Source organism: Pseudomonas fjordensis (assembly GCF_976987115.1).
Genome location: NZ_OZ336860.1, coordinates 2,032,499 through 2,144,627, shown reverse-complemented (window position 1 = coordinate 2,144,627; position 112,129 = coordinate 2,032,499). Strand labels below are relative to the sequence as shown.

107 protein-coding genes and 1 pseudogene (1 of these 108 only partly in view) are annotated in these 112,129 nt (G+C 60.2%); 51 read left to right on the top strand and 57 right to left on the bottom strand.

Translation table 11 applies throughout. The features are described 5' to 3' along the window. The 9 genes from gcl to ACWHXD_RS09885 all read left to right on the top strand — a co-directional run. Positions 1-589, top strand: partial view of a glyoxylate carboligase gene (gene gcl / locus ACWHXD_RS09925; protein ID WP_003189987.1) — the final stretch only. Its footprint begins 1,187 nt before the window's first position; only the last 589 of its 1,776 coding nucleotides appear in the window; the start codon falls outside the window, past its left edge; its stop codon occupies positions 587-589. 10 nt (positions 590-599) lie between these two features. Then, complete coding sequence (gene hyi, locus ACWHXD_RS09920; RefSeq protein ID WP_138763476.1) at positions 600-1,382, top strand: hydroxypyruvate isomerase; 783 nt, start codon at positions 600-602, stop codon at positions 1,380-1,382. A 69-nt stretch (positions 1,383-1,451) separates the two neighbouring features. Continuing rightward, positions 1,452-2,342: a 2-hydroxy-3-oxopropionate reductase gene (locus ACWHXD_RS09915; protein WP_032892651.1), complete on the top strand. Its 891-nt coding sequence runs from the start codon at positions 1,452-1,454 to the stop codon at positions 2,340-2,342. Between the two features lie 149 nt (positions 2,343-2,491). Continuing rightward, positions 2,492-3,772, top strand: a complete 1,281-nt coding sequence (locus ACWHXD_RS09910) for a glycerate kinase type-2 family protein (protein WP_138763477.1) — start codon at positions 2,492-2,494, stop codon at positions 3,770-3,772. Beyond that, entirely contained in the window at positions 3,762-5,177 is a 1,416-nt protein-coding gene (pyk, locus tag ACWHXD_RS09905; protein WP_032892655.1) for a pyruvate kinase, read from the top strand. Before ACWHXD_RS09910 ends, pyk begins: the two co-directional genes overlap by 11 nt. A 105-nt stretch (positions 5,178-5,282) precedes the next feature. Further along, positions 5,283-6,158: an urea transporter gene (locus ACWHXD_RS09900; protein ID WP_032892657.1), complete on the top strand. Its 876-nt coding sequence runs from the start codon at positions 5,283-5,285 to the stop codon at positions 6,156-6,158. Between the two features lie 31 nt (positions 6,159-6,189). After that, a complete protein-coding gene (locus ACWHXD_RS09895; RefSeq protein ID WP_014717713.1) occupies positions 6,190-7,014 on the top strand; it encodes an ion transporter in 825 nt (274 codons plus the stop codon). 94 nt (positions 7,015-7,108) lie between these two features. Continuing rightward, positions 7,109-8,110 (top strand): sulfate ABC transporter substrate-binding protein, encoded by a 1,002-nt coding sequence (locus ACWHXD_RS09890; protein WP_032892659.1) that lies wholly within the window; start codon positions 7,109-7,111, stop codon positions 8,108-8,110. 779 nt (positions 8,111-8,889) lie between these two features. Next, positions 8,890-10,095 carry an MFS transporter gene (locus ACWHXD_RS09885; protein WP_138763479.1) on the top strand — a complete coding sequence of 402 codons (1,206 nt, stop codon included), beginning with the start codon at positions 8,890-8,892 and terminating at the stop codon, positions 10,093-10,095. Between the two features lie 125 nt (positions 10,096-10,220). Here the strand turns inward: ACWHXD_RS09885 and ACWHXD_RS09880 are convergent, their stop codons facing one another. After that, complete coding sequence (locus ACWHXD_RS09880; RefSeq protein ID WP_499083889.1) at positions 10,221-11,843, bottom strand: M10 family metallopeptidase C-terminal domain-containing protein; 1,623 nt, start codon at positions 11,841-11,843, stop codon at positions 10,221-10,223. Positions 11,844-12,531: 688 nt separating this feature from the next. Here ACWHXD_RS09880 and ACWHXD_RS09875 point away from each other — a divergent pair. After that, positions 12,532-13,422: a hypothetical protein gene (locus ACWHXD_RS09875; protein ID WP_499085082.1), complete on the top strand. Its 891-nt coding sequence runs from the start codon at positions 12,532-12,534 to the stop codon at positions 13,420-13,422. 34 nt (positions 13,423-13,456) lie between these two features. Here the strand turns inward: ACWHXD_RS09875 and ACWHXD_RS09870 are convergent. Continuing rightward, a pseudogene (locus tag ACWHXD_RS09870) lies at positions 13,457-14,056 on the bottom strand (M10 family metallopeptidase C-terminal domain-containing protein); the annotation flags it as partial. Positions 14,057-14,377: 321 nt separating this feature from the next. On the opposite strand from ACWHXD_RS09870, the gene ACWHXD_RS09865 reads away from it, so the two are divergent. Next, positions 14,378-14,605 (top strand): hypothetical protein, encoded by a 228-nt coding sequence (locus tag ACWHXD_RS09865; RefSeq protein WP_032892664.1) that lies wholly within the window; start codon positions 14,378-14,380, stop codon positions 14,603-14,605. Between the two features lie 892 nt (positions 14,606-15,497). Here the strand turns inward: ACWHXD_RS09865 and ACWHXD_RS09860 are convergent. From ACWHXD_RS09860 to ccmA, 12 genes are all read right to left on the bottom strand, one after another. Beyond that, positions 15,498-17,015 (bottom strand): M57 family metalloprotease, encoded by a 1,518-nt coding sequence (locus tag ACWHXD_RS09860; protein WP_138762094.1) that lies wholly within the window; start codon positions 17,013-17,015, stop codon positions 15,498-15,500. A 402-nt stretch (positions 17,016-17,417) separates the two neighbouring features. Beyond that, entirely contained in the window at positions 17,418-17,990 is a 573-nt protein-coding gene (gene phnN, locus ACWHXD_RS09855) for a phosphonate metabolism protein/1,5-bisphosphokinase (PRPP-forming) PhnN (RefSeq protein ID WP_032892667.1), read from the bottom strand. Positions 17,991-18,252: 262 nt separating this feature from the next. After that, positions 18,253-18,648 carry a hypothetical protein gene (locus ACWHXD_RS09850; RefSeq protein ID WP_032892669.1) on the bottom strand — a complete coding sequence of 132 codons (396 nt, stop codon included), beginning with the start codon at positions 18,646-18,648 and terminating at the stop codon, positions 18,253-18,255. Positions 18,649-18,664: 16 nt separating this feature from the next. Beyond that, complete coding sequence (gene ccmI, locus ACWHXD_RS09845) at positions 18,665-19,855, bottom strand: c-type cytochrome biogenesis protein CcmI (protein ID WP_032892671.1); 1,191 nt, start codon at positions 19,853-19,855, stop codon at positions 18,665-18,667. Then, entirely contained in the window at positions 19,848-20,321 is a 474-nt protein-coding gene (locus tag ACWHXD_RS09840; protein WP_003189960.1) for a cytochrome c-type biogenesis protein, read from the bottom strand. Before ACWHXD_RS09840 ends, ccmI begins: the two co-directional genes overlap by 8 nt. Next, complete coding sequence (locus ACWHXD_RS09835) at positions 20,318-20,854, bottom strand: DsbE family thiol:disulfide interchange protein (RefSeq protein ID WP_032892673.1); 537 nt, start codon at positions 20,852-20,854, stop codon at positions 20,318-20,320. Before ACWHXD_RS09835 ends, ACWHXD_RS09840 begins: the two co-directional genes overlap by 4 nt. After that, positions 20,851-22,839 carry a heme lyase CcmF/NrfE family subunit gene (locus ACWHXD_RS09830; protein ID WP_032892675.1) on the bottom strand — a complete coding sequence of 663 codons (1,989 nt, stop codon included), beginning with the start codon at positions 22,837-22,839 and terminating at the stop codon, positions 20,851-20,853. The genes ACWHXD_RS09835 and ACWHXD_RS09830 overlap by 4 nt, the downstream gene beginning before the upstream one ends. A gap of 3 nt (positions 22,840-22,842) precedes the next feature. Next, positions 22,843-23,301 (bottom strand): cytochrome c maturation protein CcmE, encoded by a 459-nt coding sequence (gene ccmE / locus ACWHXD_RS09825; protein ID WP_034135169.1) that lies wholly within the window; start codon positions 23,299-23,301, stop codon positions 22,843-22,845. After that, complete coding sequence (gene ccmD / locus ACWHXD_RS09820) at positions 23,298-23,474, bottom strand: heme exporter protein CcmD (protein WP_003172771.1); 177 nt, start codon at positions 23,472-23,474, stop codon at positions 23,298-23,300. The genes ccmE and ccmD overlap by 4 nt, the downstream gene beginning before the upstream one ends. Continuing rightward, positions 23,471-24,226, bottom strand: coding sequence for a heme ABC transporter permease (locus ACWHXD_RS09815; protein ID WP_032892679.1), 756 nt, complete (start codon positions 24,224-24,226; stop codon positions 23,471-23,473). The genes ccmD and ACWHXD_RS09815 overlap by 4 nt, the downstream gene beginning before the upstream one ends. 87 nt (positions 24,227-24,313) lie before the next feature. Further along, positions 24,314-24,982 carry a heme exporter protein CcmB gene (gene ccmB, locus ACWHXD_RS09810; RefSeq protein ID WP_003189951.1) on the bottom strand — a complete coding sequence of 223 codons (669 nt, stop codon included), beginning with the start codon at positions 24,980-24,982 and terminating at the stop codon, positions 24,314-24,316. Next, positions 24,979-25,614, bottom strand: coding sequence for a cytochrome c biogenesis heme-transporting ATPase CcmA (gene ccmA, locus ACWHXD_RS09805; protein ID WP_138762095.1), 636 nt, complete (start codon positions 25,612-25,614; stop codon positions 24,979-24,981). The genes ccmB and ccmA overlap by 4 nt, the downstream gene beginning before the upstream one ends. 200 nt (positions 25,615-25,814) lie before the next feature. Between ccmA and fliK the strand changes: the two genes are divergently transcribed. Further along, positions 25,815-27,392, top strand: coding sequence for a flagellar hook-length control protein FliK (gene fliK / locus ACWHXD_RS09800; protein ID WP_138762096.1), 1,578 nt, complete (start codon positions 25,815-25,817; stop codon positions 27,390-27,392). Further along, positions 27,389-27,718, top strand: a complete 330-nt coding sequence (locus tag ACWHXD_RS09795) for an EscU/YscU/HrcU family type III secretion system export apparatus switch protein (RefSeq protein WP_003189945.1) — start codon at positions 27,389-27,391, stop codon at positions 27,716-27,718. The genes fliK and ACWHXD_RS09795 overlap by 4 nt, the downstream gene beginning before the upstream one ends. Before the next feature lie 1,023 nt (positions 27,719-28,741). On the opposite strand, the gene ACWHXD_RS09790 is transcribed toward ACWHXD_RS09795, so the two are convergent. Both ACWHXD_RS09790 and moaB read right to left on the bottom strand, forming a co-directional pair. Continuing rightward, a complete protein-coding gene (locus ACWHXD_RS09790) occupies positions 28,742-29,968 on the bottom strand; it encodes a molybdopterin molybdotransferase MoeA (protein ID WP_138762097.1) in 1,227 nt (408 codons plus the stop codon). Then, complete coding sequence (moaB, locus tag ACWHXD_RS09785; RefSeq protein ID WP_014717696.1) at positions 29,952-30,491, bottom strand: molybdenum cofactor biosynthesis protein B; 540 nt, start codon at positions 30,489-30,491, stop codon at positions 29,952-29,954. The genes ACWHXD_RS09790 and moaB overlap by 17 nt, the downstream gene beginning before the upstream one ends. A gap of 76 nt (positions 30,492-30,567) precedes the next feature. Here moaB and mobA point away from each other — a divergent pair, with 76 nt between their 5' ends. Continuing rightward, positions 30,568-31,170 carry a molybdenum cofactor guanylyltransferase MobA gene (gene mobA / locus ACWHXD_RS09780; RefSeq protein ID WP_138762099.1) on the top strand — a complete coding sequence of 201 codons (603 nt, stop codon included), beginning with the start codon at positions 30,568-30,570 and terminating at the stop codon, positions 31,168-31,170. Between the two features lie 79 nt (positions 31,171-31,249). Further along, positions 31,250-31,471, top strand: coding sequence for a YgdI/YgdR family lipoprotein (locus ACWHXD_RS09775; RefSeq protein WP_003189935.1), 222 nt, complete (start codon positions 31,250-31,252; stop codon positions 31,469-31,471). Positions 31,472-31,526: 55 nt separating this feature from the next. Here the strand turns inward: ACWHXD_RS09775 and ACWHXD_RS09770 are convergent, their stop codons facing one another. From ACWHXD_RS09770 to ACWHXD_RS09760, 3 genes are all read right to left on the bottom strand, one after another. Then, complete coding sequence (locus tag ACWHXD_RS09770; protein WP_032892686.1) at positions 31,527-32,417, bottom strand: pseudouridine synthase; 891 nt, start codon at positions 32,415-32,417, stop codon at positions 31,527-31,529. A gap of 69 nt (positions 32,418-32,486) precedes the next feature. Further along, on the bottom strand, positions 32,487-32,822 hold the full coding sequence (locus ACWHXD_RS09765; protein ID WP_003189932.1) for a hypothetical protein: 336 nt from the start codon (positions 32,820-32,822) through the stop codon (positions 32,487-32,489). 74 nt (positions 32,823-32,896) lie between these two features. Continuing rightward, the gene (locus ACWHXD_RS09760; protein ID WP_138762100.1) at positions 32,897-33,133 is read right to left on the bottom strand and encodes a glutaredoxin family protein; all 237 of its coding nucleotides are present in this window, start codon (positions 33,131-33,133) and stop codon (positions 32,897-32,899) included. 246 nt (positions 33,134-33,379) lie between these two features. Here ACWHXD_RS09760 and ACWHXD_RS09755 point away from each other — a divergent pair, with 246 nt between their 5' ends. After that, the gene (locus tag ACWHXD_RS09755; RefSeq protein ID WP_138762102.1) at positions 33,380-35,110 is read left to right on the top strand and encodes a cation:proton antiporter; all 1,731 of its coding nucleotides are present in this window, start codon (positions 33,380-33,382) and stop codon (positions 35,108-35,110) included. Here the strand turns inward: ACWHXD_RS09755 and ACWHXD_RS09750 are convergent. Further along, positions 35,097-36,305 carry an ammonium transporter gene (locus ACWHXD_RS09750; RefSeq protein WP_056789255.1) on the bottom strand — a complete coding sequence of 403 codons (1,209 nt, stop codon included), beginning with the start codon at positions 36,303-36,305 and terminating at the stop codon, positions 35,097-35,099. The genes ACWHXD_RS09755 and ACWHXD_RS09750 overlap by 14 nt on opposite strands. Before the next feature lie 345 nt (positions 36,306-36,650). Here ACWHXD_RS09750 and ACWHXD_RS09745 point away from each other — a divergent pair, with 345 nt between their 5' ends. The 7 genes from ACWHXD_RS09745 to ACWHXD_RS09715 all read left to right on the top strand — a co-directional run bounded on the left by ACWHXD_RS09745 (position 36,651) and on the right by ACWHXD_RS09715 (position 44,296). Beyond that, a complete protein-coding gene (locus tag ACWHXD_RS09745) occupies positions 36,651-36,965 on the top strand; it encodes an ElaB/YgaM/YqjD family protein (RefSeq protein ID WP_003189926.1) in 315 nt (104 codons plus the stop codon). A gap of 2 nt (positions 36,966-36,967) precedes the next feature. Beyond that, positions 36,968-37,372 (top strand): phage holin family protein, encoded by a 405-nt coding sequence (locus tag ACWHXD_RS09740; RefSeq protein ID WP_032892696.1) that lies wholly within the window; start codon positions 36,968-36,970, stop codon positions 37,370-37,372. Continuing rightward, a complete protein-coding gene (locus tag ACWHXD_RS09735; protein ID WP_032892697.1) occupies positions 37,369-37,710 on the top strand; it encodes a hypothetical protein in 342 nt (113 codons plus the stop codon). The genes ACWHXD_RS09740 and ACWHXD_RS09735 overlap by 4 nt, the downstream gene beginning before the upstream one ends. 165 nt (positions 37,711-37,875) lie before the next feature. After that, positions 37,876-39,207 (top strand): deoxyguanosinetriphosphate triphosphohydrolase, encoded by a 1,332-nt coding sequence (locus tag ACWHXD_RS09730; protein WP_032892699.1) that lies wholly within the window; start codon positions 37,876-37,878, stop codon positions 39,205-39,207. Positions 39,208-39,374: 167 nt separating this feature from the next. Further along, a complete protein-coding gene (locus tag ACWHXD_RS09725; RefSeq protein WP_098952272.1) occupies positions 39,375-39,776 on the top strand; it encodes a response regulator in 402 nt (133 codons plus the stop codon). 249 nt (positions 39,777-40,025) lie between these two features. Continuing rightward, positions 40,026-40,652: a response regulator transcription factor gene (locus ACWHXD_RS09720; protein ID WP_003189917.1), complete on the top strand. Its 627-nt coding sequence runs from the start codon at positions 40,026-40,028 to the stop codon at positions 40,650-40,652. 8 nt (positions 40,653-40,660) lie between these two features. Then, positions 40,661-44,296: a transporter substrate-binding domain-containing protein gene (locus ACWHXD_RS09715; RefSeq protein ID WP_098952273.1), complete on the top strand. Its 3,636-nt coding sequence runs from the start codon at positions 40,661-40,663 to the stop codon at positions 44,294-44,296. Between the two features lie 67 nt (positions 44,297-44,363). On the opposite strand, the gene ACWHXD_RS09710 is transcribed toward ACWHXD_RS09715, so the two are convergent. Both ACWHXD_RS09710 and ACWHXD_RS09705 read right to left on the bottom strand, forming a co-directional pair. Beyond that, positions 44,364-44,846 (bottom strand): free L-methionine (R)-S-oxide reductase MsrC, encoded by a 483-nt coding sequence (locus ACWHXD_RS09710; RefSeq protein ID WP_138762103.1) that lies wholly within the window; start codon positions 44,844-44,846, stop codon positions 44,364-44,366. Next, positions 44,843-45,733, bottom strand: a complete 891-nt coding sequence (locus ACWHXD_RS09705) for an ATP-binding protein (protein ID WP_003189912.1) — start codon at positions 45,731-45,733, stop codon at positions 44,843-44,845. Before ACWHXD_RS09705 ends, ACWHXD_RS09710 begins: the two co-directional genes overlap by 4 nt. 164 nt (positions 45,734-45,897) lie before the next feature. Between ACWHXD_RS09705 and ACWHXD_RS09700 the strand changes: the two genes are divergently transcribed. After that, positions 45,898-48,207 (top strand): hybrid sensor histidine kinase/response regulator, encoded by a 2,310-nt coding sequence (locus tag ACWHXD_RS09700; RefSeq protein WP_138762104.1) that lies wholly within the window; start codon positions 45,898-45,900, stop codon positions 48,205-48,207. 21 nt (positions 48,208-48,228) lie between these two features. Here ACWHXD_RS09700 and ACWHXD_RS09695 read toward each other — a convergent pair whose 3' ends face one another. After that, a complete protein-coding gene (locus tag ACWHXD_RS09695) occupies positions 48,229-48,714 on the bottom strand; it encodes a glutathione peroxidase (RefSeq protein ID WP_014717681.1) in 486 nt (161 codons plus the stop codon). A gap of 152 nt (positions 48,715-48,866) precedes the next feature. Next, complete coding sequence (gene msrB / locus ACWHXD_RS09690) at positions 48,867-49,259, bottom strand: peptide-methionine (R)-S-oxide reductase MsrB (protein ID WP_003189907.1); 393 nt, start codon at positions 49,257-49,259, stop codon at positions 48,867-48,869. A gap of 202 nt (positions 49,260-49,461) precedes the next feature. Between msrB and ACWHXD_RS09685 the strand changes: the two genes are divergently transcribed. Both ACWHXD_RS09685 and htpX read left to right on the top strand, forming a co-directional pair. Beyond that, positions 49,462-50,673: a pyridoxal phosphate-dependent aminotransferase gene (locus tag ACWHXD_RS09685; protein WP_003189906.1), complete on the top strand. Its 1,212-nt coding sequence runs from the start codon at positions 49,462-49,464 to the stop codon at positions 50,671-50,673. Between the two features lie 304 nt (positions 50,674-50,977). Beyond that, on the top strand, positions 50,978-51,865 hold the full coding sequence (gene htpX / locus ACWHXD_RS09680; RefSeq protein ID WP_003189904.1) for a protease HtpX: 888 nt from the start codon (positions 50,978-50,980) through the stop codon (positions 51,863-51,865). A gap of 184 nt (positions 51,866-52,049) precedes the next feature. On the opposite strand, the gene ACWHXD_RS09675 is transcribed toward htpX, so the two are convergent. After that, complete coding sequence (locus ACWHXD_RS09675) at positions 52,050-52,706, bottom strand: thiopurine S-methyltransferase (protein ID WP_032892713.1); 657 nt, start codon at positions 52,704-52,706, stop codon at positions 52,050-52,052. Between the two features lie 103 nt (positions 52,707-52,809). Between ACWHXD_RS09675 and ACWHXD_RS09670 the strand changes: the two genes are divergently transcribed. Next, positions 52,810-53,577: a DODA-type extradiol aromatic ring-opening family dioxygenase gene (locus ACWHXD_RS09670; protein ID WP_499083878.1), complete on the top strand. Its 768-nt coding sequence runs from the start codon at positions 52,810-52,812 to the stop codon at positions 53,575-53,577. 580 nt (positions 53,578-54,157) lie between these two features. Here the strand turns inward: ACWHXD_RS09670 and ACWHXD_RS09665 are convergent. Beyond that, a complete protein-coding gene (locus ACWHXD_RS09665) occupies positions 54,158-55,831 on the bottom strand; it encodes a DEAD/DEAH box helicase (RefSeq protein ID WP_003189900.1) in 1,674 nt (557 codons plus the stop codon). Positions 55,832-56,254: 423 nt separating this feature from the next. On the opposite strand from ACWHXD_RS09665, the gene ACWHXD_RS09660 reads away from it, so the two are divergent. Continuing rightward, positions 56,255-57,046 carry a crotonase/enoyl-CoA hydratase family protein gene (locus ACWHXD_RS09660; protein ID WP_044274549.1) on the top strand — a complete coding sequence of 264 codons (792 nt, stop codon included), beginning with the start codon at positions 56,255-56,257 and terminating at the stop codon, positions 57,044-57,046. Positions 57,047-57,178: 132 nt separating this feature from the next. Here the strand turns inward: ACWHXD_RS09660 and ACWHXD_RS09655 are convergent, their stop codons facing one another. After that, positions 57,179-57,934 carry a spermidine synthase gene (locus tag ACWHXD_RS09655; RefSeq protein ID WP_138762106.1) on the bottom strand — a complete coding sequence of 252 codons (756 nt, stop codon included), beginning with the start codon at positions 57,932-57,934 and terminating at the stop codon, positions 57,179-57,181. Positions 57,935-58,057: 123 nt separating this feature from the next. Here ACWHXD_RS09655 and ACWHXD_RS09650 point away from each other — a divergent pair, with 123 nt between their 5' ends. Then, entirely contained in the window at positions 58,058-59,404 is a 1,347-nt protein-coding gene (locus tag ACWHXD_RS09650; protein ID WP_138762107.1) for a class II 3-deoxy-7-phosphoheptulonate synthase, read from the top strand. A 96-nt stretch (positions 59,405-59,500) separates the two neighbouring features. On the opposite strand, the gene ACWHXD_RS09645 is transcribed toward ACWHXD_RS09650, so the two are convergent. Then, positions 59,501-60,730 carry a winged helix-turn-helix domain-containing protein gene (locus tag ACWHXD_RS09645; RefSeq protein WP_138762108.1) on the bottom strand — a complete coding sequence of 410 codons (1,230 nt, stop codon included), beginning with the start codon at positions 60,728-60,730 and terminating at the stop codon, positions 59,501-59,503. A 45-nt stretch (positions 60,731-60,775) separates the two neighbouring features. Further along, on the bottom strand, positions 60,776-60,982 hold the full coding sequence (locus ACWHXD_RS09640) for a DUF1127 domain-containing protein (RefSeq protein WP_014717673.1): 207 nt from the start codon (positions 60,980-60,982) through the stop codon (positions 60,776-60,778). Between the two features lie 70 nt (positions 60,983-61,052). Between ACWHXD_RS09640 and ACWHXD_RS09635 the strand changes: the two genes are divergently transcribed. After that, the gene (locus ACWHXD_RS09635; protein WP_032892730.1) at positions 61,053-61,934 is read left to right on the top strand and encodes a LysR family transcriptional regulator; all 882 of its coding nucleotides are present in this window, start codon (positions 61,053-61,055) and stop codon (positions 61,932-61,934) included. Here the strand turns inward: ACWHXD_RS09635 and ACWHXD_RS09630 are convergent. Next, positions 61,924-62,673, bottom strand: a complete 750-nt coding sequence (locus tag ACWHXD_RS09630; protein ID WP_032892732.1) for a sulfite exporter TauE/SafE family protein — start codon at positions 62,671-62,673, stop codon at positions 61,924-61,926. The two genes, ACWHXD_RS09635 and ACWHXD_RS09630, sit on opposite strands and share 11 nt — an antisense overlap. Positions 62,674-62,781: 108 nt before the next feature. On the opposite strand from ACWHXD_RS09630, the gene ACWHXD_RS09625 reads away from it, so the two are divergent. The 3 genes from ACWHXD_RS09625 to ACWHXD_RS09615 all read left to right on the top strand — a co-directional run bounded on the left by ACWHXD_RS09625 (position 62,782) and on the right by ACWHXD_RS09615 (position 65,407). Beyond that, on the top strand, positions 62,782-63,732 hold the full coding sequence (locus ACWHXD_RS09625) for a LysR family transcriptional regulator (protein WP_138762109.1): 951 nt from the start codon (positions 62,782-62,784) through the stop codon (positions 63,730-63,732). Positions 63,733-63,813: 81 nt separating this feature from the next. Continuing rightward, positions 63,814-64,266 carry a MarR family winged helix-turn-helix transcriptional regulator gene (locus ACWHXD_RS09620; protein WP_056789311.1) on the top strand — a complete coding sequence of 151 codons (453 nt, stop codon included), beginning with the start codon at positions 63,814-63,816 and terminating at the stop codon, positions 64,264-64,266. Between the two features lie 721 nt (positions 64,267-64,987). After that, on the top strand, positions 64,988-65,407 hold the full coding sequence (locus tag ACWHXD_RS09615) for an organic hydroperoxide resistance protein (RefSeq protein ID WP_010176159.1): 420 nt from the start codon (positions 64,988-64,990) through the stop codon (positions 65,405-65,407). Between the two features lie 66 nt (positions 65,408-65,473). Here ACWHXD_RS09615 and ACWHXD_RS09610 read toward each other — a convergent pair whose 3' ends face one another. Together ACWHXD_RS09610 and earP are read right to left on the bottom strand one after the other, a co-directional pair. Next, positions 65,474-66,046 carry an elongation factor P gene (locus tag ACWHXD_RS09610; protein ID WP_003172723.1) on the bottom strand — a complete coding sequence of 191 codons (573 nt, stop codon included), beginning with the start codon at positions 66,044-66,046 and terminating at the stop codon, positions 65,474-65,476. 49 nt (positions 66,047-66,095) lie between these two features. Further along, on the bottom strand, positions 66,096-67,229 hold the full coding sequence (gene earP / locus ACWHXD_RS09605) for an elongation factor P maturation arginine rhamnosyltransferase EarP (protein WP_138762110.1): 1,134 nt from the start codon (positions 67,227-67,229) through the stop codon (positions 66,096-66,098). 132 nt (positions 67,230-67,361) lie between these two features. On the opposite strand from earP, the gene ACWHXD_RS09600 reads away from it, so the two are divergent. Next, positions 67,362-67,733 (top strand): hypothetical protein, encoded by a 372-nt coding sequence (locus ACWHXD_RS09600; RefSeq protein ID WP_032892740.1) that lies wholly within the window; start codon positions 67,362-67,364, stop codon positions 67,731-67,733. 14 nt (positions 67,734-67,747) lie between these two features. Continuing rightward, positions 67,748-68,230, top strand: a complete 483-nt coding sequence (locus ACWHXD_RS09595; protein WP_138762111.1) for a GreA/GreB family elongation factor — start codon at positions 67,748-67,750, stop codon at positions 68,228-68,230. Positions 68,231-68,341: 111 nt separating this feature from the next. Here the strand turns inward: ACWHXD_RS09595 and cysB are convergent, their stop codons facing one another. The 4 genes from cysB to ACWHXD_RS09575 form a co-directional block, all read right to left on the bottom strand. Further along, positions 68,342-69,316, bottom strand: a complete 975-nt coding sequence (gene cysB, locus ACWHXD_RS09590; protein WP_003189876.1) for an HTH-type transcriptional regulator CysB — start codon at positions 69,314-69,316, stop codon at positions 68,342-68,344. A 104-nt stretch (positions 69,317-69,420) separates the two neighbouring features. Continuing rightward, on the bottom strand, positions 69,421-69,921 hold the full coding sequence (locus ACWHXD_RS09585; protein WP_003189875.1) for a universal stress protein: 501 nt from the start codon (positions 69,919-69,921) through the stop codon (positions 69,421-69,423). Positions 69,922-69,996: 75 nt separating this feature from the next. After that, entirely contained in the window at positions 69,997-70,959 is a 963-nt protein-coding gene (locus ACWHXD_RS09580) for a putative 2-dehydropantoate 2-reductase (protein WP_138762112.1), read from the bottom strand. Next, positions 70,956-71,342 carry a YbbN family protein gene (locus ACWHXD_RS09575; protein ID WP_138762113.1) on the bottom strand — a complete coding sequence of 129 codons (387 nt, stop codon included), beginning with the start codon at positions 71,340-71,342 and terminating at the stop codon, positions 70,956-70,958. Before ACWHXD_RS09575 ends, ACWHXD_RS09580 begins: the two co-directional genes overlap by 4 nt. Here ACWHXD_RS09575 and ACWHXD_RS09570 point away from each other — a divergent pair. Both ACWHXD_RS09570 and ACWHXD_RS09565 read left to right on the top strand, forming a co-directional pair. Continuing rightward, the gene (locus tag ACWHXD_RS09570; RefSeq protein WP_138762114.1) at positions 71,341-71,775 is read left to right on the top strand and encodes a PilZ domain-containing protein; all 435 of its coding nucleotides are present in this window, start codon (positions 71,341-71,343) and stop codon (positions 71,773-71,775) included. The genes ACWHXD_RS09575 and ACWHXD_RS09570 overlap by 2 nt on opposite strands. Before the next feature lie 130 nt (positions 71,776-71,905). After that, positions 71,906-72,982, top strand: coding sequence for a 3-deoxy-7-phosphoheptulonate synthase (locus ACWHXD_RS09565; protein ID WP_003189871.1), 1,077 nt, complete (start codon positions 71,906-71,908; stop codon positions 72,980-72,982). Positions 72,983-73,051: 69 nt separating this feature from the next. Here ACWHXD_RS09565 and ACWHXD_RS09560 read toward each other — a convergent pair whose 3' ends face one another. Further along, entirely contained in the window at positions 73,052-73,333 is a 282-nt protein-coding gene (locus tag ACWHXD_RS09560) for a GNAT family N-acetyltransferase (RefSeq protein ID WP_003189869.1), read from the bottom strand. Positions 73,334-73,945: 612 nt separating this feature from the next. Here ACWHXD_RS09560 and oprI point away from each other — a divergent pair. Beyond that, entirely contained in the window at positions 73,946-74,197 is a 252-nt protein-coding gene (gene oprI, locus ACWHXD_RS09555) for an outer membrane lipoprotei OprI (protein WP_003172710.1), read from the top strand. 172 nt (positions 74,198-74,369) lie between these two features. Here oprI and ACWHXD_RS09550 read toward each other — a convergent pair whose 3' ends face one another. From ACWHXD_RS09550 to ACWHXD_RS09540, 3 genes are all read right to left on the bottom strand, one after another. After that, a complete protein-coding gene (locus ACWHXD_RS09550; RefSeq protein WP_003189867.1) occupies positions 74,370-75,335 on the bottom strand; it encodes a L,D-transpeptidase family protein in 966 nt (321 codons plus the stop codon). 78 nt (positions 75,336-75,413) lie between these two features. Next, on the bottom strand, positions 75,414-75,707 hold the full coding sequence (locus ACWHXD_RS09545) for a hypothetical protein (RefSeq protein WP_003189866.1): 294 nt from the start codon (positions 75,705-75,707) through the stop codon (positions 75,414-75,416). 58 nt (positions 75,708-75,765) lie between these two features. Then, the gene (locus ACWHXD_RS09540) at positions 75,766-76,371 is read right to left on the bottom strand and encodes an arylesterase (protein WP_032892748.1); all 606 of its coding nucleotides are present in this window, start codon (positions 76,369-76,371) and stop codon (positions 75,766-75,768) included. A 10-nt stretch (positions 76,372-76,381) separates the two neighbouring features. Between ACWHXD_RS09540 and ACWHXD_RS09535 the strand changes: the two genes are divergently transcribed. After that, positions 76,382-77,065, top strand: coding sequence for an ABC transporter ATP-binding protein (locus ACWHXD_RS09535; protein ID WP_003189864.1), 684 nt, complete (start codon positions 76,382-76,384; stop codon positions 77,063-77,065). Continuing rightward, positions 77,065-79,575: an ABC transporter permease gene (locus ACWHXD_RS09530; protein WP_032892749.1), complete on the top strand. Its 2,511-nt coding sequence runs from the start codon at positions 77,065-77,067 to the stop codon at positions 79,573-79,575. The genes ACWHXD_RS09535 and ACWHXD_RS09530 overlap by 1 nt, the downstream gene beginning before the upstream one ends. A 37-nt stretch (positions 79,576-79,612) precedes the next feature. Here ACWHXD_RS09530 and greB read toward each other — a convergent pair whose 3' ends face one another. Further along, positions 79,613-80,092 (bottom strand): transcription elongation factor GreB, encoded by a 480-nt coding sequence (gene greB / locus ACWHXD_RS09525; protein WP_032897540.1) that lies wholly within the window; start codon positions 80,090-80,092, stop codon positions 79,613-79,615. A 124-nt stretch (positions 80,093-80,216) separates the two neighbouring features. Beyond that, complete coding sequence (locus ACWHXD_RS09520) at positions 80,217-81,263, bottom strand: hypothetical protein (protein ID WP_138762115.1); 1,047 nt, start codon at positions 81,261-81,263, stop codon at positions 80,217-80,219. Between the two features lie 240 nt (positions 81,264-81,503). On the opposite strand from ACWHXD_RS09520, the gene ACWHXD_RS09515 reads away from it, so the two are divergent. The 3 genes from ACWHXD_RS09515 to ACWHXD_RS09505 are packed head-to-tail and all read left to right on the top strand — an operon-like array spanning position 81,504 to position 84,906. Continuing rightward, a complete protein-coding gene (locus tag ACWHXD_RS09515; protein ID WP_138762116.1) occupies positions 81,504-82,430 on the top strand; it encodes an ABC transporter ATP-binding protein in 927 nt (308 codons plus the stop codon). Then, on the top strand, positions 82,427-83,152 hold the full coding sequence (locus tag ACWHXD_RS09510) for an ABC transporter permease (RefSeq protein WP_032892753.1): 726 nt from the start codon (positions 82,427-82,429) through the stop codon (positions 83,150-83,152). The genes ACWHXD_RS09515 and ACWHXD_RS09510 overlap by 4 nt, the downstream gene beginning before the upstream one ends. Before the next feature lie 17 nt (positions 83,153-83,169). Next, positions 83,170-84,906: a Gldg family protein gene (locus tag ACWHXD_RS09505; protein ID WP_138762117.1), complete on the top strand. Its 1,737-nt coding sequence runs from the start codon at positions 83,170-83,172 to the stop codon at positions 84,904-84,906. Between the two features lie 4 nt (positions 84,907-84,910). Here the strand turns inward: ACWHXD_RS09505 and ACWHXD_RS09500 are convergent, their stop codons facing one another. The 3 genes from ACWHXD_RS09500 to ACWHXD_RS09490 all read right to left on the bottom strand — a co-directional run bounded on the left by ACWHXD_RS09500 (position 84,911) and on the right by ACWHXD_RS09490 (position 87,438). Continuing rightward, positions 84,911-85,219 (bottom strand): hypothetical protein, encoded by a 309-nt coding sequence (locus ACWHXD_RS09500; RefSeq protein ID WP_003189853.1) that lies wholly within the window; start codon positions 85,217-85,219, stop codon positions 84,911-84,913. Between the two features lie 259 nt (positions 85,220-85,478). Further along, positions 85,479-85,913: a DoxX family protein gene (locus tag ACWHXD_RS09495; protein WP_003189852.1), complete on the bottom strand. Its 435-nt coding sequence runs from the start codon at positions 85,911-85,913 to the stop codon at positions 85,479-85,481. A gap of 103 nt (positions 85,914-86,016) precedes the next feature. Next, a complete protein-coding gene (locus tag ACWHXD_RS09490; protein WP_098952293.1) occupies positions 86,017-87,438 on the bottom strand; it encodes an MltF family protein in 1,422 nt (473 codons plus the stop codon). 236 nt (positions 87,439-87,674) lie between these two features. Between ACWHXD_RS09490 and ACWHXD_RS09485 the strand changes: the two genes are divergently transcribed. From ACWHXD_RS09485 to ACWHXD_RS09465, 5 genes are all read left to right on the top strand, one after another. Beyond that, entirely contained in the window at positions 87,675-88,481 is an 807-nt protein-coding gene (locus ACWHXD_RS09485) for a TatD family hydrolase (RefSeq protein WP_032892758.1), read from the top strand. 96 nt (positions 88,482-88,577) lie between these two features. Continuing rightward, positions 88,578-90,047 (top strand): methyl-accepting chemotaxis protein, encoded by a 1,470-nt coding sequence (locus ACWHXD_RS09480; RefSeq protein WP_138762119.1) that lies wholly within the window; start codon positions 88,578-88,580, stop codon positions 90,045-90,047. A 198-nt stretch (positions 90,048-90,245) separates the two neighbouring features. Then, positions 90,246-94,961: an RHS repeat-associated core domain-containing protein gene (locus tag ACWHXD_RS09475; RefSeq protein ID WP_138762120.1), complete on the top strand. Its 4,716-nt coding sequence runs from the start codon at positions 90,246-90,248 to the stop codon at positions 94,959-94,961. After that, positions 94,958-95,383 (top strand): Imm50 family immunity protein, encoded by a 426-nt coding sequence (locus tag ACWHXD_RS09470; protein ID WP_138762121.1) that lies wholly within the window; start codon positions 94,958-94,960, stop codon positions 95,381-95,383. Before ACWHXD_RS09475 ends, ACWHXD_RS09470 begins: the two co-directional genes overlap by 4 nt. 123 nt (positions 95,384-95,506) lie before the next feature. After that, positions 95,507-95,869 carry an Mpo1-like protein gene (locus tag ACWHXD_RS09465; protein ID WP_003189844.1) on the top strand — a complete coding sequence of 121 codons (363 nt, stop codon included), beginning with the start codon at positions 95,507-95,509 and terminating at the stop codon, positions 95,867-95,869. A 9-nt stretch (positions 95,870-95,878) separates the two neighbouring features. On the opposite strand, the gene ACWHXD_RS09460 is transcribed toward ACWHXD_RS09465, so the two are convergent. The 3 genes from ACWHXD_RS09460 to ACWHXD_RS09450 form a co-directional block, all read right to left on the bottom strand. Then, the gene (locus ACWHXD_RS09460) at positions 95,879-96,676 is read right to left on the bottom strand and encodes an acyl-CoA thioesterase (protein WP_032892764.1); all 798 of its coding nucleotides are present in this window, start codon (positions 96,674-96,676) and stop codon (positions 95,879-95,881) included. A gap of 89 nt (positions 96,677-96,765) precedes the next feature. Beyond that, complete coding sequence (locus tag ACWHXD_RS09455; RefSeq protein WP_138762122.1) at positions 96,766-97,527, bottom strand: CHAD domain-containing protein; 762 nt, start codon at positions 97,525-97,527, stop codon at positions 96,766-96,768. A 42-nt stretch (positions 97,528-97,569) separates the two neighbouring features. After that, positions 97,570-97,848: a hypothetical protein gene (locus tag ACWHXD_RS09450; protein ID WP_003189839.1), complete on the bottom strand. Its 279-nt coding sequence runs from the start codon at positions 97,846-97,848 to the stop codon at positions 97,570-97,572. A gap of 216 nt (positions 97,849-98,064) precedes the next feature. Here ACWHXD_RS09450 and ACWHXD_RS09445 point away from each other — a divergent pair, with 216 nt between their 5' ends. Then, complete coding sequence (locus tag ACWHXD_RS09445; RefSeq protein WP_003189836.1) at positions 98,065-99,102, top strand: patatin-like phospholipase family protein; 1,038 nt, start codon at positions 98,065-98,067, stop codon at positions 99,100-99,102. A gap of 119 nt (positions 99,103-99,221) precedes the next feature. Here the strand turns inward: ACWHXD_RS09445 and ACWHXD_RS09440 are convergent, their stop codons facing one another. From ACWHXD_RS09440 to kdpF, 6 genes are all read right to left on the bottom strand, one after another. Beyond that, a complete protein-coding gene (locus tag ACWHXD_RS09440; protein ID WP_138762123.1) occupies positions 99,222-99,911 on the bottom strand; it encodes a response regulator in 690 nt (229 codons plus the stop codon). A 132-nt stretch (positions 99,912-100,043) separates the two neighbouring features. Next, positions 100,044-102,695: a DUF4118 domain-containing protein gene (locus ACWHXD_RS09435; RefSeq protein WP_138762124.1), complete on the bottom strand. Its 2,652-nt coding sequence runs from the start codon at positions 102,693-102,695 to the stop codon at positions 100,044-100,046. A 127-nt stretch (positions 102,696-102,822) separates the two neighbouring features. Continuing rightward, positions 102,823-103,368: a potassium-transporting ATPase subunit KdpC gene (gene kdpC / locus ACWHXD_RS09430; protein ID WP_138762125.1), complete on the bottom strand. Its 546-nt coding sequence runs from the start codon at positions 103,366-103,368 to the stop codon at positions 102,823-102,825. A gap of 112 nt (positions 103,369-103,480) precedes the next feature. Beyond that, a complete protein-coding gene (gene kdpB, locus ACWHXD_RS09425; RefSeq protein WP_192901640.1) occupies positions 103,481-105,538 on the bottom strand; it encodes a potassium-transporting ATPase subunit KdpB in 2,058 nt (685 codons plus the stop codon). Between the two features lie 15 nt (positions 105,539-105,553). Further along, complete coding sequence (gene kdpA, locus ACWHXD_RS09420; protein ID WP_098952319.1) at positions 105,554-107,248, bottom strand: potassium-transporting ATPase subunit KdpA; 1,695 nt, start codon at positions 107,246-107,248, stop codon at positions 105,554-105,556. Positions 107,249-107,257: 9 nt separating this feature from the next. After that, a complete protein-coding gene (kdpF, locus tag ACWHXD_RS09415) occupies positions 107,258-107,347 on the bottom strand; it encodes a K(+)-transporting ATPase subunit F (protein WP_003218754.1) in 90 nt (29 codons plus the stop codon). Positions 107,348-108,362: 1,015 nt separating this feature from the next. Between kdpF and eat the strand changes: the two genes are divergently transcribed. Next, positions 108,363-109,727 (top strand): ethanolamine permease, encoded by a 1,365-nt coding sequence (gene eat, locus ACWHXD_RS09410; RefSeq protein ID WP_047710375.1) that lies wholly within the window; start codon positions 108,363-108,365, stop codon positions 109,725-109,727. Positions 109,728-109,838: 111 nt separating this feature from the next. Continuing rightward, the gene (locus tag ACWHXD_RS09405) at positions 109,839-110,006 is read left to right on the top strand and encodes a DUF2897 family protein (protein ID WP_003172675.1); all 168 of its coding nucleotides are present in this window, start codon (positions 109,839-109,841) and stop codon (positions 110,004-110,006) included. 57 nt (positions 110,007-110,063) lie between these two features. On the opposite strand, the gene ACWHXD_RS09400 is transcribed toward ACWHXD_RS09405, so the two are convergent. The 3 genes from ACWHXD_RS09400 to ACWHXD_RS09390 all read right to left on the bottom strand — a co-directional run bounded on the left by ACWHXD_RS09400 (position 110,064) and on the right by ACWHXD_RS09390 (position 112,045). After that, complete coding sequence (locus ACWHXD_RS09400) at positions 110,064-110,912, bottom strand: urea carboxylase-associated family protein (protein ID WP_499083866.1); 849 nt, start codon at positions 110,910-110,912, stop codon at positions 110,064-110,066. Positions 110,913-110,926: 14 nt separating this feature from the next. Continuing rightward, positions 110,927-111,571 carry a GntR family transcriptional regulator gene (locus ACWHXD_RS09395; RefSeq protein WP_138762128.1) on the bottom strand — a complete coding sequence of 215 codons (645 nt, stop codon included), beginning with the start codon at positions 111,569-111,571 and terminating at the stop codon, positions 110,927-110,929. Positions 111,572-111,712: 141 nt separating this feature from the next. Further along, on the bottom strand, positions 111,713-112,045 hold the full coding sequence (locus ACWHXD_RS09390; RefSeq protein ID WP_138762129.1) for a ComEA family DNA-binding protein: 333 nt from the start codon (positions 112,043-112,045) through the stop codon (positions 111,713-111,715). Positions 112,046-112,129 lie beyond the last annotated feature (84 nt).

The following is a 112,129-nucleotide window of genomic DNA, read 5'->3' as shown; positions in this document are numbered from 1 at the left end:
GCAGATTGCCGGCGCGCAATTCCTGCACGTGTACAAGCCACGCCACTGGATCAACTGCGGCCAGGCCGGCCCATTGGGCTGGACCATTCCCGCCGCGCTGGGCGTGGTCAAGGCCGACCCGAGCCGCAAAGTAGTGGCCTTGTCGGGCGACTATGACTTCCAGTTCATGATCGAAGAACTGGCGGTGGGCGCGCAGTTCAAGCTGCCCTACATCCACGTGGTGGTGAACAACTCTTACCTGGGCCTGATCCGCCAGGCCCAGCGCGGATTCGAAATGGACTACTGCGTGCAGCTGTCCTTCGACAACCTCAACGCCCCGGAACTCAACGGCTACGGCGTCGACCATGTGGCGGTTGCCGAGGGCCTGGGTTGCAAGGCCCTGCGTGTGTTCGAGCCGGGCCAGATCCAACCGGCCTTGCGCCGCGCCCAAGAGATGATCGAAGAATTCAAGGTGCCAGTGATCGTTGAGATTATTCTGGAACGGGTGACCAATATTTCCATGGGCACCGAGATCAACGCCGTCAATGAATTCGAAGACCTGGCCCTGGTCGGCAACGATGCGCCGACTGCCATTTCCCTGCTCGATTAAGGAGAACCCTATGCCGCGCTTTGCTGCCAACCTGTCCATGCTGTTTACCGAACAGGATTTCCTTGCCCGCTTCAAAGCGGCTGCCGATGCCGGTTTCCAAGGCGTAGAGTACCTGTTCCCGTATGAATTCAGCTCTGCCGACATCAAGGCGCAGCTGGATGCCAACGGCCTGACCCAGGTGCTGTTCAACCTGCCAGCCGGTGACTGGGCCAAGGGCGAGCGCGGCCTGGCGTGCCACCCGGACCGGATCGAGGAGTTCCGTGCCGGGGTCAAGCTGGCCATCGCCTATGCCCAGGTATTGGGCAACACCCAGGTCAACTGCCTGGCGGGTATCCGGCCACAAGGCGTTGATGACGAAACCGTAGAAAAGACCTTCGTCGCCAACCTCAAGTACGCCGCCGAGAAGCTGCAGGCAGCGGGTATCAAGCTGGTGATGGAGATGATCAACACCCGCGACATTCCCGGCTTCTACCTCAACAACACGGCGCAGGCCCTGTCGATTCGCGAGCAAGTGGGCAGCGCCAACCTGTTCCTGCAATACGACATCTACCACATGCAAATCATGGAAGGTGACCTGGCGCGGACCATGGCCGCGCACCTGGGCGAGATCAACCACATCCAGCTGGCGGACAACCCAGGACGCAACGAGCCAGGCACCGGTGAGATCAACTACCGCTTCCTGTTCGAGCATCTGGACCGCATTGGTTACGCGGGGTGGGTTGGCTGTGAGTACAAGCCGTTGACCACTACCGAGGCGGGTTTGGGTTGGCTCAAGACCCATAACGCCATCTGACCACTGACACCACACAAAACAATGTGGGAGCTGGCTTGCCTGCTCCCACATTAAAAGAGGATTTTGATCATGGCTAAAATCGGATTTATCGGCACCGGCATCATGGGCCAACCCATGGCCGCCAACCTGCAGAAAGCAGGTCATCAACTGTTTCTCTCCGAACATCACGGCAAGGCACCGGCTGAACTGATCAGCGCCGGCGCCGTGGCCCTGGCCAACCCGCAACAAGTGGCCCAGGAAGCCGAGTTCATCATCGTCATGGTGCCCGACACCCCACAAGTCGATGACGTGCTGTTCCGCGCCGACGGCGTGGCTGCGGGCCTGTCACCGAACAAGGTAGTGATCGACATGAGCTCGATCTCCCCGACTGCCACCAAGGCGTTCGCCGCCAAGGTCAACCAGGCCGGCGCGCAGTACCTGGATGCTCCGGTGTCCGGTGGTGAAGTCGGCGCCAAGGCCGGCACCTTGAGCATCATGGTCGGCGGCGAACCGCAGACGTTTGAACGCGCGCTGCCGCTGTTCCAGAGCATGGGCAAGAACATCACCCTGGTGGGCGGCAATGGCGATGGCCAGACCGCCAAGGTGGCCAACCAGATCATCGTTGCGCTGAACATCCAGGCGGTGGCCGAAGCGTTGTTGTTCGCCGCCAAAAACGGCGCCGACCCAGCCAAAGTGCGTGAAGCGCTGATGGGTGGCTTTGCATCGTCCAAGATCCTGGAAGTGCACGGCGAGCGCATGATCAAGGGCACCTTCGACCCGGGTTTCCGCATCAACCTGCACCAGAAGGACCTGAACCTGGCATTGGCCGGCGCCAAGGAACTGGGGATCAACCTGCCGAACACCGCCGGCACCCAGCAAGTGTTCAGCACCTGCACCGCAATTGGCGGCGGCAACTGGGACCACTCGGCACTGATCAAGGGCCTGGAGCATATGGCGAACTTCTCGATTCGCGATAAATAACGGAAATACGCAATACCCCCCTGTAGGAGCGAGCTTGCTCGCGAAAAACCTGAGAGCACCACTGGCTCCCTGGTTACCCGCGTTATCGTTGACGATTTTCGCGAGCAAGCTCGCTCCTACAAATAATAAGAATCCCCGGGAGCCCGCTTATGTCGGTCGATCCGCAACACCTGCTTCGCGAGCTGTTTGCCACAGCCATCGACGCCGCCCACCCCCGGCAAGTCCTCGAACCCTACCTGCCTGCCGACCGCAGTGGCCGTGTGATCGTGATCGGCGCCGGCAAGGCCGCGGCCGCCATGGCGCTGGTTGTCGAAGACTGCTGGCAGGGCGAAGTTTCGGGCCTGGTAGTTACCCGTTACGGCCACGGCGCGCCGTGCAAAAAAATCGAAGTGGTCGAAGCCGCCCACCCGGTTCCCGATGCAGCCGGCCTGGCCGTGGCCCAGCGCGTGCTGGAACTGATCAGCCATCTGGGTGAAGACGACCGCGTGATCTTCCTGCTCTCCGGCGGTGGCTCGGCATTACTCGCCCTGCCCGCCGAGGGCATCACTCTGGCCGACAAGCAAACCATCAACAAAGCCCTGCTCAAATCCGGCGCCACCATTGGCGAGATGAATTGCGTGCGCAAGCACCTCTCGGCCATCAAGGGCGGGCGCTTGGCCAAGGCCGCGTGGCCGGCCACGGTGTACACCTACGCGATCTCCGACGTGCCGGGTGACCAGGCCACGGTGATTGCCTCGGGCCCGACAGTCGGTGACCCGAGTACCTCGCAACAGGCCCTGGCGATCCTCAAGCGTTACCAGATCGACGCCCCTGCTTCGGTGCGCAGTTGGTTGCAGAACCCGGCCTCGGAAACCGTCAAGCCCGGTGACCCGGTGCTTGCCCGCAGCCACTTCCAATTGATCGCCCGCCCGCAGCAATCGCTTGAAGCAGTGGCAGTAAAAGTGCGCCGGGCCGGTTTCAGCCCGCTGATCCTCGGAGATCTGGAAGGCGAAGCCCGCGATGTGGCCAAGGTACACGCCGGCATCGCCCGGCAGATCGTGCAGCACGGCCAGCCACTGGCGGCGCCGTGCGTGATTCTTTCGGGGGGCGAAACCACCGTCACCGTACGCGGCGACGGCCGTGGCGGGCGTAATGCGGAATTCCTCTTGAGCCTTACCGACAGCCTCAAGGGCCTGCCCGGCGTGTACGCCCTGGCCGGCGATACCGATGGCATCGACGGTTCGGAAGACAACGCCGGCGCGATCATGACCCCCTGCAGCTACCGCCGTGCCGAAGCCCTGGGCCTGTCGGCCAGCGATGAACTGGACAACAACAACGGCTACGGCTATTTCGCCGCCCTGGGCGACTTGATCATCACCGAGCCGACGCGCACCAACGTCAACGACTTTCGCGCCATCCTGATCCTTGAGACTGCCAACCATGACGCCTGACAAGAAGGTCAAAATCCTCGCCACCCTGGGCCCGGCCACCGACGGTATCGACGACATCCTTGAGCTGGTGGAGGCCGGGGTAAATATCTTCCGCCTCAACTTCAGCCACGGCGACCACGCCGACCATGCCCAGCGCTACCAGTGGATTCGCCAGGTCGAGCGCCAGCTCAACTACCCGCTCGGCATCCTCATGGACCTGCAAGGGCCGAAGCTGCGGGTGGGACGCTTTGCCGAGGGCAAGGTGCAGCTCGTACGCGGCCAGGCCCTGCGCCTGGACCTGGATGAAACCCCGGGTGACCAACGCCGGGTCAACCTGCCCCACCCGGAAATCATCGCAGCCCTGGAGCCGGGCATGGACCTGCTGCTCGACGACGGCAAGCTGCGTCTGCGCGTGATCACCAAGCATGCCGATGCCATCGACACCACCGTGCTCAATGGCGGCGAACTGTCTGACCGCAAAGGTGTGAACGTCCCGCAAGCGCTGTTGGAACTGAGCCCACTCACCGCCAAGGACCGTCGCGACCTGAGCTTCGGCCTGGAGTTGGGTGTGGACTGGGTAGCGCTGTCGTTTGTGCAACGCCCGGAAGACATCCGCGAAGCCCGCGAGCTGATTGGCGATAAAGCGTTTTTGATGGCCAAGATCGAAAAGCCTTCGGCGGTGCAACGGCTGCGCGAAATCGCCGAATTGAGCGACGCGATCATGGTGGCTCGGGGTGATTTGGGCGTGGAAGTGCCGGCCGAGAGCGTGCCGCAGATCCAGAAAGACATTATCAGCACCTGCCGCCAACTGGGTAAGCCGGTGGTGGTGGCCACGCAGATGCTCGAATCCATGCGGTTCTCGCCGGCACCTACCCGCGCCGAAGTCACCGATGTCGCCAATGCAGTGGCTGAAGGTGCGGACGCGGTGATGCTGTCGGCCGAAACCGCTTCGGGCGAGTACCCACTGGAAGCGGTGCAGATGATGAGCAAGATCATCCGCCAGGTGGAAAACGGCCCGGACTACCAGGCCCAGCTGGACGTCAGCCGGCCCAAGGCGGATGCCACGGTGTCGGACGCCATCAGCTGTGCGATCCGCCGTATCAGCAGCATTCTGCCGGTGGCGGTGCTGGTGAATTACAGCGAGTCCGGCAGTTCCAGCTTGCGCGCGGCGCGGGAACGGCCGGTGGCGCCGATCCTCAACCTCACGCCCAACCTGTCCACGGCGCGACGCCTGAGCGTGGCGTGGGGCGTGCACTCGGTGGTCAATGATCGGCTGCGCCAGGTAGATGAGGTGTGTTCCACCGCGCTGGAAATTGCCCAGGCCCAGGGCATGGCGCAGCGTGGCGATACCTTGGTGATTACCGCGGGGGTGCCGTTCGGGCAGCCGGGGTCGACCAATTCGCTGCGTATCGAAACCCTACTGTAGGAGCGAGCTTGCTCGCGAAGAACGTCAACGATGACGCGGGTATCCTGAATGCACGCGGCGCCCTCAGGTTTTTCGCGAGCAAGCTCGCTCCTACAGGGAGCTGACATGCACAACCCAACCTGCCCCGACTGGGCCGAAGCCCTGCTCAACGGCTTCAGCCAAATCCTCCTGCAGCGCCATCCGCTGTGCGGCCTGCTGTGCCTGCTGGCGATCCTGATTGGCGCCCCGGCCTTGCTCGGCGGGGCCTTGCTGGGTGGCGTCGCGGGGTTGCTCACGGCCCAGCGCCGGGGGTATCCCAAAGCCGAGCGCCAGGCAGGGCTGTATAGCTACAACGGCGTATTGCTGGGCCTGTTGATCAGCCAGCACTTTGCCTGGTCCGCGCTGGTGCCGCCGCTGATCCTGGCATGCGGCGGCTTGAGTGCGATCCTCACTCGGCACTGGTTGAAACACGCAACCGGGCCCCAGGATTTGCCCGCCTACACCGTGCCCTTTGTTGGCCTGGGCTGGTTGCTGCTCGGCCAGGCCCCACAGAACACCCTTGCGCTGATCGAGCCCGACACTGTCGCTGTAGTGGCCGCGCCCTTCACCGGCCTTGGGCAAATCATGCTGCTGGACCAGCCCCTCGCGGGTGTACTGATTGCCCTGGGCTTGCTGCTGGCCGACCGTCGTGCCGCCGCGTGGGCCTTGGTCGGCGCCGCTCTGGGCATGCTCGCCGGCTTGTGGCTGAACGACCCCACTGGCGCCCTGCTCGGCCTGCACAGCTATAACCCGGCGCTGGCGGCCCTGGCCCTGTGCTCATCACGTCGCCAGCCCTGGTTACCGCTGCTGGGCATCGGCCTGGCCATCCTGCTCACCCCGGGCTTTGCCGGCCTGCACCTGCCCGCGCTGACCGCGCCGTTTATCCTCGCCTGCTGGCTGGTGCGCGCCGGTCAGCGAATGCTGCACAAGCCTCACATGGACAGCCCGTTCGAATCGCCCTAGGCTTGCTCGATATTCGTTTCGGGCAGGGTTTATGGACAGCAACAACGACTGGCGCCAGCGCCTCTACATCATGGTGTTCCAAAGCGATACCGTCGCCGGGCGGCGCTTTGACGGCATCCTGCTGCTGATCATCCTCGCCAGCCTGGTGATCGTGATGCTCGACAGCATCGACACAATTCACCAGAACTACGCCGACGTGCTGGCCTATATCGAGTGGGGCTTCACGCTGATCTTCGCCATCGAGTACGGCCTGCGCCTGTATTGCTCGCCCAAGCCGCTGCGCTATGCCTTCAGCTTTTATGGCTTGGTGGACCTGCTCGCCATCGTCCCCGGCATCCTCGCGCTGTACTACAGCGATGCCCAGTATCTGCTGATCATCCGCATCATCCGCATGCTGCGCATCTTCCGCGTACTCAAGCTCAGCCCGTACCTCAAGCAGGCCAACTACCTGATGGCCGCGCTGCGCGGCAGCAAACAGAAGATCGTGGTGTTCCTGGTCAGCGTGTGCACCCTGGTGACGGTGTTCGGCACCCTGATGTACGTGATCGAAGGCCCGGAACATGGCTTCACCAGTATTCCCAAGGGCATCTACTGGGCCATCGTCACCCTGACCACCGTGGGCTTCGGCGATATCGTGCCCAAGACGCCCCTGGGCCAGGTGATTTCGTCGCTGGTGATGATCACCGGTTACTCGATCATCGCGGTGCCGACGGGTATTTTTACCGCCGAACTGGCCAGTGCCATGCGCGGCGAACAGCTGCACACCGACTGCCCAGTGTGCAAAAAGGACAGCCATGAACCCAACGCCGCATTTTGCGCGCGCTGTGGCAGCAATCTGTTTCGCAAACTGGAATAAGCAAAGTTCGTTTTAATCTTTAAGGGTCTATGCAGGCCCGGCTATAGTCGCTGGCAAATTGCCTCCCCTCTTCTCGAACAACAAGGAATGAGCAGTGAAAAAAATCCTCAGCGCCTCCCTACTGGCCGCCGGCCTGGCCCTGGCGGGCTCCGCCCAGGCCGCGACCACCCTGCTCAACGTCTCCTACGACGTGATGCGCGATTTCTACAAGGACTACAACGCCGCGTTCCTGAAGCACTGGGCAGCTGAGCACCCGGACGACAAGCTGACGTTGCAGATGTCCTTCGGCGGCTCCAGCAAACAGGCGCGCTCGGTGATCGACGGCCTGCCCGCCGACGTGATCACCATGAACATGGCCACCGACATCAATGCCCTGGTCGACAACGGCAAACTGGTGCCGGACAACTGGGTAACGCGCTTGCCGAACAACAGCGCGCCGTTCACCTCCGCCACGGTGTTTATCGTGCGCAAAGGCAACCCCAAAGCCTTGAAAGACTGGCCCGACCTGCTCAAGGACGGCGTGCAGGTGATCGTGCCCAACCCGAAAACCTCCGGTAACGGCCGCTACACCTACCTGTCGGCCTGGGGCTACGTGTTGAAGAACGGCGGCGATGAGGAAAAGGCCAAGACCTTCGTTGGCAAGTTGTTCAAGCAAGCGCCAGTACTGGACACCGGTGGCCGCGCCGCCACCACCACCTTCATGACCAACCAGATTGGCGACGTGCTGGTGACCTTTGAAAACGAAGCCGAAATGATCGCCCGTGAATTTGGCCGTGATCAGTTCGAAGTGGTCTACCCAAGCGTCTCCGCCGAAGCCGAACCGCCGGTGTCGGTGGTGGATAAAGTGGTCGAGAAAAAAGGCACCCGTGCTGCGGCCGAGGACTACCTCAAGTACCTGTGGTCGCCCGAAGGCCAGGAAATTGCGGCCAACAACTACCTGCGCCCACGGGACCCGAAGGTGTTGGCCAAGTACACCGACCGGTTCCCCAAGGTGGATTTCCTGTCGGTGGAGAAAACCTTTGGTGACTGGCGCACGGTGCAAAAGACCCACTTCAATGATGGCGGCGTGTTCGACCAGATCTACTCTGGCCAATAACCCATCTGACTGAATCAACTCGGTCAAACCTGTGGGAGCTGGCTTGCCTGCGATGACGGCGAGTCAGCTTGCACATGAGCGGCTGATACCCCGCCATAGCAGCATAGGTATCTACACAACTTTGTAGGTTGTAGCAGCCAACGCTAACCACGATGCGAAGCGAGCCGCTCTTGATCTTGATCTCAGGCGCCCCGTTAAACCACGCTGGCCAGAATTCGACAGGGATTTGGGGGGTAAACCGGCAGGGATGCCGGTTTAGCCGCCCCGCGCCATGGATGGCGCGTGGCGGCGGCCCCCCACATCACTGGCGGATTACGGGCACACCGAGCCCAGGCGAGGTGCCGAGTGGTGGGGCAAGAGCCCTTTGGTTACTTTGGGGCTTTTCCAAAGTGACCCGCCGTCAGGGCGGAACCCCAAGTGGCCGTTACCGCAGCAGTGGATATGTATACAATCCAACTGTGTTGACTGCCAGACCGCTTTCGCGAGCAAGCCCGCTCCCACAGTTGGATTGCGGAGCGTCAGGTAGATAGGCGTCGACTGGCAGGCCGTCATCGCAGGCAAGCCAGCTCCCACATTTGGATCGCGGTGCGTCAGTCAGATCAGCGTCGGCTGCCAGGCCGTCTTCGCAGGCAAGCCAGCTCCCACTTTTTTTGCGTGAAACAGATGTGTCTGAATGTATCATCAGCCGACATAAGTGATATCACCACAAGCAACCTACTCACTTGCAGGCCTTGTCTTTACTCTCCCACCCCATCGTCCTTCGCCTTTATGAGTACACCATGAACGCAACCTCACACGCTGCAGGCACCATGACCCGGGGCATGGTCATGCTGTTCGCGTTTTGCTGCGGCGCCATCGTCGCCAACATCTACTATGCGCAACCGATCATCGAGCTGATTGCCCCGGACATTGGCCTGACGCCAGCAATGGCCAGCCTGATCGTGTCCCTCACGCAAATCGGCTATGCCCTGGGCCTGTTCTTCCTGGTGCCCCTGGGCGACCTGCTGGAAAATCGCAAGCTGATGATTGCCACCACCGTCGTGGCGATCGCCAGCCTGTTGGGTGCGGCGTTTATCGAACAGCCGAACCTGTTCCTGCTGGTGTCGTTGCTGATCGGTTTCAGTTCCGTCTCGGTGCAGATCCTGATTCCGCTGGCCGCACACCTGGCGCCCGCCGAGTCTCGTGGCCGGGTGGTCGGCAGTATCATGGGCGGCCTGCTGCTGGGCATTCTGCTGGCACGGCCGGTGTCGAGCGTGGTGGCCGATCACTTCGGCTGGCGTGCGATGTTCATGGCGGCCGCCGCGCTGATGGCGTTTATCAGCGTGGTGCTGATGTTGACTATCCCCAAGCGCCAACCCGATCACAGTGCCAGCTACGGCCAGTTGCTGCGCTCCCTGGGCACCCTGCTACGTGAGCAACCGCTGTTGCGCCAGCGGGCGTTCTACCAGGGTTGCATGTTCGCCGCTTTCAGCCTGTTCTGGACCGCCGTGCCACTGGAACTGGCGCGTAACCACGGTCTGAGCCAAAGCGAAATCGCACTGTTTGCCTTGGTCGGTGCCCTTGGCGCCATCGCCGCGCCTATGGCCGGTCGCCTGGCCGATGCTGGCCATACCCACCGCGCTTCTTTGCTGGCGATGTTGTTTGGTGCGCTGAGCTTCCTGCCGGCGTTGGTGCACCCGCTCTACAGCGTGATCGGCTTGGCAGTCACCGGGGTGGTCCTGGATTTCTGCGTGCAGATGAACATGGTCCTCGGCCAACGCGCCATCTACGCCCTCGACGCCCACAGCCGCAGCCGTCTGAACGCGCTGTACATGACCAGCATCTTCATCGGCGGAGCATTCGGTTCGGCGATTGCCAGCAGCGTGTATGAACACGGCGGCTGGTTGGCTGTAATGTTGGTGGGCAGTGCATTTGCCCTGGTCGCCTTGTTACGCTTCTTGAGTGCGTCACGTAAAGTCGCGTTGGGCACCGCGCAAGCGTCCTGACGGGTCATTGGCCCAACAAAATTTTTCACAACGCACAAAGGGGCGGGACTTGATCAACCATTGATTAAGTCCCGCCCCGCCTTGCTTCAAGCAATGGCGACCGTCAAAGGTGCGCGATCACGTCGTTAGAGATAACCGCCATCTTTGATGTTGAGCCCAATGACATCTTCCGGGCTGATCATTCGGGTGCTTTTGATCAGGAAGTCGGTCTTGCCATCGCCATCCAGGTCGATCGCCAACAGGTAACGTCCCGACAGCGGATTGAACTTGATGATGGTGTCACCCGCAGCCCCCGTGTAGTTATCGACGAAGTTCAACGTGACCTTGCCGTCGAGCGCCATTTGCGACAGATCGATCTTGTCTTGCCCGGTTTTGAAGTCCAGTAACAAGTCGGCGTTGGCACGGGTTGAATCGCTGAAGGCATTGAACTTGAAGGTGTTCCAACCCTCGCCGCCCACCAGCGTATCGGCCCCTGCACCACCGGTCAGTACGTTATCGGCGCTGTTACCAATGATGCGATCGTTACCGTGGCCCCCCACGGCATTTTCGATGACGGTCTTCTCGCCGATCCTGACGTTTTCCCTCATCCCGCCTACGCTGGACAGCGCACCACCACGCAAGTCGATGATTTGATCCTGCTTGAAGCCAGAGAAATCAAAGGTGTCGTTCCCGCGCTGATCCCAGATATTGAATTTGGGTTTATCGGACGCTGACGTCAGGGTAGTTTCCAACCTGCCGGTATTCGAGTTGAACCCGTAGGTGGTGTCGTCAGTCCTGGTGTCGCCGCCTGCCTTGGGCTGTTCAACCGCTGGCTCCTTGGTGCCGCTTGCCTTGGGCTGTTCAACCACCGGCTCCTTGGTGCCGCTTGCCTTGGGCTGTTCAGCCACTGGCTCCTTGGTGCCGCTTGCCTTGGGCTGTTCAACCACCGGCTCCTTGGTGCCGCTTGCCTTGGGCTGTTCAACCACCGGCTCCTTGGTGCCGCTTGCCTTGGGCTGTTCAACCACCGGCTCCTTGGTGCCGCTTGCCTTGGGCTGTTCAACCACCGGCTCCTTGGTGCCGCTTGCCTTGGGCTGTTCAACCACCGGCTCCTTGGTGCCGCTTGCCTTGGGCTGTTCAACCACTGGCTCCTTGGTGCCGCTTGCCTTGGGCTGCTCAACCACTGGCTCCTTGGTGCCGCTTGCCTTGGGCTGCTCAACCACTGGCTCCTTGGTGCCACTTGCCTTGGGCTGCTCAACCACTGGCTCCTTGGTGCCACTTGCCTTGGGCTGCTCAACCACTGGCTCCTTGGTGCCACTTGCCTTGGGCTGCTCAACCACTGGCTCCTTGGTGCCACTTGCCTTGGGCTGCTCAACCACTGGCTCCTTGGTGCCACTTGCCTTGGGCTGCTCAACCACTGGCTCCTTGGTGCCACTTGCCTTGGGCTGCTCAACCACTGGCTCCTTGGTGCCACTTGCCTTGGGCTGCTCAACCACTGGCTCCTTGGTGCCACTTGCCTTGGGCTGCTCAACCACTGGCTCCTTGGTGCCACTTGCCTTGGGCTGCTCAACCACTGGCTCCTTGGTGCCGCCGCGTGGCTTTAGCCGATCAGTTAATGGCGTTTTGTAGCCGCTCGGCTTGGGCTTAGTCGTTACTGGCTTGGTATCGCCGTCCGAGATGGGCTGATCCGCTGCCGGTTTGGTTTCGCCGTTTGACTTGGGCTCAGCAGTGGGTTCGGTATCTGCCTGTGGCTTCGAATAGCACTGAGCCATTACCACTTTGCCGGAATTAACGTCTCCAAGTTGAAGCAGCCCGGAGTTCAGGCTCGATCCATACATTCGCTGTAGGCCAGTGCGCTCACCTACCAGCGGAGCGGAAAGACTAAGTAACTTGGAGCTTGTCGAGACGTGGTTGTCTGCTGCGGAGTTCGCATTGCCGTGAGAAGACTTAGCGGCTTCACTACCTCCCTGGTTTCCAGGATGTGCCAGCGATGACGGCTGAGGAGTCACGCTCGGCGTGGGCATATAGTGGTTTGCAGCGGATGGTTTGACATTAATCATAATTAAGTTTTCTCAGTTAGTTAAAAACAACAACACGACACTTCACAAGTAAGGCACCCATGAATTCTTAAATAGCCGATCTCAAACATGACCACTCAAACTTTTCAGCGAGCGTCATAAAACAGCCAAGTTATTACGTGTAGTCAGCACTTAGGCTTGGCCTGATGTTTCACTCATAACAGCGATGGACTTGAATAGACTCAGCGCGCGTCTGACATTGAATGGTTCCACCTTCAACCCCGCGCGGAAAACGCCGACTGATCAAAAGCCGACGCGTGCATCGCGCGGGACTGACCTGAATGGGTATTGAAGCCATAGGCCGGTCTTGAATTTCGAATGAAAGCTTTCGGCTCACACGGATCTGTACAAGGGATGGGTCTGGGCTCACACGGAACCGGGCGTGGCTGTGGCTCACACGGATCTGGACGTGGCTGCGGCTCACGCGGGTATGGTCGCGGCCTCGGTTCACACGGATCCGGACGTGGTTGTGGCTCACACGGATCTGGACGTGGCTGCGGCTCACGCGGATATGGACGCGGCTTCGGTTCATACGGATCCGGACGTGGCTGTGGCTCACACGGATCTGGACGTGGCTGCGGCTCACGCGGATATGGACGCGGCTTCGGTTCACACGGATCCGGACGTGGCTGTGGTTCACGCGGGTCTGGACGCGGCTGCGGTTCACGTGGATCCGGACGTGGCTGTGGTTCACGCGGGTCTGGACGTGGCTTCGGTTCACGTGGATCCGGACGTGGCTGTGGTTCACGCGGATCCGGACGTGGTTGTGGTTCACGCGGGTCTGGACGCGGCTGCGGTTCACGTGGATCCGGACGTGGCTTCGGTTCACATGGATCCGGGCGTGGTTGTGGTTCACGCGGGTTTGGACGCGGTTTCGGTTCACGTGGATCCGGACGTGGCTTCGGTTCACGCGGATCCGGACGTGGTTGTGGTTCACGCGGGTCTGGACGCGGTTTCGGTTCACGTGGATTCGGACGTGGCTTCGGTTCACATGGATCCGGGCGCGGCTTCGGCTCACACGGAACCGGGCGCGGCTTCGGCTCACACGGATCCGGACACGGCTTCGGCTCACACGGAACCGGACACGGCTTCGGCTCACACGGATCCGGACGTGGTTTCGGTTTTGGCTCCTCCGGTTTTGGTTCCGGCTTGGGTTTGGGCTCCTCGGGCTGAGGACGCGGCGCAGGCTTGGGGTCTTTCGGTTCAGGGTTTGCCGTTGGGGTGTCGCCCAACGCCAAGACATCACCTGCTTTTATCTGGCCGAGGCTTTTGATTAATAGGTCTGCCTTACCGTTACCCGTCAGATCCAGGGCCAGACTCCCTTCGTTGCTACCCTGGTTGTAACTTATCACCGCCTGACCGGGTTGACCGGTAAGGCGTTCGACGTATTTAAGCGCACTGAGATTCGCCTGTTTCAGGACGGCGCGAACATCAATCTTGTCGGAGCCACTCTGAAAATCCAGAATGACGTCGGGGTTATCCGGGGTGGAGTCACTGGCGTGATCATAAACGAAGGTATCTGCACCGCCCCCCCCTGACAACCGGTCTGCTCCCCCGCCTCCTTTGAGACGATTGGCAACAGCATTACCTATCAGGGCATCATGGCCCTTACCGCCCACTGCGTTTTCCAGTATGACGCCCTTGGCAACGGAGACATTACCCTTCAACGCGCCCACATCCGAAAAGGACTCGGCATTGAGGTTGATTTTCTGATTCTGCGAATACCCGGAGAAATCCAGAGTGTCGTTGCCTCCCCCATCCCACACACAGAAAATAGGATTGTCATTCGCCGACTTCAAACTAAGCGCTTCACGGTTCGTATTGGAATTAAACCCATAGGTCGTGTCGGTATTGCGTGTTTTAGTATTCGCCCCATAAAGTTTCTGGGCAGCCGCTATGTCATCCATCATCGGCGCAGAGGGGTACAGCGATTTGAAGTCATGCCCGGGCTGATTTTTCTCCGAAAAGTAACTCATGACTGAACGCGCTTGAGTATCCCCGGCATACGTTGCGTGACGTCCATAGTTACCGTTACCGTCATAGTTTCCCGGATGCTCCAACCCAAGGGCGTGGCCTAGTTCATGAACTAAAACCATACGAAAGAAATGCCCCGGTGACGGGTTCGCGCCCACATTCTGCGTTCCAATGTTTGCGGAAGTCTGGGTCATATACCGATGGGGAAGTGAAGCCACCCCTCCCGAGGAGTCGGGCATGTCATTGATATCAACATGGCCGTCACCATGCAGCGCTTTTTCGGTAAATGTCACGTTAGCGACATCCTCCCAGGACTGCATTGCCTGCCTGGCTTGCTCTGCCTGCTGTGGAGTGAAGCCCTTGGCGACGCGATAGGACAACGTGGTTTTGCCGTCACCGTTATTGTCATGAACCTTGTAACCGCCGCGGGTGAGCTGTTTCCCAGCCTGTTGCGAAGTGAACACCGGCTTTTTGCTGTTTAGCGTAGATACCTCAGCAGGGCCCTCAGGGCTGAAACTGCTCCCGGGAACCAGCGCTTGGGGCACACCAACATTAGTTGTGGATGGTCCTGGCATTCTCATAAACCAAAGTCCTCATAAAAATCAGACTCGAACGATAAAATTTAAAACATTCGAGATACCGATTCCCGCCCAACAAGAGCAGCAGTAGTTATCGGCACCGCTTTAAATTCGCACACTCCCTAGCCGCAGGCCAGCGACGAATTAATTCAACTCGACACACTCTAAAATTTAAAAACACTTTGACCCAACAACCGAAAAACTCTGAAATCGCAGTAGCGGAACCACCGACCGGCAAAAACGATAAGCACCTGTTTTATATGAAAATAAAATTCCACAACCACGCTCACGGTCATTTTTATTGCAAAGCATTATTCACAATCAGACAAGACCCTGACCGTACAAAAACATATACCTGACTTAAAACTTTTAACGCACCCTACACAGCAGTTTGATTAAAGGGCGAATAGTAGAATATGAAGTGAAGGAAAAAATCCAAAGGGTGCATAGAGGGGTTTTATGTCTGGCCCTCAACGGTAATTCAAGGCACTGCAACAGCCGATCAGGCTGATCTCGCCCAAACGCAATCATGATAAACATACGGATGCTACGGCCAATGAATAGCTGTGCAAAACGCGCGAAGCGATTGCCCCATGGGCCGACGAAACAGGAAGGAATCACCGAGATAGCCCGGTGAAAAGCGCACCACATGAATATGAGCGTGTCTGGGGGGGTAACGATGCTGCACGTGACAGGCAGGCTTGAACGCGATGCCGCGCACGTCCAAACCTGGAGAGAAGGAAACCTGGGTAACGGCTTTTAAAGCAGGAAGGTGTTCACTGATCGAAGAGTGGGCTCAGCTGAATATCGACCACACCCTGTTGAGGAAGCCTTTGAACGACGAAAAAATTTTCTCGAAAAACCCTCCTCCGGGCCGAGGGGCCGGTTCAGGTTCGGGCTCAGGCTCGGGTTCAGTCGGCTCTGAAGTAGGCGCCGGGATGGGGTCCGAAACAGGCACGACAGGGGGGCCCGGCGTCGGCGTCACGGTCGGCGCTTGCCCGTTCCAGATCACGTCCGTCTGTTTGATCTGGCTTTGGCTGACCACCAGGAGGTCCGCCGAGCCATTGCCCGTCGTATCTACCGCCAATGTGAAACGACCGGTTTTCGGGTCCTGGCCGAGCACGGCGTCCCCGGCTTTGCCGCTCAATCGTTCAGAGAAATTCAACGCTTTGAGCCCCGCCTCCTGAAGAACGCCGGCCAGGTCGATCTTGTCGATCCCGCTTTGGAAGTCCTGGATGATGTCAGGTTTTTGCGCGGTTGAATCGCTGGCACGGTGGTAGACAAAGGTGTCTGCCCCAGCGCCACCGAACAACGTGTCAGCCCCCCTGCCACCCGTAAGGCGATTATTGCCCTCGTTTCCCGTCAAGGTATCGTTGCCAGCACCGCCAATGGCGTTTTCCACCATGACGCCCTTGGCAACCGACACATTCCCGCGCAAGCCACCCACATCCGAAAACGCCTCGGCCTTGAGGTTAATGGTTTGGTTCTGGGTGAACCCGGAAAAATCGAGTGTGTCGTTACCCCCGCCATCCCAAACGGTGAAAATCGGTTTGTCACTCCCCCGTTTAAGGCTGTACACCTCCCGACCAGAATTGGAATTGAAGCCGTAGGTGGTGTCGGTATTGCGGGTTTTGGTATTGGCGCCGTAAAGCCGCTGTGCCGCGGCGATATCGTCCATCATCGGTGCCGCTGGGCTGAGCCGGGCAAAATTGTGGCCGGGCTGATGGGTCTCGTCCCAATAACTCATGACACTGCGTGCCTTGGTGTCCTGGGCGTATTCGGCATTGCGCCCGTAATTGAAGCCCTGGCCATCGTATTGACCTGGATGGCTCAGCCCCAAGGTATGCCCCAGTTCATGGATCAACAAACCCAGGAAGTGACTGCCCATTGTCGGGTTCTGCCCGCCGTAGGTGCCTATGTTGGCTTGGGGTTTCGCATAATAACCGGACGGTAAGTTCGCATAGCCTGCCGACCCGCCAATCCCATTGATAGTGATGTTGCCATCGGTGTTTGAGCCCTTTTCAACAAATTGGATATTAGCAACATCGGCCCAGTATTGAAGGGCTTGCCTGGCTCGCTCTTTCTGAGCTGCATTGAACCCCCCGCTGAAGTTGAAACCCACGACAATTTTGCCATCTCTATTACTGTCTTTAAATTTGAAACCATTGCGCGTGATATGTTTCGCCGCCTGGTCCGTGGTGAAAGATTTTTTATTATTGGCCCAGAGAATAACTTGATTCTCATCGGCGGAGAAATGCGAGTGCGACGTCTCTGGGACATGCGACTGGGTAGACTGCCTAACCGGGATATGCATGGTGCTTTATTACTCTGAACAGTGAAATGACCCGTCCATGTATAGAAGTTATCGATGCTGACTGATCCATTACCAGCCCGATAAAGCTCCCATATTGAAAATATCTTCACCATCGCTAATTCTTTGCAAGAACCCACTATAAACACGCTCGCAAAAAATCCGCACAAGTTTTATTCAGCGCAACCTACCCACCCTTATTGACTGACCGCGACACGCCCTAACACAACAGACATAAAAAGCCGCCAAAAAATCAACTTAATTGGCCCACTCATCAACTTTAAAATATCCAGTAAACCAAACAAACATATCAGCGAAAAATAAGCTGGGTGCCGGGGTTTTATCGCAGCTCTGACATCACCACGCACTACATGAACGTATTGCCCCACCCTACCGAGATTGGGCTCAGGTGCATACGCTATGCCCGTGGTCCAGGCAGCACAGCAAGCGTTCGACGGTATGCGCCAGCGGGCCGGAATTGTCCAATACGAACAAACCGGCGCCATGACCGGCAATCAACTCGGCAGTGAACCGCGCATTGCGCGCCAGGCGTTCCTCGATGTCCTCCAATGACTCCCGCCCACGAGCAATCAGACGTTGGCGCAGCACCGCTTGATCCACCGTCAGCAGCAATACCAGCAAGGTCGGATAACGCTCGCGGGTCTGCGCCAGGTGGGCACGGGAGCCATTGACCAGCACGTCGTCCCCGGCGGCCAACCACTCGTCGATCTCCTTGGGAATGCCGTAAGACAAGCCATTAGCCTGCCAGCTCAAGGCAAATGCGCCCTCGGCCTCCATGGCCGCAAACTGCTCGGGGCTCACCCCTTGCGCCGCTTCGCCCACCGCCTCCGCCGACCGTGTGATCACCCGTCGCACCATACGGCACCCACGCTCGACCAGGCGTGGACGTGCGGCATCCAGCAGACTGTCTTTGCCCGAACCCGATGGCCCGATGAGATAGATCAACCTGCCTGCCATTAAAAACCCTCTTCGCTTGTCTCCAGACCGGTACATCCCCGGCCCCACTGCGCAGCGCCTGGTTTACACCTGGGAGGCCGCGTCGTCGTAGTCGTAAGAAAGTATACCTAGCAATCATTCCCACGCTAGGCCAGCGATGGCCACATTACGCCAGGGCGCTGCGCATTCGGCGCATACACCGGGCTTGAATGGCTTAGCCCTGCCATGATCGACACAGTGCATTTGAAAGCCATGAAAAAGGCGACCCTCAGGTCGCCTTTCCTCATTGCGCGTACTGCTTGCTCAACCCCGGCGGCACGCCTTGCACGTTGGTTTCTTCCCAGGGCCCGTTGGGGCTGATGGAGCGGCTCCAGCCGTTGCTCCAGCGGTAGTAGGTGCGCTGGCGGTAGAAGGTGTCAGGCTGATCGTCCAGCACGTAAACCTGCATCTTGCCGTCCCAGTGGCTGGCGGCGCCCGGCGGTGGGGCGAAGGTCGGGGATTTGCTTGGCAGGGGTTTGGGCGGCGGCGTCACCGGGCCCGAAGGTTTGGTGTTCGGCTGGGTTGAGGGGCCTGACGGTGGAATAGTCGGGCCGGTTGGCGCCGCAGGTGGGCGGTGGACCGCACAGGCGCTCAGGCCGAGTACCAGGCTGAGCAGGGTGATGCGTGCAAATGCGGTCATGGGTGTGTCCTCAGAATTACTGGTCCGGAGTGTCGATGGTCAATTGCTGCAGTGCAGTGGTGCTGCTGGCCAACGGTTGGCTGCGGCCGATCCATTCGCCAGTGGTCGGTTGGCCGGCCCGGGATATGCGCGCAACCAGTTGGACTTCGGGGAAGTTGGACAGTTTCAACTGCGGCATCATCGCGTCAGCATCGCCCAGTTCGACGGTGACCGGCAATGCGTCGACGGTCACGCGCTTGGCCGCCAAGGGCGCCGGCGGGCCGTTAACGGCGCGGGCGAAGATGAACACGCTGTCGCCTGGCAGGGCTTTGGCTTTGACCTCGGCGGATAGGTCCACACGCACTTTCAGCAGCGCCTTGGGCGCCTGTACGACGCTGCCACCGCTCTCCTTGAGCTTCTCTGCCGCGCGATCAATCCCGCCTTGCAAGGCGACGCGGGAGTTGTCCTCTGGCGGCAATTGCGCGAGCAGGCGGTTCCAGTAGTCGATGGCTTCCTGATAACGCTGGCCCTCAAAGGCGGCGATACCCAGCAGCCCAAGGCTGGTGACTTCCTTGGGGTCGAGCTTCAAGGCTTCGTCGGTCAAGGCCTGAACCTTTGGCGACCATTGTTTGTTGTCGGCAAAGTACTGCGCTTGGGCCCATTGCCCGAGCAGTTCCGGTTGGCGCCCGGCCAATGCAACCGTACGTTCAAAGACTTTGGCGGCGTCGGCGGCACGGTCCTGGGCCATATAGGCGCGCCCAAGGAAGTACAAGCCTTCTGCCGAATCCGGTTGGGCGGCGGCGGCACGTTCCAGGCGGCGGGTCATGTCGGCCATGGACACCGGTGGCTGGGAAAACTCTCGGGTCAGTTCAACCTTGTCGCTCGCGCCATAATGCAGGTACAGCGCAACGCCCAGCACAGGCACCAGAAACGCCGCCAAAAACGGCAGTGGTTTGCCCAACCGCGATTCACGGGGTTTTTCCACGCCTTCGGTGTCGGCCAGCAACTCACGGGCCGCTTCGGCGCGGCCCGTGTCGAGTTGCGCGGTATTCAACACACCTTCGTCCTGCTGCGCTTGCAGCTCGGCGACGCGTTCCTGGTACAGCGCCACGTTCAACGCGGTGCGATCCTCTTCACGCTGGGCACGACGGCCACGCAACACAGGGATCAACAGGAAACTCAGGGCAATCAGTAGCAGCAAACCGGCTGCGAGCCAGAAATCAATCATCAGTCTTGGTGTCCAGCAATTGGTCGAGGCGTTTGCGCTCTTCAGGGGACAGCGCATCGGCGCCATCAATCGGTGCGACGCGGCGGCGGCGCACGATCACGGCCATCACCACCACGCCGGCCAGCAACAGCCCGGCCGGGCCGAACCAGAGCAGCGCAGTCTTGCCGGTGAGCGCCGGTTTGTAGCGCACGAAGTCACCGTAGCGGTCGACCATAAAGTCGATGATCTGCTGGTCGTCCTTGCCCTCCCCCAACATGCGGAAGATCTCTCGGCGCAGGTCGGTGGCGATCGGGGCGTTGGAGTCGGCGATGTCCTGGTTCTGGCACTTGGGGCAGCGCAGTTCCTTGGTCAGGTCGCGGAAACGCTCGCGCTCGGCGTCGTTGGCAAATTCATAAGTGTCGATGGCGGCATGGGCCACACCGGCCAGGCCCAGGGCTAAAACAGCTGCGGTCAACCAACGCTTCATGGCTTGGCCTCATCGACCAGAGCCTGGTACTTGGCGGCCAGTTGCTCGCGCCACACGGTTTCGTCGATCACGCCGACGTACTTGTCGCGGATCACACCTTTGGCGTCGATGAAGAAGGTTTCCGGCGCGCCGTACACGCCGAGGTTCAACCCCAGGTTGCCGTCTTCGTCGCGGATATCCAACTGGTACGGGTTATGAAATTCCGCCAGCCACTTCAAGGCCGCCGCATTGTCGTCCTTGTAGTTGATGCCGTAGATCACCACACCCTTCTCGGCCAGCTTGTTCAGCACCGGGTGTTCGACGCGGCAAGAGATGCACCAGGTGGCCCACACGTTGACCAGCGCCGGTTTGCCCTGCAAGTCGGCCTGGGTGAGGGTCTTGTCACCCTGCACCGTTGGCAGGTTGAAGGCGGGGAACGGCTTGCCGATCATCGCCGAAGGCAACTCGGCCGGGTCCAGGTACAACCCGCGATACAGAAACACCGCCACCAGCAGGAACAACGCCAGCGGCACAACCATCAACCAACGCTTCATACCGCAGCTCCCGAAAGGCCCAGCGCTTCACGCACCCGGCTCTTGACCTTGACCCGATAGCGCCGGTCCAGCGCCGCGAGCAACCCGCCGAACCCGGTGAGCAAACCGCCGAACCAGATCCAGCGCACGAAGGGTTTGACATGCACGCGCACGGCCCAGGCCCCGTCGCCCAAGGGTTCACCGAGGGCCACATACAGGTCACGGGTGAAACCGGCGTCGATGCCAGCCTCGGTCATCATCGAACTCTGCACGGTGTACAGGCGTTTTTCCGGGTGCAGCACGGCGATTTCCTTACCATTGCGCACTACGCGCACCGTGCCTTTGTCGGAGGTGAAGTTCGGCCCTTCGAAGTGCTTGGCACCTTCGAAGATGAAGTGATAACCAGCCAGGTCCATGGACTCGCCCGGCGCCAGGCGCAGGTCGCGCTCGGCGCTGTTCTGGCTGGACAGCACCACGCCAAGGGCGCACACCGCGATACCAATGTGTGCGATCTGCATGCCCCAGTAGCTGCGGGTCAGGGTGGGCAGGCCCTTGAGCAGACCCTTGTGGCGCGTCTTGTCGACGATATCCCGCGCACCCGCCAGCAACACCCAGGCCGCCAGCAGGAAGGTGGCGAGTACCGCCCAATTGAAGTCGCCGTAGGCAAACCCGGCGATCACCGCCAGGGCCACGCTGCCGAGCAGCACCGGCATCAGCATTCCCGCCAGCCATTTCACCGGGGTGTCTTTCCAGCGCACCAGCACGCCAACCGCCATCACCACCATCAACAGGCCCATCAGCGGGATGAACAACGCGTTGAAGTACGGCGGCCCCACGGACAACTTGGCGCCGCTGAGGGCATCCAACACCAGCGGGTAGAGGGTGCCGAGCAGGATCATCGACGCGGCCACCACCAGCACCAGGTTATTGCCCAGCAACAGGGTTTCTCGCGACCACAGGTTGAAACCGACCTGGCTCTTGACCACCGGGGCGCGCAGGGCAAACAGGGTGAGCGAACCGCCGACGACAAACAGCAGGAAGATCAGGATGAACACGCCGCGCTCAGGGTCCGAGGCAAACGCATGCACCGAGGTCAGCACGCCCGAGCGCACCAGGAAGGTACCGAGCAGGCTGAGGGAAAACGCCGCGATGGCGAGCAGTACCGTCCAGCTCTTGAACACGCCACGTTTTTCGGTAACGGCCAGGGAGTGAATCAGCGCGGTGCCCACCAGCCACGGCATGAAGGAGGCGTTTTCCACCGGGTCCCAGAACCACCAGCCGCCCCAGCCGAGTTCGTAGTAGGCCCACCAAGAGCCCAGGGTGATACCGATACCGAGGAAGGCCCAGGCGACGATGGTCCATGGCCGTGACCAGCGCGCCCAGGCGGCGTCGAGACGCCCGCCGAGCAAGGCGGCGATGGCGAACGCGAAGGCCACGGAAAAGCCCACATAGCCCATGTAGAGCATCGGCGGGTGCACGATCAGGCCGATATCCTGCAGCAACGGGTTGAGGTCGTGACCGTCCACCGGGATCTGCGGCAGGATGCGGGTGAACGGGTTGGAGGTCATGATCAGGAACAGCAGGAAACCGATGCTGATCATGCCCATCACCGCCAGCACCCGCGCCAGCATCACTTGCGGCAATTGGCGCGAGAACACCGAGACGGCGAAGGTCCAGCCGCCTAGGATCAAGGCCCACAGCAGCAAGGAGCCTTCGTGGGCGCCCCACACGGCGCTGAACTTGTAGTACCAGGGCAAGGCGCTGTTGGAGTTGTTGGCAACATAAGCGACAGAAAAATCGTCGGTCATGAAGGCGTAGGTCAGGCAACCAAAGGCGAACAGCAAGAAAGCGAACTGGCCCCAGGCGGCCGGCTGCGCCAGGCTCATCCACAGGCGATCGCCGCGCCAGGCACCCAGCAAGGGCACCACGGCCTGGACCACCGCAAAGCACAGCGCGAGGATCATCGCCAACTGGCCCAACTCAGGAATAAACAGTGCGGACGTCATGGCTTAGCCCTCCTTGGCTGGGGCGGCGGGCGCGGTTTGGCCGCTGTCTTTCAAGGCTTTGGTGACCTCCGGCGGCATGTATTTTTCATCGTGCTTGGCCAGCACTTCGTCAGCCACTACCACGCCGTCGGCGTTGAGCTTGCCCAGGGCGACAATGCCCTGGCCTTCGCGGAACAGGTCCGGGAGGATGCCGCGATAGGTGATGGTCACGGCCTTGTTGAAATCAGTGACCACGAAGGTGACGTCCAACGAATCGCCGGAACGCTTCAACGAGCCCTGCTCCACCATGCCGCCGGCGCGGATACGCGTATCGACCGGCGCTTCGCCATTGGCGATCTGGGTGGGCGTGTAGAACAGGTTGATATTTTGCTGCAAGGCGCTCAGGGCCAGGGTCACGGCAATGCCGACGCCGACCAGGATGGCAAGGATGATCAACAGACGCTTTCTACGCAGCGGATTCACTTTTCGGTCTCCCGGCGCAGACGTCGCGCCTCTTGTTGCAGGTAACGCTTGCGGGCCAGGATCGGCGCGGCGACGTTGAGGGCCAGCACCGCCAGGCAAATGCCATAGGCCGTCCAGACATACAGGCCGTGGTGGCCCATGGCGAGAAAATCACTGAAAGAAGCAAAACTCATCCGCGTGCTCCCAGGCAGTTTTGCACTTCGGCTTTGACCCAACTGGTACGGGCTTCACGCTTGAGCACTTCAAGGCGCATGCGCAGCAGCAATACGGCACCGAAGAAACAGTAGAAACCCAGCACCATCAGCAGCAACGGCGCCCACATTTCCACAGGCATCGCCGGTTTTTCAGTGAGGGTGAAGGTAGCGCCCTGGTGCAGGGTGTTCCACCACTCCACCGAGTACTTGATGATCGGGATGTTGATCACGCCGACAATCGCCAGCACCGCGCAGGCCTTGGCGGCGCTGTCGCGGTTGCTGATGGCGTTGCCCAAGGCGATCAGGCCGAAATACAGGAACAGCAGGATCAGCATCGAGGTCAGGCGCGCATCCCACACCCACCACGAACCCCAGGTCGGTTTGCCCCAGATTGCACCGGTCACCAGCGCCACGGCGGTCATCCACGCACCGATGGGCGCGGCGCATTGCAGGGCCACGTCGGCCAGCTTCATCTTCCAGACCAGGCCGACAATGCCGCACACCGCCAGCATCACATAGCAGGACTGGGCCAGCATCGCGGCAGGCACGTGGATATAGATGATGCGAAAGCTGTTGCCTTGCTGATAGTCCGGCGGTGCAAAGGCCAGGCCCCAGACCAGGCCGATGCCGATCAGCAGGATGGCGAAGAGACTCAACCACGGCAGCAGCTTGCCACTGATGCCATAAAACCATTTGGGCGAGCCGAGCTTGTGAAACCAGGTCCAGTTCATTGCTGTTTCCATCACGGTGCTTTTCGTCGTGGCGAAAAGCTCAGGGTCTTTACTGACTCCGCGTCGTTAACGCCGGGTCAGACCTCATTATTCGCCGACGCTGATTTTCAGGCCGGCGGCTATAGCAAAAGGTGTCAGGGTTACCGCCAGGGCGGTCAGGCTGCCAAGCCACAAGAGGTAACCGGTCGCCGGCATGCCCATGAGCGCGGCTTGCAACGCGCCGCTGCCCAGGATCAACACCGGGATATACAAAGGCAGAATCAATAGGGCCAGCAACAGCCCGCCGCGCTTCAAACCGACCGTCAACGCTGCGCCCACCGCCCCCAACAGGCTGAGCACCGGCGTGCCGAGTAACAAGGACAAGAGCAGCACCGGCAGGCATTCAACGGGCAACCCCAGCATCATGGCAAGCAGTGGCGAGAGCAAGACTAGCGCCAAGCCGGAAAAAGCCCAGTGTGCCAGTACCTTGGCCAGTACCAGAAGTGGCAAAGGGTGCGACGAAAGGACCCACTGTTCCAGGGAGCCGTCTTCGAAATCACTGCGAAACAGCCCGTCCAGCGAGAGCAGAACCGATAAAAGCGCAGCGACCCACACCAGTCCCGGGGACAAGGTTTGCAACAGTTTAGTCTCCGGGCCGACCGCCAGCGGAAACAGCGCGATCACGATGGCAAAGAACACCAGTGGGTTGGCCAGTTCGGCAGGGCGACGGCACAACAGCCGTGCCTCGCGGGCCACCAACAGGGCGAACACACTCATAGCGACCACCGCCCCAGGTCCAGCTCACGGTAGCCGGCAGGCATGCGCGCCAAGGTGTGGTGGGTAGTGAGCACCACCAGACCGCCTTGTTCGCAGTGCTGGGCCAGGTGCGCTTCGAGTTGAGCCACGCCTTGTTTGTCGAGGGCCGTGAAAGGTTCGTCGAGAATCCACAGCGGCGGGCCGGGCAAGTACAAGCGGGCCAGGGCCACACGGCGCTGCTGGCCGGCGGACAGGGTGTGGCAGGGAACGTCTTCAAAGCCCTTGAGGCCCACCGCGGCCAGGGCCTGCCAGATGGCGTCACGGGAAGCAGGATGATGCAGGGCGCTGAGCCAGCTGAGGTTTTCTTCAGCGGTGAGTACGTCCTTGATGCCGGCGGCGTGGCCGATCCAGATCAGGTTGCGCGCAAGCTCGCTACGTTGTTCGTTCAACGGCTTGCCATTGAGACGCACCACGCCGGCCGTCGGCTGCATCAGCCCGGCCAGCAGGCGCAGCAGGCTGGTCTTGCCGCTGCCATTGGGGCCACTGATTTGCACCATGTCGCCCCCCGAAAGCCGCAGGTCGAGTTGCTCGAACAGCAGGCGCAGGTCGCGTTCACAGGCAAGCGCTACGGCTTCAAGAAGAGGGCTGGTCAAAAGATCGCGGGCCTTTACGGTTCAAGTCGGCGGTGCAGCGGCCGTTATAGAGAGATGCACAATAACGGCTTTGGCGACCGATTTTAGAGAGCTGGATCAAATAGTTGTGAGGTTTTTACCGCTCTCTTTGCAGACGGGCGGCATTATACATGCGATGCCCTACTCTAAAGAGGGCAATTTCCCCAGAGACCACGCGCACGATGACCGGTGAGATCAACCTTCCTCCACTGCCGCCCACCTCAGCCCCCGGACCCGGGCCGCTGCCGGCTGCCGGCGAGCTGCTCAAGCTGCTGGAACCGCAGGCCGGGTTGATCGGCCCGGGGAAAACCGTGAACGCCGAGGTCATCGCGCTTAAACAAGGCGGCGAGGCCTTTCAACTGCTGCTCAAGTTGACCCTCGAAGGCGGTCGCCAGACCCTGGTGCAGGCCAGCAGTGCCCAGCCCTTGCCCCTGGGCAGCAACGTGGCGGTGAGCCAGACGCCTGCGGGCAACCTGGCCATCACCTTGCAGCAAGCCATGAGCGCCAACGTGGCCGCCCTCACCCGCCTCAACACCACGCAAATGCCGGTGGGCACGCTGCTGCAAGCCAAGGTGCTGACCACCCAGATGCTGCCCCAGGGCACGGCGCAACCGGCGATCTATCGTTCGCTGGTGAGTGTGCTCAATAACGCCTTGGCCGGTACCACCCTGACGTTGGAAAGCCCTCAGCCGCTGAGGGTGGGCAGCTTGCTCAGTGCCGTGGTGCAGAACGCGCAAACCCTGAACTTCGTACCGCTGAGCGGCTTGAAAGACCAACTGGCCGTGGCGCAACAGCTCGCCACCCAGCAAAGTCGCCAAGGCTCGCTGGACGCAGTGTTTACCGCCTTGCAAAACCTGCCCCGTGGCGACAGCACATCGGCTGGGCTGCGGGCCGCCGCCGAGCGATTATTGGCGGCCTTGCCCGATCTGGCGCAGGTCAGCAACCCCAAGGTACTGGCCCAGGTGGTGCAGAACAGCGGCGCCTTTCTGGAAGCCAAATTGCTTGCCGGCCAGAACCCGCAAATCCCACCGCTGGACATGAAAGGCGCGCTGTTGCGGCTGGTCGCAGACCTGCTGCCCGCCCTGCCCGCCAGCACCAACCTGAGTGCGATCCTCGCCGCCAATACCCTGGCCCAGGTGTTGCCACACTTTGTGCGCAGCCCGTTGAACACCCTCGGCCAGGTCGGCGCCCGCCAGATCCCCGCCGGCTTCCCGCTGCCCGAAAGGCTGATGGCAAAACTGGAAGGTGAAGGCGACCTGGAAAACCTGCTGCGCCTGGCCGCCGCGGCAATCTCGCGCTTGCAGAGCCATCAACTGTCGAGCCTGGAACAGACCGGCACCACCGCCGACGGCCGCTTGCAAACGACCTGGCAGTTGGAAATCCCCCTGCGCACTCTGCAAGACATCGTGCCGTTGCAGGTCAAGTTTCAACGCGAGGAGCCCGCGCCAGACAAGGACCAGACCGAGCGCAAAGATAAAAAAGACCCTAAGCAAATGCTCTGGCGCGTCGAACTGGCCTTCGACATGGAGCCACTGGGGCCGTTGCAAGTTCAGGCGCAGCTGTCCCAAGGCAAACTGTCCAGCCAGCTGTGGGCCAGCCGCCCGTTCACCGCCAGCCTGATCGAAAGCCACTTGGGCAGCCTGCGCGAGCGCCTGGTGTCATCCGGCCTCAACGTCGGCGACCTGGATTGCCACCTGGGCACCCCGCCACGCGGGCCAAAAACCGGACTGGAACAACGCTGGGTGGATGAAACCGCATGAAAAACGCCGCCCCACCCCGCCAGGCCATCGCCCTCAAGTACGACGGCCAACAGGCCCCCACTCTGACGGCCAAAGGCGATGATGCCCTGGCCGAAGCCATCCTCAAATTGGCACGGGAGAACGAAGTCCCCATCTATGAAAATCCCGAGCTGGTGAAACTGCTGGCGCGCATGGAACTGGGCGACAGCATTCCGGAAGAGCTGTACCGCACCATTGCCGAAATCATTGCATTTGCCTGGACATTGAAGGGCAAGTTCCCGGTGGGCTACGACCCGGATGCGGGGCCGGTGGAGCGGGACGTCACTGAACAGGGTGACGATTACTGATTGCTCATGAGCTCCATACACATCCAACTGTGGGAGCTGGCTTGCCTGCGATTGTGGCCTGCCAGCCGAAGCCTATCTACCTGACACCCCGCGATCCAACTTGTGGGAGCGGGCTTGCTCGCGAAGGCGGCCTGGCAGTCAACACAGTTGAATTGTGTACATATCCATTGCTGCGGTAACGGCCGCTTAGGGTTCCGCCTGACGGCGGGTCACTTTGGAAAAGAGCCCCAAAGTAACCAAAGGGCTCTTGCCCCACCACTCGGCACCTCGCCTAGGCTCGGTGTGCCCGTAATCCGCAGTGATTTGGGGGGCCGCCGCCACGCGCCATCCATGGCGCGGGGCGGCTAAACCGGCATCCCTGCCGGTTTACCCCCCAAATCCCTGTCGAATTCCGGCCAGCGTGGTTTAACGGGGCGCCTAAGATCAAAAGCAGATCAAGAGCGGCTCGCTTCGCATCGTGGTTAGCGGTGGCTGCGGCGAACTGCACAGTTGTGTAGATACCTATGCTGCGATAGCGGCGGTTCAGTCGGCCCATTTGTTCCTGATACAACGACATAGCGATCAACGGTAACTACGATGCGAAGCGAGCCGCTCTTGATCTTGATCTGCTTTTGATCTCAGGCGCCCCGTTAAACCACGCTGGCCGAACGCAGGCTTGAATTCGTGGGTAACCCGGCAGGACGCCGGGTTAGCCGCCCCGCGCCATGGATGGCGCGTGGCGGCGGCCCACGGATTCAAGCCGGAGTGAGGGCACACCGAGCCTAAGCGAGGTGCCGAGTGGTGGGGCAAGAGCGTTTTGCTTACTTTTGCGCTGTTCAAAAGTGAGCCGCCGTCAGGGCGGAACCCTAAGTGGCCGTTACCGCAGGCATGGATATGTACTCGGAATAACAGTGTCGACTGTAAGGCCGCCTTCGCGAGCAAGCCCGCTCCCACAAGTTGGATCGTTGGGGTGTCAGGTAGATAGGGGGCGGCTGGCAGGCCGCCATCGCAGGCAAGCCAGCTCCCACATTTTTAGCGCACGGGTCAGTTCAGCACTTCACTCAAGGGAATAAAATTGACCCGGTCGCCAATGGCCAACGTGGTCCCTTCCATCACCTCCACAAAACCCTCAGCCCATGCCGCACTGCGCAGCACCCCGGAGCTTTGGTTGCGGTAGATGATCGCCTTGCCCTGTTCGATCCGCCCACGCAGGTACTCGCGACGGTTGCCAGGCTTGGGCCAGACAAACCCTGCCGGCACTTCGAAGCGCAGCGGCTGCACCTCCAGCACACCTTGACGGCGTAGCAGATAAGGGCGCGCCAACAGCGCAAAGGTCACCAGGGTCGAGGCCGGGTTGCCCGGCAGGCCGATCACCGGCACGCCACGAAAATGCCCGAAGGTCAGCGGCTTGCCCGGCTTGATCGCCAGCTTCCACAACGCCAGCTCTCCCTCTTCGCGCAAAGCAATGCCGAGGAAGTCCGCCTCGCCCACCGACACACCGCCGGTCGAGAGGATCAGGTCAACGCTGCCCAACCCCGCCAGGCGCGTGCGGGTCTGTTCCAGATCATCCGGCAAAATCCCGGCATCAATCACTTCACAGCCCATGCGCGCCAACCAACTGCACAGCACGCGGCGGTTGCTGTTGTAGATCTGCCCCGGGCCGAGCGGCAGCCCTGGCTCGATCAGTTCATCGCCGGTCGACAACACGGCCACGCGCACGCGTCGCACCACCTCAAGTCGATCACGCCCAAGGGACGCGGCCAAACCCAGCTCGATGGGGCCCAGGCGGGTGCCGGCATTGAGTACGGTCTCGCCAACGGTGGTTTCCTGGCCCTGGGGACGGATGTTGTCGCCCCTCTGCAACGGCTCGGTGAAACTCACGCGCTGGTCGGCATGCACCACGGCGTTTTCCTGCATCTGCACGCAGTCCGCACCCTGGGGCACCGGCGCACCGGTAAAGATGCGTGCGCAGGTGCCTGCCGCCAAGGGTTCAGGTGCAGTGCCGGCGAAAACACGCTGGCTCACCACCAAGGGTTCGCCGGTCCAGTCCGCCAGGCGCACGGCATAGCCGTCCATGGCACTGTTGGGCCACGGCGGCAGGTCGAGTGTGGAAATCAGGTCCTGGGCCAATACCCGGCCATCACACTCAGCCAGGGGCAGCACTTGCTGTTCGCGGATCGGCGCCGCGGCGGCCATGTCGAGCAAACGTTGCAAGGCCGCTTCCACCGGCATCAGGGCGCCGGTCTTGCCGGGCTTATCCACGGGATTCACAAGGTTCGGCCTGCTTCAGATGCGGGACGAAATTGCACGGGCGGTGACGGTTATCCAACTGCTCGGCGAGGATGCCGTCCCAACCGGTGCGCACGGCATTGGTGGAGCCTGGCAGGCAGCACACCAGGGTGCCATTGGCCAACCCCGCCAGGGCGCGCGATTGCACGGTGGAGGTGCCGATATCGGCCACGGAGATCTGACGGAACAGCTCGCCGAAACCATCGACCTGCTTGTCGAGCAGGCAGCTCACTGCTTCAGGCGTGCTGTCGCGGCCGGTGAAGCCGGTGCCGCCGGTAATCAGCACCACTTGCACCACGTCTTCGGCGATCCAGTGGGCCACCTGGGCGCGAATCTTGTAGAGGTCGTCCTTGAGCAGCACGCGCTCGGCCAGGCGGTGGCCCGCGGCGGTGAGGCGGTCGACGAAGACTTGGCCGGAGGTGTCAGTCTCCAGGGTGCGGGTGTCGCTGACGGTCAATACAGCAATATTGAGGGGTACAAAGGGCGCATCGGCCTTGGCTTTCATGGCACGGTCCGGTTGTCGAAGGAACAGCCCGATGTTATATCACAGGCCCCTGTTTACCTGCCGCAGCGCAACCATCATGAGCTTTGAATTTTCCTCCCTGCCGTGTTCGTTCCTGTTGCTGGCCGGAGGTCGCGGCCAACGCATGGGCGGCCAGGACAAAGGCCTGCTGGAATGGCAAGGCCAGCCCTTGATCGCCCACCTGCACCAGCTGGCCCGGCCGCTCACCGATGACCTGATCATCTCGTGCAACCGCAACCATGAACGCTACGCGCCCTATGCCGACCAACAGGTGAGCGATGACAACCCGGACTTCCCCGGCCCGCTGGCCGGTATCCGTGCGGGACTCTTCGCCGCACGCCATGCGCATCTGCTGATCTTGCCTTGCGATGTGCCGCAGATCGATGCGCGGTTGCTGGCCGACCTGCGTGCGACCTCACGACGCAACCTGCAGCTACCGGTGATGGTGCGCCAGGGTGAAGACTGGGAACCCTTGCTGTGCATCATCCCCACAAGCCTGAAAAACCAGGTGGAACAGGCGTGGCAAGCGGGTGAACGCAGCCCGCGCAAGCTCTGGCTGCAACTGGGCGCCGTGGCCCTGCAATGCCCGGCCAATGACCCGCGCCTGGCCAATCTTAATACGCCCGAGCTGTTGCACCCCGGGGCTGGCATGTCAGAATGAAGCCTGCACAAGGAACTTTGCCGGCGTCCCGTACGTCACAAGGTCAGCAATTTAAAAGTATTCTCTCGGAGACAAACTCATGACTCAACGGACCATCGCCGCTCTCATGCTTGCACTGGGCCTCGCCACCCTCGCCGGTTGCGCTTCGCCAACAGTGATCACCCTGAATGACGGTCGCGAAATCCAGGCCGTCGACACCCCGAAGTACGATGAAGATTCGGGCTTCTACGAATTCGAACAACTGGACGGCAAGCACACCCGTATCAACAAAGATCAGGTTCGCACCGTTAAAGACCTGTAAGCCTTAGCGCTTGCACACAAGGCCCGCCTCGCGCGGGCCTTGTTGTTCCTGGGGTTTACCAGTCCAGGGTGATCTGGCTGCGGAAGCTGCGCTCCTGGCCGCTCACCGGGTCGATAAAGCGCACGCCCTGGGCCAACAGCTTGAGTGGCTTGGCGTAATCGTCCTCGGCATCCTTGATCACTTCGGGGTAGAACGGGTCATTGCAGATGCTCGCTCCCAGCGCCGTCATATGCACGCGCAACTGGTGCTTCTTGCCGGTCACCGGGAACAGGCCGTAGCGCCATAGATCGCCATTTTTCTCGCGCACCTCTACCGCCGTCTCGGTGTTGCTGGCGCCCGGCCCTTCCTGCATGCGAAAGAAAGGTTCGCCATCCACCAGGCGGCTTTTGTGCACCAACGGGAAAGTAAGGTGCGGCAAGGCCGGGGCGATGGCTTCGTAGAATTTGTCTATACGTCGCGTGGGAAACAGTTGCTGATAGGCCGAGCGGCTGTGCGGGTTAGCGGAGAACAGCACCAACCCCGCCGTATGCCGGTCGATGCGGTGCAGAGGTACCAGGGCGGGGTTGTCCAGACGCCGGATCAAGCGCCGCAACAAGGTGTGCTCGACGTACTCGCCAGCGGGTGTCACTGGCAGGAAATGCGGTTTGTCCGCTACCACCAGGTGCTCATCGGCGTACAGGATGCTTTCCTGCACCGGAATCACTTTCTCGTTGGGCACTTCGCGAAAGTAATAGATGCACAGGCCTTCCTTGTAGCCCAGGCCCAGACTGATCGGGCTGCCGTTGACATCCAGCACCCGGCCTCGGGCAATGCGGTCCAGCCACTGTTCACGGCCAATAGCCGGGAAATGTGCGCACAGGCAGTCGAGCACCGTCACCCAGGAGCCCGGCGGCAAGTACAGGGTGCTGGCTTGGTGCTGGGAGGGAGAAAAACCGGAAGTGGACATGCTGACGCTCAAAGCCTGGAAAACAGGCGGGCATTATCGCCCATGGCGTGCGATTGCCTAGGGCCTATCTCAGGCCTTGGCCAGTTGAGCCCGCAGCACCGGCGAGGCGCTTGCCGCCTCGGTGAATTCCTTGAGCCAGCGCAGCACGTCTACCGCTTCCCAACGGCCAGGGTCATACAGCGCGTAGAGCAAGCCCTGATAACCCACCACATCCAGCTGTTTGTGATAACCGGCGCGCTGGAACAGCGCCTCGATTTCCGCGAAGCAGGTGTTGAAATGCACTTTGTTAAACGGCGTCTTGCCTTCCGTGACCAGGCCATCGAGGCGCAGCTCGTTCACCGCGTCACGCACCACATCGGCGGACATGCGATTGACGCTGCTTTTAAGTTGTTCAACATTCACCACGGGCGTTCCCTCTATTCAATCGCTGTACGAATATACAGTAACTGAATATTTGGAAAGCCGCCATCGCATAAATCTCAGCGCAGGAAGGCAACCACCTGATCGGTGTCGAACGGCCAGTCCAGTTCCGCCCCGGTGTCCATGCGGCGAAGCACCGGAATACGCAGGCCGTAGACATCTGTCAGGTCCTGGGGATCGGTGATATCCACCAACTCCACCAACAACCCATGTTCGACGAGCGGCATGACTTCGGCTTCGGCGATATCACATAGATGGCAACCCAGGGTGCCGAACAGCTGGCATTCAGGAAGCATGATGAAAGGACTCAGGTCACAAAACGAACCTCCATTCTAAGCCCAACAAGCCCCTTGTAGGAGCGAGCTTGCTCGCGAAAAACTCCGGTGCGCCGCGTTCATTCAGGAACCCCGCGCTAGCGTTGACGTTTTTCGCGAGCAAGCGCGCTCCTACGGTGTAAAAAGCCTGATCCAGATCACCATGGCCTATAACTGATTCAGCAATGCTTGCGGCTTTTTGCCGCTCACCCTGCAACGGAGATGCCTGTGTTCGCCAACCTGCTAATTATCCTGGCCTCATCCCTGGTGGTGATTGCGCTGTTTCGCCGGCTGCAACTGCCGCCTGTGCTGGGCTACCTGTGCGTTGGCCTGGCAGTGGGGCCCACCGCGCTGGACTGGGTCAATGACAACGAAGACCTGCCGGACCTCGCCGAGATGGGCGTGGTGTTCCTGCTGTTTTCCCTGGGGCTTGAGTTTTCCCTGTCGAAAATGTTGGCGCTGCGCAGCGTGGTATTTGGCCTGGGCAGCCTGCAAGTGCTGGGGTGTGGGGCATTGCTGGGCGTTTTGTTGATGAGCTTTGGCCTCGCGCCTGGCATCGCGTTGCTGCTGGGCGCCGGGCTGGCGTTATCGTCCACGGCCATTGTCAGCAAGGAGTTGACCAGCCTCGGTGAGATCTTCAGCAGTCATGGCCAGAACGCGATAGGCGTGTTGCTGTTTCAGGACGTCGTGGCGGTGTTGCTGCTGACGTTGGTGCCGGTGTTTGCCGGCAGCAGTGACCAGGCCTGGTACTGGGCGCTGCCGCTGACCCTGGGCAAGACCGTGGTGCTGTTCGTGGGCCTGTTGCTCGCCAGCCGCTGGTTGCTGCCGCGCTTGTTCCGTGAAGTCGCCGCGTCCCATTCGGCGGAGCTGTTTGTGCTGCTGGCGTTGGTGATTGTCTTGCTCACCGCCTGGCTCACCCACCTGCTGGGCCTGTCCCCTGCCCTCGGTGCGTTCCTGGCCGGCATGCTGCTGGGCGAGAGCCATTACCGACACCAGATCGAAGCGGATATCCGCCCGTTTCGCGACATCCTGCTGGGGCTGTTTTTTGTCAGCATCGGCATGCTTATCGACCTGCAGTTGTTCGTCAGCCACAGCCTGTTGATCCTCGGCCTGACGCTCGCGTTGATGCTGGTCAAAGGCATGGTGGTCGCGGCGCTGGTCAAATGGCGTAACAGCGACACCGAAACGGCCTGGCGCAGCGGCCTGGCACTGGCCCAGGGCGGCGAGTTCTGTTTTGCGCTGATGGCGCAGATGCAGCAGAGCCGGTTGATTCCCGATGAGTTCAACGGCTTGCTATTGGCCGCCACCTTCTGCTCGATGCTGCTGACACCGCTGCTGTTGCGTGCGGCACCGGCCGTTGCCCTGCGCCTGCACCGCAAGCCCAACCAGCAAGTGCAACTGGAGCAGATCACCGCGCTCAATGCCCAACTGCACGGGCACGTAGTGATTTGCGGGTATGGCCGCGTAGGCCAGTCCATTGGGCGCTTTATGCGCCGCGAACAACAGGCGTTTATCGCCCTGGATGATGACCCCGAACGGGTGCAGGAAGCCGCCACCGAGGACAGCAGCGTGCATTACGGCGACTGCCGCCGTGGCGCCTTGCTCAGCGCCGTCGGCCTGGAGCGGGCGCGGTTGGTGGTGATCGCGGTGGACAACAGTGATGTCGCCCTGGTGGTGCTCAAGGAGGCGCGACAGATCAACCCCGACGTACCGATCCTGGTGCGCACCCGCGATGACAGCCAGTTGGCTGAGCTCAAGGCCGCGGGCGCCAGCGAAGTGGTGCCCGAGTTGCTGGAATCAAGCCTGATGCTCGCCGCCCATGCCCTGATCCTGCTGGGCCTGCCGGACCAACAGGTACAGGCGCGGGTGGATGAAGTAAGGCACAACCGCTACCGCCTGCTACACGGTTTTTACCCGCCGCCACATACAGAGGAAGAAGCGCCGATCAATCCTGACTGACCGCGCCGATCTTGTGGATCGACAGGTCCGCACCGTAATACTCCTGCTCCTGAGTCAAGCGCAGCCCTTGCACGCGCTTGATCACGCCGTACACCAGCAAGCCGCCGCCAAACGCCACCGCCACGCCCAGCCCGGTGCCGATCAACTGGCTGATCAGGCTCACACCGCCCAGCCCACCCAGGGCGGTCTGCCCGAAGATGCCGCAGGCAATGCCGCCCCACACACCACACAAGCCATGCAACGGCCACACGCCCAGCACGTCGTCGATCTTCCAACGTGCCTGGGCCGCGATAAAACACCACACGAACAAGCCGCCAGCCACCACGCCCGTGACCAGCGCGCCCACCGGGTGCATCAGGTCGGAACCGGCGCAGATCGCCACCAGCCCGGCCAAGGGACCGTTGTGCAGGAAACCCGGATCGTTGCGGCCAATCACCAAAGCAGCCACGGTGCCACCGACCATGGCCATCAGCGAATTGACGGCCACCAGGCCACTGACGCCATTGAGGGTTTGCGCGCTCATCACGTTAAAGCCGAACCAGCCCACGATCAGAATCCACGAGCCCAGCGCCAGGAAGGGAATGCTCGACGGCGCAAACGCCACCAGGCGCCCTTCACGGTAACGCCCATTGCGCGGGCCCAGCAGCAACACCGCCGCCAGCGCCAGCCAGCCGCCCATGGCGTGCACCACCACGGAACCGGCAAAGTCGTGGAAGCTAGCGCCAAAGGTTGCGAGCAGCCAGGCTTGCAATCCAAAGTTGCCGTTCCACACCATGCCTTCGAAGAACGGGTAAATAAACGCCACGATCAGCGCGGTGGCGCACAGCTGAGGCGCAAACTTCGCACGCTCGGCAATCCCACCGGAAATGATCGCCGGAATCGCCGCGGCAAACGTCAGCAGGAAGAAAAACTTCACCAGGCCGTAACCATGATCGGCGCTGATCACGGCGGCTGGTTGCAGGAAGCTCACACCGTAGGAGATCCAATAGCCTATAAAGAAATAGGCCAGCGTTGAAATCGCAAAATCACTGAGGATTTTCGACAAGGCGTTGACCTGGTTCTTCTGGCGTACCGTGCCGACTTCAAGGAAGGCAAAGCCGGCGTGCATGGCCAGTACCATGACCGCGCCAATCAGGATGAACAGGGTGTTGGAACTGTGGACAAGGGTGTCCACTGCGCTTTGCAAGTTTTCCATGGAGGTTGGCAGGCCTGCATCAAGGCAAAAAGCACCAAAGCGGTTCAAGCCGGGGTTTCGCGCACTAAATTGGCACCGCCGGCTTCGCCCTTCTTCAGAGGGCGTGAACCGCTTTAGCGCAGCAATCAACACATCAGGCCGTTGCCGACAGGGTTTTTCCGCGAAGTTAAGTGATTTAGGGTAAGGTTTTTCAAGGTGTTTACCTCGACCGCCCGGATTCAGCGCAGGCCCTAAAGCCTGCGCACCAAGGCAAAGCAAAAGCTGTACCACACAATTGCACTGAACCTTCAGCCAACGCCGCGACTCGAAACCACACGTACAGATCAGCTACCCACGGAGACAACCATGGCCGGTAAAACAGCAAAGACTGCTCAAGAGATACTGATGGAGGATTTTCAAACCCTGGTCAGCGATACCGAAAAGTTGCTGGACGACACCGCCGTGCTGGCCGGTGACCAGGCTGACGAGCTGCGCACCAAGATCCACGAGAGCCTGCTCAAGGCCCGCGAGACCTTGCAACTGACTGAAGACTCACTGCGCGAGCGCGGCCAGGCGGCGATCACTGCCACCGAAGACTACGTGCAAGCCAACCCATGGCAGTCAGTCGGCATTGCTGCCGGCGTAGGCTTTTTGATCGGTCTGCTGGCTACAAGGCGCTAACCATGTCTATCGGCGAATCCAGCTCATCTTCGAGCGCACATTCCTCAGCAAGCGGTTCGACTTCCCGACGCCTGGGCGCAGCTGTGCTGGGCTTGCTGCACAGTCACGTCGAGTTGTTCGGCATCGAGTTACAAGAGCAAAAGGCCCGCACCGTCAGCCTGTTGCTGTTTGCCGGCCTGGCGTTGGTGTTTGCCCTGCTGTTGCTGGTGGGGTTGTCGACGCTGGTGATGATCCTGGTGTGGGACACGGGCTATCGACTCACCGGTATCATCTGCCTGTGCGTGTTCTATAGCCTGGCCGCTGCATTCTGCGGTGTGCGTTTGAAAGCGGCGGTGTTCGATGAGTCCACGCCCTTCCACGCCACGCTCGAAGAGCTGGCCAATGACCGGGAGCGCCTGCTGCCATGAGCATGACTGAGATCCCGCAAAACACGTCACGCCGGGAAATGCGCAAAGCCTTGATCCGCCTGCGCATGGAAATGCACCGCCAGGAAATCCGGCATGAGTCCCAACAACTCATGGCGCCCCTGCACAAGATGCGCAACATGCGCCACAACTGGCAGGACAGCCTGGGCATCAAGCACGCGCCGTTGTGGGGCGTGGCGGCGGTCACGCTGATGGGCTTCTTTACCGGCAAAGGCGCCAAGGGCGGCAGCATCAGCAGCATCACGCGCCTGGTGCGGCTGGGTGCCGGGTTGATCCCGCTGATCAAGTTGGCCATGCAAAGCTCTTCGCGCAAAAGCTGATACGCGGGAGCCGATGACCGCAATGACCAGACACGTGCTGGTCATTGCGGTTTTTTGCGCTGGCTGTTAATTGATATCGACTCGGCTTACCGCTGGATTCGCTTGCCACACAAAAGCCGAACCGGGAAGCTGGAACTGTCATTCACCTTACGGAGAGCCTGCGCCTTGGATTGGCCCACCCTGCTGACCCGCGAACGTCTTGGAAAACCCCTGCACAGCCCCGAAGAACTGGGCCGCAGCCCCTTCCACAAAGATCACGACCGCATTATTTTCTCCGGCGCGTTCCGGCGCCTGGGGCGCAAGACCCAAGTGCACCCGGTTTCGAGTAACGACCATATCCATACACGCTTGACCCACTCCCTGGAAGTCAGCTGCGTGGGGCGCTCACTCGGTATGCGCGTAGGCGAAACCCTGCGCAGCGCCCTGCCCGACTGGTGCGACCCGAGCGATCTGGGCATGGTGGTGCAATCGGCCTGCCTGGCCCATGACATCGGCAACCCGCCGTTCGGGCACTCGGGCGAAGACGCCATTCGCCACTGGTTCCAGCAGGCCGCCGGGCGCGGCTGGCTGGATGACATGAGCAGCGCCGAACGCAATGACTTCCTGAACTTCGAAGGCAATGCCCAGGGCTTTCGGGTGCTCACCCAACTTGAATACCATCAGTTCGACGGCGGCACGCGGCTGACCTACGCCACCTTGGGCACTTACCTCAAATACCCCTGGACCGCCCGCCACGCCGACTCGCTGGGGTACAAGAAACACAAGTTCGGCTGTTACCAGAGCGAACTGCCGATTCTTGAGCAGATCGCCCACAAGCTTGGCCTGCCCCAGTTGGAGGAGCAACGCTGGGCACGTCACCCGCTCGTCTACCTGATGGAGGCCGCCGACGATATCTGCTATGCGCTGATCGACCTGGAAGACGGCCTGGAAATGGAGCTTCTGCAGTACGCCGAAGTCGAGTCGCTGCTGCTGAACCTGGTCGGCGATGACCTGCCGCAAACCTATCGCCAACTGGGCCCAATGGACTCACGTCGCCGCAAGCTGGCGATCCTGCGCGGCAAAGCCATCGAACACCTGACCAATGCGGCGGCGCAGGCGTTTGTCGAACAGCAGGACGCCCTATTGGCCGGCACGCTGCCCGGTGACTTGGTGGAACACATGCATGGCCCGGCAAAGCGCTGCGTGCTGGATGCCAAGGACATGGCACGCAAGAAGATCTTCCAGGACAAGCGCAAGACGTTGCATGAGATCGGGGCCTATACCACCCTCGAAATCCTGCTGAATGCCTTTTGTGGCGCGGCCCTGGAACAACATGGCGGGCGCACGCCGTCGTTCAAGAACCGGCGCATTCTCGATTTGCTGGGCAATAGCGCGCCGGACCCCGCCTGGCCGCTGCACGCCTCTTTCCTGCGCATGATCGACTTCATCGCCGGTATGACCGACAGCTACGCCACCGAAATGGCACGGGAAATGACCGGGCGCTCCAGCCCTCAATAACGACTCCATCCAACTGCCTGTTCCCTGAAGCGAATTGCCCTACGATGGGAACAGAGCAGCCTGATCGAATTCGTACAGGCGCACGAAGAATAATCACGCGCGCCCCAACGGACCCGCCGAGTAATTCCTACTGCCCCCATCGACGCTTGCCTTACTGTGTGCTCTTTATGCCCAGCTATTCTCTTCGTATTCTTTTGGTGGAGGATCACCCCTTTCAACTCATGGCCACCCAGTGCCTGCTCAGAAGCTTCGGCTTCGATCAACTGACCCCGGTGGAAAATGCCGAGCAAGCCATACGCGTGATGAGTCAGTCCGAACACCCTTTCGACCTGATGTTATGCGACCAATGCCTGCCCGACCTGCCCGGGCTTGAACTGGTGGAAATCGCCAGCCGCCGACGCTTCATCACCAGCGCTATCTTGTTAAGCGGTTTACCCACTTCGGAATTGGTTAACCTGACGATACAAGCCGCACAACGAAGTCTCCCCCTCCTAGGCTACTTATCAAAACCTTTGAACAAAGATGAACTTGAGCGATTAGTCCGCTCAACTTTTAACCCACTCCTGTAGGATTTTAAACATCCCCTACAACGAAAAAGGATTCGGGGCCCGCCGTAAATCTCCAAGCCTCCCTTCTTGCCTGGCTCATCCTCAAAACGCTCACATGCCCTGTCACGATTACCTAACAACTTGTAGGCCTATACCTTTTTAAATGTAGGAACTTTCCTGTTCTGCATCTACTCCGTGCGAGCTTCATACTGTGCACTCACCTTCTGAGCTAATGTGCCCGCTTTATCTGCACCTGCATGGAAAGTGACTATGAACACAGTTTTTATTATCGATGACCACCCCGTTATCCGGCTTGCCATTCGAATGTTGCTGGAGCACGAAGGTTACAAAGTCGTCGGCGAAACAGATAACGGGTGCGATGCCATACAGATGGTCCGTGAATGCCTTCCAGACCTGGTGATTCTCGACATCAGCATCCCGAAACTTGATGGCCTTGAGGTGCTCTGCCGGTTCAATGCCATGAACACCTCGATGAAAACCCTCGTTCTCACGGCCCAATGCCCCACGCTGTTTGCCACGCGCTGCATGCGCTCGGGGGCCGAAGGCTACGTGTGCAAGGAGGGTGACCTGAGCGAGTTGCTGAGTGCCATTCGCGCGGTGCTGTCCGGCTACAACTACTTCCCCAGCCAGGCTTTGAATGGCCCCGGAACCGAAGGCATGGATGCTCAAGAGCTGGAACTGTTCAAGACCGTCAACGACCGGGAACTGATGGTCCTGCAACTGTTTGCACAGGGCCGCACTAACAAGGAAATCGCCAAAGGCATGTTCTTAAGTAACAAGACCGTCAGCACTTATAAAAAGAGACTCATGCAAAAACTCCAAGCCAAATCCTTGGTTGACCTCATCGAGATGGCAAAACGAAACGCGCTAGTGTGAGAAAGCGGATGCCCAGGCGTATAAAGGACTATCTAATAATATTAAGTGCCGGTTTGTACTTCAGCACGACTGTGCTCGCTGAGCACCAAACCAGCCCGGAACGCTTCACCCTCTTGAGTCGCGCGGGAGCTGTTCAACTGGACACTCATTTTGACAAGGCCCAACGCCAGTGGCTGCAGAACAAACGTGAACTAACGCTGGGTACATCCACCCCTGACTACCCGCCCTTTGACCTCACTTCCAGCGGCCATGATTACGAAGGCCTTACCGCCGACTATGCAGGACTGCTGGCCAAGGCACTCTCCCTGCCCATCACTGTGATGCGCTACCCCTCCCGAGCGGCGGCCATTCGTGCCCTGGAAGCCGGGGAAATTGACCTGCTGGGCTCCTCCAACGGGTTTGAAGCTGCAACGCCGAACCTTATCCTCTCCGAACCCTATGCCGTGGACCAGCCGGTGCTGGTCACGCGCGAGGGAGAAACCCGCAGCCTCAGCGAAGGCCTCGACGGGCTGCGCCTGAGCCTTGTCTATCACTACCTGCCGCTCAATGAGGTGGAAAAGTTGTACCCCAAGGCGATCATCCGCGCCTACCCGTCTTATCAAAATGCCTTGAATGCAGTGGCCTTCGACCAGGCGGATGTGTTTCTCGGTGACACCATTTCCACCCATTACATGATCAACAAGGGCTATCTCAAAAACATTCGCATGGCCAACTTCGGCAAGCATGAAGCGTATGGTTTCAGTTTTGCCACGCGCCAGGACAACCGGATGCTCCTCAGCATTGTCGATTCAGCCCTGGCCTCGGTGCCCATCAACGAAAGGGACAGCATTGCCAAGCGCTGGAGCGCCGGCAGCGACATTCTGCTGACCGACCAGAAACTGCAACTGACCCAGCGCGAAGAGCGTTGGCTCAAAGAGCATCCGGTGGTCACGGTGATCGTCAACGAAACCTTCGCGCCCCTGACGTTCTTCGATGCGGACGGCAACTTTCGCGGCATCACCGCTGACTTGCTGGAGTTGATTCGCCTGCGCACCGGCCTGCGTTTTTCGGTGCAGCGCGGCCGCGAGGTCGGCGCGATGATAGAACAGGTCGCGGCCCAGAAAGTCGATATGATCGGCGCCATCGTGCCCAGTAACGAACGAGATTCGCAGCTTAATTTCAGCCGCCCCTACCTGGAAAACTCCTATGTATTGTTGACACGCAGAGAGCAAGGTGCCCCCTCGAACATGGAGCAGATGGCAGGAAAGCGTCTGGCAATCACCCGAGGCAGCCCACTGGCCGCGACCTTGAGCAAAGACTTCCCGCAGGTTCAACTGGTGGAAACCAGTGATACGTTCAGAGCATCGGAGCTGCTCGCACAGGGACAAGTGGATGGGGCCGTGAACACCCTGGTGATCGCCAACTACTTCCTGTCTTCCCAGGTCTTCCAGGATAAATTGCAAATCAGCGCCAGCATCGGCACGACCCCTGCGACCTTCACCCTGGCCACCTCGCGTCAAGCCACGGAGTTGAGCTCGATCCTCGACAAGGCCCTGCTCAGCATCGCCCCGGATGAAATGGGTGTGATCAACAGCCGCTGGCGTGGCTACACCGCCGCATCCGACAGCTACTGGCGTAATTACCATCAACTGATCGCGCGCATCATCATCGGCACCGGGCTGCTGCTATTGATCTCCCTGGCCTGGAACGCCTACATGCGTCGCCAGATCAAGCATCGAAAAATGGCCGAACGCGCCCTCAACGATCAGTTCGAGTTCATGCGTGCACTGGTCAATGAGACGCCCCATCCGATCTACGTGCGCGACCGCAATGGGCTGTTGCAGACCTGTAACGACAGCTACCTGCAGGTGTTCGATGTCAAGCGCGAAGAGGTGATCGGCAAAAGCGTGACCCAGATGACCATGGCCCTGGCCTCGGAGGCCGCCCAGTATCATGCTGACTATCTGCGCGTCGTCGCCGAGGGTAACCCGCTGATCCTCGATCGCAGCCTGCATATCCACGACAGGAAACTGACCATCTATCATTGGATCCTGCCCTACCGCGACTCCACGGGTGAAGTCCAAGGCATCATCGGTGGCTGGATCGATATCAGTGACCGACGCCAGCTATTCGATGAACTACGCGCTGCCAAGGAGCGCGCCGACGAAGCCAATCGCGCCAAGAGCACGTTCCTGGCCACCATGAGCCACGAGATTCGCACGCCGATGAACGCCGTGATCGGCATGCTCGAACTGACGCTCAAGCGCGCCGACCAAGGGCACCTTGACCGTCCGGCGATCGAGGTGGCGTACAACTCGGCCAGAGACCTGCTGGAGCTGATCGGTGACATCCTCGACATCGCGCGTATCGAGTCCGGCCGCCTCAGCCTGGCGCCGGAGCGCGTCAACCTGCGGGAGGTGATTGAATCAGTGGTGCGCGTCTTCGACGGGCTGGCACGCCAGAAAACCCTCAGTCTGCTGCTGGAGTTCAAACCCGACCTGAACGATATCGAGGTGCTGATAGACCCGCTGCGCTTCAAGCAGGTGCTATCGAACCTTGTGAGCAACGCGATCAAGTTCACCGAACAAGGGCAGGTCAAGATCAAGGTTGAGCTGCAGCCAACCCAGGCACCGGAGCAGATCGAACTGAGACTGGTGGTGGAAGACACCGGCATCGGCATCAGCCGGGAAGACCAACTGCGCCTGTTCGAACCCTTTGCCCAAGCGGACAACTCCGGGCAACTGGCCCGCAGTGGCGCGGGCCTGGGGCTGGTGATCTGCCGCAGCCTGTGCGCGATGATGGGCGGCCAATTGAGCCTGAGCAGCGTGCCCATGGTAGGCACCCAGGTGCACGTCAACCTGAGCATGCCGCGCCTGCAAGCGATCCAGGCGGAGGGTGAACACACGCCGCAAACGCCGGCCACCGCACTGGTGCTTAACGTACTGGTGGTAGACGACCACCCGGCGAACCGCCTGCTGATGTGCCAGCAACTGGGCTACCTGGGGCATAAATTCACCGCTGCCGAGCACGGTGCGGCGGGGTTCCAGGCCTGGCGTAAAGAGCATTTCGACCTGGTGATTGCCGACTGCAACATGCCCATCATGAATGGCTATGAACTGAGTCGCTCAATCCGTGAGTATGAGCAGCGCGAACAATTGGTGCCCTGCGTGGTACTGGGCTTTACCGCCAATGCCCAGCCAGAAGAAAGGCAACGATGCGTGCAGGCCGGCATGGATGACTGTCTGTTCAAGCCCATCAGCCTTACCGTACTGGAGCGCCAACTGGCACACATTGTCCCTAAAGCCGTGCACCAACGACTGGACCTCCAATGCCTGGAAGCGTTGACCGGCGGTGACCCCCATTTGAGTCGACGCCTGCTGGAGGAACTACTGAGCAGCAGCCATCAAGACCGCCAGATCCTTAGCGAACTGCTGGATCGACACGCTCCACTCTCGGAAATCATTGAGCAAGCCCACAAGATCAAGGGCGCAGCCCGTATCGTGCAAGCCCATTCATTGGCGGGGCAATGTGAAGCCTTGGAGCAAAGCTGTTCGCGCAATGAGGAATGGGCCGTGATCGAAAGCGGTATCAAGGCTCTGGAACAACTCATGCAGGCACTGGAAAAGATGCTGCAGGTTCAACTGGATGAGCTGCAAAGCCAATAAGCGCCAGGGTCGGTAGGGGTAGGAGTGAGCAAACGCGCCCCTACCCCTACCCGCCTCACCAGCCGCTTCAGCAATCGGTCAACCGCAGGAAAATCTCCGCCAGCCGCTCAATGCCCACCTGGTCCTGAGAGGTGAACCGGGCCAGCAATGGACTGTCGAGGTCAAGAACGCCAATCAGGTGACCGTCCTTGACCAAGGGCACTACCAATTCACTGTTCGAAGCGCTGTCACAGGCGATATGGCCTGGGAACGCGTGCACATCCTCCACGCGCTGGGTTTGCCGCGTTACCGCAGCCGCACCACACACGCCACGACCAAACGGAATGCGCACACAGGCGATCTGCCCCTGGAAGGGCCCAAGTACCAACTCTTCATTGCGATTGAGGTAAAAGCCCGCCCAGTTCAAGTCATCCAACTGGTTGAACAGGAACGCGGAAAACTGCGCACTGTTGGCAATAAAATCGCGCTCATCAGCCAACAGCGACTCCAGTTGCGCGCACAGCATGGCATAGCCATCAAGGCCGCTGCCGGCCTGTTGTAAATCGATCATGGTTGACGTTCCAACAATTTAAGACCCACCCAGTAACGGGCGAATTGATAGGCACACCGGCCATTGCGGTTGCCGCGCCCAGTGGCCCAACGCACCGCGAGGACATCAAGCTGCTCATCGCGCTGCCACTGCAAGCCGGCCTTGCTGGCCAACTCGCCGATCCAGTGCTCCACCACATCCAGGAAATGCTCCTGGCTAAACGGGTAGAACGACAGCCACAGGCCAAAACGATCCGACAAGGCAATCTTGTCTTCAACCGCCTCGCTCGGGTGCAATTCGCCATCCACGCGCTTCCAGTTGTCATTGTCGCTCTGGTTTTCCGGCACCAGGTGGCGACGGTTGGACGTGGCATACAGCAGCACGTTTTCCGGCGCCTGTTCCAGGGAACCATCGAGCACGCTCTTGAGCACGCGATAATCGCCTTCGCCAGCTTCAAACGACAGGTCATCGCAAAACAAAATAAAGCGTTGGGGTAGCTTGAGCAGTTGCTCGACCACCCGCGGCAGGTCCGCCAGGTGGTCACGCTCGATCTCGATCAAGCGCAGGCCCGCCTTGGCGTGCTGGGCAAGCAAGGCACGAACCATGGAAGACTTGCCAGTGCCACGCGAACCCCACAACAGCGCATGGTTGGCGGGCAAACCGTCGAGAAACTGTTGGGTGTTGCGCGCCAGTTGCTCACGTTGTTTATCGACACCGATCAGGTCCGACAGGCGCATGTCCAGGCTGACCTCCAGCGGCAACAGGAAGCCACTGCGACCTTCGCGCTGCCAACGGGCGGCCAGGCATTGGCTCCAGTCGATCGCTTGGCGCGGGGCGGGTAACAACGGTTCCAGGCGAGCCAGCACCGCATCGGCGCGCTCAAGAAAGGCATTCAATCGAGAATCCACAGCTATTCCTCTGGCAACTTCTTGCAAAAGATGGCGTATTGGCAACCCTGCGGCACACTGCATGGGCTGCATCAAAAAAACGATTCATGCCGGGCGAGCCAAAGCTTGTGGATGTTCAGCTATGCTTGCCGGGCGAAGGGAAACGCTAAGTGGTTCAACACTCGATGGATATCAAGTTCGCCCACCGCTTGTCTTATAAACAAGCCAGATTGACTGTGCTGGTCGGTTTCGTCTTGGGAACCCTGCTCAGCCTGATCCAAATCGGCATTGATTATGCCAGTGAAGACGCATCCATCAACCGTGAAATACGCTCACTGATTGAAATCAGCCACAACCCGGCGTCACGCATCGCCTACAACATCGATGCCGAACTCGCCCAGGAACTGACCCTGGGCCTGCTGCACTCCCCTGCCATCATCCGCGCGCAGTTGATCGACAACAATGGCGTGGTGCTGGCCGACGTCAACCGCCCGCGCAAAGAAAGCAACTATCGGCCCGTCAGCGATTTTCTGTTTGGGGCCAATCGCCAGTTCGAAGACCGGCTGTTTCTCAGCCATATGCCCAACGACTCGCTCGGTGTGCTGCGCCTTGACGTCGACACCTATGCCTTTGGCAGCCGTTTCCTGCATCGCGCCGAGATCACCCTGCTCAACGGCTTCGCCCGCAGCCTGCTGCTCACCGGGATTTTGCTCGGCCTGTTCTACGTAATGCTCACCCAACCGCTGGTGCGCATTATCCGCGAGCTGAGCACACGCAAACAGGCGCGCCTGGATTGCCCACCGGGGCACGAACACGATGAAATCGGCGTGCTGGTCAACGTCGCCAACCAACAATTCGAAAACATGGAAACCGAGATCCAGCAGCGGCGCCACGCCGAGGACCGCCTCACGGAGTACCTGGGGCAACTGGAAAATATCGTTTCGGCGCGCACCCTTGAACTCAAGGCCAGCAACCAACGCTTGAGCCAGTCCAACGATGAGCTGGAGGCGGCGAAAATGACAGCGCTGGGCATGGCCCAGGCGCGGGCGGCGTTCCTGGCCAATATGAGCCATGAAATCCGCACGCCACTCAATGGGCTGCTGGGCATGATTGCCCTGTCACTGGACAGCCCGCTGACCGCCGAACAGCGCCAGCAACTGTCCATTGCCCATGACTCAGGCAAAGTGCTGGTGGAGTTGCTCAACGATATCCTCGACCTGTCCAAATTCGACGCCGGCCAGTTGGAACTGGAGCATATCCCCTTCGACCTGGGCTCCCTGGCGGAGGACACCGCCAACCTGCTGTCGCAAAACGCCGCGCCGAGTGTGGAGCTGACCTGCCTGATCGACCCGCAATTTCCCGCCCAGGTGATCGGTGACCCGACCCGTGTGCGGCAAATCGTCAGCAACCTGCTCTCCAATGCCTTGAAGTTCACCCGCTTCGGCCGCGTCGATGTGCGCCTGCGCGCCTCGGCAGGCCGGGTCAGCATCGAAGTGTGCGACACCGGCATTGGCATCGCTCAGGAAGCCCAGGTGAAAATTTTCCAGCCGTTCACCCAGGCCGGCGCTGGCATCACCCGTCAGTTTGGCGGCACGGGTTTAGGCCTGGCACTGACCCATAACCTGTGCGAAGCCATGCAAGGCCGCTTGAGTATCAGTTCGGAGGTGGGCTTTGGCAGCCAGTTCTGCGCCGACCTTCCACTGCCGGCGCATTTGCCTGCCACACACTATGCACCGCTCACGGGGGAGGTGATCGCCATCACCAACGCCGGCGGTGGGCTGACGGAGCTGCTCACCACGCTATTGCCCTCTTGGGGGCTGACGCCGCGGTGCTATTCCCAGGACGATGATCTGAGCGGGCTGGCGCCAGACCTGTTGATCACTGACTGCCCTGAATGCTTGTTCCGCTTGCGCCCGGGCATCAGCGCGCCGATTCTGCTGGTCACCGCCTACGGCAACTTTTTGCCCAGCGAAGAAGTCGCGGCCCTGGCGCCGCTGCAGCAACAAGCCCGCCCGTTGAGCCGTAACGCGCTGTACCAGATCCTGCAACGCAACCTGCGCAGCGACGCGCAACTGGTGCTCGACCCGGTCCAGATAGAAACCGCACCGCTTGCGCACCGCGCGCGCATCCTGTTGGTGGAGGACAACGCGGTCAACCAACTGGTAGCCAAGGGCATGCTCAGCAAGCTCGGGTGCGAGGTGATCGTCGCAGCCCATGGCGGCGAAGCCCTCAAGCTGCTGGAGGACCAGCGCTTCGATATGGTGTTGATGGACTGCAATATGCCCGTGATGGATGGCTATGAGGCCAGCCGACAGATTCGCCGCAGCGGGCGTTGGCCGGACTTGCCCATCGTGGCCTTGACCGCCAACGCGATGGCCGAAGAACGCGAGCGTTGCCGGGCCGCGGGAATGAACGATTACCTGGCCAAGCCGTTTCGCCGGGAAGAACTCAACGCGCTGCTGGAACTGTGGGTACCGAAGACCACCAGCCTCTGACGGGTACCCGCACCGCGTAGGTCATTTGAGCAGGGCTTCGATCTCCTGGGTCAAGTCCTGGGGCTTGGTGGTTGGCGCAAAGCGCTTGACCTGCTGGCCATCACGGCCGATGAGGAACTTGGTGAAGTTCCACTTGATGTTCTTGGAACCCAGTAGCCCCGGAGCCTGTTTTTTCAACTGCACAAACAGGGGGTGAGCGTCGCTGCCATTGACGTCGATCTTCTTGAACAGCGGAAAACTGACGCCGAAATTCAGCTCGCAAAACTCGGATATCGCGCCTTCGTTGCCAGGCTCCTGCTTGCCGAACTGGTTGCAGGGAAAGCCGAGCACTACCAGGCCCTGGTCCTTGTATTGCTGCCAAAGTTGCTCGAGGCCCTTGTACTGCGGGGTGAAGCCGCATTTGCTGGCGGTGTTGACCACCAGAATGGCCTTGCCAGCAAAATCGGCCAAGGTCTTTTGTTCACCCTTGATGGTGGTGCAAGGGATGCTCAGCAGGGAGTCGCTCATGGCAATACCTCAAGTCAGCGAAAGAAGAACCTTATTCGTGTAGGAGCGAGCTTGCTCGCGAAAAACTCCCAGACGCCGCGCTCATTCAGGCGCCCCGCGTTATCGTTGACGTTTTTCGCGAGCAAGCTCGCTCCTACGGGGGCTACGCGAGCCTAGCGCGGCACCAGATCCAGGCATACCGAGTTGATGCAATAGCGCAGGCCCGTCGGCGGTGGACCGTCCGGGAACACATGCCCCAGGTGTGCGTCACACTTGGCGCAGGTGACTTCGGTGCGAATCATGCCGTGGCTGACATCGCGGATCTCGACCATCGCACTATCGGCAATCGGCTCATAGAAGCTGGGCCAGCCGCAGCCGGAATCAAACTTGGCCTTGGAATCGAACAGCGGCTCGTTGCAGCAGATGCAGTGGTAGACGCCGTCGGTCTTGGTGGCGTTGTACTTGCCGCTGAACGGTCGCTCGGTACCTTTGAGACGGCACACGTTGTACTGCTCCGGATCGAGCATCGCCTTCCATTCGTCTACAGTTTTCTGCAACTTATCCATCGGTACACCTCGGCAACTGAAAAACCCTGATCTGTGTCTTTTCCATGGATCAGGCGGCACGTATGATTGCGCCTCTTCAAAACGCCAGTCTGGCACCCGCGCCACCGGCATTCAAACGTATTTATGGGTGCGGGCCGTGCAGGCTTCACCCTACGGTAGTGCCTACGCCGTCGGGATCGTTCATTTTCAGGATCACATCGCCATGCAGGTCAGCAAATCGAACAAGCTCGCCAACGTCTGCTACGACATTCGCGGCCCAGTGCTCAAGCACGCCAAACGCCTGGAAGAGGAAGGCCATCGCATCCTCAAGCTGAACATTGGCAACCCGGCGCCGTTTGGTTTCGAGGCGCCGGACGAAATCCTCCAGGATGTGATCCGCAACCTGCCGACCGCCCAGGGTTACAGCGACTCCAAGGGCCTGTTCAGCGCGCGCAAGGCGGTGATGCAGTACTACCAGCAGAAACAGGTCGAAGGTGTCGGCATCGAGGACATCTACCTAGGCAACGGCGTGTCCGAGCTGATCGTGATGTCCATGCAGGCATTGCTTAACAATGGCGATGAAGTGCTGGTGCCAGCCCCGGATTACCCACTGTGGACCGCCGCCGTGACCCTGGCGGGCGGCCACCCGGTGCATTACCTGTGTGATGAAGGCGCCGACTGGTTCCCGGACCTGGCCGACATCAAGGCCAAGATCACCCCCAACACCAAGGCCCTGGTGATCATCAACCCGAACAACCCTACAGGCGCGGTGTATTCCAAGGAGGTGCTGCTGGGCATGCTGGAACTGGCACGCCAGCATAACCTGGTGGTGTTCTCCGACGAGATCTACGACAAGATCCTCTACGATGACGCCGTGCATATCTGCACCGCCTCCCTGGCGCCAGACCTGCTGTGCCTGACCTTCAATGGCCTGTCCAAGTCCTACCGCGTGGCGGGTTTCCGCTCCGGCTGGATCGCCATCTCCGGGCCCAAGCACAACGCGCAAAGCTACATCGAAGGCATCGACATGCTGGCCAACATGCGCCTGTGCGCCAACGTACCGAGCCAGCACGCGATCCAGACCGCCCTCGGCGGTTACCAGAGCATCAATGACCTGATCCTGCCCCAAGGCCGCTTGCTGGAGCAGCGTAACCGCACCTGGGAATTGCTCAACGCAATCCCCGGCGTGAGCTGTGTGAAGCCCATGGGCGCGCTTTATGCGTTCCCGCGGATCGACCCGAAAGTCTGCCCGATCCTCAACGATGAGAAGTTCGTGCTCGACCTGCTGCTGTCAGAAAAACTGCTGGTGGTGCAAGGCACCGCCTTCAACTGGCCGTGGCCGGATCACTTTCGCGTAGTGACCTTGCCACGCGTGGATGACCTGGAAATGGCCATTGGTCGCATCGGTAACTTCCTGAAGTCCTATCGCCAGTAAGGCCATTGACGCTGTACGACTCACAAAGGGTCGTACAGCGATTATCTAGCAACACTTCTGTGTCACTTACTTGCGGTTGTACTTCATTCGGCCTCTGCCGATGTCGTACCCCCTATAATCACGGGGCGACGGGGCAGCATCGGGTCGATCAAGGCTGACAATACAGGTGGGAAAATCCCTTCAAGGCCCTACGCCCGAGGTGTAGGACACAGTTTGAAATAGTCCCCCGGTTGAATCACCCCATGCCGCACCTTATATACCCCGCAGTGAGCGACATATTAAGCATGAGGAGAATTCTACAACCATGATGCGCATCCTGCTGTTCTTGGCCACTAACCTGGCGGTCGTACTGATTGCCAGCGTCACCCTGAGCCTTTTTGGCTTCAACGGGTTCATGGCGGCCAATGGGGTTGATCTGAACCTCAATCAGCTGCTGATTTTCTGTGCGGTCTTTGGTTTTGCCGGTTCGCTGTTCTCGCTGTTCATCTCCAAGTGGATGGCGAAGATGAGCACCAGCACCCAGATCATCACTCAACCCCGCACTCGCCATGAACAATGGCTGATGCAAACCGTGGAGCAGTTGTCTCAGGAAGCTGGCATCAAAATGCCCGAAGTGGGGATTTTTCCAGCGTATGAGGCCAACGCCTTTGCGACCGGCTGGAACAAGAACGACGCACTGGTGGCTGTGAGCCAGGGCCTGCTGGAGCGGTTTTCACCCGATGAAGTCAAGGCGGTGCTGGCCCACGAGATCGGCCACGTAGCCAACGGCGACATGGTCACCCTGGCCCTGGTACAAGGCGTGGTGAACACCTTCGTGATGTTCTTTGCGCGGATCATCGGCAACTTCGTCGACAAGGTCATCTTCAAGAACGAAGAAGGCCGTGGCATTGCCTACTTCGTGGCGACCATTTTCGCCGAGTTGGTCCTGGGCTTCCTGGCCAGCGCCATCGTGATGTGGTTCTCGCGCAAACGCGAGTTCCGCGCCGACGAAGCCGGCGCACGCCTGGCGGGCACCAGCGCCATGATCGGCGCGCTGCAACGCTTGCGCTCCGAACAGGGCCTGCCGGTGCATATGCCCGACAGCCTGACCGCCTTCGGCATCAACGGCGGCATCAAGCAGGGCCTGGCTCGCTTGTTCATGAGCCACCCGCCGCTGGAAGAGCGGATTGACGCACTGCGTCGCCGCGGCTGATAGCCGGATGACTCGACAAGGGGCGATCTGATCGCCCCTTTTTTATGCCTGCTGATTTTCACCGCTCCCTGTAGGAGCGAGCTTGCTCGCGAAAAACTTCAACGATACGCGGGCTTTCTGAATGAACGCGGCGCCTGGGAGTTTTTCGCGAGCAAGCTCGCTCCTACAAAAGCAAAAGCCCTTATCAGCGCCTGGTCAGCCGATAAGCACGTTCTTCAAGGCGAGTAACACCGTCCTGCAGGAACTTTCCGCTCTCCCTCAGGATGTCCCGCTCCTCCAGCCGCTCCAACGCCCAATACGACCCCAGCAGCAACTGCACTTCCTCGTCCGTAACAGCAAAAGGTGGGCCGGCCTTCTGCGCTTGGTCGTAATCGACGGTAATCAGCAACCCCTGGCAGCCTGACGTAAGCAAGGCATTCAGGTGCTCGGCGTATTGCGCACGCATCAGTGGCGGCAATGCGATCAACGCGGCGCGATCATATACGCCGCGGCAACCGGCCACCGCCTCGGCATCCAGGCTGAAGAAATCGCCACACCACAGTTCGATCTGGCCCGCCTGGTAAACCTTGAAGGCGCCCTTCTGAGTGACGTGCGGCACAAGCCCCTGCTCGCTGAAGAACGCCTCCACCGCCTGCTCCGATAGCTCCACGCCCATTACCGGGTACCCCTGGCTCTTAAGCCATACCAAGTCCAGGCTTTTGCCACACAACGGCACCAGCACCTTTACCCCCACGGGCAACCCCAGTACAGGCCAGTGCCGTTGCAAATAGGGATTGACCTCGCGCTGGTGGAAACCAATCTGATTGCTCGCCCAACGGTCCTGCCAAAATTCAGGCTGCATGAATCACTCCGAAAATTCGATCAAAAGGCGCTAAAACTTATATTAGATTTAAATCGATGATCTGATTGAAGATGGCTCCATCTTAACCCTCAGGACCCTGCTCATGCTCCCCAGCCTGTTTATCTCCCACGGCTCGCCCATGCTGGCCTTGCAACCCGGCGCCAGCGGCCCTGCGCTGCAGCGCCTGGCTGCCGAGCTGCCACGGCCCACAGCCATTGTGGTGGTGTCGGCGCATTGGGAAAGCCCAGAACTGCTGGTCAGCGGCAGTGCTGCGCCCGAAACCTGGCACGACTTCGGCGGCTTTCCGCGCGAGCTGTTTGCGGTGCAATACCCCGCGCCGGGTGACCCACAACTGGCCAATGAGATTGTCGAACTGCTGCACGCCGACGGGCTTGCTGCCAGCATTGATGAACGTCGGCCCTTCGACCATGGCACTTGGGTCCCGCTGTCGCTGATGTACCCGGCAGCAGATATTCCGGTGGTGCAAGTCTCCTTGCCCAGTCGCATGGGCCCTGCCCTGCAGACCCGTGTCGGGCATGCACTCGCCAGCCTGCGTGAACAGGGTGTGCTGTTGATCGGCTCCGGTAGCATCACCCATAACCTGGGCGAACTGGATTGGCGCGCCGGGCCGGAGACGATCACACCGTGGGCCCGGGAATTTCGCGACTGGGTGGTCGACAAACTGGCGACCAATGACGACACCGCCTTGCATGACTATCGCCGCCAAGCGCCACATGCCGTGCGCAGCCATCCCAGCGATGAGCATTTGCTGCCGCTGTACTTTGCGCGGGGTGCGGGCGCAGATTTCAGCGTGGCGCACCAAGGCTTCACACTGGGCGCCCTGGGCATGGATATCTATCGCTTTGGCTGACGCCGTCATACCTGTGGAAGCTGGCTTGCTGCAATAGCAGCCGACGGTAACCACGATGCGAAGCGAGTCGCTCTGGCTTTTGATCTGCTTTTGATCTTAGGCGCCCCGTTAAACCACGCTGGCCGGAATTCGACAGGGATTTGGGGGGTAAACCGGCAGGGATGCCGGTTTAGCCGCCCCGCGCCATGGATGGCGCGTGGCGGCGCCCCCCCAAATCACTGGCGGATTACGGGCACACCGAGCCTAGGCGAGGTGCCGAGTGGTGGGGCAAGAGCGTTTTGCTTACTTTTGCGCTTTTCAAAAGTGAGCCGCCGTCAGGGCGGAACCCTAAGTGGCCGTTACCGCAGCAATGGATATGTACACAATCCAACTGTGTTGACTGCCAGGCCGCCTTCGCGAGCAAGCCCGCTCCCACATTTTGATCGCGGGGTGTCAGGTAGAAAAGCTTCGGCTGTCAGGCCATCTTCGCGGGCAAGCCAACCCCCACAGTTGATCGCGTCGAAGACTAAAACAGGAGGCAAAAAAAATCCCCGAACCAGTCGGGGATTTTTTATGTGCGATCAATCAGCCCAAGGGCGGATCAATCTTCGCGGTAGCGACGCAGCTTGAGCTGCTTACCGGCAACGCGAGTGTCTTTGAGCTTGGTCAGCAGTTTTTCCAGGCCGTCTTCCGGCAGCTCCACCAGGGAGAAGCTGTCACGCACCTGGATGCGACCAATGGCTTCACGCGCCAGGCCACCCTCGTTGAGGATAGCGCCCAGCAGGTTCTTGGCAGCGATACCGTCACGCGCACCCAGCGCGGTACGGCAACGAGCACGGCCTTCAGCCAATGGCACTGGAGCACGACGCTCACGGTCGCCACGGTCTGGACGGTCACCGGAACGCTCTGGACGATCACCGCGTGGCGCGCTGTTCGGAACCAGTGGACGTTCTTTTTCGATGGCTGCCAGGGTCAGGGCCTGACCGTTGGTGGCTTTGCGCAGCAGGGCTGCAGCCAGGGCACGCGGGGTGCAACCGATATCGGCGGTCAGGCGGTCCAGCAGGTCGCCGTGGGTCGATTCAGCGTCAGCCACCAGTGGCGCCAGGCTGTTGGTCAGTTTCTTGATGCGCGCATCGAGAACGGCCTGGGCATCCGGCAGGCGGACTTCGGCAACTTTCTGACCGGTAACACGCTCGATCACTTGCAGCATGCGGCGCTCACGTGGAGTCACCAGCAGCAATGCACGACCTTCGCGACCGGCACGGCCAGTACGGCCGATACGGTGAACGTAGGACTCTGGATCGTAAGGCATGTCAACGTTGAACACGTGGGTGATACGTGGAACGTCGAGGCCACGGGCGGCAACGTCGGTCGCTACAACGATGTCCAGACGGCCATCCTTGAGGGAGTCGATCACGCGCTCACGCTGGTTCTGGGCAATGTCACCGTTCAGCGCAGCGGCTTTGTAGCCTTTGGCTTCCAGGGCGCTGGCCAGGTCCAGGGTCGCTTGCTTGGTGCGCACGAACATGATCAGGGCGTCGAAGTCTTCGACTTCCAGCAGGCTCAATACAGCCGAGGTCTTCTGGTCAGCGTGAACCAACAGGTGAGCCTGTTCGATCGCGGTAACGGTCTGGGTCTTGGTCTGGATCTTCACGTGCTCCGGATCGCGCAGGTGGCGTTCGGCAATGGCACGGATGGACTGCGGCAGGGTAGCCGAGAACAATACGGTCTGACGGGTCGCTGGCAGTGCCTTGAAGATGACTTCCAGGTCATCCATGAAGCCCAGCTTCAACATTTCGTCAGCTTCGTCCAGAACCAGGTGGTTCACGGTCGACAGGACTTTTTCGTCACGACGCAGGTGGTCGCACAGACGGCCCGGAGTGGCGACAACGATCTGTGCGCCATTACGGATTGCCTTGAGTTGTGGGCCCATAGGCGCGCCGCCGTAAACGGCCACAACAGTTACACCCGGCATTTGCTTGGCGTAGGTTTCAAAGGCGGTTGCTACTTGCAGCGCCAACTCACGGGTTGGCGCCAGGATCAGGGCTTGCGGCTCGCGCTTGGCAGGATCGATGCAATGCAGAATAGGCAGGGCGAACGCGGCGGTTTTACCGGTACCGGTTTGCGCCTGGCCAATCATGTCCTTACCGGCCATGATGATCGGGATCGATTGCTGCTGAATCGCCGAAGGTTCTTCGTAGCCAGTCGCTGCGACGGCTGCAAGAATATTCGGGTTAAGATTAAAAGCGGCGAAGCCGCCGGTTTCCTGGGTCATGGGTCTGCCTCTAAGTGCATCCGCAAAGACCCATGCTCCAAAGCTGCGCATGCCGTGTTGAGACTCAAGAGTCGCCCTGGCTGCTTTGTCGGCGGGGATTTGCGAAAACGAATGAATGAAAAAGATTCGTCAAGGGAGAGTCCGCTGTGCGGACGTGCAGCCGAAGCTGACTTCGGGGAATTGCGCTACCTAAACGCGGCCCGGTTAAAGGCCGGCGCGCACTATACCGGAAATAGCTGAAAAAGGGAGCTTTTTTTATCGCCAGGCACCGATAAAGCGCACTGCGTCACGGGTTTTGCAGATCCGTGCGCCAAGGTCTATTTTTCAGAGGCCCGGCCCTGTTGGTCATCACGCTTAAACGGTTCACCCAACCATTGAGACCCTTTGGTCTGAAACCTTACCCGCGCCCCGAGGGCACACCCCATGAATCAAGCCAGCAGTAGCCGTGTCAGCCGCGCACTTGAGGGCCATGTTCTATTGCTGGGCCTGGACCGTGTGGCCAAACGCAACGCCTTCGACCTGGATTTGCTCAATGAACTGAGCCTGGCCTATGGCGAATTTGATCGAAACGATGACGCACGGGTGGCCGTGGTGTTTGCCCATGGCGATCACTTCACGGCCGGGCTGGACCTGGCCAATGTCAGCAGCGTGATGGCGGGCGGCTGGCAACCGCCGCTGGGAGGGTGCGACCCGTGGGGGGTGTTTGCCGGCCCGCGCGTGAGCAAGCCGGTAATTGTCGCCGCCCAAGGCTACTGCCTGACTATAGGTATCGAGTTGATGCTGGCGGCGGATATCAACCTCTGCGCCAGCAATACTCGCTTTGCACAGATGGAAGTTCAACGTGGGATCTTTCCATTTGGCGGCGCGACATTGCGCTTTCATCAGATTGCCGGCTGGGGCAATGCGATGCGCTGGCTGCTCACTGGCGACGAATTCGACGCCCATGAAGCCCTGCGCCTGGGGTTGGTGCAGGAAGTGATGGCCAGTGAAGACCTGCTGCCCCGCGCCATCGAGTTGGCCAACCGCATTGCGCGCCAGGCACCGCTGGGTGTGCAGGCCACGTTGATGTCGGCGCGGCTGGCGCGGATGGAAGGCGAAGCTGTCGCCGCCGCCGCGCTGCCGCCCATGGTGGATAAACTGCTCAATAGCGAAGATGCCAAGGAAGGGGTGCGGGCGATGGTCGAGAAGCGGCCGGGGGTGTTCAAGGGGATTTGAACGAACTGAATTAGCGGTCGGCAGTGAGGGCCTCTTCGCGGGCAAGCCCGCTCCCACAAGGGATGCATTTCAACAGAGAATGCAATTCAACTGTGGGAGCGGGCTTGCCCGCGAAAGCGTCCGAACCGGCAACTAAGTTGCTGGCCGAATCGCCTTGATCAACGGCTGCAACGAATACCCCAAGCGCGGCGCCAAGGCTTCGGCGCGGGCTGACAGCGCATCCAGGTCCAGCTCCTGATCCAACTCCGAAGGCACCAACAGAATCACATTGCCCTCCTTCACCGGCAGCTCCCAGTAATGCCGGTGGTACAACCCACGCAGCAACGCCGCCCCCAGCGGTTTGCCGTCATCGGTGGCCCACTGGTTGATCACCAGCCAGCCGCCAGGGTTGAGTTTCTTCTGACAGTTTTCCAGGAAGGTCCAGGCCAGATGCCCCACGCCTGGGCCGACATCGGTGTAGAGGTCGACGAAAATCAGATCGGCCGATTCGGCACTGTCGAGCAATTGCAGCGCGTCACCAATGCGGATGTACAAGCGCGGATCGTCATCCAGCCCCAGATATTCAATCGCCAGGCGCGGTACATCGGGGCGCAGCTCAATGGCTTCGACATCGTCCAGCGCCAGGAACTTGAGGCATGCCTGGGTCAACGTGCCCGCGCCCAAGCCGAGAAACAACGCACTCTCCGGCTGCTCATGACACAACGCACCAATCAGCATCGCGCGGGTGTAGTCGTACTCCAGCCAGCTCGGGTCAGCGGTGAACACACAGCTTTGCTCGATGGCGTCGCCAAATTCGAGAAAGCGGTAATCCGCCACTTCAAGCACACGGATCATGCCGAATTCATCATGGACTTCGGCCAGCAGGCGCTCGACACGCTCCTCGCTCATCACTACTCCTAAAGGGTCTACCGCACGACAAAGGCGCGATTGTCGGCCAAGCGGCAGCCACAGGTCACGCACTAATTGCTGCTAACATTGACGCCCCGACATCCACCCGCAAACGAGTTCATGATGAGCCAACCCTGGAGCCCCGATAGCTGGCGAGCCCTGCCGATCCAGCAGCAACCTCAATACCCGGACGCTGCCCACTTGCTGCAAGTGGAACAAAGCCTGGCGAGCTACCCGCCCCTGGTGTTTGCCGGGGAAGCCCGCGAATTGCGCCGTCAGTTTGCCGAAGTGACCCAGGGCCGTGCCTTCCTGCTGCAAGGTGGCGATTGCGCCGAGAGCTTTGCCGAGTTTTCCGCCGCGAAGATCCGCGACACCTTCAAAGTGCTGCTGCAGATGGCTATTGTCATGACCTTCGCCGCCGGTTGCCCGGTGGTGAAAGTCGGACGCATGGCCGGCCAATTCGCCAAGCCACGCTCGGCCAACGATGAAACCATCGACGGCATCACTCTGCCCGCCTACCGTGGCGATATCGTCAACGGCATCGGCTTCGACGAAAAAAGCCGCGTGCCAGACCCGGACCGCCTGCTGCAGTCCTACCACCAGTCCACCGCCACCCTCAACCTGCTGCGCGCGTTTGCCCAGGGCGGTTTCGCTGACCTGCACCAGGTGCACAAGTGGAACCTGGATTTCATCGCCAACTCAGCCCTGGCTGAAAAGTACAGCCAACTGGCCGACCGCATCGACGAAACCCTGGCCTTCATGCGCGCCTGTGGCATGGACAGCTCGCCGCAATTGCGCGAAACCAGCTTCTTCACCGCCCACGAAGCGTTGCTGCTCAACTATGAACAAGCCTTCGTACGCCGCGACAGCCTGACCAACGACTACTACGACTGCTCGGCACATATGCTGTGGATCGGCGACCGTACCCGTCAGTTGGATGGCGCCCATGTCGAGTTCCTGCGTGGGGTGAACAACCCGATCGGCGTGAAAGTCGGACCGAGCATGAACCCCGACGACCTGATCCGCCTGATCGACATCCTCAACCCGGATAACGACCCTGGCCGCCTCAACCTCATTGCCCGCATGGGCGCAGGCAAGGTCGGCGACCACCTGCCCAACCTGATCCGCGCCGTGCAGCGCGAGGGCAAGCAAGTGCTGTGGAGCAGCGACCCGATGCACGGCAACACCATCAAGGCCAGCAGTGGTTACAAGACCCGCGACTTTGCGCAGATCCTTGGCGAAGTGAAGGATTTCTTCCAGGTGCACCAGGCAGAAGGCAGCTATGCCGGCGGAATTCATATCGAGATGACCGGACAGAACGTCACCGAATGCATCGGCGGCGCCCGGCCAATTACCGAAGATGGCCTGTCGGACCGTTATCACACCCATTGCGACCCACGGATGAATGCCGATCAGTCGTTGGAGTTGGCGTTTCTGATTGCCGAGACCTTGAAACAGGTTAAACGATGACGTTTTATCGACCGGGATGACGCCATCGCGGGCAAGCCCGGCTCCCACATTTGAACGCGTTTCTCTGTGGGAGCCGGGCTTGCCCGCGATAGAGGTTTAAAGGTTGGTATCTCGGTTCAGCATCGCTGCCCTTAACCGGGCAGCACTGGGCCGCTGGCAATTGAGCTGGACCTGTTCCAGCCCTAGCCAGTCGGCCATTTTGCGCAGGTTCATCGCCAGCGCCAGCATGCCTTCCTCATCCAGCCCCGGCTCTTCCTCATGCACGGCATGCACGGCCAGGCGCCCATGGGCACGCTCGGCCCGCAGGTCGACGCGCGCGGCAATGCGCTCGTTGTGCAGAAACGGCAGCACGTAATAGCCATACACGCGCTTTTCTTGCGGGGTGTAGATCTCCAGCCGATAGCGAAAGTCGAACAGGCGCTCGGTGCGGCTGCGCTCCCATATCAGCGAATCGAACGGTGACAACAATGCACTGGCCGGTACGTTGCGCGGCAGTTTCGGCTGCGCCAGGCAATACGCGGGTTGCTTCCAACCCCGCACCTGGCACGCCAGCAGTTGCCCATCCTCGACCAGTTCGGCCAAGCGGTTGCGGCTGTCGGCGGGCTCGAGGCGAAAATAATCGCGCAGGTCTTTTTCGGTGGCGACACCCAATGCCGTCGCACTGTGCAACAGCAAGCCGCGCTGCGCTTGAGCCTCCCCCATGGAGACATTGAGCACCTCGGTGGGGATAACACGCTCGGGCAAATCATAGAGTCGCTCAAACCCTCGACGACCGGCGACCGTGACCAAGCCTGCGGCGAACAGCCATTCCAGCGCGTGCTTTTCATCACTCCAGTCCCACCAGGGCCCGGCACGCTCCTCGCGGGTCGACAAGCTGCCAGCGCCCAAGGCGCCCTGCTGTTCGACGGTGCGCAACACGCGCTGGATAGTCGCCTGCTGTTCACGGCCAAAACGTGCCATTTGCGCATAGATCCCCTGCCCTTGCCGGGCGCGCTCCATGCGCCACTTCATCAGCGGGTACAGCGCCATGGGCAGCAGCGACGCCTCGTGCCCCCAGTATTCGAACAACGAGCGCCGCCGCCCCTGGCTCCAGGCGGCTTGCTCAAGAATTGACGGGGAATAAGAACCAAGGCGGGAAAACACGGGTAGGTAGTGGGAACGCACCAGCGCATTGACCGAGTCGATCTGTAAAACGCCCAGGCGTTCGATCAGGCGGTTGAGGTGCGTAGCCTTTATCTGCGCAGGCGCCTGGCGCCCGGAAAAACCCTGGGCTGCCAGCGCCATGCGTCGAGCTTGCTTGAGTGAAAAACACAGGTCGGCGGGCATGGCAATCTCCATAGAAGCTCGCCCCCTACCCTACTGCATCCGGACTTATTTTCGCAGCGGGTCTTCCCAGAAATGCCGATGGCTCTCCTGTGCGACGTCGGCGCGATTGAGCCCGATGTCCTTGAGTGCGTCATCGCTCAGGGTCGCCAGCATCTGGCGCTCCTGATGCAGTAGCTGCCAACGCGCGAATGTGTGAAACAGCCCGGCAAACGGCCATTTATCCGTCGATATGAAACCTTTTTGACCTTTCATCTTCTCGCCCTCCAGTGGGGATGACGACAGTGTGTGCCTGGCATTATGATCAATCCAACGAATGTTTCTTATGCAATACATCTCGGAGATTGATCAATTGTCCGCCTATCCCAGCATCGACACAGACGTGCTGCGCACCTTCGTCGCGATTGCCGACCAGGGCGGTTTCACCCGCGCCGGCGAGCAGGTCAACCGCACTCAATCGGCGGTGAGCATGCAGATGAAGCGTCTGGAAGAAGACGTGTTGCAGCGCAAACTGTTCGAGCGCGATGGCCGGCAGGTACGGCTCACGCCCGAAGGCCAGGTGCTGCTGGGTTATGCGCGACGCATCCTGAAATTGCACAGCGAGGTGTTCAATACCCTGCGCGAGCCGCATATGGTGGGGTTGGTGCGCATCGGCACACCGGATGACTACGTGATGCGCTTTCTGCCAGGGATCCTCAAGCAGTTTTCCAAAGCCTACCCACTGATTCAGATCGAAATGCACTGCGAAGCATCCACCGTGTTGATGCAGCGACGGGACCTGGCGTTGACCGTGATCAGCCGCGAACCCGGCAATGATCTGGGTGAGTTATTGCGTACCGAACGCATGGTGTGGGCAGCATCGCCGTGCTTTTGTGTGGAGGAGCACGATGCCCTGCCCCTGGCGGTGTCCGGCGACGAGTGCCTGTACACCCATTGGGCACGTGCCGCACTGGACGCGGCGGGGCGAGATTATCGCCTGGCCTATCACAGCTCCAACGGAGCAGCGATCCTGGCGGTGGTGAGTGCGGGCCTGGCGGCGATGGTCAGCATGGAAAGCCTGGTCACCGACGACCTGCGCGTGCTCGGCAGCGACGAAGGCTTCCCGCCTTTGCCGTCGATGAACCTGCGCTTGCTGCGTAACCCGCAGATGACATCGCCGATCACCGAATGCCTGGCGGACTACATCGTCGAAGGCTTCAAACTTTAAAGGTCAGCATCACCGCGCACACCACCAAAAAGCCACAGAACAGGCCGCGCAACAGACGCTCCGGCAAGGCATGGGCCACTTTCACGCCCCAACTGATACTCAGCAGCCCCCCTATCGCCAGCGGCAGGCCGATCATCCAGTCCACCTCATGGTGCCAGGCATAGGTGACCAGGGTCACACCGGTGCTGGGCAACGCCAAGGCCAACGACAAGCCTTGGGCGACCACTTGAGTAGTGCCGAAGACACTGGTGAGTACCGGCGTGGCGACCACCGCGCCGCCAACCCCGAACAGCCCGCCCATGGAACCGGATGCCGCGCCCAGGACGCCAAGCCAAGGCCAGGAATAACGCATTTGCGCGGTGGGCGGCGCGTTGCGCGTGAACATGCGCAGCAGGTTGTAGGCAGACAGCGCCACCAAGAACGCAATAAAGCCAATGCGCATGGCGCCCGCGTCCAGCCCCACCGCCCAGATCGATCCCAGCCAGGCGAAACAAAAGCCCGTTACACCCAGAGGTAAGGCGTGACGCAACTCGATGCGGTTACGCTGGTGATAGCGCCACAGGGCGAGCATCACATTAGGCACCACCATGACCAAGGCGGTGCCTTGTGCGATCTGCTGATCCAGGCCGAACAACACGCCCAGTACCGGGATAGCAATCAACCCGCCGCCAATGCCAAACAGCCCACCCACGGTGCCCAACGCCGCGCCCAATGCCAAGTACATCACTAAATCCCACACCGCTCGCTACTCCGCCATTTCATGCTTGGCATGCTACGCAGTCGGCCCTGGCGCGGAAACGCACAGCAACGCACAATGGCTGTGCCAATCTCGCATAAGCGTTGAGCCATGAACCCCAACACCTTGATCGACCAACTGAGCCTGTTTCTGGATGTATTGGAAACCGGCAGTTTTTCCGCCGCCGCGCGCCGCCATCCGCTGACGCCTTCCGCCGTGGCGCGGCGCATCGACAGCCTGGAGAACTCAGTGGGCAGCCGCCTGTTCCAGCGCAGCACCCATGCGGTGGTGCCCACCTCAGCGGGCTTGGCCTTTGCCGAGCGGGCGCGACGGATTGTCAGCGAGTTGCAGTTGGCGCGAGCCGAAGCCGTCTCGCTGAGCCATGCGCCGGAAGGGTTGATCCGGGTCGATGCGCCCGCAGCGTTTGGCCGCCGGCACCTGGCGCCGGTCATTGCGGACTTTTTGAGCCTGTATCCCGGCCTGGACGTCCACCTGCACTTGATCGACAGCTTTGTCGATATGCAGGGCGCGCATTTGGGCAAGGTCGATCTGGTGCTGCGTGCCGGGCATATCGTTGACTCGCGGCTGATCGCTACGCCGTTGGCAAGTATCGTGCGTATCGCCTGTGCCAGCCCCGCGTATCTGAAAAGCCGTGGCACGCCGGCCCATCCTCGGGAGCTGAGCGAACATGATGGCCTGGACTGGGACGGGCTGGCGCCGATGTTCGCCTGGCGCTTCGAACTGGACGGGCGTCGCACCACCTATCGCCCGCGGCGCATCCGCATGAGCGCCAACAATGCCGAAGCCCTGCTTTCGGGCGCATTGGCCGGGCTGGGCATCGCTCACCTGCCGACCTGGTTGGCCAGTGAATACCTGGTGCGCGGCGAACTGTTGCCGTTGTTTTGTGAAGACGGGTTGCCCAGCCCGGAAACCGCCGGCATTTATGCGCTGCGCCTGGAACAGCAGCCCAATGCGCGCAGCCGGTTGCTGCTCGAATACCTCAAATCCCGTTTCAGCCCGGTGCCGCCTTGGGATCTGGCATTGCAAAGTGGCTTGGTCTGACGCCTAGGGCAACAATTACCTGGCGCATTAAAGATTTGCCCGCTAGATTCCAGCCTATACATGCTTTTTAGAGGCACTACCATGAGCAAAAACCCTGATCCTTGCGAATCGCTATTGCTGGACAACCAGCTGTGCTTCGCCCTGCACTCCACTTCATTGCTGATGACCAAGGTCTACAAGCCGCTGCTCCAAGCCATCGGCCTGACCTACCCGCAATACCTGGCCATGATGGTGCTGTGGGAAGAGGATGAGTTGACTGTCAGCGAAATCAGCAGCCGCCTGCTGACGGACCCGGGCTCCATGACGCCACTGCTCAAGCGCCTGGAAGCGGAGGGTTTGCTCAGCCGCACCCGCAGCCGTGAAGATGAGCGGGTGGTGGTGGTGGAGCTGACCGATGCCGGGCGCGCTTTGCAGGAGAAGGCCAAGGATGTTCCGCAATGCATCCTGGGTGCCAGCGGGATGGCGCTGGAGCAATTGCGCAAGCTGCAAGGCGACCTGATCGCGCTGCGCGCTAATCTGCAAACCAGCCTCTGACACCCCCAGCATTACACACACTCAGAAGTGGGAGCTGGCTTGCCTGCGATGGCGCCCTCACAGCCGATACCTATCTACCTGACACCCCAACGATCCAACTGTGGGAGCGGGCTTGCTCGCGAAGGCGGCCTGGCAGTCAACACAGTTGGATTGTGTACATATCCATTGCTGCGGTAACGGCCACTTAGGGTTCCGCCTGACGGCGGGTCACTTTGGAAAAGAGCCCCAAAGTAACCAAAGGGCTCTTGCCCCACCACTCGGCACCTCGCCTAGGCTCGGTGTGCCCGTAATCCGCCAGTGATTTGGGGGGCCGCCGCCACGCGCCATCCATGGCGCGGGGCGGCTAAACCGGCATCCCTGCCGGTTTACCCCCCAAATCCCTGTCGAATTCCGGCCAGCGTGGTTTGACGGGGCGCCTGAGATCAAAAGCAGATCAAGAGCGGCTCGCTTCGCATCGTGGTTAGCGTTGGCTGCTACAGCCTGCAAAGTTGTGTAGATACCTAGGCTGCGATGGCGGCGAATCAGTCAGTTTTTTCAGGGCTGACACACCGCAATCGCAGGCAAGCCAGCTCCCACTTTTTTGCTCTGCGGCGCCCTCAAATTTTTCAATCATCCAAAAATCTGAAAATTTAACTTGCGCGCTAAACATTAGCGCTATACATTCATCTCACCAACTACTTAGCGCACAAATGTTTAGCGCTAACAAACAGAGGAACGCCCCATGCAAACGCTCTACACCGCAGTAGCCACCGCCACTGGCGGCCGTGATGGTCGCGCTGTTTCCAGCGACAATATCCTCGACGTCAAGCTGTCGACTCCAAAGGAGTTGGGCGGGGCCGGTGGCCAGGCCACTAACCCCGAGCAATTGTTTGCTGCCGGCTACTCTGCTTGCTTTATCGGCGCACTGAAATTTGTTGCCAGCCAGACCAAACGCAAGATCCCGGATGACGCGTCGATCACTGCCCACGTGGGCATCGGCCAGATCCCTGGCGGCTTCGGCCTGGATATCGACCTGCATATCAGCCTGCCGGGCCTGGCCCAGGATGATGCGCAAAGCCTGGTCGACGCTGCACACCAAGTCTGCCCTTACTCCAACGCCACCCGTGGCAACGTGGATGTGCGCTTGCATGTAACGGTCTGATAAACAGATGCCCATGAAAAAGCCCGACTCAAGGTCGGGCTTTTTTTCGTATCGCCGGGGCCAGAATTACTTCTTGGCGCGACCTTTGTACGAACCACCTTCACGGGTATCGATCTCGATCAGGTCGTCGATTTCGATGAAATCGGCCACTTGCAGTTCGGTACCGTTGCTCAGCTTGGCAGGCTTCATCACCTTGCCGGAAGTGTCGCCGCGAGCGGAGCCTTCGGTGTAAGCAACCTTACGCACGATGGTGGTCGGCAGCTCTACGGAAACCAGGCGCTCTTCGAAGAAGATCGCTTCGCAGACGTCTTCCATGCCTTCTTCAATGAACGGCAGAACGGCTTCGATATCTTCAGCGTTCAGCTCGTACATGGTGTAGTCGGTGGTGTCCATGAACGTGTAGGTGTCGCCGCTGATGAAGGACAGGGTCGCTTCTTTGCGGTCGAGGATCACGTCGTCCAGTTTGTCATCGGCGCTGTAGACGATCTCGGTCTTGTAACCGGTCAGCAGGTTCTTCAGCTTGGTCTTCATGATTGCGCTGTTACGACCAGACTTGGTGAACTCAGCTTTCTGAACCAGCCAAGGGTCGTTTTCGAGACGGATCACTGTACCGGGTTTCAGTTCTTTACCAGTTTTCATTGCGTATATCCGAAATTTGGATGGGATTGACAAAAATCAAGGTGGCGTATCATATCCAACTTTCATAAAACTGTACCAGCGCCGTCGCAAGATCGGCCTGCAAGCCTTGTTCCAGACACCAGTTCTGCGCGTGCTGGCTGACCTCGGGCCAATGTTCCAGCAGCATTTTCCAGGACTGTGCCATATCGCCATCAGCGTTCCAGGCTTGCCAGAGCGTGACGACGGCTGCCTTGGCGGCTGGCGAAAGTGCGGCGGTGTACAGTTCCAGGAAGGCGTCGAGCTTGTCCAGGTGGATGTCTTCGTCCTGGCGATAGATATGCCACAGCAGTGGCCTCCCCGCCCACTGGGCACGCACGAATGAGTCTTCGCCACGCACGGCATTGAATTCACAACACCACAACAACTGGTCATATTGCTCCTGGCGCACGAATGCAATGACCTGCACGGTCAGCGCGCCGCGCACCTGGATGTCGCCTGCGGACAAGCTGTTCACGCCTAGCCAGCGTTGCACATCCCCCAGAATGCGCCCTTCCGGCACCAGCAAGTGCGTCCCACGCCCATCAGCCGCCAATACGTCGAGCCAGCCGGCCAAGCCGTCATTCTCATAGGCAAACAGCGACATCAAACGCGCGCCGACCGTCGGAGCAACGCCCAGGCTTTGCAGGAACTGTTGCTGCGCGACGTCATCCTGCTGAAATGCCTGGCGGCGCTCCAACAAGCCAGCTTCACGCAGCAGGCCGCCGGTGCCAGGGCGAAAACCGGGGAAGAAAAAGTATTTCTGCACGCCTTTGTACTTCACCGAAGGCAAGCGATGGCAGCCCACCACCCAGTCTTCGGCGCTGAGGTAATCGAGGTTCATCCACAATGGCGCACGCTCACGCTCGGCCATGCGGTCCATGTATTCAGGCGGTAGCTGGCAGGCGAACGCGGCAATCACCACATCGGCCGGGTGTGCGCCCGGCCATTCGGCTGGCCAGTGACGCACTTGCACGCCCTCTTGCCATTGCTGGCCCACCTGCACATCAATGTCCGGGCACATGCGTTCGAAGGCGCGCAGGTCGTCGACCCACAAGCGCACATCACAGCCATGCTCCACCACCAACTGCCGGGCCAGGCGCCAGGTCACGCCGATGTCGCCGTAGTTGTCGACGACACTGCAAAAAATATCCCAGCGGGCTTTCATTCCGGGCTCCATCGATCAAAGGTCTGATTGTCCGCATAAATGGGTGGATGCAGAAGGCTTGATCGCGATTATTCTGCAAGGAGGCTGTGCGACAATCACCGCCATGCCGTCAATGCCTGCCAGGAGGCCCTTATGTCTGACCGTCCGTTGTCGTTGTTCAAGCTCTGCATCGCGATTGCCGCAGGCGTATGGCTGGGGTTTATCGCCATTGCGCTGACCACCTGGCTGGCGTCTCGCTACCTGTTCCCCCAAAGCTTGGCACCGGTGGCCCAGGCGGTTCAGCAATTGGGCAAACCGGCCACGGTCGATGAGTCACAACCACCGAACCGCCTGTTCGAACAGTACCAACAGAACCTGCAAAAACAGGCACAACAACAGGCCTTGGACCAGGCCCGAAGCAACGCGCGTAACCTGTCCAACCCCAAATGCCAGTTCTGGCTGCAACAAGACCAGAACGCCCCCAATGAAAAGACGCGGGCCAATGTCCTGCAATTCTGCGATTGATGCCAAATACCGCCATGAATAAACACGCCGTGCTCCAGTTGATCCTGGAAAAACTCACCATCGACCTCGACATCGTCCAACGCGCCGCGCAGACCGCCTACGAAACCGCGACCCACGAAGAAAACATCGCCGAGAACAAATACGACACCCTCGGCCTGGAGGCTTCTTACTTGGCCACCGGGCAGGCCCGGCGAGTGGAGGAGATCAAGCAATCGCTGGTGCTGTGCCAGCAACTGCAGCTACGTGCGTACGATGATCAACGCGGGATAGAGATCGGCACGCTGGTGGGCCTGGAAGATGAGGACGGTCGCCAGCAGTGGCTGTTCCTGGCGCCGGATGCGGCGGGTTTGAAAGTAGACGTGGTCGGGCAACCGGTGACGGTCATCACGCCGCGCTCGCCGTTGGGCAAAGGCCTGTTGGGCAAACGCATTGATGAAGAAGTGGAGATTTTGGTGGCCGGCGCTCGGCAGTACTTTACGGTGACCGAGGCCAGATAACCTACACCCCCTGTAGGAGCGAGCTCGCTCGCGAAGAAACGCAAGGGCGCCGCATACAACCTGGCACCCCGCGATCTTCGCGAGCAAGCTCGCTCCTACAGGGTAATCGTGTCAGTGGACGGGCAATTCGACGCCGTCGAACAGCTCTTCCAGCTCTTGCTTGTTGTGGCACTGGATCGCCTTGGCCATCACTTCGCGGGTCAGGTGCGGCGCGAACTTCTCGATGAAGTCGCACATGAAGCCGCGCAGGAAAGTACCGCGGCGGAAACCGATCTTGGTCACGCTGGACTCGAACAATTCACTGGCATCCAGCACCACCAGGTCTTTGTCCAGGTTGGTGTCGACCGCCATCTTAGCAACGATCCCGACGCCCAGGCCGAGGCGCACATAGGTTTTGATCACGTCGGCATCGGCAGCGGTGAACACCACCTTGGGCGTGAGGCCGCGATGGCTGAAGGCTTCGTCGAGCTTGGAACGGCCGGTAAAGCCGAACACATAGGTCACGATCGGGTATTCAGCCAAGGCTTCCAGGGTCAGCTTAGGCAGCTTGGCCAACGGGTGCCCCTGAGGCACAACCACGCAGCGGTTCCAACGATAGCAGGGCATCATCACCAGGTCGCCGAACAGTTCCAGGGCTTCGGTGGCGATGGCAAAATCGACGGTGCCGTCAGCGGCCATCTCGGCAATCTGCATCGGCGAACCCTGGTGCATGTGCAGGGCCACATCCGGGTATTGCTTGATGAAATCGCGGATCACCGGCGGCAATGCATAGCGCGCCTGGGTGTGAGTGGTGGCGATCGACAAGGTGCCTTTCTTCTCGTTGGAGAATTCCTGGGCGATCTGCTTGATGCTTTCGACTTTACGCAGGATCTCGCCGGCGGTGGTGATGATGCGCTCGCCAGCTGGAGTGACGCGGGTCAGGTGTTTGCCACTGCGTGCGAAGACTTCGACGCCCAACTCGTCTTCGAGCAGGCGGATCTGCTTGCTGATACCAGGCTGCGAGGTGTAGAGGCTTTGAGCGGTAGCGGAAACGTTGAGGTCGTGGTGCGCCACTTCCCAGATGTAGCGCAGTTGTTGAAGCTTCATATCAATCCCTCAAAGCAGATAGACGCCACGGGTATCAGCGACGGTATATAACTATATTAAAGGTTTTGCGGATAAATCTAGAACTTTTTTATCGTTTTTACCGATCAACTGTCGTCACTGCGCCGACGCTGCAACGACGGCACCAGGTAAACCGGCACCGGGGACAACTGCAACACCCGTGCGGCGGTACGTCCAAGGGGGACGGCCACGCCGGTTGCCTGGCTATGACTGCCTACGACCAGCAAGTCGACGGACAGTTTTCGCAATTGGTCGAGAATCACCTCGCAAGGGTCCCCCTGGATCACCTTGACCGAGCGAATCCATTGCAGGTCCTGCTCCCCTTCCCCCCACTCCTCGCGAAAGCTGTCCAGCACGCGTTGTTCAATCGTCGCCATCACCGTGCTCAGCCCCTTGCTCTGCCATTCGCTCAAGGCGGCCTCATCAAGGTAGCTCTGCAGTACCGATTCGGCGAACAAGCCGATGGGCTCGACCACGTGGATCACATACAGGTCAGCCTTGAACGTTCGCGCCAGCGCCAGTGCATGTTGCATCACGTAGGGCGCATACAGACCGAGGTCCGTGGCAAACAGCATCGAACGAATCATAGAACCTCCTGGACTGCCAGGATGGCGGGGATTGAATGAGCTTAGCAGCTAGCGCTCGGTCTGGACTCACCCCAATCAGCGGTTGTGCCGATCAATAAAACTCAAGGCCTGGTAAAGCGCCTGCATGCGTGGCAGTTCGCAACCGGCCGCTTTGGCAGCGGCCAAGGGACGGGCGTAGATGGCCGCCAGTTCCAACGGCCGCTTGTGCAGGTGGTCGTGGTACATGCTGGGCAGGTAGTCGTCCATGGTTTCGGTCATGGCGAACATCTGCCCGGCGTAGCTGGCAGCAATTTCATGCCCGCACGCATGCGCGCCCTGCACCACCTCGGCCATCAGCGCCTGGATCAACTCGCGGCTGGACTCATCGGCCATCATGGCCGTGGTGCCTGTGCCCAGCAACACCGAGAGGCCGTTGAACGGCACGTTCCAGACCAGCTTGTGCCAACGCGCCAGATGCACATTGGCCATGGCCTGGGACTCGATGCCGGCTTGATGAAACAGCCCGGCGCCGGCTTCGACAATCGCCTGTTGCTGCACCTCATCGTTGGCCGCCGTGCCACTGTGATAGCCCAGGTTGACCCGGCCCAACGCCTGATGCTCGACCACACCGGGGGCCGAGCGGTGCACACCGATGTAGCACAGGCCGCCCAACAGATGCAGCGACGGCGGCAGGTGTTCACGCAGGCTGTCTTCCACATCGAGGCCGTTTTGCAGGAGCAGCACTTTGGCGTCCGGCGCAGCCACCTGGGCGATGGTCGGCGCCAGGTCCACATTGCCGGTGGACTTGGTGCCCACCAATAGCCAGTCGCACGGCGGCATGTCGGCGGCGCTGGCATAGGCCTGCACCGGATGCAGGTGCAGTTGCCCATGCACCGTACTGTTGACGTGCAGGCCATGCTTGCTCACCGCGGCGTATTCGCTGCGCAACAGGAAATGCACGTCGAAGCCGGCACGCGCCAGCATCAGTCCGTAGTAACCACCAATGGCACCGGTGCCGATAATGCCAATGCGTGGCGACGGGGCTGCAACTGCTGTCATGGCAAATCCTCTGGTGTTCGGGTGAGCGCCTGGTTTACGCATTCGGCGAGGTCGGACGCTGTAAGACGTGTCTGTAATTGCCCAAGGAATTGACCCTCGCACACCAGGAACAACGCCGGCAAATGAAAGATCTGGTAGCGTTGCACCGCACCGCCATTGTGCCCGGCATCCACCCAGCACACGCGGTCCACCGGCAATTGCCAGCCGGGCAATTGCTGGCGTGCCCAGCGGCAACTGGCACAACCGACATTGGTGAACACTACCAGCGAAATACCTGGCAATCCCAGCAATTGCTGGTCAATATCCAGGTCGGTCAATTCCAGTTCCTTCACTATACTGCTGCCATTGCCGTCAACTGGACGGCGCTCGGAGTCCGTGTACATGGGTCGTTTTTTACCTCACCCTGATGATGTCGCTGTCGAGTTGATCCAACGTCCCACTCCCGCCCTGCCCCGCCAACGCCTGCACACTATCGGCCGTGGCGGCATCGCCTGCAATTGGCCGCGTGCCTGGCGCGCCGGCACGGCGGTTGACCTGCATATCCCTTCCCTGGGGCCCAGCGCCCGTTATCCGGGCTATGTCGCCTGGTGCCGCAAAGCCGAACAGGGCTATCGCATCGGTATCTGCTTTACCGATGAACACGCCTTGTTCGGTGCGCGGATGGGCGAGCAAGTGTGCCAGATCGAGCGTTACTGCCGCCTGCACGAAGATGCCGAGCCAACGCCTGCGCAACTGGAAGCCATGGCCCGTGATTGGGTGTCGCGCCATGCCGGCGAGTTCTCCCATGAGGCGGTTGTGCAGCCAGCGCTGGATTAAACCGGGCTTTGCCCATTGTCGCGGGCCCGTGTTACGCGCTAAGGTTCCTCCCCCCTGCATTCAAATCATGCTGTGCCCGCCGCACGGGGATAGCTGGCGGCCGGCACCCGTGACCCTGGCGAGTAACACGATGGCTGATTTACCGATCAATGACCTTAACGTTGAATCCAACGAGACCCTGATCACCCCCGATCAGCTCAAGCGCGAAATCCCCCTGAGCGACGCTGCCTTGCAGACCGTCACCAAGGGCCGCGAAGTCATCCGTGACATTCTCGACGGCACCGACCACCGCCTCTTCGTGGTGATCGGGCCCTGCTCTATCCACGACCTCAAGGCGGCCCACGAATATGCCGAGCGCCTCAAGGTGCTGGCGGCTGAAGTGTCCGACACCTTGTACCTGGTCATGCGCGTGTATTTCGAGAAGCCGCGTACCACCGTCGGCTGGAAAGGCTTGATCAACGACCCGTACCTGGACGACTCCTTCAAGATCCAGGATGGCTTGCACATCGGTCGCAAGCTGCTGCTGGACCTGGCTGAAATGGGCCTGCCCACTGCCACCGAAGCCCTCGACCCGATCTCCCCGCAATACCTGCAGGACCTGATCAGCTGGTCGGCCATCGGCGCACGCACCACCGAATCCCAGACCCACCGCGAAATGGCGTCCGGCCTGTCCTCGGCCGTAGGCTTCAAGAACGGCACCGACGGCGGCCTGACCGTGGCGATCAATGCGCTGCAATCGGTCTCCAGCCCTCACCGTTTCCTGGGCATCAACCAGGAAGGCGGCGTGTCCATCGTGACCACCAAGGGCAACGCCTACGGCCACGTGGTGCTGCGTGGCGGCAATGGCAAGCCCAACTATGATTCGGTCAGCGTCGCCCTGTGCGAACAGGCGCTGAACAAGGCCAAGATCAAGCCAAACATCATGGTCGACTGCAGCCACGCCAACTCCAACAAAGACCCGGCCTTGCAGCCGTTGGTGATGGAGAACGTTGCCAACCAGATCCTGGAAGGTAACCAGTCGATCATCGGCTTGATGGTAGAGAGCCATCTGAACTGGGGTTGCCAGGCGATTCCAAAAGACCTGGCCGACTTGCAGTACGGCGTGTCGATCACTGATGCCTGTATCGACTGGTCCGCCACCGAAACCACCCTGCGTAGCATGCATGCCAAACTCAAGGACGTGTTGCCCCAGCGCAAACGCACCTGAGCCTGTACCTGTTTCGCGCACACAAAAACGCCGGGCTAAGCCCGGCGTTTTTTATTGGCAACTGGTCAGTTACAGCTTCGCGGCATGGCGCTGGTGGCGCTCCATGTAGCGTTCGACATAGGAGCACGACGGGATCACCGTGTAGCCAGCCTCTTCGGCAAACTTCAAGGCCTCCTCGGTCAACGCCGCCGCAATGCCTCGCCCCCGCAGTGCGTTGGGCACGAAGGTGCGATAGATATCCAGGGTCTGCTTCCCGAGATCCATGTAGGTCAGGTAGGCACGATGACCGTCCACATTGGTCTCGAACTGATGACCAGCCTGGTCATGGTGGATGGACAACGCCTCGCTCATCACTACTCCTCGCGGGTCTGAATTAACGACCCTACCTTACCGATGTTTTTCCGGCGAAGGAACATCTACGCCACCCCGTGCCGGTTTCGACAGCGAGAAAACCGTGAGCGCTCACAACCAGCACATAGGGAATAGTAGGCACCAATCCTGAAATTGCTCAAGGCGCACTCGTCATTCCCCGCCGCTGGTGGATATAGAAAGGGCCTCGATCAACCGGTGACCGATAGCCTGAACATTGCCGGCAGTTGAACCTTGAGACGAACTGGCGCTCTTAAAGTCACCTCTAGATGCGCAAAAGATGCCAGCCGCAGTAAAGCCAAACGCAACCAAAGTGCCCCGCTTCGTTATATAAAATTTCATCTGTTTACAAGGCTTAACACATGCGGGCCGGCCCTTTCAGCCTGGATCCAATGTTCGTCGAGGCGCAAAAAATTGGACGGTTTTCATACAAACCGTCAAAAGATTAGCCAAAATAGATTCGGCACAAGAAATTTTTTTGCTTCTTGCGCAACGTCAGTTTACTTACTACAAGTAATGGGTAGTATGTACGCCGGCTATTAGCTCACTCTGAGAAAGTAGCCATTAAATTGAAAGTCCTTGAAGGGGAACACGATGAACAACGTTCTGAAATTCTCTGCTCTGGCTCTGGCCGCAGTTCTGGCTACCGGTTGCAGCAGCGTCTCCAAAGAAACCGAAGCTCGTCTGACTGCAACTGAAGACGCAGCAGCTCGCTCCCAGGCCCGTGCAGACGAAGCCTACCGTAAAGCTGATGAAGCTCTGGCTGCTGCTCAAAAAGCACAACAGACTGCTGACGAAGCTAACGAGCGCGCTCTGCGCATGCTTGAAAAAGCAAGCCGCAAGTAATAATCCTTCGGGGTTGTTATCAAGCCGATCCATTTATGGGTCGGCTTTTTTTTGCCTTTGATTTGGCACGCGCCACCTGTAGGAGCGAGCTTGCTCGCGAAGGTGGTCAACGATGACGCGGGCGTGCTGATTTACAGCGGCGCCCTCGGGTTTTTCGCGAGCAAGCTCGCTCCTACAGCAGGTCGGCCGGCGTGCTTGAGGCCACCGGAGCCGCGCCTGGCACACCAATTTCGGTCGGCAAGCCATCCTCGGCGGCGACCACATCACGTACCTGGTCCCAGTTGACCCGCAGGTTATTGGACAGGTCTTCGCGCTTGAGCAACGCATTGATAACTGCGGTGTGCTTGTCGACCACCGATGGCGTACCGTCATCGTTCAACGGCGTGTGGGCTTCAAGATAGACCTTGCCACCGCTGCTGCCGAACTTGTACGCGTCGTTGATGATGCGCACTGACGTACCCACCGGCACCATGCCCGCCATTTCCAACACGTTGTTATTGAACATGCGGAAGCAACCGTGGCTGGTTCGTGTGCCAATACCAAACTTCATGTTGGAGCCGTGGATCAGGTAACCCGGCGTGCCCAGGGTGAACTTGAACGGCCCCAGTGGGTTATCGGGGCCGGCAGGCACCACGTTGGGCAACGGATCACCGTTGGCGGCGTGCTCGGCCTTGATCGAGGCCGGTGGCGTCCAGGTCGGATTCGGCGTCTTGGCGATGATACTGGTATGGGCGATCGGCGAACCCCAGCCTTCTCGGCCAATACCCAAGGGGAAGGTGTAGACGACGTTTTGGCCTTTTGGATAGTAGTAGAGCCGGTATTCCGCCAGGTTGATCACAATGCCTTCCCGCGGCCCGGGCGGCAGGATAAAGCGTGTGGGCAGCACAATCTCGGTGCCCGCGCCCGGCAACCAGGCATCGACACCCGGGTTGGCCGCGACCATTTCCGAATAGCCCAGGTCGTAGGTAGTACCCAGATCGGCAAAGGTGTCTTCGTACTTGGCCTTGATCACTTGGACCTGGCCGACAATGTCCTCACCGGGCGGTGGCAAGGGCAACTGCAAGGCCGCCGCCGAACCCGCCGCACAAAGCGCAGCAAGAGACAGGCAGCAGGTAACGACGGAAAGGCGCGACAACATCCGAAAAATCCTTCGCAAGACGACGGGTAGGGAAAAATTGATTGTATACGGCTTCGCAGCGCCAAGCTTCAAGCGGTTTTACAGCTCGAAGCGCAGCTCCGGCCAGATCGGCGGCGTGCCGCGCTTTTGCGATTCGAGAATCGCCCGGCACAAAGGGCAAAGTCGCTGGTCTTGGAAAATCGAGCGGTTGACCGATGACCAGCGTGGCTGTGCCGGCAATAAAGTGCCGCAGAGCGTGCGATCAATGGAGCCGCCCAGTTCCAATTGACGCGCCACCAAATGCACCCGCACTTCCTGGCAGGCGAACAGGTCCAGCTGCTCGTCCGGCTCGATCAGTTGGTAGTTAAACAGGGACCAGGCAGGGCGCGACATCGAGGGCTCCAAATCGGGGGGGCGCCACCTTAGCCGAAAGCCTGCCGGTAGAAAAGCGTCATAACAGCGGTTTTAGCGTTGGCCAGACATTTTCCAGCAACTTGTCCTGAGCGGCGACTGCCGGGTGCAGCCCGTCAGCCTGCATCAACTCCGGATGGCCGCCGACGCCCTCGAGGAAAAACGGCACCAACGGCACCTCTTTTTCCTGTGCGACATCACCGAACACCTTGGCAAAGGCTTCGACATAGCGCTTGCCGTAATTGGGCGGAATCTGCATCCCCAGCAACAGCACCTTGGCACCACCGGCCTTGGACTGGTCAATCATCGACGCAAGATTTTGTTTCAATTGCGCAGGCGGCTGGCCGCGCAAGCCATCGTTGCCACCCAACTCGATCACCACCACATCCGGTTTGTGCGTTGCAAGCGCCGCGGGCAGCCGCGCGAGGCCTCCTGCACTGGTGTCGCCGCTGATGGAAGCATTGACCACTTTATCGTCAAAACCCTCCTGCTTGAGCCGTTGCTCCAGCAACGCGACCCACCCCTTGCGGGTATCCAGGCCGAAACCGGCACTGATACTATCGCCAACGATCAGGACTGTACCCGCCGCTGCGTTCTGGGCCATGCACATCAAGGCCAGGCCAGCACTCAAAAACCACACTCGCATCGGATTCTCCATGGGCGCAAGCATTCTCACCGCGCGAAACCTTAGCAAAGTGGTTCCCAGCGCGGAAGGTGAACTGACTATCCTGCACGAACTGAGCCTGGAACTGAACAAGGGCGATAGCCTGGCTATCGTCGGCAGCTCCGGTTCCGGCAAATCCACCCTACTGGGCCTGCTGGCCGGCCTCGACTTGCCCAGCAGCGGCGAAGTCACCCTGGCCGGGCAAGCCCTGAGCACCCTCGACGAAGACCAGCGCGCACGCATCCGTGCCGAACATGTGGGCTTCGTATTCCAATCCTTCCAATTGCTCGACAGCTTGAATGCACTGGAAAACGTGATGCTGCCGCTGGAGCTGGACGGCCGCCAGGACGCCCGCGAGCGGGCCAAACACCTGCTGGAGCGCGTAGGCCTGGGCCAGCGCCTGACCCACTCGCCCCGCCAGCTGTCCGGTGGCGAACAACAGCGGGTGGCGATCGCCCGCGCGTTTGCCGCCGAACCGGACGTGCTGTTCGCCGACGAGCCCACCGGCAACCTCGACAGCCATACTGGCGAGCGCATCAGCGACCTGCTGTTCGAGTTGAATAAAGAGAGCGGCACGACCCTGGTACTGGTCACCCATGACGAGCGCCTGGCCCATCGTTGCCGACGCCTGATCCGCCTTGAAGCCGGCCTGATGGTCGCGCCCCTGGAGCCTTGATGGCACGTTTGCCGCTGTTGCGTCTGTTCAGCCTTGCCATGCGTCAGTTACTGCGCGATGCCCGCGCCGGTGAATTGCGCGTGTTGTTCTTTGCCCTGCTGGTGGCCGTGGCCGCCAGCACCGCCATCGGCTACTTTGGTGCGCGCCTCAACGGCGCCATGCTGCTGCGTGCCACCGAGTTCCTCGGCGCCGACCTGGTGCTCGAAGGCAGCTCGCCGGCCCGTCCCGAGCAAATCAAATCAGGGACCGAACTGGGCCTGGATCACGCTCGCATCGTGGAGTTCTCCAGCGTTATCGCCACCGACAACGGCATCCAGCTTTCCAGCATCAAGGCGGTCAACGAGCAGTACCCGTTGCGTGGCGAGCTTAAAAGCAGCACCGAGCCCTTCGGCGCTGAAGTTCCGGGCGGTGGCCCAAAACCCGGCGAAGCCTGGGTGGAAGCACGATTGCTGACGGCGCTGGACCTGAAAGTCGGCGACAGCATTGATGTCGGCATGAAGACCCTGCGTTTGGCGCGCATCCTGACCTATGAGCCGGACCGCGCCGGCAACTTCTACAGCCTCACGCCCAGGGTCATGATCAACCTGGCGGACCTGGACGCCACCGGTGTCGTGCAGCCAGGCAGCCGGGTGAGCTACCGCGAACTATGGCGTGCGCCGCAAGGCAGCACTGCGCTGCAAACCTATCGCGACCTGGTCAAACCGGGCCTGGCCGCCAACCAGCGCCTGCAGGACTCCCGCGATGGCAACCAGCAGATCGGCGGCGCGCTAGGCAAGGCCGAACGCTACCTGAACATGGCCAGCCTGGTGGCCGTGCTGCTAGCTGGCGTGGCCGTGGCGCTGTCGGCCAACCGCTTCGCCAGCCGACGTTTCGATGCCAGCGCGTTGTTGCGCTGCCTGGGCCTGTCGCGCCGTGAAGCGATGTTGTTGTTCAGCCTGCAACTGAGTGTGCTGGGCTTGCTGGCGAGCCTGGCCGGCGCCCTGCTCGGCTGGCTGGCGCAGTTTGGCCTGTTCTATTTCCTGCACGACCTGCTGCCCGCCGACGTACCGCCGGGCGGGCTGCTGCCGGCCGTCGCCGGGATCGGTACCGGGCTGGTCGCCCTCGCCGGCTTCGCCCTGCCGCCACTGGCCGCACTGGGCCGGGTACCGCCGCTGCGGGTGTTGCGCCGCGATTTGCTGCCTATTCCTTCAAGCACCTGGATGGTCTACGGCGCGGCACTGTTTGCCTTGGGCCTGATCATGTGGCGCCTGAGCCTGGATTTGGTACTGACCTTCGCGTTACTCGGCGGCGGTGTAGTCGCTGCGCTGCTCCTGGGTGGCTTGCTGTTGCTGTTGTTGCAAAGCCTGCGACGGTTATTGGCTCGCGCCTCCCTGCCCTGGCGCCTGGGCCTGGGCCAGTTGTTGCGTCACCCGTTGGCGGCGGCAGGCCAATCCCTGGCCTTTGGCTTGATCCTGCTGTCGATGGGGTTGATCGCGCTGTTGCGGGGCGAATTGCTCGACACCTGGCAAAACCAGTTGCCCAAAGATGCGCCCAACTACTTCGCCTTGAATATCCTGCCGGCCGACAAGGATGCCTTTGGCGCCCGCCTGCTGGACGTCCAGGCGCAAGCGGCGCCGCTTTACCCGGTGGTGCCAGGGCGCTTGATCAGCATCAATGGCGAACCGGTGCAGGAAATTGTCAGCAAGGACTCCAGCGGCGACCGTGCCACTCAACGCGACCTGAGCCTGACCTGGGCAGCCGACTTGCCGGCGGGTAACGTCCTGACAGCAGGTACCTGGTGGTCGGCGCAACCCACTGATGGGGTTCCTGGCGTGTCGGTGGAAGCCAAAGTGGCCGAGAGCCTGAAGCTCAAGCTCAACGACCATCTGGTGTTCACCATCGGCGGTGAAAACCGTGAGGCGCGGGTTACCAGCCTGCGCACCATCAACTGGGATAACTTCCAGCCCAACTTCTTCATGATTTTCCAACCGGGCACCTTGAAGGATCTGCCCGCGACCTACCTCACCAGCTTCTATCTGGCTCCCGGCCATGACCAACAGATCGTCGACCTGTCACGGGCCTTCCCGGCGGTCACTATCCTGCAGGTCGAGGCCCTGCTGGAGCAGTTGCGCAGCATCCTTGCCCAAGTGACCTTGGCCGTCGAATACGTGCTGTTGTTTGTACTCGCGGCGGGCATGGCGGTGTTGTTCTCTGGCCTGCAGGCCACCCTGGATGAACGAATCCGCCAGGGTGCATTGCTGCGCGCCCTGGGTGCCGAGCGTAAGTTGCTGGTCAAGGCCCGACGCATTGAGTTCGGCCTGCTGGGCGCCGTCAGCGGCTTGTTGGCGGCACTGGGCACCGAACTGGTGACCTGGGTGCTGTACCGCTATGCCTTTGACCTGGCGTGGCATCCCCACCCGTGGTTGTTACTGCTGCCCGTGATCGGTGCTTTGTTGATTGGCGCTGCCGGAGTGTTCGGCACGCGCCGTGCGCTGAATGCCAGCCCGCTGACCGTATTGCGCGAAGGCTGAAACCCGGATGGCACGTACCCAGCCAAGGTACGTGCCATCAGGCGGGCTTCACATATTCGATCTTGGTGATCCACCAGCACACCTCTCCGCCGGGGGTCTGTACGATTGCCTCGTCATCCACCTCCTTGCGCAGCAGGGCCCGTGCCATGGGTGAGTCGATGGAGATGTAATCCATACGGTCGTAGATCTCGTCATAACCCACGATGCGAAAACGCTTGGTCTCGCCCTGTTCGTTTTCGATTTCGACCCATGCGCCGAAAAATACCTTTCCCTCCTGCTCGGGCATGTACTCCACCACCCGCATGTCTTCCAGGCGTTTGCGCAGGTAACGCACGCGCCGGTCTATCTCGCGCAACAGCTTCTTGTTGTACTGGTAATCGGCGTTTTCACTGCGATCTCCCAGGGAGGCCGCCCAGGTCACTTTGCGCGTGGTATCCGGACGCTTTTCACGCCACAGGTAATCCAGCTCTTTTTTCAGCGCTTCATGACCTTCTTTGGTAATCAGCTTGGTACTCAAACGCTTGCATCCCCAGGCAATGTCCAATGGTGCCGTTATGCCAGGGCATCATGCCCAGGCAGCGGCTGGCTGGGACTGATGATAAATGAACCCTGGAAAGTATCCAGGCCGGCGCCCCATTACCTCACCCATGCCCCTCCAGCACTTGATCCAACTCAAGCAACGTACCCTGCATACGCTGGCGCATACCCGACAACTGCAACATCATCATCGCCAGCTTTTCGGCCTTCTGGCTGACCTCCAAGCCCTGCTCCTGCAAATAGGCATGGCGCTGTTCAAGTTCACGGCCCTTCTCTTCCAGCTGGCTCTGCTGCTGTTGCAATCGCGACTGCCACTGTTCCAGCATTTGTTCCTTCTCCAGTACTGCGCATTTTTTTTGCGTCAGTTCCTGGGCGACCTTGGCCAGGTTGCTCAGTGCGCTGTCCATTTCGAGCAAAGAGGTATGGTCCATCTGAGCAGGCGGGTCCAAGGGTTCGGGCTCCGGCTCGGGTGGGTCCAACCGCAGGTTGTTTGGCTCAAAGTGACTGTCATCTTGTTCAACCGGAACAGGCGACGCACTGCTCTCAACCTGCTCCTGCGGTATCGCGACCAGCGACCGCGCCGGTTCCTCAGCGGTGTCTTCATCCATAGGCTGCGGCGCCGTCGTGGCTGAGCGCGGATTTCGCGGCGGCGCAACCATTTGCGACGAGAAGCGAATGGACGGCACGATCACTGCACTGCTTTCGATCGCAGGCAACGCCGGGGCTGACATGCCCAGGGTGATGACCTTCATGACCAGGGCCTTCTTGATGATCACCGAGTGGTGATCCTCTGGCCTGGCCGGCGGTAACCGGCAGCCTTTCAAATCAATGAAATGAAAGGGAACCTGGGGTTCGGCAATGGGCGTCGTCTTCGAGCCGGCTGCGGCTGCCATCGTCAAGATCTGTTTGAAGACTTGCATGGCTAATTGCAGGTCCTCTTTGGAATCAACGCCTCCCAGAAAATACCGTTCAATCTTTTTACGTAATGCGGCGATATAAACCCTGGAGTGGCCGGGCTCCGCCTCCTCATCCAGGCTGTACACCAGAAAGTTGGACGCCGTTTGCGTAACAGCAAACCCGCACAACAAGGCGCCGTTAACCGGCGTCCCTTCATCGTTGCGCTCAAGAACAAGAGTACGTAGAAGCATCATGGCAATCAGGCCTCATTACAAAAAAGAAAACTTTATATAAACATCCGATAAACATCCGGGCATTAATAAGTATTCAAAACAAAACAATTGTTTCAGCGAATTATCGGAGTGAACGTAGGATTCTTCTTATTAAGCATACTTCGCGTTCCCAAGCCTTCATATTGAACGTACCCTTTTTAAAGCACTTTCCCCTACAGCCGGCCCCTCTCACACGCCCTGCAAAACTTATTCGGTAAAATCATGATCGAGATAAGCAACCTGACAAAACAGCTGGGCAAAACACGCGTAATCAGCAACGTGTCCTTCTGTGCCCAGCGCCAGGAGTGTGTGGGCCTGCTGGGAGAGAGCGGTGCAGGCAAAACCACACTATTGAGCTTGATCGCCGGGGCGATCAAGCCGACGGCCGGGCATATCACTATTCAAGGTTTCAATACCCATACCCATTCAACTCAAGCCAAAAAAGTCATTGGCTATCAACTTCAAGGCGGCCTCGACCATCACACGATGTCCGTCAAACACATGCTCAATTTCATTGCTGCCATTCGCGGTTTGAGCGGGCTGGAAAAACGCAGCCAAGTGGCGCAGGTCGTCGCACGCCTGGAACTGCTGCCCGTGCTCGACTGCGCCATCAGCGCACTTTCCCTTGGTGTGAAGCGCAGAGTGGCAATGGCCCAGGCGCTCCTGCATTCACCAAGCCTGCTACTGCTGGATGAACCCACAGAAGGGCTCTGTCCTGATCAACGGCTCAAGTTCCGGGCACTCATTGAGTCCCTGAGCGATGAAATGACCATCATCATCGCCTCCCGCCATTACCAGGAGCTGGCGGACATCTGCACCCGTGCCTTGGTTATGGCCGGTGGCCGGCTGGTGGCCGATGCCTCGCTGCCCGACTTACAGCGCAGCTCCCGGCACTTCCAGGCCGTCACCCTCGCAGCAGACACCCCGCTGGACTTGCTCGCGCTGGCCGTATTGCCCGGCGTCGCCGGCATCGAAGAAGACCGACATGCACCCGGCAAGGTGACGGTCCTGGCCATGCCTGGGCATTCCGTATTTCCCGCAATCAACGCGCTTATCACCCATCGCGGCTGGAACATCACGTCAATGAATCTGGAGCCGGGTCGCCTGAACGATGTCGTTCACCATCTGAGCCAAGAGGTAACACCTTGAGACTGCTACCTGTCATTTTCAAACGACAACTCGCCAGCTACGCCTGCGCGCCCAGCACCTATCTGAGCGTGGCAATTTTTCTCGCGCTATGCGCCGTGCTGGGACTGCATTCCAACCAATGGATGGAGCGCAACAGCAGCGATCTGCAGGCCTTTTTCGAGCTGCATCCCTGGCTCTATCTCCTGCTGGTCCCCCTGTTATCGACGCAGTTGTGGTCGGATGAATCCAACGCCAGCTTTTACGACACCCTGAATGCCTTGCCTGTCACCTCAGTGGAACGAGTGATCGGAAAATTTATCGCAGCATGGACTGTCTGTGGCATTGCGCTGATGCTTAACTTCCCCTTGGTAATTGCCGTCAATTATCTGGGCACGCCTGACAATACCGTTATCGCTTCGCAGTTCCTGGCCAGTTGGTTGCTGGCGGGAAGTTATCTTTCCGTGGGTTGCTTCATCTGTGTACTTGCGAACCAACGCCTGCTGATTTTCTTTTTCACCCTCGGCTTGTTGCTGACCGCCAGTGGGCTTTCGTCAGTACTGGATGCACTTGAACAACAAGCACCGATATGGGTTATCGACAGTTTGATGTCCCTGGATCCCATCGCCCGCTTCAGCGCGATGGATAACGGCAGACTCACACTGCATGACAGCCTGTACTTTATAAGCATGATCGTTGCTTTTCTGTTTGCAACCACCCTCACACTCAACTACAAAAGCAGTTGAGAAAAGGAAGACCACTGATGGGATCCGCTTTTCGTGCGGGTATGACACTTCTCGTCATATCACTGCTGTTTCTGGCACTCAATCTAGTCTGGGTACCCAAACTACCTACTGTCCAATGGGACTTTTCCCAAGAAAAAATCCATACGTTATCGCCAGCAACGCGGCAACTACTTGCCTCACTTGAAAGCCCACTGGATCTGTATTACTTCAACGCCCTCAATGCGCCGCAAAAAAGCCAGGCATTAGAACGTTATGGCCGGCGCGTCGAAGACGTGCTCAAAGCGTTCGAAAAAGCGGCAAACGGCATGATCAACTTACATATCATCAACCCCGCTCCCTTTTCTGAAGACGCCTACAAAGCCAGCTTGTTCGGGCTTGATGACACGCAAGGATTTCTTGGTCTTATCGGCACCCGCGCTGGCCAGGGCGCCCAACGCATCGAAGCGTTCCGCCCTGAGCACGAGTCATTACTAGAATATGAGATCAGCCACCTGATCTATAAGTTGGGGCACCCTGAGCGTGCCACTGTCGGCCTGCTGTCGGGCCTGTCGCTGGATAAACCAGCCAGCGAGCTGCTGGCGTTGATGCGCGAGCAATTCAATGTGGTGGAACTGGCGTCGAACATTGCTCAGGTACCGCCATCCATCGCGACATTGATGGTCATACAGCCGCACGCCTTACCTGAGCGGGCCTTATATGCCATTGAGCAATCGGTATTGAAAGGCACCCCGTTGATGATGTTCATCGACCCTGTGAGCGAGATAGGCACTGACGCCGTGTCAGCGAACGCGAGAATGGAGGGGCTGCTGAACGCGTGGGGCATCCAGATGCCGGAGGACAAGCTGTTGATCGACAATCTTTATGCCTCATCAGCCACGCCCGGTCCGGGAATGCCCCGGGTACTGCACCCGGCCCGGCTACACCTGCCACGACAGGCCATGGCCACGACGGATATCAGCACCTGGGGACTGGACAGCGTCATCGTCTCAAGCAGCGGCGCGCTTTCGCTAGCGCCCAAGAGCCGCTCACTGCTGACCCCACTTCTACTGAGCTCAGGGCAGTCGGCCCTGTTGGACGCAAAACGCTTTGCCTCAGCGACCACATTCGACTCGCTCATCGATGAAACGGCAACTTCAGGGCAGCGCCACGTAATCGCAGCGCGCATTGAGGGGCCCGCTTACTCAGCGTTTCCCGACGGTTACAAGGGCCAGCCGCCCGGGCTGCAAAAAGCAGAACTGATTCAGGTGGTAGTCGTGGCCGACACTGACCTGCTAGCGGACACTCTCAGCCAGGCACGACCCAACGGCAACGCGCAGTTGGTATTGAACACATTGGATAACCTGGCGGCGCCCGACGCACTCAAACGCATTCGACCCCGTGTCATGCACCAACCGTTGCACAGGCTGGATCAGATGCGGGACCAAGCCGCACAGGCGTATCGGAAAAATTCGGTTGAGCTGGAGCGACGACTTGAGCAGACGGAGCAAGCGTGGCGAAGGTTGAACCCACTGCACACACGGCTTATTACCCAAGCGGTGGATACCAGTACCCAGTTGCAGGCACTCAACAAGGAGCGCCTGCAGTTGCCCATCGAGTTGCAAGCACTCAAGGCGCAGGCCTATGCCCCGGTGCAGCGTTTCGAGCGACAGCTCAAAGGGCTGATAATCGTGCCTCTTCCGCTGCTGTTGTGCTTGATTGCCTGGTTACTTTTCCTACACCAGCGCCGGCGTCGTACCCCCGCGATCTTTCACTAATCGCTCACCGACGGGCAATCAGCCCTTGCCGGGCAATGCGCGTCAGCTGATGGATCACCTCATGGGCATTGCTGGCACTCGGCGCCTGAATCACGGCCAGGTCGAAACTGTCGCTGGCAAAACGGGCCAGAGAGTCACCGTCTTCAACAAACTGGATCAGGAACGCCGAGGGCCGACCGGAACGACGTGGCCAGCCGTCCAGATAGCGCAGCAGTGTCGGCTGGTGCTTGCCGCCCAACAGGATTTTCGGATTGCGTTGCGTCAGGTCCGCGGTGATCGGGGCCAGGCGTATGAGGGGGCGTAATGCATTCATCGTGTCGTGTCTCTGCCTCAAAAGTCTGCGGGCAGGTGAGAGGCAACACCGAACCAGCGCTTTAGCGGTATTTCGAGGAACGCCCTGCGTGAGCAAGCGTGCTTCTGTCGGGCTGCATTGAGACCCAGTGGCGCCCCGCAATTAGCTGTTTAAATCGGCGCATGAGCAGCATCCTAGAGAAGCCGGTGGGGCAGTGTCAAGAATCCCGGGCAACGAAAAGGCCCGCATCAGCGGGCCTTTTGTGCAGCGGGCAAAACGATCAGTGAGTGATCGCGCGGTCGACAGACAATTTGCCCGCACCTTCCAGCAACACCGCCAGCGCGCCGCCGAGCAACGCCAGTGCGAACTCATAACCGTTGTTGGCCATGAACAGCCCGTTGTGGATGTGTACAGAGAAAATCGCCACCAGCGTCAGGAAGGTCAGGCCCAATGCAGCAGGGCGAACCAGCAAACCGATGATCAGGGCCAGGCCAGCGAAGAACTCGGTACCGCCCGACAGCAGCGCCATCAGCGTACCCGGCGCCAGGCCGATGCTTTCCATCCATTGTGCGGTGCCCGCCAGGCCACCACCGCCAAACCAGCCGAAGAGTTTTTGCGAGCCGTGGGCAGCGAAGATGATGCCGACGAAGATGCGCAGAATAGTCAGGCCATAACCGGCGCGAGTGGACAGTACACGGGTAATCATTGGGCTCATGGGGTAAATCCTTTTCCAGGTAGGGGTTGGTTGGCCGCTATATTAATCAGTTTAAGCAATGATAAAAGCCGAAATATTGCCTAATTAATATCTAACAATTCGATTATTTGCGCGAGGCAATTTTAGCAGCTACCGGCTCAAGGGACTCCCGCTCCCGATCGAACGCCAAATAATACTTGTTGACGCTATTAACATAGCTGACGCCGCCCATCCCTACCTGCTCCATGGCAATGCGTTCAACCTGGAAAAACCACTGATTGGGGTTAAGCCCGCGGCGCTTGGCCTCGGTGCGCATGCCTTGCACTCGCTCCGGCCCCATGTTGTACGCTGCCAGCATAAAGGCCATGCGCTCGCGCTCATTGAGCTTGGGGCTGGCGAAAAACTTGCGACGGATCATCGCCAGGTAACGTGCCCCCGCTTGCACGTTATTGTCGAGCGTCTCGATATTGTTGACCCCCACCCGCTGGGCCGCCGACGGCGTGATCTGCATCAGGCCGGTGGGGCCGCCGCTGTTGCGCGCACCTGGGTCCAGGGAAGACTCCTTGAACGCCAACGCCGCCAGGTTCAGCCAGTCCATACCTTGCTCACGTGCATGTTTTTGCAAAACCGGGCGCAGTTTTTCCAGGCGCTGGCGGTCAGCCCGCGCCAATGGGTTACGGACCTGGTAGAGGCGTCGATAGATACGCTGGAAAGCCACATCCTGGTCGGAAGGCGTGTGATAGGTCTTGAGAAACCGATCAATGCTGGCGCGCAGCATCGACGCGTCCTGGCGCACAAACCAGAACTCGTCGCCCGGTTCGCTGATCACTACCTGTTTGTCAAAGCGCAACTTGGGCAGGATTTTCGCCCAGCGTTGGGCAATCGGCTTTTCCACAATCGTCAGGTGAAAAATCCCGGCCTGCACCATCTCCAGGACATCTTCCACCGCCAGGCTGGGGTCAACCCATTCCACTTTCACCGGTGGGCGTTTGTGCAGGGCCAGTTTTTGATTGACCTGACTGATGGCATCCGCCGCCGCACTACCCGTGGTCAGCGTCACCGTGCGACCCGACAGTTGCTCCAGCTTGGTAAACCGCCGTTCGCCCTTGACGCCCACCAGCCACAACGGCACATCGCTGACAATCGGGTCGCTGGCGCTGACCTTGCGCACGCCCTTCACGTCCAGCAACTCACCGGGCGCCACCAGGTCGCCTTCACCGCGGGCCAGCGCGCCGAGTAACTGGTCCTTCGCCTTGGGGATGATCTTGAGGTTGATGGCCTGCCCATCACGGGCATGGCCGTTGAGGTACTGCTCGAAGGCGCGCAACCGGTGGTATTCGACACCGATGGCCTGGCCCTGCACTTCACCGGAACTGTTGCGGCTCTGGTTGACCAAGACGCGCAGGGTGCGGCTGGAGCGAATTTGCGCGAGGTCGCGGACCTTGCCGGGTTTGGCCACCTGCAGCGGCCCATCCAGACGTGCGACCGCCGCCATGGGCAGCCATAACGTCAGACACAACATAAGCAACGCCGAGGGTCGGATCATCCGCTCTCCGGAAAGAAAACTGGCCAGCGCCTGCGCGAATAACGCAGTGCTGGTGGTCAGAAACAGAGCGCTTTATGCGCTGGCAAGGCGTGCAACGGCGCCACAGTGGCAGGCAATCGGCCCACCACAATGTCGCTTGCGACGTTCAAAGACAGCGTTAACGCATTGTAGTTCTTGGTTTTTCTTATCAATCTACAGCTCTGATATGCTTTCCGGCCGCAGGCGGAGATAGCACCATGCAACTCATTGATATTGGCGTCAACCTGACCAATCCCAGTTTCGACGAGAGGCACATGGCCGTTCTCGAACGCGCCTACGCCGCTGGCGTGCAGCAATTGGTACTCACCGGCACCAGCGTCGAGGGCAGCGAGCAGGCCCTGCAACTGTGTGTAAAACTCGACGAAAGCGGCCAGCGCCTCTTCAGCACTGCCGGCATTCACCCTCACTCTGCCAGCGACTGGAACAGCGACAGCGCCCAACGTCTGCGCAGCTTGCTGGGCGACAGCCGAGTGCGCGCCGTGGGTGAATGCGGGCTGGATTTCAACCGGGACTTCTCCCCTCGCCCCCAGCAAGAAAAAGTCCTCGAAGAACACCTGGCCCTGGCCGTCGAGCTGCAACTGCCGGTATTTCTCCATGAGCGCGATGCCAACCAGCGTCTGCTGGAGGTCCTCAAGGACTACCGCGACCACCTGCCGGCCGCCGTGGTGCACTGCTTCACCGGTGAACAGGCAGCGCTGTTCAGCTACCTGGACCTGGACTTGCACATTGGCATCACGGGTTGGATCTGCGACGAACGCCGTGGCACCCACCTTCATCCGCTGGTCCGGGAAATTCCCCGAGGCCGTCTGATGCTGGAAAGCGATGCGCCCTACCTGCTGCCACGCACGTTGCGTCCCAAACCAAAGAACGGTCGCAATGAACCGGCGTACCTGCCCGAAGTACTGCGCGAAGTGGCCTTGCACCGTAACGAAACAATGGAAGACCTGGCGCTGCACAGCACCGCGTGCGCCCGGCGCTTTTTCGGCTTGCCTGCCATCGATTGATGCGGCGCATTGACCCATGTCAAAAGCGCTGTTCTGAATAGCGGCACAATAATGGCACCTTGCCAATACTGTTTCCGCTATCAGAGAAAACCTTCCATGGGTGCCTGGCTTAGCAATATCTCGCTCAAATACAAATTCTGGGCCGTCAATGCGGTCGCCTTTATCACCACCCTGCTGCTGGTGCTGTACGCCGTACAGCTTGAACAACAGGCGCGCAGCCAGGCGTCGCAGGCATCGGCCCAGGCTCAGGGGCGCCTGCTCAGCGCCTGGCCAGCCGACAAAACCTTGCCCTCGGGTGAGCACTGGCTCACCTTTGCCAAAGGCCAGCCCCCCCAGGATCTGCCCGCCCTGAGTAGTGCCAGCGGCTGGACTGAACTCAACCCCATGCCGTTGTTCGGTGAAAACCCGCTGATCGGCGCCGAAGTGACCAGCCGGGCCGACGGCCAGCAGGTCGCAGTCCTGGCCTACGCGCCGAGCCTGAGCCAGGTGTTCCGTGAACGCTTCACTCATTACGCCGTCGCCGTGGCCGTGCTGATGCTGGCCATGCTCGGCGCCTCGCAGTTGTTGATCCGTTTTCTGCTCAGCCAACTCAACACCCTCAAGGATGTGATGCTGCACGTTGAAAAAACCGGCGACCTGTCGGCGCGGGTGCCATTGGCTTGCAAGGATGAAGTCGGCCAGATGGCCAGTGCCTTCAACGCCATGCAAGCCGGCTACCAGCGGGTGGTCAATACCGTGGCCCGCACCGCCCGGCAACTGGACGACGGCGCCGCACGCCTGGCCAGCAGCATGAACGAGGTACAGCACGGCATGCTTGGCCAGCAAAGCGAAACCGACCAGGCCGCCACCGCCATCAACGAAATGACCGCCACCGTCTACCACATCGCCCAGCACGCGGGCGCCACCCGTGACTTGTCGCAGTCCGCCGACACCCTCGCCGGCAGCGGCCAGGCAGTGGTCACCCGGGTGCAGCGCTCGATCGCCGGGCTGTCCAGTGGCGTGCAGCAGACTGCCGAAATGATCCAGAAACTGGCCGAAGACAGCCAGAAAATCAACGGCGTGGTCGGGGTGATCCACAGCATCGCCGAACAGACCAACCTGCTCGCCCTCAACGCCGCCATCGAAGCCGCCCGCGCCGGGGAAATGGGCCGCGGTTTCGCGGTAGTCGCCGACGAAGTGCGCAACCTGGCCAAACGCGTGCAAAGCTCCACCGACGAAATCACCCGCATGGTCTCGGCGCTGCAAGCCGGCACCCGCGACGCCGTGGACTTCATGCAGGAAAGCTCGTTCAAGGCCGACGACTGCGTACAGCAGGCCCAGGAAGCCGGCCTCGCGCTGGCTGAAATCACCGGGGCCGTGGCACAGATGCGTGAGAGCAACACCCAGATTGCCGTGGCCGCCGAGCAACAAAGCCATGTGGCTGAAGAAATGAACCGCGCCGTGGTGAGCATTCGCGACGTGACCGAAAACACCGTACATCAAACCGTGGCATCCGCGACTACCAGCAATGAACTGGCGACGCTGGCCGGAGAGTTGAGCAAGGCGATTGGGCAGTTGAAGTTGTAAGACTGTTCCAGCTGTAATCCAACTCCTACGACCAAGCCTCGATTTACCTGAGATTAAGACGAAACTTCCTCGCCCCTCTCGCGAATAACGCCGACTTCTTTTACCTGACAACCGCTGCAAAGTCCCTCGCCTGATCAAACAGTGCGAGGGAGTGCAGATGGTGGTGTTCGTTAAAGCCCTGGTGGATGGGGCTGTCTCTTGATCTCGGTGCTGGCCAACCTGGTGCTGGTGCCGATGGATCCCGAAGCGCCGAAGGTTGAGCGCGTATTCGCGGATTTCCGCACCTGCCTGAATACCTTTGATAAGTGGGCCGACAGCTTTTTAAGTGGTTCGGCACTTAGCGTGGAGCAGGTCTTCAAGGTTGGAGAACAGGTCGCACTGGTCGCGCCGGCTTCTTCGAAAAAACCCAGTCGCACGGTCGCTCAATGCAAAGCCCAAGGCGGGCTGACCTTGGTGCATCTGTTCGAAAGCACGCAGTTCGTGCCCATCGGCAACACGGCCGTGAGGCTGCAAGCCGTTGCACGAGACAGAAGCCCGATAGGTGCGCCACTGCATCGCACCATTGGCCCCAGCGGCATTCTTGAAGTCAACGACTGTACCCGCGACCAGACGTACGAAATCACCTTTTACCCCAACGTTTCCAAGGCTCACGTCCAGGCGCTGTATGCCTCCTATGAGTCTGTGATCGCCGGGCTGGAAGCGGATTTGCGCAAGGCCTGGGCCGAGCACTTCAAACCTCGATGGGCAGACTTTGCCAAAGCGCCCGCCTACAAGCGCAGTGCGTTACAGGGTATGGCCTTTGCTGCCGGGCTTGGCGGCGCGCTTTATAACCTGTGGGACAACATCACCGAGCTGTACGACCTGCTCGCGAATCTCAAATCCAATAGCGAGAAGCTGCTGAAATACCTGTCCGAAGCCGAGCTGAAGGCGCTGCTCACGCTGGGCAAAGACACGCTGGCCAAGGGTTTGCTGGTGCTCAGTGATGAGCCGCTGTTGTTTATCTACCTGTCGGCGCTGGTGGCCTGGGTACGCATGCTGCCGCCGCCCGATATGTACGAACTGCTGGGTGAAATCACCGGTGAGGTCCTGATCAATCTGTTGCTGATCTGGGCCACGCGAGGCATTGGGGTACAGCTGCGCCTGGGTGCGCAGACGCTCAGTCACGTCAAATCCGGGCGGGCACGGGCGTTGTTGGAGATGTTGGCCAAACACGTCTCGGGGCCTCGGTTGGAGACGCATGTTGAGACCGCCAAGCCGGTGTTGCTGAGCAGTGCGGCGACGCCGGTCAAGGCAGTGCCGGCTGTGCCGTTGAAGGCTGGCGATACGCTGGTTTCGAACCCGGTGCAGATGGTGCGCGGCAAGGCCCAGCGCACGACGTTGGTCCGTCAGGAGCCTGTCGATGATGTGCCGGCTGTGGCTTCGAATCCGAAGGGGGATGCGGCGGCGCCTGCGGATAAAACCGTCACTCACGGTTGCCCGGTGTCGATGGTCACTGGCGAGGAATTGCTCACCCTTACCGACGGCGCTCTGGACGGGAACTTGCCGTTTGAGTGGACGCGGCTGTATCGCACCAGCGCGGTGGAAGTCGATTGTGGGTTGGGGTTTGGTTGGAGCCATGCGCTGGCCCATCGGCTGGTGGTGTCGGGCGATTCAGTGGTGTGGACTGACCATGAGAACCGCTCGACTACCCTGCCCTTGCCCACCGATTCTCGGCCTGCGATCACCAATAGCCTGGCGGAAGCGGCGATCTACTTGGGTTCGGCGCCTGATGAACTGGTGCTGGCCCAGGCCTCGCGTTTCTATCACTTCCGCGATGGTGTGCTGGTCTCGATAAGCGATGCGTATGACAACCGCCTGCGCCTTTGCCGGGATCGTTCAGGGCGGATTGAGCGGCTGGATAACGGCGTCGGTCGTTCGTTGCTGTTGCGTTATGAGTTGGGTCGCATCGTCGCGGTGGACTACCAGGTGCATCGCGCCAAAGGGCGTGAGCCCTACGTGTGGGAGACCGAGCAGAATCTTGTTTCCTACGCCTATGACGAACATGGACGACTGGTCTGCGCGACCAATGCTGTCGGGGAAAGCGAGCGTTATCGGTACGACGACCAGCACGTCATTCTGGAACGCCAACTGGCCGGTGGTGCGAGTTTCTTCTGGGAGTGGGAAGGCGCTGGCAAGGCGGCGCGCTGTGTGCGGCATTGGGCGAGTTTTTCGCAGATGGACACGCGTTATGCCTGGGGCGATGACGGGCGCGTCACCGTGCATAACGCCGACGGTAGCCAGGAGGTGTATGTCCATGACCATCGGGCGCGGTTGGTGCAGCGCATCGATCCGGACGGCGCTCAGCATTACAAATCCTACGATGACCAAGGCCGGCTGACCGTCGAGCAAGACCCGATGGGCGCGGTGACGGCCTATCAGTATGACGACGCCGGACGCCTGGTGGCGCTGTTTCCGGGGGATGATGAGCCGACGTCCTACGAGCATAACAATGGGTTCGTACGGGTTGTAAGGCGTGGTGAGGCAGTCTGGAAATATGAGCGTAATGACCAAGGCGATGTCATTCGCAAGACTGACCCCGATGGCCATTCGACTGACTACAGCTACAACAAACAGGGGCAACTGACGGGGATTTGGTACCCGGACAGCAGTTGCCATCGGCTGGTGTGGAACGAGCGCGGGCAGTTGCTTGAAGAGCAATTGCCCCATGGTGGAATCAAGCGTTATCGCTATGACGACCTGGGACGGAAAATTGCTCGTGAGGATGAGTATGGGGCTCAAACTCAATATCAATGGGATGCCGTAGGGCGTCTGCTAAAGCTGATCGAGCCCGGTGGTGGATGTAGGGAATTCAGCTACAACCCCTACGGCAAAATCATCGCCGAACGCGACGAACTCGGCCACGTCACCCGCTACGAATACGCCGACGGCCTGCACCTGATCAGCCGCCGTCTCAACGCCGACGGCACCCAGGTCAAGTACCGCTACGACAACACTCGGCTGCTGCTCACCGAGATCGAAAACGAAGCCGGCGAAACCTACCAACTCGACTACCACCCCAACGGCCTGATCCGCCAGGAAACCGGCTTCGACGGCCAGCGCACCGCGTATGCCTACGACCTCAACGGCAACCTGCTGGAGAAAACCGAATACGGCGACGATGGCAGTCAGCTCATCACCCGTTACGAGCGCGACCACGCCGGGCGCCTCGTAAGAAAAACCCTGCCCGACAGCAACGTTGTCGACTATGCCTACGACCGCCAAGGCAACCTCCTCAGCGTCGAAGACGGTCACTGGGCGTTGGCCTACGAGTACGACCGCCAAAACCGCCTCACCGCCGAGCACCAAGGCTGGGGCACCCTGCGCTACGGCTACGACGCCTGCGGCCAGCTGAAAAACTTGTGCCTGCCAGACAACAACCGCGTCACCTTCAACCACGACAAAGGCGGCCACCTCGCCACCGTCGAACTCAACGGAGGAGTGCTCACCTCCCATCTATTCAACAGCGGCCGCGAACACCAGCGCCAGCAAGGCCAACTGCTCAGCCACTACCACTACGACGAACAACACCGCCTGCACGCCCACGCGGTGACCCAGCAACAGAACCACCTCTACCAACGCCAATACGACTACGACAAAGCCGGCAACCTCACCCGCCTGCTCGACACCCGCAAAGGCGAACACCGCTACCACTACGACCCCCTCGCCCGCCTGACCCGCGCCGACCACTCCCAAGACATACAGGAACGCTTCGGCCACAACCCCGCCGGCAACCTGCTCATGCAAGACCGCCCCGGCCCCGACATCGTCGCGGCCAACCGCCTGATGATCCAAGGCGACCGCCATTACGACTACGACGCCTTCGGCAACCTCATCCGCGAACGACGTGGCAAAGGCCAGCAACTCGCCACCGAATACCGCTACGACTGCCAGCATCGGCTGATCGGCGTTACCCAACCCAACGGCCAGACCGCCAGCTATCGCTACGACCCGTTTGGACGGCGCATCAGCAAAACCGTCGACGGCAAGACCACCGAGTTTTTCTGGCAAGGCGACAAGCTGATTGCCGAGCACCATGCTGACTGCCATCGCAGCTACCTCTACGAACCCGACAGCTTCCGCCCATTAGCACTATTGGAAGGTTTCGGCCCAAAAGAAACCAAGCCCTACCACTACCAACTCGACCACCTCGGCACCCCGCAGGAACTCACCAGCCCCGAAGGCGAAATCGTCTGGTCCGCCCACTACCGCGCCTACGGCCAGATCGCCCGGCTCGACGTGGGCAAAGTCGACAATCCACTGCGGTTTCAAGGGCAGTATTTCGATCAGGAAAGCGGCCTGCACTACAACCGCCATCGCTACTACAATCCGGATATTGGTCGCTACCTGACGCCAGATCCGGTGAAGTTGGCGGGGGGGATCAATGGGTATCGGTATGTGCCCAATCCTACGGGGTGGGTAGACCCTCTGGGGCTGAACCCTAATTGCCCTGGCCAAGGAAAGAACAATCAAACCTGTGCAGTACACACTGACCCCAATGCCCCAAATCTCTCTCGTAGAGGAGCATTCAGAGAAGCTAAAAGAGATGCCAACATACCAATGTCACAACAACCTGACGTTCTGATAGATTCGGACTCCGGGTTACCGAAGCAATATGGCATAGTCAAGATGTCGGATATGAACGGCCGAAAAATTTTAAACAGCTCAGGAAAACCTATTAACACCAGGGTATACCAATACACGAGAGCAGATAATTCTAAAGTGCTAATTCAGGACCATTCGGCCGGGCATAAATTCGGTTCTGAAAACGGGACAGGAGACCAAGGCGCTCACTTTAATTTGCGCCCTATTGATACACCTCGAACTGGTAAGATACCAGGAGCAAAAGACCATTATTTATTCAAGGATAAGAAATGAAAAACTGGAATGACCTTGATGGCTCTATCTTTTTCAACAAAGTATTCAGCCGACCTATTGAAGTCGGAAAAGCTTATATACACTCGCTCCGCATAGAAAATGATCTGAATGATTTCGGCATCGGTTTTGACATACCAGACTTTCCTGACCGGCTCCCCGAAAAATGGAAAGACAAAGGATATAATACATGCAGAATTGGATTGACCTGTTCCAACATTACCGAACTAAAAATAACAAACCTCCCTCTCAGAGAAGTTTTTAACATAGAAATACTAAAAGAGAACGGACATTTCTTTTTCACAGCGAAATCGAAAAATGCATCTGTTGAATTCAAGGCTAAATGGCTATCCCTATCCGGCCCCTCGGTCTATATGAACTGCCCTGAACCAGAAGATCACAACTGGTCAGACGATTCCATATAAAAACCCATGAGCTTATTTACGAAACCGCAACTATGAGAGCCATAGCAAAGGCCAATTCGCCCTGCCCTCCAGCCCAATCTACACTCCATCCATGTTGTTTCAACGGACAGAGGATTCACCACCATGGGCAAACGTCACCCCAATCTCCCCGCCTGGCAATGGCGTCAGTACCCACAGAACCATCAGCACCCGACCAACCTGGCGCTGCACCTGATTGCCGTGCCGCTGTTTATCGTCGGTTTTCTGCTAATCGTGTCGGGCGTGTTCAGTCTCAGCCTGGCCAGCTTCGCCGTCGGTGTGATTGGCATTGTCGCGGGCCTGGCGTTGCAGCGTCATGGCCATAGCCTGGAGGCCCAGGCCAGTGAGCCGTTCAGCGATCGTAAAGATGCGGTGCAGCGCCTGGTGGTGGAGCAGTTCGTGACTTTCCCGCGCTTTGTGCTCAGCGGTGGCTGGTGGCGCGCCTGGCGGCAGCGGCACCACCACTGACTGGCAGGTTCAGGCGAATACCACCACAGTCTGGCGGCTGAGGGCGATCAACTCGCCGGTCGGGCTCCACAAGGCAGCGGCAGCGTGGCCGTAGCCGTCGCGGGCGTGTTCGATGTTGACGTGGTACTGGCACCAGTCAAGGGTGGTCAGGTCTTGCAGCGGCTGGATGAACTCGATGGTCCAGGTCAGGGTGCTGCCCGGCGCGGGCTTTTTCAGGTGCGGCAGCAACGCCGGTGGCCAGGCGTCGACCAGGGCGAGGATATGCGCCTCGGTCAGTGGCTCTTCTTTTACATCCCCGCGCAACCGTACCCAACCGCCCATCTCGCGAGATTTATTGCCGGTAAACGGCAAGCCACCCACACTCCAGCGCATTGCCAAGTGGCGCATGAACTCGGGGGTAACGCCCTTGATATAAGGTAGTTCCTGGCACTCATCCCAATGTTTGAAGACCGGTGGTGGCTCACTCGCCACGTCAATTTCCGAGGGGCGAGAGGCGCCAAAACTGGCCTGGACCAGGGTCGCCACTTCACCGTTCTGCACCACGCGCCCCAGCAACTGGCTGACCGCCTTGCCTTCGCGCAGCACTTCGACTTGATAGCTGGCAGGTACATCCGGCGCTACCGGGCCGACAAAGGTGACTGCCAGGGAGCGCAGCGGTCGATCCGCCGGCACCTGAGCGCGCAGCGCCTCGTATTGCAAGGCGGCGACCAGGCCACCAAAGGTGGCCCGGCCCTGGGCCCATTCGGCAGGAATGGTGACATCCAGCGGATTGCTACGGGCAGCATCGAGCAAATCACTAAAGCGCATGGCGACCTCACATCAAGTAAATCGTGGAGGAATCTTAACCATCCAATTGCAGAGGCACAGCGCCTATTCCGGCCAAAAACCGGACCGGTTTAAAAACACTCGGCGCTAAGTTTATCCAGCACGCGGTCGGCCTTGCCTTGCGCCTTGAGCATGGTGCGCTGCCACACCGCTACGCAGGGTTGCAGGTCTGGCTCGTGACCGGCCTGGGCCAGCCATTGCCAACAGTCATGCCAATCACCCAGGGCGCTCTGGGCTTTTTTCAAATGCGACAGGGCGTTGGCGGGTAACTTGTCCAGCTCCGGATACGCCTCGGCAGCGTAGCGCACACGCTTGATCAGCAACCGTAGCCGGTGGCGATCATGATCGGGATCCTTCAGGGCCTCATCGAGTCTCTGCCATTGCTTGGCCAGGCGCTTCTGGATACGCGGGCGCAAGCCTTTGAGCAGTTTCTGGTGCTGGGACGCGCGGATAAACCGCGGGAATGCATCCAAGATCAGCAGCAAGTGCGCCAGCTCCGGGCTTTGCGCCACCTGGCGATAAGCCTCGGGCTGCATGCGCAGGCGCCGATCAGCCGCATCGTGATAACCGTGCTGATGCAAATACGCCGCCAGCACCTCTCGGTCGCGTAGCGGCGTAGTCAGTTGGCCAACCGTGCTGGCGGCCAATTCAAGCTGTTCGACACCGGGCAGCCCGCGCAAAGGGCGCAACAGGCTGCGCAGGCGGCGTACCGTGGTGCGCAAATCATGCAGGGCTTCATCGTCAGTGACGGCGGCGAGGCGAGCCTGGCAGCTCAGTAACCCTACTTCCAGGCCAATGACCTGAGCGACTAACTGATTGACCAACGCTGACATCCTGCCCTCACTTTCCGATGAAAAATCCTACCCGCCGCTGGGTCATCGCCCGGCGCGAGACTCACGAATGTAGAACCGCGCCTTTTCGGCCTTGTTGGAGCAGCCCTCGAAGGCTTCGAACTGCTGCTGAGTCTTGGCGCCAGTCAACAGCGACAACGCCTTGGAGTAGCTGACAGTGCCGGCAAAACCTTCGGCCTTGGCCAGGTCCAGTTCTTTCCAGGCGGCGTCCAATTGCGAGCCGCAGCTGTCGCGATACGCGGTTTTCCCGGCACAGCCAGCCAAGGCCAACACGATCACAGGCACACAGATCCAGGCTTTCATTGATGACACCTCAAATATACAAATTCAGTCGTAGCCTGTAGACGTTGCCTACAGGGAAAAGTGCCTTGTCCTTAGCCTGAAATCAGTAGTACCTATTGCCAGAGCATACCCGAGCCTGATCGCCAGCCTGGAAAAATATTGCGCGCTGTCAGCAAGGATTGAAGCAGGCCCCTTGATGGGTGCATTGTGGGCCCCTGTTTTGCGAAGGATCTGGCCATGAAGAAACGTGTTGCCTTAGTGCTGGGCTCCGGTGGGGCCAGGGGCTACGCCCATATCGGGGTGATCGAAGAAATCGAACGACGCGGCTATGACATCGCCTGTATCGCCGGCTGTTCCATGGGCGCCGTGGTGGGTGGGATCTACGCCGCCGGCAAGCTCGACGAGTACCGCAACTGGATCGAAAGCCTGGACTACCTCGACGTATTGCGCCTGGTGGATGTGAGCTTTCGCCTGGGAGCGATTCGTGGTGAAAAGGTGTTCGGGCAAATCCGCAAGATTGTCGGCGATATCAATATCGAGGAGCTGCGCATCCCCTACACCGCCGTCGCCACCGACCTCACCAACCAACAGGAGATCTGGTTCCAGGAAGGCTGCCTGCACCAGGCCATGCGCGCCTCGGCGGCGATCCCGAGCCTGTTCACACCGGTGATGCAGGGCAACCGCATGTTGGTGGACGGCGGCCTGCTCAACCCGCTGCCCATCGTGCCGGTGGTGTCGAGCCATTGTGACTTGATCATTGCGGTCAACCTCAACGCCACTAACCAGAAGCACTACCAATTGCCAGTGATCCAGCGCCCGCCCGCGTTCAAGAGCCGCTTCAACAGCCTGGCCAAGTCACTGGGCTCGCACCTGCCGTTTCGCCGCAAGCAGGCCGAGCAGTTGATGAAGCTGGAACAAGAAGCCTTGCAGGCCCAGGCCGCTGAAATCAACCCGTGGCTGGAGTCTGCCGAACCCGAAGCCCAGCAACCTGCCGCGGCGCCGGAGAAAGCCGGCGCACCGAAGTCAGCCACCGGCTCGTTCATCATCGACAACGTCGGGCCGGCCTCGTTGCTGGACCTGATCAACCAAAGTTTCGAGGTGATGCAAACCTCATTGGCGCAATACAAGATCGCTGGGTACCCGCCGGATGTGCTGATCAACGTGCCGAAGCGGGTGTGCCGGTTTTTCGAGTTCTATAAAGCGCCGGAGTTGATCGCGTTGGGGCGGGAGATTGCCAGTGATACGTTGGATCGGTATGAGAGTGAGCAGAGTTGAGCGTGTGGGTGTTGCTGATGGCCTCTTCGCGAGCAAGCCCGCACATTTTGATCTGTGAACACCTTCAAAGTGTGGGAGCGGGCTTGCTCGCGAAAGGGCCGGCCCAGCCAGCGATAAACTCAAGTACTCAGCAACCGATACCCCACCCCCGCCTCAGTCACGATAAACCGCGGCTGGGTCGGGTCATCTGCCAGCTTCTGGCGCAGGTGCCCCACCACGATACGCAGGTAGTGGCTGTCCTCGGTATGGGTTGGCCCCCAGATGTCCTTGAGCAACTGCTGCTGGGTAATCACCCGCCCCGGGTGCCGGGCCAGTTGCGCCAGCACTGCGTACTCCTTGCGGGTCAGTGCCACCTCGGCGCCGTCCAGCAGGACACGGCGGTAGGCTAGGTCTACGGTCAGCGGGCCAAAACTCAAGGCGGCTTCCTGGGCCTCGCCCGCTGGTGCCTGGCGCAACAGCGCACGCACACGGGCAAGAAACTCCTGGATGCCGAACGGTTTGGTCACGTAGTCATTGGCGCCACCGTCGAGAGCCTCGACCTTCTGACCTTCGCTGGCCCGCACCGACAGCACCAGCACCGGCACCGTGGACCATTCGCGAAACTCGCGCAGCACCTGTTGGCCGTCCATGTCGGGCAGGCCCAGGTCGAGCACCAGCAAATCCGGTTTGCTCAAGGCTGCCTGCGCCAGGCCCTCGTTGCCGGTACCGGCTTCGATCACCTTATAGCCTTGGGAAGCCAGGCTGATGCGCAGGAATTTGCGGATCTGTGGTTCGTCATCAATGATAAGAATCGTCGCGGTCTGGCTCATGGTGTCTCATCAAAACCCATTAAAAAATCACCCCTCCTGTAGGAGCGAGCTTGCTCGCGAAAAACTTCTAGGCACCGCGTGCATTCAGGAAGCCATCTTTATCGTTAACGACCTTCGCGAGCAAGCTCGCTCCTACAAGGTTTGTTCCAAGGCGGGTTGTTTGGGCAGTGGTAGAAACAAAGTGATGCAGGTACCCCGCCCGTCAATGCCATCGGCCACGCTGATATGCCCACCGTGCGCGCCCACCATACCCTGGCAGATCGCCAAGCCGAGGCCGGTGCCCTGCCCGCCGCGATCACCGCGGGCTGCGGTGTAGAACATGTCGAAGATCTTCGCACGCTCCTCCTCGGGAATCCCCGGCCCTTCATCCGCCACGGCAAAAAACAATTGCTCATCCTCCACGCCCGCGCGCAACTGCAAGCGGCCCTGGGGCGGCGAAAACCGTGCGGCGTTTTCCAGCACGTTGACCAAGGCCTGCTCAATCAACGCCGCATGCACATACAACAAAGGCAGTTCCGGCGGCACATCGGTGCTCACCTGCAACGGCGCCAGCACGGCGCGCAATCGCCCAAGGGCACTGCCGACGATGTCGCCGGGCGACACCCAATCCCGTGCCAGTTTCAGCGCACCGTGGCCAAGGCGGGTCATGTCCAGCAGGTTCTGGATATAGCGGTCGAGGCGCTCGGCTTCATCGCGGGTGCCTTCGAGCAGTTCGCGGCGATCCTCCAGCGGGATGGCTTCACCGAGGGCCAGCAGGCTGTCGATGCTGCCGCGCATGGACGTCAACGGCGTGCGCAAATCGTGGGACACCGAGGCGAGCAAAGCGCTGCGCAGTTGTTCGGTTTCGCCGTGCAGGCGTGCCGATTCCAACTCCTGCCCCAGCTGTGCCCGCGCCAGCGCCTGGGCCAGCGGTTGGCTCAACGCGGTGAGCAAGCGCCGACGTTGCCCGCTCAATTCCAGGCCAGGCTTGGCACTGACACCCAGCAAACCCAAGGGCCCCTCTTCACCCGACAGCGGCCACCACCACCAACGCCCCAACGGTAAGGTGCCGGTGCCCATGCCAGCCGGCTGATCGTGCTGCCAGGCCCAATCGGCGGCGGCGCGTTCGGCTTCGGTGAAGGTCAACGGGCCACCGGTCTCGACCTTCCAGCCACCCTGACCGTCGCGATTGACCAGGCACAGGTCGAGGTCGTTCCAACCTTGCAGATGGTGGGCGGCGGCGCTGATGACGGCTTGGCGGTCGGTGGCGGCGGTGAGCTTGCGCGACAGGTCGAGCAGCTCGCTGGTTTCTTCCTGGGTATCGCGCAACGCCTGCAACTGGCGACGCTGGCGTGCGGCGAGGTTGCCGGTCAACGCCGCCATTAACAGAAAGAACAACAGGGTCAGCACGTCTTCTTCACGCTGGATAGCGAAGGAAAAATTCGGCGGGATAAACAGAAAATCGTAAGTCAGAAACGACAGCGCCGCACACACCAGGGACGGCCCCAGGCTACTGCGTACCGCCACCAGCAGCACGGCGGCGAGAAACACCAACGAGATGTTCGGCAGCGCCAACGCACTGGACACGGCCCAGGCCACCGCCGTAGCGGCGAGGGTCGCCACCACCGCCAAGGCGTAATCGAACCACACCAAACCGCGCACATCGGGCAGCCGTGGCGGTGCAGGCATGTCATCGCTGTCGAGGACGTTGATTTCCAAGCCGCGGGCATTGCGTAACAGGCGCGCCGCCAAGCCGCCACCGAACAAACGCCGCCGCCAGCGCATCCGCGACTGCCCCACCAGCACCAGGCTAGCGCGGCGTTCGGCAGCGTGCTGGATCAGGGTCTTGGCCACCTCCCCAGCGCGCAGTAACACCACTTCGCCGCCCAGCCGCTCCGCCAGTTGCTGGGCGTTTTGCAGGCGCAGGCGCGATTGCTCATCCCGCGCACGGCCGTTGTCGATGTGCACCAGGCTCCAAGGCAAATGCCGACGCTGGGCCACGCGGCTGGCATGGCGCACCAGGCGTTCGGCTTGGGCATCGCCATCCACGCCGACCAGCAAACGCCCGCGCACCGCCGGCGCGGCCTGGCCGAGTTGGCGGTAGCCCTGGGCCAGGTCGTCATCGACATGGGCGGCGGCGGTTTGCATAGCCAGCTCGCGCAGGGCCATGAGGTTGGTCTGGGTGAAAAACGCATCGATGGCCGCACGCGCCTGCTCGGGCACATACACCTTGCCGTCACGCAGGCGCTCGAGCAGCTCGCGAGACGGCAGGTCGATCAGCAGCAGTTCGTCGGCCTCTTGCAGCACCCAGTCCGGCAGGGTTTCGCGCACGTGTACGCCAGTGATGCCACGCACCTGATCGTTAAGGCTTTCCAGATGCTGGACGTTGACCGTGGTAAACACGTTGATGCCGGCCGCGAGCAATTCCTGGATATCTTGCCAGCGCTTTTCATGCCGGCTGCCAGGGGCATTGCTGTGGGCCAGTTCGTCCACCAGCACTAGCTTTGGCTTGGCGGCGAGCAGGCCGTCGAGGTCCATTTCTTCAAGCATCACGCCACGGTATTCGCTGCGCAACAGCGGTTGTTGCGGCAAGCCGCTGAGCAAGGCTTCGGTTTCGGCGCGGCCGTGGGTTTCGACCACCCCGGCGATCAGGCGCACGCCCTGGCGCAGTTGGGTATGGGCCGCCTGGAGCATGGCGTAGGTCTTGCCCACACCGGGCGCAGCGCCGAGGAAGACTTTGAGCCGGCCACGGCCGTCCCGGGGTAGATCGGCTAACAGGGCATCGGCGCGGCCGGCGTCGCTCATGCTGTGGTCCTTCGATAATTAATGTAGGAGCGAGCTTGCTCGCGAAAAACTCAAGAGCGCCGCGTTTATTCTGGGCGCCCGCGTCATCGTTAACGATCTTCGCGAGCAAGCTCGCTCCTACAGGGGGTCAGAGTTGTTCCAGGGCCATGTTGAGGGCCAGGACGTTTACTACGGGCGGGCCAACCAACGGGCTTTCGATGTGCTCATCCAGCAACCGCTGCAAGGTCGACACCGGCACATTTCGCGCCGCCGCTACTCGCGCCAGTTGATAGGCAATCGCCTGCGGTGGCAAGTGGGGATCAAGGCCACTGCCGGAGGTGGTCAGCGAGGCCAGTGGCACCGGGCCCTGGCCCGGCACTGACTTCTTGCTGGCCTCTTCGACTATGCGAGTGGCCAAGGCCGGATTGCTGGGCCCCAGGTTACTGGCACTGCTGGACACGGTGGCAAAAGCACCGGCGGACGGGCGTGGGTGAAACCAGCGGTCGCCGGTAAAGTCCTGGGCGATCAGGCTGGAGCCGCGCACCTTGCCGCTGGCGTCGTGCACCAGGCTGCCATTGGCTTGGTCGGGGAAGGCCACTTGCGCCACGCCAGTGACTACCAACGGGTAGGCCACGCCGGTGATCAGGGTCATGAGTACCAGCAAGCTCAGGGCTGGGCGGATGATGTTGGACATTTCAGACTCCTCAATTCAGTGGTGCGGTGGGACGCGGAGCGTCCGGGGCGGCGGCGTTCCCACGCAGAGCGTGGGAACGATCAGCAGAGCGTGGGAACGATCAGCGGCCAGGTCAAACCAGGTGCAGCGCGCTCAGCAGCATGTCGATGGCCTTGATCCCCACGAACGGCACCAACAGCCCGCCCAGCCCGTAGATCAGCAGATTGCGCCGCAACAACGCCGCCGCACTCGCGGCTTGCACGCGCACGCCGCGCAGGGCCAGTGGGATCAGCACCACGATAATCAGCGCGTTGAACACGATGGCCGAGAGGATCGCGCTCTGGGGGCTCTGCAAGTGCATGATGTTGAGCACGCCCAGTTGCGGGTAGATCGAGGCGAACAGCGCTGGCAGGATCGCGAAGTACTTGGCCACGTCGTTGGCGATGGAAAAGGTCGTCAGCGCGCCGCGAGTCACCAGCAGTTCCTTGCCGATCTGCACCACGTCCAGCAGCTTGGTCGGGTCGCTGTCGAGGTCGACCATGTTGGCGGCTTCGCGCGCGGCCTGGGTGCCGTCGTTCATCGCCATGCCGACGTCAGCCTGGGCCAGCGCCGGGGCGTCGTTGGCGCCGTCGCCGCACATGGCAACCAGACGACCATCGTTCTGCTCATGACGAATACGCGCGAGTTTCTTCTCTGGCGTGGCTTCTGCCAGCACGTCGTCCACCCCCGCTTCAGCGGCAATCGCGGCGGCGGTCAGCGGGTTGTCGCCGGTGACCATCACGGTACGAATCCCCAGCTTGCGCAACTCGGCAAACCGCTCGCGAATGCCGGGCTTGACCACGTCTTTGAGATGGATCGCTCCCAACAATTTGCCATCGGCGCACACCAGCAAGGGCGTGCCGCCGCTTTGGGCGATCTTGTCGATTTCCCGCGACAGCGCAGGCAGCAGGTCGCTGCGTTGCTGGCCGATAAACGCCAGCAGCGAGTCCACCGCGCCTTTGCGGAACACGTGGCCCTGGTAGTCGACACCGGACAAACGGGTCTCGGCGCTGAAAGGCACGGCGGTCAACGCCTCCAGGCTTGGCTCGGCCTGCGGGTGCAAGGCGCGCAGGTATTCAACGATGGACTTGCCTTCCGCCGTGTCATCGGCCAGCGACGCCAGCAGCGCGCCTTCGGCCAATTCGCGGCCACTGACGCCAGGCGCCGCGACCACGGCCGAGCAACGACGGTTGCCGAAGGTGATGGTGCCGGTCTTGTCCAGCAACAGCACATGCACGTCCCCCGCCGCTTCCACGGCGCGGCCAGACTTGGCGATCACATTGAGGCGCACCAGGCGGTCCATGCCGGCAATGCCGATGGCCGACAACAAGCCACCAATGGTGGTAGGAATCAGCGTCACCAGCAGTGCGACCAGAAACACCAAAGGCAAGCTGCCATTGGCGAAGTGGGCGAACGGCTGCAAGGTCACCACCACCAGCAGGAAGATCAGGGTCAGGCCGATCAGCAGGATATCCAGCGCGACTTCGTTGGGGGTCTTCTGGCGCTTGGCGCCTTCCACCAGGGCGATCATGCGGTCCAGGGTCGACTCGCCCGGGTTGGCGGTGATGCGGATCAACAGCCAGTCCGAGACCAACCAAGTGTTGCCGGTAACGGCCGAGCGGTCGCCGCCGGACTCGCGGATGACCGGGGCGGACTCGCCAGTGATCGCCGCTTCGTTGACCGCCGCAATACCTTCGACGACCTCGCCGTCACCGGGGATCATCTCCCCGGCAGCCACGCGTACCACATCACCCTTGCGCAGGCTGGTAGCCGGTATCATTTTGAAGCTGCCGTCAGCCTCCTGGCGGCGTGCGCTCAAGCCCTCGCTGCCGGCCTTGAGGCTGTCGGCACGGGCCTTGCCACGTCCCTCGGCCAAGGCTTCGGCGAAGTTGGCAAACAGCACGGTGAACCACAGCCACACGGCGATTTGCACGGCGACAAACGTTGGAACGGTGGTATCGGGCACAAAGCACAGCACGGTGGTGAGGATGGCGGTCAGTTCGACCACCAGCATCACCGGCGAGCGTTGCAGTTGGCGTGGGTCCAGCTTGACGAAGGCCTGGACCAGCGCCGGGCGCCACAGCGCAGAGATTGCGGTTTTGGCAGGCTCCTGGGGTTTGACCGGGGCCGCGTTTTTTGCAGGCATATTCATTTTCATATCCCTTAACTAGAAGCCCATGCTCAAGTGTTCAGCGATGGGACCCAACGCCAGTGTCGGCAGGAAAGTCAGGCCGCCCACCAGCAAAATGGTCACGGTCAATAGGGTCACGAACAGCGCGCCATGGGTGGGGAAACTGTTCTGGCCAATCGGTGCGGCCTTCTTCATCGCCAGGCTGCCGGCCAGGGCCAGCACCGGGAGGATGTAGCCGAAACGGCCGATCAGCATGCCCAGGCCGAGCATCAGGTTGTGGAACGGGGTGTTGGCGCCGAGGCCGGCAAACGCCGAACCGTTGTTGGCACTGGCCGAGGTGTAGGCGTAGAGCAACTGGCTGAACCCATGGGGGCCAGGGTTACTGATGGCACCCGCCGGGCCGGGCAGGCTGGCAGCGATGGCACTCAACACCAGCACGCCGACCGGCATCACCAGCAGGGTCACCACCAGCAATTGCACTTCCTTGGCTTGCAGCTTCTTGCCCAGGTATTCCGGGGTGCGGCCGATCATCAAGCCGGCGAGGAACACTGCGATCAACACGTTGAGCAACATGCCGTACATGCCGGCACCGACACCGCCGAAGATCACTTCGCCGACCATCATGTTGACCAATGCCACCATCCCACTCAGGGGGCTGAGGCTGTCCTGCATGCCATTGACCGAACCGTTGGAGGCCGCGGTGGTGGTCACCGACCACAGCACGGTGCCGGTGGTGCCGAAGCGTGTTTCCTTGCCTTCCAGCGGTGCGGTTTGCTCCACCGCCGGGTTGTTCAAGGTTGGGTTGGGCTGGTACTCGGACCACAGCGACGTCGCGCCGCCGATCAGAAACAGCGCCAGCATGCACGCGAGGATCGCCCGGCTCTGGCGCAGGTCCTTGACGTAGTGGCCGAAGGTAAACACCAACGCCACCGGGATCAGAATGATCGAGGCCACTTCAAACAGGTTGGCCCAGGCCGTCGGGTCTTCAAACGGATGCGCCGAGTTCACGCCGAAGAAGCCACCGCCGTTGGTGCCCAATTGCTTGATCGCAATCTGGCTGGCAGCCGGCCCCAGGGGAATCACCTGGTCCACGCCCTGCAGGGTGACGGCATCCACATAGTGGGCGAAGGTTTGCGGCACGCCCTGCCACACCAGAAACAGTGCGAGCACCAGGCACAACGGCAGCAGGCCGTAAAGGGTGGCGCGGGTCATGTCGACCCAGAAGTTACCCAGGGTCTGGGCAGATTTGCGCCCTATCCCACGGCATAAAGCGACCAGGACCGCGAGACCGGTCGCCGCACTGACGAAGTTCTGCACCGTGAGGCCGGCCATCTGGCTCAGGTAACTCAAGGACGCCTCGCCGCTGTAGTTCTGCCAGTTGGTATTGGTCATGAAACTGACGGCGGTGTTGAACGCCAGGGTCCATTCCTGGCCGGGCAATTTCTGCGGGTTCAATGGCAGGGAGCCCTGGAATAACAGGATCGAGAACAACAACAAGAAGCCCGCCAGGTTGAACGCGAGCAAGGCCAGCATGTATTTCTGCCAGCTCTGTTCTTGCTGCGCATCCACGCCCGAGAGGCGGTAACAGGCCTTTTCAACAGGCCCCAATACGGGCGTGAGCCAGGTGCGCTGGCCTTCCATCACCTTGTAGTAGAACCGCCCCAGAAACGGTGCCGGCACCAGTACCACGGCGAAGAAGGCGATGATCAGCCAATAGTCATAACTGTGCATAGCCCGCTCCTAGTTCCGATCCGCGCGTAACAGCGCAACCAGCAGATAAATGAACAGCGCCACGGCCAATAGCAGTGACACCCCGTCCAGAACGCTCATGGAAGTCTCCCCTTCGTGCGGCGATTGCCGCGTGTGGGGGCATTGTCCGCAGGAGCGGTGTAAAGGAACGAGAGCGAGGGGCTGGGTGGGGCGTAAAGATGGCGTAAAAAGTGGGTTTATGCGGGGTTTACAGGGAGATGTGCAATGGTTGGGAGGGCCTCATCGCGGCATAGATATCTACACAACTTTGGTGTGACGCTGGACTGGTGGCGAGGGAGCTTGCTCCCGTGGCGGACTGACGGCCGGCGCCTATCGCCCTGAAGCCCCAGGATCCAAATGTGGGAGCTGGCTTGCCTGCGAAGACGACCTGACAGCCGATGCTTATCTACCAGACACCCCGCGATCCAACTGTGGGAGCGGGCTTGCTCGCGAAGGCGGCCTGGCAGGCGACACAGTTGGATTGTGTACATATCCATTGCTGCGGTAACGGCCGCTTAGGGTTCCGCCCTGACGGCGGCTCACTTTTGAAGAGCCCAAAAGTAAGCAAAAGGCTCTTGCCCCACCACTCGGCACCTCGCTTAGGCTCGGTGTGCCCGTAATCCGCCAGTGATTTGGGGGGCCGCCGCCACGCGCCATCCATGGCGCGGGGCGGCTAAACCGGCATCCCTGCCGGTTTACCCCCCAAATCACTGTCGAATTACGGCCAGCGTGGTTTGACGGGGCGCTTAAGATCAAGATCACAAGCAGATCAAGATCAAGAGCGGCTCGCTTCGCATCGTGGTTACCGTTAAGCGCTACAAAGTTGTGTGGATACCTATGCTCATCGCGGGCAAGCCCGGCTCCCACATTCAACTGCGTTCTTTTCAGTTAACACTCGGTCAAGTGTGGGAGCGGGCTTGCCCGCGAAAGCGCCCGCCAAGTCACCACCGCACTTATGTGGTGCAACGCATGCCACATTCAAACGCCAAACCGTCCCCCCGGCGACATAGGCACTGCTTTACGACACAGTTCTGAGGCTTGGCATAGCCACTGCAACACCTTGAATCATTCCAAACGGTTCAGGGAGCGCAGCACAATGAACACACAACTCAAGCCCACCTTGGGCACCTTGCATCTATGGGGCATCGCCGTGGGGCTGGTGATCTCCGGCGAATATTTCGGCTGGAGCTATGGCTGGGGCGTCGCCGGTACCCTGGGCTTTCTGGTGACCTCGTTGATGGTCGCCGCGATGTACACCTGCTTTATCTTCAGCTTCACCGAGCTGACCACCGCGATTCCCCATGCCGGCGGCCCCTTTGCCTACAGCCGTCGCGCCTTTGGTGAAAAAGGCGGTTTGATTGCCGGCCTGGCCACCTTGATCGAATTCGTCTTTGCCCCGCCCGCGATTGCCTTGGCCATTGGCGCGTACCTGAACGTGCAGTTCCCGGCACTCGACCCCAAGCACGCCGCCGTCGGCGCCTACATCGTGTTCATGGGCCTGAACATCCTCGGGGTGAAACTCGCCGCCACCTTCGAGTTGGTGGTCTGCGTGCTCGCCGTCGCCGAACTGCTGGTGTTCATGGGCGTAGTCGCACCGGCCTTCAGCTTCAGCCACTTCGCCCTGAACGGCTGGGCCGGTTCCGACACCTTCGGTGCCCCGGCGATTGCCGGCATGTTTGCCGCCATCCCCTTCGCCATCTGGTTTTTCCTCGCCATCGAAGGCGCCGCCATGGCCGCCGAAGAAGCCAAGGACCCCAAGCGCACCATTCCGAAGGCCTACATCAGCGGCATCCTCACCCTGGTAATTCTGGCCATGGGCGTGATGTTCTTCGCTGGCGGCGTAGGCGACTGGCGCACCTTGTCGAACATCAACGACCCATTGCCCCAGGCGATGAAAACCGTGGTGGGCGACAGCTCCGGGTGGTTGCACATGCTGGTATGGATTGGCCTGTTCGGTCTGGTGGCGAGCTTCCACGGCATCATCCTCGGCTACTCGCGCCAGTTCTTCGCCCTGGCCCGTGCCGGTTATCTGCCGTCCTTCCTGGCCAAACTCTCACGCTTCCAGACGCCGCACCGGGCCATCCTCGCCGGCGGCGTGGTAGGTATCGCCGCCATCTACAGCGACGGCCTGATCAACCTGGGCGGCATGACCCTGACCGCCGCGATGATCACCATGGCGGTGTTCGGCGCCATCGTCATGTACATCATGAGCATGCTCAGCCTGTTCAAACTGCGTAAGACCGAACCACTGCTGGAACGCACCTTCCGCGCGCCGGGCTATCCCATCGTGCCGGGTATCGCGCTGGTACTGGCGCTGGTGTGCCTGGTGGCAATGGCCTGGTTCAATGCCTTGATCGGGCTGATCTTCCTGGGTTTTATGGCGGTGGGTTTCATCTACTTCCAGATGACCGCACAAGACCGCGTCGATGCACCGGCGGATGCAATGTTGACCGGACAATAGCGCCTATGAGGCAGAACGGGCCTACACTGAACTACTCAGAAAGCCCGTCACTCAAAGCAGTGATTACCGTGGGAAAATTCTCCCACGAACCTCTGCCTCAAGGAGCGTCTTATGCCGTGGTATGCATGGTTGATTATGGTAGTAGCGATCGGATCGATCGTCGGTGGCCTGATGATGCTGCGTGACAGCGCCAACAAGGTGGAACTCACCGACGAACAACGTAAACGCGTAGCCGAGCGCAATGCGCAGGCGGATGCCAAGGATGCGCAAGACAGATAAAACGCGTGTAACTCCGTGGCGAGGGAGCTTGCTCCCGCTGGGCTGCGAAGCAGCCCCCTACTCCCACTCCGCCTTGGCAATATGCAACCCATGTTGCCCCTTATAGTCCGCACGCTCAGGCTGGCTCCAGCCAGTAAGCAACTCATCCTCCAGCCTATAGATCTCAACCCCCAACGGACGACACACCGTCAACGGGTCCTGCGCCTCCGGCCCCCACATCGGCAGCGACAAATCCCCACCCGGGCACGTCGACAATGCACACAGCAGATCAATCTCGGCAAAGAATTCCAGGTAATCGCCCTTCTGCGCCGGACAGGCCTTCATGAAGTACATGTCATCGTGATTGAGCCCAGTACACTGGAAAATATTCAACACATCATGCACATCGAATTCCGTCAGCCCATGGGGCAATACCGCACGGGTCAAGTTCGAGTGGCAATGGTGATGAAAGTCCTCCCCAGTCAGCATACGGTTCACATAGGGGTCGCACCGCGTGCCCAACAAATCGTGCAAACGCCCACCGTGCTCATCAATGCCGTAGCTGGCCAGGCTGTCATCGGTAATAGTGACCAAGGGCCTTAGAAAAGGCAGGTTCGACCACAACCGATCATGGGTGCTGACATGGGCGCCTTGCAGCTGCCGGGTGCGCGCGGCCCACAAGCGTTCGCGCGGGTCATTGGCGTTCCACACGTTGAAATCCCCCACCTGTGGTCCCACCGGCGTGGTCACCCGAAACACATGCCCGGCCGACACCTTCCACGCCCTCCCCGTTCGAATCGGCACCTCGAACTGTTCGATCAACGTACGCTGGCCTTTCTGATCACGAATACGCTCATAGAACGCCGTATCCACCTGCAACGCCGAACCTTTGCTGACCTGGTACGCGGCGGGATAGTCTTTGTACATGGGGCACTCCTCCATCAAGGGTGATCAAACAGGGCGAGGGAAAGGCGTTCCGAATCGTCCAGGTACAGACTCATCGCCTCGCTGGCGGCCTGGGTTTGGTTGCGGGTTAGCAATGTGTATATCTCATGGTCACGCTCCAGCCAGGGGGACTGGAAGCGCTGCTCATCCGGCGCGGCGCAGAACGCCAAGCGCAACTGGGCTATTACCTGGGCGAAGAACTCGTCGAACAACGGGCTGCCCATCAACGCGACGATCTGTTGGTGAAACATCAGACTGTGAGTGGCCACGGCTCGCCAATCCTCCCGCTCCCGGGCCAGGGTGGTGGCGTCAATGGCGTTTTGCATAAGCGTCGATTGAGCGTCCGTCAGCGGCCCGCTTCGGGCGATCGCCTGCAACTCCAGGGTGCGACGGACGACGAAGAGGTCACGTACTTCTGCCCTCTCCAGGCGCCGAACCATGACGCCCTTATTGCGGATATAACGAGTAAGGCCCTCCTGGCCCAGACGATGCAGCGCCTCGCGAATCGTATTGCGGGATGCGTTGTAGACCTTGACCAGGTCGACCTCGATCAGCGGCATGCCTGGCAACAGCCGGCCGCCGATGATGTCGGCGCGCAGCTCCAGGGCGATCTGGTCGGCTAAAGATAAAGTGAGTGGCATTGTTACCTCGAGATTGTTGAACAATCACTGAGGAAGAGGTAACCACGTTTCGTGCCAATGCTGCCTGAGCGGAAATCGCAAGGTCCGCTAGTTAAAGGAAAGGCCGGTCTATGACCGGCCCTCCGCGCTGTTTTCACACCCTCAATTAATAACCAGCCTGTCGCGATTCTTTTCCAGCAATGCCTTGCCGATGCCTTTCACTTCCAGTAACTCATCCACCGCCGTGAACGGGCCGTTGCTCTCGCGATAGGCGATGATTGCCTTCGCCTTGGAAGCACCAATGCCAAACAGATCGCGACGCAGGGTTTCAGCGTCGGCGGCGTTAAGGTTGACCTTGGTGGATTGCTCGGCCTTGGTCATTTGGGTGGAGATGGGGGTTGGGGGTTCCGGCTTGATGGACGGCGCAGCGGTGGTGGCGACGGAGAGGCTGGTGAGGAAGGCGAAGATGAGGGAGGAGATGTAGAGGTTTTGCATTGGTGACGCTCCATGACATCGGTGAGGGAAAAGCAGCTTTTCCGAAGCTGCTTTTCAAAATTAGATGATGCTGGGAGAGAGTCA

What these genes read in the sequence shown, in the direction of transcription:
- ACWHXD_RS09600 (WP_032892740.1), top strand. Translation starts at nt 67,362, where the DNA reads ATGTCTGACCGTCCGTTGTCGTTGTTCAAGCTCTGCATCGCGATTGCC.
- ACWHXD_RS09610 (WP_003172723.1), bottom strand. Translation starts at nt 66,046, where the DNA reads ATGAAAACTGGTAAAGAACTGAAACCCGGTACAGTGATCCGTCTCGAA.
- ACWHXD_RS09865 (WP_032892664.1), top strand. Translation starts at nt 14,378, where the DNA reads ATGGCCGTCACCATGCAGCGCTTTTTCGGTAAATGTCACGTTAGCGAC.
- ACWHXD_RS09450 (WP_003189839.1), bottom strand. Translation starts at nt 97,848, where the DNA reads ATGAAAGCCTGGATCTGTGTGCCTGTGATCGTGTTGGCCTTGGCTGGC.
- ACWHXD_RS09900 (WP_032892657.1), top strand. Translation starts at nt 5,283, where the DNA reads ATGCACAACCCAACCTGCCCCGACTGGGCCGAAGCCCTGCTCAACGGC.
- ACWHXD_RS09405 (WP_003172675.1), top strand. Translation starts at nt 109,839, where the DNA reads ATGCCGTGGTATGCATGGTTGATTATGGTAGTAGCGATCGGATCGATC.
- ACWHXD_RS09460 (WP_032892764.1), bottom strand. Translation starts at nt 96,676, where the DNA reads ATGCGCTTTAGTGATTTGCTCGATGCTGCCCGTAGCAATCCGCTGGAT.
- ACWHXD_RS09830 (WP_032892675.1), bottom strand. Translation starts at nt 22,839, where the DNA reads ATGACGTCCGCACTGTTTATTCCTGAGTTGGGCCAGTTGGCGATGATC.
- ACWHXD_RS09505 (WP_138762117.1), top strand. Translation starts at nt 83,170, where the DNA reads ATGGGATCCGCTTTTCGTGCGGGTATGACACTTCTCGTCATATCACTG.
- ACWHXD_RS09715 (WP_098952273.1), top strand. Translation starts at nt 40,661, where the DNA reads ATGCCCAGGCGTATAAAGGACTATCTAATAATATTAAGTGCCGGTTTG.
- ACWHXD_RS09480 (WP_138762119.1), top strand. Translation starts at nt 88,578, where the DNA reads ATGGGTGCCTGGCTTAGCAATATCTCGCTCAAATACAAATTCTGGGCC.
- ACWHXD_RS09850 (WP_032892669.1), bottom strand. Translation starts at nt 18,648, where the DNA reads ATGACCGCATTTGCACGCATCACCCTGCTCAGCCTGGTACTCGGCCTG.
- ACWHXD_RS09740 (WP_032892696.1), top strand. Translation starts at nt 36,968, where the DNA reads ATGTCTATCGGCGAATCCAGCTCATCTTCGAGCGCACATTCCTCAGCA.
- ACWHXD_RS09400 (WP_499083866.1), bottom strand. Translation starts at nt 110,912, where the DNA reads ATGTACAAAGACTATCCCGCCGCGTACCAGGTCAGCAAAGGTTCGGCG.
- ACWHXD_RS09840 (WP_003189960.1), bottom strand. Translation starts at nt 20,321, where the DNA reads ATGAAGCGTTGGTTGACCGCAGCTGTTTTAGCCCTGGGCCTGGCCGGT.
- ACWHXD_RS09835 (WP_032892673.1), bottom strand. Translation starts at nt 20,854, where the DNA reads ATGAAGCGTTGGTTGATGGTTGTGCCGCTGGCGTTGTTCCTGCTGGTG.
- ACWHXD_RS09640 (WP_014717673.1), bottom strand. Translation starts at nt 60,982, where the DNA reads ATGAAAGGTCAAAAAGGTTTCATATCGACGGATAAATGGCCGTTTGCC.
- ACWHXD_RS09540 (WP_032892748.1), bottom strand. Translation starts at nt 76,371, where the DNA reads ATGCGAGTGTGGTTTTTGAGTGCTGGCCTGGCCTTGATGTGCATGGCC.
- ACWHXD_RS09750 (WP_056789255.1), bottom strand. Translation starts at nt 36,305, where the DNA reads ATGGAAAACTTGCAAAGCGCAGTGGACACCCTTGTCCACAGTTCCAAC.
- ACWHXD_RS09620 (WP_056789311.1), top strand. Translation starts at nt 63,814, where the DNA reads ATGAGCAAAAACCCTGATCCTTGCGAATCGCTATTGCTGGACAACCAG.
- ACWHXD_RS09465 (WP_003189844.1), top strand. Translation starts at nt 95,507, where the DNA reads ATGGGCAAACGTCACCCCAATCTCCCCGCCTGGCAATGGCGTCAGTAC.
- ACWHXD_RS09675 (WP_032892713.1), bottom strand. Translation starts at nt 52,706, where the DNA reads ATGCAGCCTGAATTTTGGCAGGACCGTTGGGCGAGCAATCAGATTGGT.
- ACWHXD_RS09885 (WP_138763479.1), top strand. Translation starts at nt 8,890, where the DNA reads ATGAACGCAACCTCACACGCTGCAGGCACCATGACCCGGGGCATGGTC.
- ACWHXD_RS09815 (WP_032892679.1), bottom strand. Translation starts at nt 24,226, where the DNA reads ATGAACTGGACCTGGTTTCACAAGCTCGGCTCGCCCAAATGGTTTTAT.
- ACWHXD_RS09770 (WP_032892686.1), bottom strand. Translation starts at nt 32,417, where the DNA reads ATGTCCACTTCCGGTTTTTCTCCCTCCCAGCACCAAGCCAGCACCCTG.
- ACWHXD_RS09445 (WP_003189836.1), top strand. Translation starts at nt 98,065, where the DNA reads ATGAAGAAACGTGTTGCCTTAGTGCTGGGCTCCGGTGGGGCCAGGGGC.
- ACWHXD_RS09585 (WP_003189875.1), bottom strand. Translation starts at nt 69,921, where the DNA reads ATGATTCGTTCGATGCTGTTTGCCACGGACCTCGGTCTGTATGCGCCC.
- kdpB (WP_192901640.1), bottom strand. Translation starts at nt 105,538, where the DNA reads ATGAATATGCCTGCAAAAAACGCGGCCCCGGTCAAACCCCAGGAGCCT.
- ACWHXD_RS09440 (WP_138762123.1), bottom strand. Translation starts at nt 99,911, where the DNA reads ATGAGCCAGACCGCGACGATTCTTATCATTGATGACGAACCACAGATC.
- ACWHXD_RS09395 (WP_138762128.1), bottom strand. Translation starts at nt 111,571, where the DNA reads ATGCCACTCACTTTATCTTTAGCCGACCAGATCGCCCTGGAGCTGCGC.
- ACWHXD_RS09580 (WP_138762112.1), bottom strand. Translation starts at nt 70,959, where the DNA reads ATGACAGCAGTTGCAGCCCCGTCGCCACGCATTGGCATTATCGGCACC.
- ACWHXD_RS09645 (WP_138762108.1), bottom strand. Translation starts at nt 60,730, where the DNA reads ATGCCCGCCGACCTGTGTTTTTCACTCAAGCAAGCTCGACGCATGGCG.
- fliK (WP_138762096.1), top strand. Translation starts at nt 25,815, where the DNA reads ATGACCGGTGAGATCAACCTTCCTCCACTGCCGCCCACCTCAGCCCCC.
- ACWHXD_RS09860 (WP_138762094.1), bottom strand. Translation starts at nt 17,015, where the DNA reads ATGCATATCCCGGTTAGGCAGTCTACCCAGTCGCATGTCCCAGAGACG.
- ACWHXD_RS09390 (WP_138762129.1), bottom strand. Translation starts at nt 112,045, where the DNA reads ATGCAAAACCTCTACATCTCCTCCCTCATCTTCGCCTTCCTCACCAGC.
- ACWHXD_RS09650 (WP_138762107.1), top strand. Translation starts at nt 58,058, where the DNA reads ATGAGCCAACCCTGGAGCCCCGATAGCTGGCGAGCCCTGCCGATCCAG.
- pyk (WP_032892655.1), top strand. Translation starts at nt 3,762, where the DNA reads ATGACGCCTGACAAGAAGGTCAAAATCCTCGCCACCCTGGGCCCGGCC.
- earP (WP_138762110.1), bottom strand. Translation starts at nt 67,229, where the DNA reads ATGAAAGCCCGCTGGGATATTTTTTGCAGTGTCGTCGACAACTACGGC.
- ACWHXD_RS09635 (WP_032892730.1), top strand. Translation starts at nt 61,053, where the DNA reads ATGCAATACATCTCGGAGATTGATCAATTGTCCGCCTATCCCAGCATC.
- moaB (WP_014717696.1), bottom strand. Translation starts at nt 30,491, where the DNA reads ATGAAAGCCAAGGCCGATGCGCCCTTTGTACCCCTCAATATTGCTGTA.
- ACWHXD_RS09685 (WP_003189906.1), top strand. Translation starts at nt 49,462, where the DNA reads ATGCAGGTCAGCAAATCGAACAAGCTCGCCAACGTCTGCTACGACATT.
- kdpA (WP_098952319.1), bottom strand. Translation starts at nt 107,248, where the DNA reads ATGCACAGTTATGACTATTGGCTGATCATCGCCTTCTTCGCCGTGGTA.
- ACWHXD_RS09550 (WP_003189867.1), bottom strand. Translation starts at nt 75,335, where the DNA reads ATGTTGTCGCGCCTTTCCGTCGTTACCTGCTGCCTGTCTCTTGCTGCG.
- ACWHXD_RS09500 (WP_003189853.1), bottom strand. Translation starts at nt 85,219, where the DNA reads ATGAATGCATTACGCCCCCTCATACGCCTGGCCCCGATCACCGCGGAC.
- ccmD (WP_003172771.1), bottom strand. Translation starts at nt 23,474, where the DNA reads ATGAGTTTTGCTTCTTTCAGTGATTTTCTCGCCATGGGCCACCACGGC.
- phnN (WP_032892667.1), bottom strand. Translation starts at nt 17,990, where the DNA reads ATGGCAGGCAGGTTGATCTATCTCATCGGGCCATCGGGTTCGGGCAAA.
- ACWHXD_RS09545 (WP_003189866.1), bottom strand. Translation starts at nt 75,707, where the DNA reads ATGTCGCGCCCTGCCTGGTCCCTGTTTAACTACCAACTGATCGAGCCG.
- kdpF (WP_003218754.1), bottom strand. Translation starts at nt 107,347, where the DNA reads ATGAGCGTTCTGGACGGGGTGTCACTGCTATTGGCCGTGGCGCTGTTC.
- msrB (WP_003189907.1), bottom strand. Translation starts at nt 49,259, where the DNA reads ATGGATAAGTTGCAGAAAACTGTAGACGAATGGAAGGCGATGCTCGAT.
- ACWHXD_RS09910 (WP_138763477.1), top strand. Translation starts at nt 2,492, where the DNA reads ATGTCGGTCGATCCGCAACACCTGCTTCGCGAGCTGTTTGCCACAGCC.
- ACWHXD_RS09880 (WP_499083889.1), bottom strand. Translation starts at nt 11,843, where the DNA reads ATGGCTCAGTGCTATTCGAAGCCACAGGCAGATACCGAACCCACTGCT.
- htpX (WP_003189904.1), top strand. Translation starts at nt 50,978, where the DNA reads ATGATGCGCATCCTGCTGTTCTTGGCCACTAACCTGGCGGTCGTACTG.
- ACWHXD_RS09485 (WP_032892758.1), top strand. Translation starts at nt 87,675, where the DNA reads ATGCAACTCATTGATATTGGCGTCAACCTGACCAATCCCAGTTTCGAC.
- ACWHXD_RS09565 (WP_003189871.1), top strand. Translation starts at nt 71,906, where the DNA reads ATGGCTGATTTACCGATCAATGACCTTAACGTTGAATCCAACGAGACC.
- ACWHXD_RS09700 (WP_138762104.1), top strand. Translation starts at nt 45,898, where the DNA reads ATGGATATCAAGTTCGCCCACCGCTTGTCTTATAAACAAGCCAGATTG.
- ccmI (WP_032892671.1), bottom strand. Translation starts at nt 19,855, where the DNA reads ATGATTGATTTCTGGCTCGCAGCCGGTTTGCTGCTACTGATTGCCCTG.
- ACWHXD_RS09760 (WP_138762100.1), bottom strand. Translation starts at nt 33,133, where the DNA reads ATGCTTCCTGAATGCCAGCTGTTCGGCACCCTGGGTTGCCATCTATGT.
- ACWHXD_RS09795 (WP_003189945.1), top strand. Translation starts at nt 27,389, where the DNA reads ATGAAAAACGCCGCCCCACCCCGCCAGGCCATCGCCCTCAAGTACGAC.
- ACWHXD_RS09745 (WP_003189926.1), top strand. Translation starts at nt 36,651, where the DNA reads ATGGCCGGTAAAACAGCAAAGACTGCTCAAGAGATACTGATGGAGGAT.
- ACWHXD_RS09695 (WP_014717681.1), bottom strand. Translation starts at nt 48,714, where the DNA reads ATGAGCGACTCCCTGCTGAGCATCCCTTGCACCACCATCAAGGGTGAA.
- ACWHXD_RS09915 (WP_032892651.1), top strand. Translation starts at nt 1,452, where the DNA reads ATGGCTAAAATCGGATTTATCGGCACCGGCATCATGGGCCAACCCATG.
- kdpC (WP_138762125.1), bottom strand. Translation starts at nt 103,368, where the DNA reads ATGTCCAACATCATCCGCCCAGCCCTGAGCTTGCTGGTACTCATGACC.
- hyi (WP_138763476.1), top strand. Translation starts at nt 600, where the DNA reads ATGCCGCGCTTTGCTGCCAACCTGTCCATGCTGTTTACCGAACAGGAT.
- ACWHXD_RS09470 (WP_138762121.1), top strand. Translation starts at nt 94,958, where the DNA reads ATGAAAAACTGGAATGACCTTGATGGCTCTATCTTTTTCAACAAAGTA.
- cysB (WP_003189876.1), bottom strand. Translation starts at nt 69,316, where the DNA reads ATGAAGCTTCAACAACTGCGCTACATCTGGGAAGTGGCGCACCACGAC.
- ACWHXD_RS09535 (WP_003189864.1), top strand. Translation starts at nt 76,382, where the DNA reads ATGGGCGCAAGCATTCTCACCGCGCGAAACCTTAGCAAAGTGGTTCCC.
- oprI (WP_003172710.1), top strand. Translation starts at nt 73,946, where the DNA reads ATGAACAACGTTCTGAAATTCTCTGCTCTGGCTCTGGCCGCAGTTCTG.
- ACWHXD_RS09670 (WP_499083878.1), top strand. Translation starts at nt 52,810, where the DNA reads ATGCTCCCCAGCCTGTTTATCTCCCACGGCTCGCCCATGCTGGCCTTG.
- ACWHXD_RS09775 (WP_003189935.1), top strand. Translation starts at nt 31,250, where the DNA reads ATGACTCAACGGACCATCGCCGCTCTCATGCTTGCACTGGGCCTCGCC.
- ACWHXD_RS09570 (WP_138762114.1), top strand. Translation starts at nt 71,341, where the DNA reads ATGGGTCGTTTTTTACCTCACCCTGATGATGTCGCTGTCGAGTTGATC.
- ACWHXD_RS09515 (WP_138762116.1), top strand. Translation starts at nt 81,504, where the DNA reads ATGATCGAGATAAGCAACCTGACAAAACAGCTGGGCAAAACACGCGTA.
- ACWHXD_RS09455 (WP_138762122.1), bottom strand. Translation starts at nt 97,527, where the DNA reads ATGTCAGCGTTGGTCAATCAGTTAGTCGCTCAGGTCATTGGCCTGGAA.
- ACWHXD_RS09720 (WP_003189917.1), top strand. Translation starts at nt 40,026, where the DNA reads ATGAACACAGTTTTTATTATCGATGACCACCCCGTTATCCGGCTTGCC.
- ACWHXD_RS09625 (WP_138762109.1), top strand. Translation starts at nt 62,782, where the DNA reads ATGAACCCCAACACCTTGATCGACCAACTGAGCCTGTTTCTGGATGTA.
- ACWHXD_RS09595 (WP_138762111.1), top strand. Translation starts at nt 67,748, where the DNA reads ATGAATAAACACGCCGTGCTCCAGTTGATCCTGGAAAAACTCACCATC.
- eat (WP_047710375.1), top strand. Translation starts at nt 108,363, where the DNA reads ATGAACACACAACTCAAGCCCACCTTGGGCACCTTGCATCTATGGGGC.
- ACWHXD_RS09615 (WP_010176159.1), top strand. Translation starts at nt 64,988, where the DNA reads ATGCAAACGCTCTACACCGCAGTAGCCACCGCCACTGGCGGCCGTGAT.
- ACWHXD_RS09575 (WP_138762113.1), bottom strand. Translation starts at nt 71,342, where the DNA reads ATGTACACGGACTCCGAGCGCCGTCCAGTTGACGGCAATGGCAGCAGT.
- ACWHXD_RS09520 (WP_138762115.1), bottom strand. Translation starts at nt 81,263, where the DNA reads ATGATGCTTCTACGTACTCTTGTTCTTGAGCGCAACGATGAAGGGACG.
- ACWHXD_RS09660 (WP_044274549.1), top strand. Translation starts at nt 56,255, where the DNA reads ATGAATCAAGCCAGCAGTAGCCGTGTCAGCCGCGCACTTGAGGGCCAT.
- ACWHXD_RS09735 (WP_032892697.1), top strand. Translation starts at nt 37,369, where the DNA reads ATGAGCATGACTGAGATCCCGCAAAACACGTCACGCCGGGAAATGCGC.
- ACWHXD_RS09895 (WP_014717713.1), top strand. Translation starts at nt 6,190, where the DNA reads ATGGACAGCAACAACGACTGGCGCCAGCGCCTCTACATCATGGTGTTC.
- ccmB (WP_003189951.1), bottom strand. Translation starts at nt 24,982, where the DNA reads ATGAGTGTGTTCGCCCTGTTGGTGGCCCGCGAGGCACGGCTGTTGTGC.
- ACWHXD_RS09530 (WP_032892749.1), top strand. Translation starts at nt 77,065, where the DNA reads ATGGCACGTTTGCCGCTGTTGCGTCTGTTCAGCCTTGCCATGCGTCAG.
- ACWHXD_RS09490 (WP_098952293.1), bottom strand. Translation starts at nt 87,438, where the DNA reads ATGATCCGACCCTCGGCGTTGCTTATGTTGTGTCTGACGTTATGGCTG.
- ACWHXD_RS09665 (WP_003189900.1), bottom strand. Translation starts at nt 55,831, where the DNA reads ATGACCCAGGAAACCGGCGGCTTCGCCGCTTTTAATCTTAACCCGAAT.
- ACWHXD_RS09495 (WP_003189852.1), bottom strand. Translation starts at nt 85,913, where the DNA reads ATGAGCCCAATGATTACCCGTGTACTGTCCACTCGCGCCGGTTATGGC.
- ACWHXD_RS09560 (WP_003189869.1), bottom strand. Translation starts at nt 73,333, where the DNA reads ATGAGCGAGGCGTTGTCCATCCACCATGACCAGGCTGGTCATCAGTTC.
- ACWHXD_RS09710 (WP_138762103.1), bottom strand. Translation starts at nt 44,846, where the DNA reads ATGATCGATTTACAACAGGCCGGCAGCGGCCTTGATGGCTATGCCATG.
- ACWHXD_RS09655 (WP_138762106.1), bottom strand. Translation starts at nt 57,934, where the DNA reads ATGAGCGAGGAGCGTGTCGAGCGCCTGCTGGCCGAAGTCCATGATGAA.
- ACWHXD_RS09725 (WP_098952272.1), top strand. Translation starts at nt 39,375, where the DNA reads ATGCCCAGCTATTCTCTTCGTATTCTTTTGGTGGAGGATCACCCCTTT.
- mobA (WP_138762099.1), top strand. Translation starts at nt 30,568, where the DNA reads ATGAGCTTTGAATTTTCCTCCCTGCCGTGTTCGTTCCTGTTGCTGGCC.
- ACWHXD_RS09435 (WP_138762124.1), bottom strand. Translation starts at nt 102,695, where the DNA reads ATGAGCGACGCCGGCCGCGCCGATGCCCTGTTAGCCGATCTACCCCGG.